103 protein-coding genes, 1 tRNA gene and 1 riboswitch (1 of these 105 running past the window's edge) are annotated in these 109267 nt (G+C 71.5%); of the genes, 57 read left to right on the forward strand and 47 right to left on the reverse strand.

What is annotated here, in order from left to right:
* Positions 1 to 642, reverse strand: partial view of a C40 family peptidase gene (locus CLV43_RS41215; RefSeq protein ID WP_245887405.1) — the 5' portion only. It extends 336 nt beyond the left edge of the window; 642 of the gene's 978 nt are visible here — the first part of the coding sequence; it begins with the start codon at positions 640 to 642; its stop codon lies off the left edge, out of view.
* Between the two features lie 357 nt (positions 643 to 999).
* On the reverse strand, positions 1000 to 2379 hold the full coding sequence (locus CLV43_RS41220; protein ID WP_170156242.1) for an NYN domain-containing protein: 1380 nt from the start codon (positions 2377 to 2379) through the stop codon (positions 1000 to 1002).
* Between the two features lie 120 nt (positions 2380 to 2499).
* Between CLV43_RS41220 and CLV43_RS41225 the strand changes: the two genes are divergently transcribed.
* Entirely contained in the window at positions 2500 to 4203 is a 1704-nt protein-coding gene (locus tag CLV43_RS41225) for a DEDD exonuclease domain-containing protein (RefSeq protein WP_245887406.1), read from the forward strand.
* A 43-nt stretch (positions 4204 to 4246) separates the two neighbouring features.
* Here CLV43_RS41225 and CLV43_RS48230 read toward each other — a convergent pair whose 3' ends face one another.
* Positions 4247 to 6373, reverse strand: a complete 2127-nt coding sequence (locus CLV43_RS48230) for a hypothetical protein (RefSeq protein ID WP_170156243.1) — start codon at positions 6371 to 6373, stop codon at positions 4247 to 4249.
* 53 nt (positions 6374 to 6426) lie between these two features.
* On the reverse strand, positions 6427 to 7269 hold the full coding sequence (locus CLV43_RS41250; RefSeq protein WP_211304809.1) for a WXG100 family type VII secretion target: 843 nt from the start codon (positions 7267 to 7269) through the stop codon (positions 6427 to 6429).
* Between the two features lie 599 nt (positions 7270 to 7868).
* On the opposite strand from CLV43_RS41250, the gene CLV43_RS41255 reads away from it, so the two are divergent.
* Positions 7869 to 8153: an Lrp/AsnC family transcriptional regulator gene (locus CLV43_RS41255; RefSeq protein ID WP_106195507.1), complete on the forward strand. Its 285-nt coding sequence runs from the start codon at positions 7869 to 7871 to the stop codon at positions 8151 to 8153.
* 73 nt (positions 8154 to 8226) lie between these two features.
* Here the strand turns inward: CLV43_RS41255 and qcrB are convergent, their stop codons facing one another.
* From qcrB to ctaE, 4 genes are read right to left on the reverse strand one after another with little or no spacing between them, the layout of a single operon-like run.
* Positions 8227 to 9891: a cytochrome bc1 complex cytochrome b subunit gene (qcrB, locus tag CLV43_RS41260; RefSeq protein ID WP_106195510.1), complete on the reverse strand. Its 1665-nt coding sequence runs from the start codon at positions 9889 to 9891 to the stop codon at positions 8227 to 8229.
* Positions 9888 to 11012 (reverse strand): cytochrome bc1 complex Rieske iron-sulfur subunit, encoded by a 1125-nt coding sequence (qcrA, locus tag CLV43_RS41265; protein WP_106195513.1) that lies wholly within the window; start codon positions 11010 to 11012, stop codon positions 9888 to 9890. Before qcrA ends, qcrB begins: the two co-directional genes overlap by 4 nt.
* Entirely contained in the window at positions 11009 to 11815 is an 807-nt protein-coding gene (gene qcrC / locus CLV43_RS41270; protein ID WP_106195517.1) for a cytochrome bc1 complex diheme cytochrome c subunit, read from the reverse strand. Before qcrC ends, qcrA begins: the two co-directional genes overlap by 4 nt.
* A gap of 48 nt (positions 11816 to 11863) precedes the next feature.
* Positions 11864 to 12472, reverse strand: a complete 609-nt coding sequence (gene ctaE, locus CLV43_RS41275) for an aa3-type cytochrome oxidase subunit III (protein ID WP_106195520.1) — start codon at positions 12470 to 12472, stop codon at positions 11864 to 11866.
* An 82-nt stretch (positions 12473 to 12554) separates the two neighbouring features.
* Here ctaE and CLV43_RS41280 point away from each other — a divergent pair, with 82 nt between their 5' ends.
* The 4 genes from CLV43_RS41280 to CLV43_RS41295 all read left to right on the forward strand — a co-directional run bounded on the left by CLV43_RS41280 (position 12555) and on the right by CLV43_RS41295 (position 15313).
* On the forward strand, positions 12555 to 12959 hold the full coding sequence (locus CLV43_RS41280; RefSeq protein WP_106195523.1) for a hypothetical protein: 405 nt from the start codon (positions 12555 to 12557) through the stop codon (positions 12957 to 12959).
* Between the two features lie 51 nt (positions 12960 to 13010).
* Entirely contained in the window at positions 13011 to 13424 is a 414-nt protein-coding gene (locus CLV43_RS41285) for a hypothetical protein (protein ID WP_106195526.1), read from the forward strand.
* Positions 13425 to 13434: 10 nt separating this feature from the next.
* Positions 13435 to 14484 carry an anthranilate phosphoribosyltransferase gene (gene trpD / locus CLV43_RS41290; protein ID WP_106195529.1) on the forward strand — a complete coding sequence of 350 codons (1050 nt, stop codon included), beginning with the start codon at positions 13435 to 13437 and terminating at the stop codon, positions 14482 to 14484.
* A 160-nt stretch (positions 14485 to 14644) separates the two neighbouring features.
* Positions 14645 to 15313 (forward strand): lysophospholipid acyltransferase family protein, encoded by a 669-nt coding sequence (locus CLV43_RS41295; protein ID WP_106195709.1) that lies wholly within the window; start codon positions 14645 to 14647, stop codon positions 15311 to 15313.
* A 71-nt stretch (positions 15314 to 15384) separates the two neighbouring features.
* On the opposite strand, the gene CLV43_RS41300 is transcribed toward CLV43_RS41295, so the two are convergent.
* Together CLV43_RS41300 and ctaC are read right to left on the reverse strand one after the other, a co-directional pair.
* Positions 15385 to 15783 (reverse strand): cytochrome c oxidase subunit 4, encoded by a 399-nt coding sequence (locus CLV43_RS41300; RefSeq protein ID WP_106195532.1) that lies wholly within the window; start codon positions 15781 to 15783, stop codon positions 15385 to 15387.
* Positions 15784 to 15820: 37 nt separating this feature from the next.
* Positions 15821 to 16753: an aa3-type cytochrome oxidase subunit II gene (ctaC, locus tag CLV43_RS41305; protein ID WP_106195535.1), complete on the reverse strand. Its 933-nt coding sequence runs from the start codon at positions 16751 to 16753 to the stop codon at positions 15821 to 15823.
* 228 nt (positions 16754 to 16981) lie between these two features.
* Between ctaC and asnB the strand changes: the two genes are divergently transcribed.
* A complete protein-coding gene (gene asnB, locus CLV43_RS41310) occupies positions 16982 to 18910 on the forward strand; it encodes an asparagine synthase (glutamine-hydrolyzing) (protein ID WP_106195538.1) in 1929 nt (642 codons plus the stop codon).
* A gap of 1072 nt (positions 18911 to 19982) precedes the next feature.
* Here the strand turns inward: asnB and CLV43_RS41315 are convergent.
* Positions 19983 to 21632, reverse strand: coding sequence for an FAD-dependent oxidoreductase (locus tag CLV43_RS41315; protein ID WP_106195541.1), 1650 nt, complete (start codon positions 21630 to 21632; stop codon positions 19983 to 19985).
* A gap of 97 nt (positions 21633 to 21729) precedes the next feature.
* Here CLV43_RS41315 and CLV43_RS41320 point away from each other — a divergent pair, with 97 nt between their 5' ends.
* Together CLV43_RS41320 and CLV43_RS48235 are read left to right on the forward strand one after the other, a co-directional pair.
* Positions 21730 to 22458 (forward strand): TetR/AcrR family transcriptional regulator, encoded by a 729-nt coding sequence (locus CLV43_RS41320; protein WP_245887409.1) that lies wholly within the window; start codon positions 21730 to 21732, stop codon positions 22456 to 22458.
* A gap of 88 nt (positions 22459 to 22546) precedes the next feature.
* The gene (locus CLV43_RS48235) at positions 22547 to 22720 is read left to right on the forward strand and encodes a hypothetical protein (protein WP_170156245.1); all 174 of its coding nucleotides are present in this window, start codon (positions 22547 to 22549) and stop codon (positions 22718 to 22720) included.
* A gap of 206 nt (positions 22721 to 22926) precedes the next feature.
* Here the strand turns inward: CLV43_RS48235 and CLV43_RS41325 are convergent, their stop codons facing one another.
* Together CLV43_RS41325 and CLV43_RS41330 are read right to left on the reverse strand one after the other, a co-directional pair.
* Positions 22927 to 23316: a HesB/IscA family protein gene (locus CLV43_RS41325; protein WP_106195548.1), complete on the reverse strand. Its 390-nt coding sequence runs from the start codon at positions 23314 to 23316 to the stop codon at positions 22927 to 22929.
* 104 nt (positions 23317 to 23420) lie between these two features.
* Positions 23421 to 24425 (reverse strand): glycerate kinase family protein, encoded by a 1005-nt coding sequence (locus CLV43_RS41330; RefSeq protein ID WP_106195552.1) that lies wholly within the window; start codon positions 24423 to 24425, stop codon positions 23421 to 23423.
* Between the two features lie 40 nt (positions 24426 to 24465).
* Between CLV43_RS41330 and CLV43_RS41335 the strand changes: the two genes are divergently transcribed.
* Positions 24466 to 25110, forward strand: a complete 645-nt coding sequence (locus CLV43_RS41335) for a DUF3043 domain-containing protein (RefSeq protein WP_211304810.1) — start codon at positions 24466 to 24468, stop codon at positions 25108 to 25110.
* A 41-nt stretch (positions 25111 to 25151) separates the two neighbouring features.
* Positions 25152 to 26138, forward strand: coding sequence for an aldo/keto reductase family protein (locus CLV43_RS41340; RefSeq protein WP_106195554.1), 987 nt, complete (start codon positions 25152 to 25154; stop codon positions 26136 to 26138).
* Between the two features lie 54 nt (positions 26139 to 26192).
* Here the strand turns inward: CLV43_RS41340 and CLV43_RS41345 are convergent, their stop codons facing one another.
* Positions 26193 to 26393, reverse strand: a complete 201-nt coding sequence (locus CLV43_RS41345; RefSeq protein ID WP_106195557.1) for a hypothetical protein — start codon at positions 26391 to 26393, stop codon at positions 26193 to 26195.
* A 71-nt stretch (positions 26394 to 26464) separates the two neighbouring features.
* Here CLV43_RS41345 and CLV43_RS41350 point away from each other — a divergent pair, with 71 nt between their 5' ends.
* The 4 genes from CLV43_RS41350 (at position 26465) to CLV43_RS41365 (ending at position 29497) form a co-directional block, all read left to right on the forward strand.
* Positions 26465 to 27010 (forward strand): bifunctional adenosylcobinamide kinase/adenosylcobinamide-phosphate guanylyltransferase, encoded by a 546-nt coding sequence (locus tag CLV43_RS41350; RefSeq protein ID WP_106195559.1) that lies wholly within the window; start codon positions 26465 to 26467, stop codon positions 27008 to 27010.
* Entirely contained in the window at positions 27007 to 28074 is a 1068-nt protein-coding gene (cobT, locus tag CLV43_RS41355) for a nicotinate-nucleotide--dimethylbenzimidazole phosphoribosyltransferase (protein WP_106195562.1), read from the forward strand. Before CLV43_RS41350 ends, cobT begins: the two co-directional genes overlap by 4 nt.
* A gap of 4 nt (positions 28075 to 28078) precedes the next feature.
* The gene (locus CLV43_RS41360; protein WP_106195565.1) at positions 28079 to 28798 is read left to right on the forward strand and encodes an adenosylcobinamide-GDP ribazoletransferase; all 720 of its coding nucleotides are present in this window, start codon (positions 28079 to 28081) and stop codon (positions 28796 to 28798) included.
* Positions 28799 to 28978: 180 nt separating this feature from the next.
* Positions 28979 to 29497, forward strand: coding sequence for a hypothetical protein (locus CLV43_RS41365; RefSeq protein WP_106195568.1), 519 nt, complete (start codon positions 28979 to 28981; stop codon positions 29495 to 29497).
* A gap of 29 nt (positions 29498 to 29526) precedes the next feature.
* On the opposite strand, the gene CLV43_RS41370 is transcribed toward CLV43_RS41365, so the two are convergent.
* Both CLV43_RS41370 and CLV43_RS41375 read right to left on the reverse strand, forming a co-directional pair.
* The gene (locus CLV43_RS41370; protein WP_106195570.1) at positions 29527 to 30627 is read right to left on the reverse strand and encodes a branched-chain amino acid aminotransferase; all 1101 of its coding nucleotides are present in this window, start codon (positions 30625 to 30627) and stop codon (positions 29527 to 29529) included.
* Positions 30628 to 30643: 16 nt separating this feature from the next.
* The gene (locus tag CLV43_RS41375) at positions 30644 to 31963 is read right to left on the reverse strand and encodes an amino acid permease (protein ID WP_170156246.1); all 1320 of its coding nucleotides are present in this window, start codon (positions 31961 to 31963) and stop codon (positions 30644 to 30646) included.
* Positions 31964 to 32159: 196 nt separating this feature from the next.
* On the opposite strand from CLV43_RS41375, the gene CLV43_RS41380 reads away from it, so the two are divergent.
* Positions 32160 to 33656, forward strand: coding sequence for a leucyl aminopeptidase (locus CLV43_RS41380; RefSeq protein WP_106195712.1), 1497 nt, complete (start codon positions 32160 to 32162; stop codon positions 33654 to 33656).
* 45 nt (positions 33657 to 33701) lie between these two features.
* On the opposite strand, the gene CLV43_RS41385 is transcribed toward CLV43_RS41380, so the two are convergent.
* Positions 33702 to 34031: an oxidoreductase gene (locus CLV43_RS41385; RefSeq protein WP_106195577.1), complete on the reverse strand. Its 330-nt coding sequence runs from the start codon at positions 34029 to 34031 to the stop codon at positions 33702 to 33704.
* A gap of 204 nt (positions 34032 to 34235) precedes the next feature.
* On the opposite strand from CLV43_RS41385, the gene lpdA reads away from it, so the two are divergent.
* The 10 genes from lpdA (at position 34236) to CLV43_RS41435 (ending at position 44144) form a co-directional block, all read left to right on the forward strand.
* Positions 34236 to 35606 (forward strand): dihydrolipoyl dehydrogenase, encoded by a 1371-nt coding sequence (gene lpdA / locus CLV43_RS41390; RefSeq protein WP_106195580.1) that lies wholly within the window; start codon positions 34236 to 34238, stop codon positions 35604 to 35606.
* 55 nt (positions 35607 to 35661) lie between these two features.
* Complete coding sequence (gene sucB, locus CLV43_RS41395) at positions 35662 to 37446, forward strand: 2-oxoglutarate dehydrogenase, E2 component, dihydrolipoamide succinyltransferase (RefSeq protein WP_106195583.1); 1785 nt, start codon at positions 35662 to 35664, stop codon at positions 37444 to 37446.
* Between the two features lie 129 nt (positions 37447 to 37575).
* Positions 37576 to 38469, forward strand: a complete 894-nt coding sequence (locus CLV43_RS41400) for a TIGR01777 family oxidoreductase (RefSeq protein WP_106195585.1) — start codon at positions 37576 to 37578, stop codon at positions 38467 to 38469.
* The gene (locus tag CLV43_RS41405) at positions 38466 to 39074 is read left to right on the forward strand and encodes a phosphatase PAP2 family protein (RefSeq protein ID WP_106195588.1); all 609 of its coding nucleotides are present in this window, start codon (positions 38466 to 38468) and stop codon (positions 39072 to 39074) included. Before CLV43_RS41400 ends, CLV43_RS41405 begins: the two co-directional genes overlap by 4 nt.
* Positions 39061 to 39804 carry a lipoyl(octanoyl) transferase LipB gene (lipB, locus tag CLV43_RS41410; protein ID WP_106195590.1) on the forward strand — a complete coding sequence of 248 codons (744 nt, stop codon included), beginning with the start codon at positions 39061 to 39063 and terminating at the stop codon, positions 39802 to 39804. The genes CLV43_RS41405 and lipB overlap by 14 nt, the downstream gene beginning before the upstream one ends.
* Before the next feature lie 64 nt (positions 39805 to 39868).
* Positions 39869 to 40924 (forward strand): serine hydrolase, encoded by a 1056-nt coding sequence (locus tag CLV43_RS41415; protein ID WP_146175114.1) that lies wholly within the window; start codon positions 39869 to 39871, stop codon positions 40922 to 40924.
* Positions 40921 to 41403, forward strand: a complete 483-nt coding sequence (locus CLV43_RS41420) for an ArsR/SmtB family transcription factor (protein ID WP_106195594.1) — start codon at positions 40921 to 40923, stop codon at positions 41401 to 41403. Before CLV43_RS41415 ends, CLV43_RS41420 begins: the two co-directional genes overlap by 4 nt.
* Positions 41404 to 41485: 82 nt before the next feature.
* The gene (locus CLV43_RS41425; protein ID WP_106195596.1) at positions 41486 to 42565 is read left to right on the forward strand and encodes an ABC transporter ATP-binding protein; all 1080 of its coding nucleotides are present in this window, start codon (positions 41486 to 41488) and stop codon (positions 42563 to 42565) included.
* A complete protein-coding gene (locus CLV43_RS41430) occupies positions 42562 to 43350 on the forward strand; it encodes an ABC transporter permease (RefSeq protein ID WP_106195598.1) in 789 nt (262 codons plus the stop codon). Before CLV43_RS41425 ends, CLV43_RS41430 begins: the two co-directional genes overlap by 4 nt.
* Before the next feature lie 2 nt (positions 43351 to 43352).
* On the forward strand, positions 43353 to 44144 hold the full coding sequence (locus tag CLV43_RS41435) for an ABC transporter permease (protein ID WP_211304811.1): 792 nt from the start codon (positions 43353 to 43355) through the stop codon (positions 44142 to 44144).
* A 3-nt stretch (positions 44145 to 44147) separates the two neighbouring features.
* Here the strand turns inward: CLV43_RS41435 and CLV43_RS41440 are convergent, their stop codons facing one another.
* Positions 44148 to 45011 carry an SDR family NAD(P)-dependent oxidoreductase gene (locus CLV43_RS41440; RefSeq protein WP_106195600.1) on the reverse strand — a complete coding sequence of 288 codons (864 nt, stop codon included), beginning with the start codon at positions 45009 to 45011 and terminating at the stop codon, positions 44148 to 44150.
* 50 nt (positions 45012 to 45061) lie between these two features.
* Here CLV43_RS41440 and CLV43_RS41445 point away from each other — a divergent pair, with 50 nt between their 5' ends.
* Entirely contained in the window at positions 45062 to 45706 is a 645-nt protein-coding gene (locus CLV43_RS41445; protein ID WP_106195602.1) for a TetR/AcrR family transcriptional regulator, read from the forward strand.
* Here CLV43_RS41445 and CLV43_RS41450 read toward each other — a convergent pair.
* Genes CLV43_RS41450 through CLV43_RS41460 form a run of 3 tightly spaced genes read right to left on the reverse strand, consistent with a single transcriptional unit; the run spans position 45703 to position 48017 of the window.
* Entirely contained in the window at positions 45703 to 46362 is a 660-nt protein-coding gene (locus CLV43_RS41450) for a DUF8189 domain-containing protein (protein WP_106195604.1), read from the reverse strand. The genes CLV43_RS41445 and CLV43_RS41450 overlap by 4 nt on opposite strands.
* Before the next feature lie 45 nt (positions 46363 to 46407).
* Positions 46408 to 47340, reverse strand: coding sequence for an LLM class F420-dependent oxidoreductase (locus CLV43_RS41455; RefSeq protein ID WP_106195715.1), 933 nt, complete (start codon positions 47338 to 47340; stop codon positions 46408 to 46410).
* Between the two features lie 26 nt (positions 47341 to 47366).
* A complete protein-coding gene (locus tag CLV43_RS41460) occupies positions 47367 to 48017 on the reverse strand; it encodes a TetR/AcrR family transcriptional regulator (RefSeq protein WP_106195717.1) in 651 nt (216 codons plus the stop codon).
* Positions 48018 to 48143: 126 nt separating this feature from the next.
* Here CLV43_RS41460 and CLV43_RS41465 point away from each other — a divergent pair, with 126 nt between their 5' ends.
* From CLV43_RS41465 to lipA, 3 genes are read left to right on the forward strand one after another with little or no spacing between them, the layout of a single operon-like run.
* Entirely contained in the window at positions 48144 to 48596 is a 453-nt protein-coding gene (locus CLV43_RS41465; protein ID WP_106195606.1) for a hypothetical protein, read from the forward strand.
* Positions 48597 to 48619: 23 nt separating this feature from the next.
* On the forward strand, positions 48620 to 49543 hold the full coding sequence (locus CLV43_RS41470) for an oxidoreductase (protein WP_106195608.1): 924 nt from the start codon (positions 48620 to 48622) through the stop codon (positions 49541 to 49543).
* Between the two features lie 37 nt (positions 49544 to 49580).
* A complete protein-coding gene (gene lipA / locus CLV43_RS41475) occupies positions 49581 to 50585 on the forward strand; it encodes a lipoyl synthase (protein ID WP_106195719.1) in 1005 nt (334 codons plus the stop codon).
* A 34-nt stretch (positions 50586 to 50619) separates the two neighbouring features.
* Here the strand turns inward: lipA and CLV43_RS41480 are convergent, their stop codons facing one another.
* Together CLV43_RS41480 and CLV43_RS41485 are read right to left on the reverse strand one after the other, a co-directional pair.
* The gene (locus CLV43_RS41480) at positions 50620 to 51657 is read right to left on the reverse strand and encodes a saccharopine dehydrogenase family protein (RefSeq protein ID WP_245887411.1); all 1038 of its coding nucleotides are present in this window, start codon (positions 51655 to 51657) and stop codon (positions 50620 to 50622) included.
* Between the two features lie 23 nt (positions 51658 to 51680).
* The gene (locus tag CLV43_RS41485; RefSeq protein WP_245887414.1) at positions 51681 to 51950 is read right to left on the reverse strand and encodes a hypothetical protein; all 270 of its coding nucleotides are present in this window, start codon (positions 51948 to 51950) and stop codon (positions 51681 to 51683) included.
* A gap of 182 nt (positions 51951 to 52132) precedes the next feature.
* Between CLV43_RS41485 and CLV43_RS41490 the strand changes: the two genes are divergently transcribed.
* Positions 52133 to 53314: an LLM class flavin-dependent oxidoreductase gene (locus CLV43_RS41490; protein WP_106195610.1), complete on the forward strand. Its 1182-nt coding sequence runs from the start codon at positions 52133 to 52135 to the stop codon at positions 53312 to 53314.
* 361 nt (positions 53315 to 53675) lie between these two features.
* On the opposite strand, the gene CLV43_RS41495 is transcribed toward CLV43_RS41490, so the two are convergent.
* The 3 genes from CLV43_RS41495 to CLV43_RS41505 form a co-directional block, all read right to left on the reverse strand.
* Positions 53676 to 53750: transfer RNA gene (locus CLV43_RS41495), tRNA-Val, on the reverse strand.
* A 1-nt stretch (position 53751) separates the two neighbouring features.
* Positions 53752 to 54216, reverse strand: coding sequence for a peroxiredoxin (locus CLV43_RS41500; RefSeq protein WP_106195612.1), 465 nt, complete (start codon positions 54214 to 54216; stop codon positions 53752 to 53754).
* Positions 54217 to 54288: 72 nt separating this feature from the next.
* Positions 54289 to 54720 (reverse strand): DUF3052 domain-containing protein, encoded by a 432-nt coding sequence (locus CLV43_RS41505; RefSeq protein WP_106195724.1) that lies wholly within the window; start codon positions 54718 to 54720, stop codon positions 54289 to 54291.
* Positions 54721 to 55062: 342 nt separating this feature from the next.
* Here CLV43_RS41505 and aceE point away from each other — a divergent pair, with 342 nt between their 5' ends.
* On the forward strand, positions 55063 to 57828 hold the full coding sequence (gene aceE / locus CLV43_RS41510) for a pyruvate dehydrogenase (acetyl-transferring), homodimeric type (RefSeq protein ID WP_106195614.1): 2766 nt from the start codon (positions 55063 to 55065) through the stop codon (positions 57826 to 57828).
* A 52-nt stretch (positions 57829 to 57880) separates the two neighbouring features.
* On the opposite strand, the gene pnuC is transcribed toward aceE, so the two are convergent.
* On the reverse strand, positions 57881 to 58504 hold the full coding sequence (gene pnuC, locus CLV43_RS41515) for a nicotinamide riboside transporter PnuC (protein ID WP_106195726.1): 624 nt from the start codon (positions 58502 to 58504) through the stop codon (positions 57881 to 57883).
* 77 nt (positions 58505 to 58581) lie between these two features.
* Positions 58582 to 58710: riboswitch (FMN riboswitch) on the reverse strand.
* Between the two features lie 113 nt (positions 58711 to 58823).
* On the opposite strand from pnuC, the gene CLV43_RS41520 reads away from it, so the two are divergent.
* A complete protein-coding gene (locus tag CLV43_RS41520; protein WP_106195616.1) occupies positions 58824 to 60104 on the forward strand; it encodes a phytase in 1281 nt (426 codons plus the stop codon).
* 203 nt (positions 60105 to 60307) lie between these two features.
* A complete protein-coding gene (locus CLV43_RS41525) occupies positions 60308 to 60934 on the forward strand; it encodes an LPXTG cell wall anchor domain-containing protein (protein ID WP_146175115.1) in 627 nt (208 codons plus the stop codon).
* Between the two features lie 128 nt (positions 60935 to 61062).
* Here the strand turns inward: CLV43_RS41525 and CLV43_RS41530 are convergent, their stop codons facing one another.
* Positions 61063 to 61857, reverse strand: a complete 795-nt coding sequence (locus tag CLV43_RS41530) for a mechanosensitive ion channel family protein (RefSeq protein WP_106195619.1) — start codon at positions 61855 to 61857, stop codon at positions 61063 to 61065.
* A 201-nt stretch (positions 61858 to 62058) separates the two neighbouring features.
* Positions 62059 to 63570, reverse strand: coding sequence for an alpha/beta fold hydrolase (locus CLV43_RS41535; protein WP_245887416.1), 1512 nt, complete (start codon positions 63568 to 63570; stop codon positions 62059 to 62061).
* A gap of 135 nt (positions 63571 to 63705) precedes the next feature.
* Between CLV43_RS41535 and CLV43_RS41540 the strand changes: the two genes are divergently transcribed.
* The 5 genes from CLV43_RS41540 to CLV43_RS41560 all read left to right on the forward strand — a co-directional run bounded on the left by CLV43_RS41540 (position 63706) and on the right by CLV43_RS41560 (position 68564).
* Positions 63706 to 64908, forward strand: a complete 1203-nt coding sequence (locus CLV43_RS41540; protein ID WP_106195623.1) for a PucR family transcriptional regulator — start codon at positions 63706 to 63708, stop codon at positions 64906 to 64908.
* Between the two features lie 204 nt (positions 64909 to 65112).
* Positions 65113 to 66042: an ACP S-malonyltransferase gene (locus CLV43_RS41545; RefSeq protein WP_106195625.1), complete on the forward strand. Its 930-nt coding sequence runs from the start codon at positions 65113 to 65115 to the stop codon at positions 66040 to 66042.
* Positions 66039 to 67016 carry a beta-ketoacyl-ACP synthase III gene (locus tag CLV43_RS41550; protein ID WP_106195627.1) on the forward strand — a complete coding sequence of 326 codons (978 nt, stop codon included), beginning with the start codon at positions 66039 to 66041 and terminating at the stop codon, positions 67014 to 67016. Before CLV43_RS41545 ends, CLV43_RS41550 begins: the two co-directional genes overlap by 4 nt.
* A gap of 76 nt (positions 67017 to 67092) precedes the next feature.
* On the forward strand, positions 67093 to 67332 hold the full coding sequence (locus CLV43_RS41555; protein ID WP_106195628.1) for an acyl carrier protein: 240 nt from the start codon (positions 67093 to 67095) through the stop codon (positions 67330 to 67332).
* Positions 67329 to 68564, forward strand: coding sequence for a beta-ketoacyl-[acyl-carrier-protein] synthase family protein (locus tag CLV43_RS41560; protein ID WP_106195630.1), 1236 nt, complete (start codon positions 67329 to 67331; stop codon positions 68562 to 68564). The genes CLV43_RS41555 and CLV43_RS41560 overlap by 4 nt, the downstream gene beginning before the upstream one ends.
* 627 nt (positions 68565 to 69191) lie before the next feature.
* On the opposite strand, the gene CLV43_RS41565 is transcribed toward CLV43_RS41560, so the two are convergent.
* The gene (locus CLV43_RS41565; RefSeq protein WP_106195632.1) at positions 69192 to 69794 is read right to left on the reverse strand and encodes a hypothetical protein; all 603 of its coding nucleotides are present in this window, start codon (positions 69792 to 69794) and stop codon (positions 69192 to 69194) included.
* A gap of 702 nt (positions 69795 to 70496) precedes the next feature.
* Here CLV43_RS41565 and lanKC point away from each other — a divergent pair.
* The 4 genes from lanKC (at position 70497) to CLV43_RS41585 (ending at position 76847) form a co-directional block, all read left to right on the forward strand.
* Positions 70497 to 73046 carry a class III lanthionine synthetase LanKC gene (lanKC, locus tag CLV43_RS41570; RefSeq protein ID WP_106195634.1) on the forward strand — a complete coding sequence of 850 codons (2550 nt, stop codon included), beginning with the start codon at positions 70497 to 70499 and terminating at the stop codon, positions 73044 to 73046.
* 67 nt (positions 73047 to 73113) lie between these two features.
* Positions 73114 to 73269, forward strand: a complete 156-nt coding sequence (locus CLV43_RS41575; RefSeq protein ID WP_106195636.1) for a SapB/AmfS family lanthipeptide — start codon at positions 73114 to 73116, stop codon at positions 73267 to 73269.
* Between the two features lie 154 nt (positions 73270 to 73423).
* Positions 73424 to 75049, forward strand: a complete 1626-nt coding sequence (locus tag CLV43_RS41580; protein ID WP_106195638.1) for an ABC transporter ATP-binding protein — start codon at positions 73424 to 73426, stop codon at positions 75047 to 75049.
* 76 nt (positions 75050 to 75125) lie between these two features.
* On the forward strand, positions 75126 to 76847 hold the full coding sequence (locus CLV43_RS41585; protein ID WP_106195639.1) for an ABC transporter ATP-binding protein: 1722 nt from the start codon (positions 75126 to 75128) through the stop codon (positions 76845 to 76847).
* A 99-nt stretch (positions 76848 to 76946) separates the two neighbouring features.
* Here the strand turns inward: CLV43_RS41585 and CLV43_RS41590 are convergent, their stop codons facing one another.
* Entirely contained in the window at positions 76947 to 77450 is a 504-nt protein-coding gene (locus tag CLV43_RS41590; protein ID WP_106195641.1) for a DUF3145 domain-containing protein, read from the reverse strand.
* A 434-nt stretch (positions 77451 to 77884) separates the two neighbouring features.
* Between CLV43_RS41590 and CLV43_RS41595 the strand changes: the two genes are divergently transcribed.
* The gene (locus CLV43_RS41595) at positions 77885 to 79168 is read left to right on the forward strand and encodes a hypothetical protein (RefSeq protein ID WP_106195643.1); all 1284 of its coding nucleotides are present in this window, start codon (positions 77885 to 77887) and stop codon (positions 79166 to 79168) included.
* A gap of 7 nt (positions 79169 to 79175) precedes the next feature.
* Here CLV43_RS41595 and CLV43_RS41600 read toward each other — a convergent pair whose 3' ends face one another.
* The 5 genes from CLV43_RS41600 to CLV43_RS41620 form a co-directional block, all read right to left on the reverse strand.
* Complete coding sequence (locus CLV43_RS41600; RefSeq protein WP_106195645.1) at positions 79176 to 79559, reverse strand: hypothetical protein; 384 nt, start codon at positions 79557 to 79559, stop codon at positions 79176 to 79178.
* A gap of 52 nt (positions 79560 to 79611) precedes the next feature.
* Positions 79612 to 80994, reverse strand: coding sequence for a dihydrolipoyl dehydrogenase family protein (locus tag CLV43_RS41605; RefSeq protein WP_245887419.1), 1383 nt, complete (start codon positions 80992 to 80994; stop codon positions 79612 to 79614).
* Positions 80995 to 81030: 36 nt separating this feature from the next.
* On the reverse strand, positions 81031 to 81636 hold the full coding sequence (locus CLV43_RS41610; protein WP_106195647.1) for a TetR/AcrR family transcriptional regulator: 606 nt from the start codon (positions 81634 to 81636) through the stop codon (positions 81031 to 81033).
* A gap of 515 nt (positions 81637 to 82151) precedes the next feature.
* Positions 82152 to 82829 carry a hypothetical protein gene (locus CLV43_RS41615; RefSeq protein WP_106195649.1) on the reverse strand — a complete coding sequence of 226 codons (678 nt, stop codon included), beginning with the start codon at positions 82827 to 82829 and terminating at the stop codon, positions 82152 to 82154.
* A gap of 40 nt (positions 82830 to 82869) precedes the next feature.
* Positions 82870 to 84066: a PucR family transcriptional regulator gene (locus tag CLV43_RS41620; RefSeq protein WP_106195651.1), complete on the reverse strand. Its 1197-nt coding sequence runs from the start codon at positions 84064 to 84066 to the stop codon at positions 82870 to 82872.
* A 100-nt stretch (positions 84067 to 84166) separates the two neighbouring features.
* On the opposite strand from CLV43_RS41620, the gene CLV43_RS41625 reads away from it, so the two are divergent.
* Positions 84167 to 85027 carry an SGNH/GDSL hydrolase family protein gene (locus CLV43_RS41625; protein WP_245887420.1) on the forward strand — a complete coding sequence of 287 codons (861 nt, stop codon included), beginning with the start codon at positions 84167 to 84169 and terminating at the stop codon, positions 85025 to 85027.
* On the opposite strand, the gene CLV43_RS41630 is transcribed toward CLV43_RS41625, so the two are convergent.
* Positions 84991 to 85884: an NAD(P)-dependent oxidoreductase gene (locus tag CLV43_RS41630; protein ID WP_106195654.1), complete on the reverse strand. Its 894-nt coding sequence runs from the start codon at positions 85882 to 85884 to the stop codon at positions 84991 to 84993. The two genes, CLV43_RS41625 and CLV43_RS41630, sit on opposite strands and share 37 nt — an antisense overlap.
* A 79-nt stretch (positions 85885 to 85963) precedes the next feature.
* Here CLV43_RS41630 and CLV43_RS41635 point away from each other — a divergent pair, with 79 nt between their 5' ends.
* On the forward strand, positions 85964 to 86398 hold the full coding sequence (locus CLV43_RS41635) for a MarR family winged helix-turn-helix transcriptional regulator (RefSeq protein WP_106195656.1): 435 nt from the start codon (positions 85964 to 85966) through the stop codon (positions 86396 to 86398).
* 112 nt (positions 86399 to 86510) lie between these two features.
* Positions 86511 to 88796, forward strand: a complete 2286-nt coding sequence (locus tag CLV43_RS41640) for a HelD family protein (protein ID WP_245887421.1) — start codon at positions 86511 to 86513, stop codon at positions 88794 to 88796.
* Positions 88797 to 89745: 949 nt separating this feature from the next.
* Here CLV43_RS41640 and crcB read toward each other — a convergent pair.
* The 4 genes from crcB to CLV43_RS41660 form a co-directional block, all read right to left on the reverse strand.
* A complete protein-coding gene (gene crcB, locus CLV43_RS41645) occupies positions 89746 to 90093 on the reverse strand; it encodes a fluoride efflux transporter CrcB (protein ID WP_106195658.1) in 348 nt (115 codons plus the stop codon).
* On the reverse strand, positions 90090 to 90446 hold the full coding sequence (locus tag CLV43_RS41650; protein WP_245887422.1) for a fluoride efflux transporter FluC: 357 nt from the start codon (positions 90444 to 90446) through the stop codon (positions 90090 to 90092). Before CLV43_RS41650 ends, crcB begins: the two co-directional genes overlap by 4 nt.
* Positions 90447 to 90462: 16 nt before the next feature.
* Complete coding sequence (locus tag CLV43_RS41655) at positions 90463 to 90891, reverse strand: SgcJ/EcaC family oxidoreductase (protein ID WP_106195662.1); 429 nt, start codon at positions 90889 to 90891, stop codon at positions 90463 to 90465.
* A 111-nt stretch (positions 90892 to 91002) separates the two neighbouring features.
* Entirely contained in the window at positions 91003 to 91434 is a 432-nt protein-coding gene (locus CLV43_RS41660) for a MarR family winged helix-turn-helix transcriptional regulator (RefSeq protein ID WP_106195664.1), read from the reverse strand.
* Between the two features lie 53 nt (positions 91435 to 91487).
* Between CLV43_RS41660 and CLV43_RS41665 the strand changes: the two genes are divergently transcribed.
* Genes CLV43_RS41665 through CLV43_RS41675 form a run of 3 tightly spaced genes read left to right on the forward strand, consistent with a single transcriptional unit; the run spans position 91488 to position 95851 of the window.
* Positions 91488 to 92867, forward strand: coding sequence for an MFS transporter (locus tag CLV43_RS41665; RefSeq protein WP_106195666.1), 1380 nt, complete (start codon positions 91488 to 91490; stop codon positions 92865 to 92867).
* Positions 92868 to 92910: 43 nt separating this feature from the next.
* Positions 92911 to 93711: an SAM-dependent methyltransferase gene (locus tag CLV43_RS41670; protein WP_106195668.1), complete on the forward strand. Its 801-nt coding sequence runs from the start codon at positions 92911 to 92913 to the stop codon at positions 93709 to 93711.
* A gap of 43 nt (positions 93712 to 93754) precedes the next feature.
* A complete protein-coding gene (locus CLV43_RS41675) occupies positions 93755 to 95851 on the forward strand; it encodes a putative bifunctional diguanylate cyclase/phosphodiesterase (RefSeq protein ID WP_106195670.1) in 2097 nt (698 codons plus the stop codon).
* Here the strand turns inward: CLV43_RS41675 and CLV43_RS41680 are convergent.
* Complete coding sequence (locus tag CLV43_RS41680; RefSeq protein ID WP_211304812.1) at positions 95848 to 96222, reverse strand: VOC family protein; 375 nt, start codon at positions 96220 to 96222, stop codon at positions 95848 to 95850. The two genes, CLV43_RS41675 and CLV43_RS41680, sit on opposite strands and share 4 nt — an antisense overlap.
* A 71-nt stretch (positions 96223 to 96293) precedes the next feature.
* Between CLV43_RS41680 and CLV43_RS41685 the strand changes: the two genes are divergently transcribed.
* A complete protein-coding gene (locus tag CLV43_RS41685) occupies positions 96294 to 96716 on the forward strand; it encodes a MarR family winged helix-turn-helix transcriptional regulator (RefSeq protein WP_106195674.1) in 423 nt (140 codons plus the stop codon).
* Here the strand turns inward: CLV43_RS41685 and CLV43_RS41690 are convergent, their stop codons facing one another.
* The 4 genes from CLV43_RS41690 to CLV43_RS41705 form a co-directional block, all read right to left on the reverse strand.
* On the reverse strand, positions 96717 to 98069 hold the full coding sequence (locus CLV43_RS41690; RefSeq protein ID WP_106195676.1) for an NAD(P)(+) transhydrogenase (Re/Si-specific) subunit beta: 1353 nt from the start codon (positions 98067 to 98069) through the stop codon (positions 96717 to 96719). It abuts the gene before it with no gap.
* Positions 98066 to 98341, reverse strand: coding sequence for an NAD(P) transhydrogenase subunit alpha part 2 (locus CLV43_RS41695; RefSeq protein ID WP_245887423.1), 276 nt, complete (start codon positions 98339 to 98341; stop codon positions 98066 to 98068). The genes CLV43_RS41690 and CLV43_RS41695 overlap by 4 nt, the downstream gene beginning before the upstream one ends.
* Positions 98338 to 99447, reverse strand: a complete 1110-nt coding sequence (locus CLV43_RS41700; RefSeq protein WP_106195678.1) for an NAD(P) transhydrogenase subunit alpha — start codon at positions 99445 to 99447, stop codon at positions 98338 to 98340. The genes CLV43_RS41695 and CLV43_RS41700 overlap by 4 nt, the downstream gene beginning before the upstream one ends.
* Before the next feature lie 599 nt (positions 99448 to 100046).
* Positions 100047 to 101198: a nitric oxide synthase oxygenase gene (locus CLV43_RS41705; protein WP_245887424.1), complete on the reverse strand. Its 1152-nt coding sequence runs from the start codon at positions 101196 to 101198 to the stop codon at positions 100047 to 100049.
* A gap of 318 nt (positions 101199 to 101516) precedes the next feature.
* Here CLV43_RS41705 and CLV43_RS41710 point away from each other — a divergent pair, with 318 nt between their 5' ends.
* Positions 101517 to 102089: a phosphatase PAP2 family protein gene (locus CLV43_RS41710; protein ID WP_106195682.1), complete on the forward strand. Its 573-nt coding sequence runs from the start codon at positions 101517 to 101519 to the stop codon at positions 102087 to 102089.
* Here CLV43_RS41710 and CLV43_RS41715 read toward each other — a convergent pair.
* Positions 102031 to 103197 carry an FAD-dependent monooxygenase gene (locus CLV43_RS41715; RefSeq protein ID WP_106195684.1) on the reverse strand — a complete coding sequence of 389 codons (1167 nt, stop codon included), beginning with the start codon at positions 103195 to 103197 and terminating at the stop codon, positions 102031 to 102033. The two genes, CLV43_RS41710 and CLV43_RS41715, sit on opposite strands and share 59 nt — an antisense overlap.
* A 68-nt stretch (positions 103198 to 103265) precedes the next feature.
* Between CLV43_RS41715 and CLV43_RS41720 the strand changes: the two genes are divergently transcribed.
* From CLV43_RS41720 to CLV43_RS41740, 5 genes are all read left to right on the forward strand, one after another.
* The gene (locus CLV43_RS41720; protein WP_211304813.1) at positions 103266 to 103880 is read left to right on the forward strand and encodes a TetR/AcrR family transcriptional regulator; all 615 of its coding nucleotides are present in this window, start codon (positions 103266 to 103268) and stop codon (positions 103878 to 103880) included.
* Positions 103881 to 104092: 212 nt separating this feature from the next.
* Positions 104093 to 105673, forward strand: coding sequence for an ATP-binding cassette domain-containing protein (locus CLV43_RS41725; RefSeq protein WP_245887425.1), 1581 nt, complete (start codon positions 104093 to 104095; stop codon positions 105671 to 105673).
* Positions 105674 to 105749: 76 nt separating this feature from the next.
* Positions 105750 to 106952 (forward strand): cytochrome P450, encoded by a 1203-nt coding sequence (locus CLV43_RS41730; RefSeq protein ID WP_106195736.1) that lies wholly within the window; start codon positions 105750 to 105752, stop codon positions 106950 to 106952.
* Entirely contained in the window at positions 106949 to 107143 is a 195-nt protein-coding gene (locus tag CLV43_RS41735) for a ferredoxin (RefSeq protein WP_106195688.1), read from the forward strand. The genes CLV43_RS41730 and CLV43_RS41735 overlap by 4 nt, the downstream gene beginning before the upstream one ends.
* Before the next feature lie 201 nt (positions 107144 to 107344).
* A partial coding sequence (locus tag CLV43_RS41740; RefSeq protein ID WP_146175116.1) for a type I polyketide synthase occupies positions 107345 to 109267 on the forward strand: 1923 nt, incomplete at its 3' end.

A 109267-nucleotide genomic window follows, 5' to 3' on the forward strand; every position in this document is an offset into this window, starting at 1 on the left:
GGCGCCCGCGGCACCGGACGGCACGGCGATGTCGCTCATGTCACCCGAGTCGGCGAGGTTGGACTTCTCCGCGCCGGTCAGCTTGTTCAGCGCCGCCTTGACGTCCTTCTTCTGGGTGTCGAGGTCGGCCGCGCGCTTCTTGATGTCCTCGGTGATCTTGATGGCCTCGTCGTTGGCCGTCTTCGCGCGCGCCTGCGCCTCGGTCGCCTTCTTCAGCGCGTCGGCGGCCGTGTCCACGGCACCGGAGAGCTTGTCGAGCGCCTCGTTGTTGTCCGCGGCCAGCACACCCAGAGCGGACATCCGGTTGAGGAACTCCTGCTGCGAGTCGCTGACCAGCAGCGCCGACAGCTGGTTGAACCGCGCACCCTCGAACGACGCCTCGGTCAGCAGGTCGACCTTGCCGCGGAAGGTCTCCTCGTCGGCCTTCGCCTGGTCGCCGACCTGGTTGGCCGCCGCGACGTCGGCGTTGGCCTTGTCGAGCTCCTCCTGGTTCTTCCCCTGCTTCTCCTCCGCCTGGAGGAGCTCCTCGTTGAGCTTGGAGGCCTGCTCCGACAGGTCGTTGTACTGCTTCAGCGCCTCGGAAGCGTTCGCCGGGGTGTTCGGCTGGGCACCCGCCGAGGCGGGGGCGATGCTTGCTGCCACGGCGGCAACCGCAGTGGCTGCGATCGCCCCGCGCATACCGCGCTTGAGTCGTTGCGACGCCACAGTCGCGCATGTCTCCTTCGTCGTGGAACCGCCTACCGGAAGGCCGGCCGGACTCAAGGCGCACACGTGCGCCGAGCCGACGCGCAGCCCGCAGATCGATCTTGTCCGGCACGGCTCCCCGACGGGCCGATCCGGCGGTGACCCCGCGTCGCCGTCCAGGGTGGACGGCTACCGCCACGAGGTCTCGGCCAGGTTACGAAACGTGAGCGCCCACGTCCACCTGGTGATCGGGAAAAAATGCACAAGCGTGACCTAGCGGGGGCCGCGGAGTCCCGGAAATCCTTTTCAGGACGATCAGACACGACCGAGGCGGGACAGCAGGACGGCCGACGGGACGGGGTGGGCGCCGCGGCGGCGCACCGAGTCGGCCACCGCGCGGTCGGACGTGACGACCACCACCGGCCGCCCCTCCGGCTCCGCGGTCACCAGTGCCCGGATCACGTCGTCCGCGAGCACTCCGGGGTCGCTGAACAGCACTCGGACGCCGCGCGGGGCCGCCGCGGGCACGGCGATGACGCCCGCGCCGTCGAACACCAGCGTCACCTCGGCGCCGGTGCGCGCGGCCAGCACGGCGAGCTGGTGCACCAGCCGGTCGCGCTGGTCGGACAGCGGCAGGTCCGGGTAGCCGGTCTTGGTCACGTTGTAGCCGTCCACGATCAGGTGAACCGCGGGAAGGGCCAGCAGCCGGTCCAGCGCCGCGGGGTCCTCGACCCGGCCGACGGTGCCCTGCGCCGCGCTGGCACCGCGCACCAGATCGGCGGGACGCGGGCCCGTTCCGCCGCCCCCGAGCGCCAGCTCGCGGCGGAGCCCGTTGACCGCGCCGTCGAGGGTGTCCACGAGCAGCGCGAGCCGCACCTCGTCGGCCTGCCTCGCCTCGCGGGCGGACTGCCGGGCCACGTCGGCGTCGGCCTCCGCGCGGGCGGCCTTGGCCCGCTCGTACTCGGCCCGTTCCCGCTCGCGGTCGCGTTCGGCGGTCAGCCGGGTCAGCTGCGCCTCCGCCTCGGCGCGCGCCTTGGCCACCTCCGCGGCGGCCGACTCGGCGCGGTCCTTGGCCTCCTTGAGCCGTACACCCTGCTCGCGCAACCGCTTGCGCAGGCGTTCCAGCTCGACGTCGGCCTCCTCGCGGATCTTCTCCGCGATGCCGGTGTTCTGGGCCCGGTCGGCGCGCAGCCGCTCCAGCTCGGCGTCCATCCGGTCGGCCCGCAGCACGGCCGCGTCCCGCTCCAGCCGCAGCGCCGCGTCACCGGCCCGCCGCGTCACCAGCTCCACGTAGTGCTGCGCCACGTCCTCGCCGAGCAGCACCGCCGCGGCGGCCGCGGCCACCGGGTCCGGCGCGGTCAGCTCCAGCGTCGACGGCCGGTTCTTGCGCAGCCACTCGACCACGGCGGTGCGGAAGTTCGCCGACGTCCGCAGACCGGCGATCAGCGTCGACCCGCCCAGCCTGGCGCGCTTGGTCGGCGCGAACCTGGCCACCGGGCGCAGCTGCTGCGGCACGTCGACCTTGGCCATGTCCCCGAGCGCGTCGGCCGCCAGCTCGGCCAGCCGCGCGCGCAGCCCGTCCGGCAGGGTGCCCCAGTCCACAGTGGACTCGACCGCGGCCGCCACCGCGTCCGCGTCCTCCTGATCAGCGTCGGGGGTCGCGAGCTCGTCGGGTTCCGGGTTCGGGTCGTGCACCGGTACAGGCTACGGCTCAGTAGCCAGCGACACCCTGTCGGATCGGCGGCGTCGGGCAACGTGACCCCTTCGCCGCAGCCCCGATCGGAATTGTCGGACCCCTCGATTAGCTTCCGCGATGTGAACGCGCAACTCTCGTTCGACGAACTGGGCACCCCCCTTCGCGACACGACGTTCGTGGTCTTCGACCTGGAGACGACCGGAGGCCGCGCGGGCGACGACGCGGTGACGGAGATCGGCGCCGTGAAGATCCGCGGCGGCGAGGTGCTGGGCGAGTTCGCCACCCTGGTGGATCCGGAACGGGGCATCCCGCCCCAGGTGGTGGCGCTGACCGGCATCACCCAGCTGATGGTGACCGGCGCGCCGCGGATGGACACCGTGCTGCCCGCGTTCCTGGAGTTCGCGGCGGGCGCGGTGCTGGTCGCGCACAACTCGGGGTTCGACGTCGGCTTCATGAAGGCCGCCTGCGAGCGGCACGGCTACCCCTGGCCCAGGCCCAGCGTGGTCTGCACGGTCCGGCTGGCCCGCCGCGTGCTCAGCCGCGACGAGGCCCCGAGCTGCAGGCTCGGCGCGCTGGCCCAGCTGTTCGGCACCGCCACCCAGCCGACGCACCGCGCCCTGGACGACGCCAGGGCCACCGTCGAGGTCCTGCACCGGCTGCTGGAACGGGTCGGCCCGCTCGGCGTGCAGTCGCTGGAGGAGCTGCTGGCCTACCTGCCGGAGGTGACCCCGCAGCAGCGGCGCAAGCGCGAGCTGGCCGCGCACCTCCCGCACGAGCCGGGCGTCTACCTGTTCCGCGGCCCGAACGAGGAGGTCCTCTACGTCGGCACGGCGTCGGACCTGCGCAAACGCGTGCGCCAGTACTTCACCGCCAGCGAGGGCCGCCGCAGGCTCCGCGAGATGGTGGCGCTGGCGGTCCGGGTCGACTCGGTGTCCTGCGCCCACTCGCTGGAGGCCGAGGTCCGCGAGCTGCGCCTGCTGTCGGCGCACAAGCCCGCGTACAACCGGCGGTCCAAGAACCCCCAGCACGCCTGGTGGCTCACCCTCACCGACGAGGCCTTCCCCCGGCTCTCGATGGTCCGGGAGCCGCGCACCGGCGCGCTCGGCCCGTTCCGCAGCCGCCGGGCCGCCGAGACCGCCGCGGACGCCGTCCTCGAGGCCCTGCCACTGCGCGCCTGCAACCAGCGCATCCCGGCGAAGGGCCAGCGCGGCACGCCGTGCGCCCTGCACGAGCTGGACCGCTGCGCGGCCCCGTGCGCCGGGAAGCAGACGGCCGAGGAGTACTCCCCCGCCGTCACGGCGCTGCGGGCCCTCATCGCGGGCCACGACGTGGCCCCGCTGCACGGGCTGGCCGCCCAGCTCGACGACTACGCCAAGGCCCACCGCTTCGAGGATGCGGCGGGCCGCCGCGACCGGATGGCGAGCCTGGTCCGGGTGCTGGACCGGGGCCAACGCCTCGCCGCCCTCGCCGCCGTGCCGGAACTGGTCGCGGCCAGGCCGGACAAGGAGGGCGGCTGGGAGTTCGCCGTGGTCCGCCACGGCCGCCTGGCCTCGGCGGGCGTGGCCAGGCGCGGGACCCGCTACGTCCCGGTGGTCGAGGCCCTGATCGCCTCGGCCGAGACCGTCGTCCCGCTCGACGGCCCGCTCAAGGGCGCCACCCCGGAGGAGGCGGGCCTCGTGCTGCGCTGGCTCAACCAGCCGGGCACCCGGCTCGTCCGCTGCACCGAGCCGTGGTCCTCGCCCGCGGCGTCGGCGGGCAGCTGGCGCACCTGGGTGGAGCTGGCCGACGCGGGCCGCGACCAGTACCGCGAGTACGACCACTGACCAGGATGGCGGCCGGGAGTCACCCTCCCGGCCGCCCGCCCGGCTAGTGCCTCGGGGGCCTCGGCCCCTTGTCCAGGATCACGGTCTCGGCGTTGTTCTTCATGACGTCGATCGCGATCACCCTCCTGACCCCGTCGTTCTGTTCCAGGATCGGGAACTCGTTCATGTCGAACACGTTGTCCGGCCTGCGCGACGGCCCGAGCAGCACGTAGACGTCACCGCTGGCGCCGTGCGCGACGCTGGACGACGCGTTGTCCCACAGGTTCTGGACCGCGACGTCTCCCGGCTTCCACCCCGGCATCTTCATGCCGAGGTCGTCCAACCGGCCTTCCAGCGTGTTGCGCCCCATGCCGTGGGCCTGGGCCTCGGCCTCGTACATGACCGAGATGCGCTCACCGTCGGCGTTCCACACGTTGCCGGACCAGAGGAACGCACCGTTCTCCTTGCTGGCCAGCAGGTTCTTCAGGTTGTCGATCCACATCTGCTGCTGCTTGGGCGGCATGTTGGAGAAGTCCGAGAGGTCCGTCGTCGGTTTGCCGTCGATCGTGGTCAGCGGGAAGGCCTCCGGGGCGTGGTGGTCCACACCGGGGGCGGGGTTCATCAGGTCGAGGAGGTTCGGGTTGGCCAGCACCGGCTTGACCGGCGGGACCGGCGGCGCCTCGGCGGGCGGGAACGGACCGGTCACCGGCATCGGGTCGGTCGGCGACGACGGAGGAGCGACCGGTGCGAAGGGCGGCGGGATCGGCGCGCCCTGCGGCGGGAACGCCGTGTTGATCGGCTTCAGCGAGTCGAAGGCCGACGTCGACGGCTTCGAGAACTCCGGCTTCGGCGCGCCGTCCACCCCTGGGATGTTCGGGACCACACCGGGCCGCGGCGGGCCACCGCCCGGCGGACGGGCGTTCGGGAGGTTCGGGCGGTCGTTGGGCTTCACCGGTCCGTTGGCGCCGGGGATGGGCGGCATCTGGGAGATGATCGAGCTGTTCGGCGCGTTGTTGGGCATGGCCGGACCGGTCGGCGACGGCGTGCCGGGCACACCGGGGACGTGCGCGACCGGGTCCGGGATGGGCGGCGGCGTCCAGGACGCGTTCGTGGTGCCCTGCGAGCCGGGCGGCGGCGTGTACGAGGTCACCGGCGGCGCGGCCTGCGGGCTGGGGACGTTCGGCGTCGGCACCTTGTTGTTGCCGGGCGGCGGCACGTACGACTCGATCGGCGGGGCGCTCTGCGGCTTGGGCGCCGCAGGCGCCGGGTTGCTGTTCGCACCGGGCGGCGGGGTGTACGGGTTCACCTGCGGCCCGCCCTGCGGGGTGGGCACGTTCGGCGTCGGCACCTTGTTGTCGCCGGGCGGCGGCACGTAGGCCGACACCGGCGGCGCCGCAGGCGGCGGGGGCGCGGCGGCCGGGCTGGTGGTGTCCGCGCCGGGCGGCGGCGTGTACGGGTTGGCGTGCTGCCCACCCGGCGGGGGCGGGGGCGCGGCCGCGGGGTTGGTCGTGTCGGCACCCGGAGGCGGCGTGTACTGGTTGGTCGGCGGACCGGTGTTCACCGGAGGCGCGGCGGGCGGCGGGTTCGTGGCGCCGGGCGGCGGCTGGACCTTGTTCACGTCCGGGCCGGGCGTCGCCGGGGTCACGGCGGGCGCGGGGTTGGTCGCACCGGGCGGCGGGTCGGTCTTGCTGACCTGCGGACCGCTCTGCTGCTGCGGCGGCGGGGCGGTGTTGGGAGCGCCGTTCGGGTTCTTCGCGCCGGAGTCCGGGACGATCTTGCCGAACTCGTCGGCGACCATCTGGTCGGTCTTGGTCTGGGTCTCCCCGGTGGCCTTCACACCGTCGCTGACCTTGGCCATCGTCTCCGCGGCCTGGTTGGCCTTGTCGATGGACTTGCCGTTGGAGTCGTTCACGGCGACGGTCATCGGGATGCCGAACATGCCGAGGGCGTTGAGCTTGAGCGTCTGCGAGGACAGCTGCGACGCGATCCGCTGGTAGCCGGACTCCAGGTCGCCCGCCTGCTTCTGGAGGGTCTGCAGCGAGCCCTCGGTGACCGAGAACCCGGAGGTGCCGGTGTAGCCGGCCGGGACCGACTGCTGCGGTGGCGGCGGCGGGGCGGGCGGCGGACTGCCGGGGTTCGGGTTCGGGTTCGCGCTTGGGTTCGCACTGGGACTGCCGGTGTTGCGCGCCATGTCGCGCCTTTCGAGATCGCCGGGATGGGTGAGGGGGACGAGCGGGGGAGCGGTCAGCCGCCCACCTTGTCGACCGCCTTGTCGACCTTGTTCTGGGCCTTCCACGACTCGTAGGAGACCTCGGCGACGTCGGCGACGTTCTCGAACCGCTTCCAGCCCTTGCCGACCTGCTCGGTGATCTCGTCCAGGTTCTTGATCCGCCCCATCTGGCGGCTGATGGCGCCCACCAGCTTCGCGATGCGGGAGGCGATGTTCACGCCCAGCGCGACGGCCTTGCCGACCGCGAAACCGACGAAGCCGACGATCGAGGCGCCGAAGGTGAAGAACGCCGCGGCCGCCGCCGCGATCGCACCCGCCAGCAGCGACCCGAGCAGCTGGGAGATCAGGTCGCGGACGATGTCGCGCAGCACCGACACCAGCACGCCGCAGATCGCGACGATCTTGGCCTTCTTCTCGACCGCGTTGGCCAGCGAGTCCAGCTCCCCGCCCAGGGACTCCATGTTGGACTTGAACGCCTCGGAGGACTGCCCGGTCCAGCCCTGCGGCTGCGCGAGCGTGTTGCGGTGCGTCTCCGCCAGCGTCCGCATGTCCACCGCGGTCTTCTTCGTCGCCTCGACGTTCGCGTTGATCTCGTCGGGGTCGCCCATCAGCTGGTCGAGCGGCTCCTTCAGGAAGCTCACGTGCTCGATCAGCCAGCCGATCCCCGCACCGAGGAGGGTGCCGAACGGGTCCATCGCCAGCATCGCCAGCGACGACGCCGCACCGATCGCGGCGAACGTGATGTCCAGGACCTTCTCGGTCTCGCTCTCGGCGTCCTTGCCGACCGAGTCGATCAGCTCGTCGAAAGCCGAGATGAACATCGAACCCTTGAACTTGTTCTCCTCGGTGATTTCCATACCGGGGGGTGACGAGACCATGCGCAGGGCCTTCCTAGTCAGCGGCGGTGCATCTTGTTCGGACCGGGCGCGCGAAGCGCAGGCTGGGGGCCCAGTGCACTGCCCAGTGCACTCCTGATCCCCAACGCCTCACCAACGCCACGCTAACGGAGGACGCGGACGCGTGTTGGAGGTTGCCCGAAAGGACAACAGGGGTCGCGTTCCCGCTGGTCAGGACAACGGGAAGGTTCTTCACGAATTACTCATGGAGCGATCATTCAAGACCGCGGGCTATCGGCTTGCATTAGCAACAGGACGGACCGGTCAATCCCGTGCTCGGGACTTCGCCTTGTCCTGAAGTCCCGAGCCGTGTCATTTGCTTTCGGAAGCCCGAAACGGCGGGTAAAGCCGCCCGATCCCCGCAGGACGCTTGTCCCGCTTTCCGCCGCGGTGGGCCATGCGAAAGCAAAGTGGCGATAGCTCCGCGTCCTGCGCCGTCGGGCCTCGTCGGCGTCCGGGCGCCCGGCTCGACGCCCTGAGGCCCCTCCAGAGCCTCTGCGCGGCCCCTGGCGTGCCCGCCTACTAGCATTGCCCGGACACCATCTGACGAGGAGGACTCCGTGATCAACGCGATCGTGCTGATCCAGGCCGCTGCCGAATCGATCCCCGAGGCAGCGCAGACGATCGCCGAGATCGAGGGCGTGACGGAGGTCTACTCCTGTGCCGGTGACGTGGACCTGATCGCCATCGTGAAGGTGGACCGGCACGAGGACCTCGCCGAGCTGGTCCCCGGTCAGATCAGCAAGGTCGCGGGCGTGCTGAACACGGACACGCACATCTCGTTCCGCTCGTACTCCAAGCGCGAGACCGAGGCGGCGTTCTCCATCGGCCTCGAAGAGGGCTGAGCACGCCCCCAGGACGCAGAAGGAGGGCCCCGCACCGTTGATCCGGTGCGGGGCCCTCCTCTTGGGTCGAACCTCAGGCGTCGGGCTGCTGCGGCTTGCCCGCCAGCTCGGCGGGCTTGTTCTCGGCGGAGATCTCCTCGGAGACACCGTGCGCCGCGCGGGCGTTCGCCAGAGCGGTGGTCTCCTCGGGGGCGTCCGGCGTGAGGAAGCTGCCCGCCACGGGGTGGCCCGCGGAGCCCAGCTTGTTCATCTTCTTCGGCAGCGGTGCGCCCTGGTAGGTCAGGGGCAGCGGGTGGCCGTGGTCGTCCACCGGGCCGAGGGGCTGGTGGACCTCGATGAACTCGCCGTGCGGGAGGCGCTTGATGATGCCGGTCTCGACACCGTGCTCGAGCACCTCGCGGTCACCGCGCTGCAAGCCGAGGCACAGGCGGTAGGTGATGTAGTACGCCAGCGGCGGCACCAGCAGCATGCCGACGCGACCGGCCCACGTCAGCGCGTTCAGCGAGATGTCGAACTTCACGGCGATGATGTCGTTGCCGCCCGAGAGCAGCAGGACCATGAAGAACGAGATCGCCATCGCGCCGAGCGCGGTGCGCACCGGCACGTCGCGGGGGCGCTGAAGCAGGTTGTGGTGCGCGTAGTCCTTCGTGAGCTTCTTCTCGATCCACGGGTAGAACGCCGCGACCTGGGTCAGCAGCGGCAGACCGAGGATGAACGGCAGGAACGCCGCCGGGATCGTGTAGTTGCCCAGGTAGAGCTCCCACGCGGGCCACAGCCGGATCAGGCCGTCGGTCCAGCCCATGTACCAGTCGGGCTGGACGCCCGCGGACACCTGCGCCGGGTTGTACGGGCCGAAGTTCCACACCGGGTTGATCTGGAACAGACCGCCCATGATCGCGGTGACCGCGACGACGACCGCGAAGAAGCCGCCGCCCTTGGCCGCGAACACCGGCATGATGCGCACGCCGACGACGTTGGTCTCCTTGCGACCGACACCGGGGAACTGCGTGTGCTTCTGGTACCAGACCAGCGCCAGGTGGACCGCCACGAGACCCAGGATGATCGCGGGGATCAGCAGGATGTGCAGCGTGTAGAACCTGGGGATGATCTCGGTGCCGGGGAACTCGCCGCCGAAGGCCAGCCAGTTGATCCAGGTGCCGACGACCGGGAACGAGATCAGCAGCGCCGCCATCACGCGGAGGCCGGTGCCGGAGAGCAGGTCGTCGGGGAGCGAGTAGCCGAGGAAGCCCTCGATCGCGCCGAGCATGAACAGCAGGATGCCGATGACCCAGTTGATCTCGCGCGGGCGGCGGAACGCGCCCGTGAAGAAGATCCGGAACATGTGCACGACGATCGCGGCCATGAACAGCAGCGCGGCCCAGTGGTGCACCTGGCGGACGAACAGGCCGCCGCGGACCTCGAAGGAGATCTGCAGGGTCGACTCGAACGCGCGGGACATCTCGATGCCCTGCAGGTTCTGGAACGTGCCGTTGTAGACGACCTCCTGCATGGAGGGGTCGAAGAACAGCGCCAGGTAGGTGCCGGACAGCAGCAGGATGATGAAGCTGTACAGCGCGATCTCGCCGAGCAGGAACGACCAGTGCGTCGGGAAGACCTTGTTCAGCTGCTTGCGCATGCCGCCCGCGAAGTGGAAACGCTCGTCAGCGGCTTTCGCGGCCCCGCCGGCCGCACGAGCGGCCGCGTTGGGCTGCTTCGTCGGAGTGGTGATGGCACTCATGACTTACGCTCCCAGAACGCCGGACCCACGGCTTCGATGAAGTCGCCGCGAGCGATCAAGTATCCGTCCTCGTCCACCGTGATCGGCAGCTGCGGGAGGGCACGGGTGGCCGGACCGAACCGCGGCTTCGCGTAGTGGAAGACGTCGAACTGCGACTGGTGGCACGGGCAGAGCAGCAAGCCGGTCTGCTGCTCGTACAACGAGGTCGGACAGCCCAAGTGGGTGCAGATCTTCGAGTACGCGTAGAAGTCACCGTAGTTGAAGTCCTCCTGACCTGCACGCTTGACGACCGGTTGGCCGGGGCGGAGGCGGATCAGCATGACCGGACCGTCGGCGCTCTTGATCGCGTGCACGAGGGCTTCCTCGTTGTTCCGCTCGGACTCGCGGAACGGGAAGACGGTCTCGAAGCCACCGGCCTCGAGGTCCTCGGGGCGGACCAGCTCGACCTCGTGGAACTTGCCGGTGTGGCGGCGCAGGTAGACCTTCTCGCCGTTCTCCGGCTTCCACGCGGTGTGCCACAGCGACTTGGAGCTGTCGCTGTCCTTCCACGGGTTCTTCAGCAGGCCGCCCAGCGGCACGGCCAGCACGCCGAGGCCGAAGACGCCCGCGCCGAGGCCTGCGGTCTTCTTGATCAGCGACCGGCGGCCGAGGGTGCTGCGCTCGCCGGCGTCGGCCAGCTCCGCGAGCACGGTCGCCTGGTCCACCTGGGCCGACGGGCCGTCGTGGCGCTGCTGGACCGCGAGCTCGTCCGGGATGAACTTCTTGGTGTAGAGCAGAGCGCCCACACCCAGACCCAGGATGGCGATGCCCAGCGTGATGCCGATGATCGGGTTGTACAGGCTGTAGAGCAGGTGGCGGTCGCTCGTCGGGGGCTCGTACTGCCACGGCCAGAACAGGAACGCCGCGAGGAACGCGACGCCGCCCAGCGCGGCGATGAGGAACCAGAGCGCGACCGTGCGCTCGGCCCGCTTCTCCGCGCGGGTGCCCTTGACGGGCCACTTGTCCTCGTAGTGGACCAGCTCGACGCCGTCCATCTTCAGACCGAGCTTGACCAGCTCGTCCCTGCTCATCTGCCCGAGCTCGTCCTCGGTGGGCAGCTCGGTCGGCGTGTCGCCGCTCATGCCTTGGCTCCGATCCAGAGGGTCACGCCGATCAGGGCGGCGATCCCCACGATGAACGCGATCAGACCCTCGGATACGGGCCCCAACCCGCCGAGGGCGGCACCGCCGGGGTTGTTGTTCCCGTCGGTGACCGACTTGATGTACGCGATGATGTCCTTCTTCTCCTCCGGCGTGAGCTGCCGGTCGGAGAACTTCGGCATGTTCTGCGGGCCCGTGAGCATCGCGGTGTACAGCTGCTCCTCGGTCACGCCGTCCAGCTCGGGCGCGAACTTGCCGGACGAGAGCGCGCCGCCGCGACCGGTGAAGTTGTGGCAGGCCGCGCAGTTGAGGCGGAACAGCTCGCCGCCGCGGGCGGGCTCGTCGCCGCGCAGGGCCGCGCCCTTCTCCTCGGGGGCCTCCGGGCCGCCGCCCCTGGACTGGATGAACGCGCCGAGCGCGTCGATCTCCTCGGGGGTGAACTTCACCGGCTTGCGCTGGGCCTGGGCCTCCTGGCGGGCCATCGGCATGCGGCCGCTGGAGACCTGGAAGTACACCGCGGCCTCGCCGACGCCGATGAGGCTCGGCCCGCGGTCCTTGACGCCGTCGAGCGCCGCGCCGTGGCAGGTCAGGCAGGTGTTGTTGTAGAGCTGCTCACCCTGCCGCACGAGGGCCGGGTCGTCCTGCGCCTGTGCGGTCTGCGGGTTCGGCGCGAGGGCCGTGAACAGGAGACCCGCGCTGAGCAGTGCGAACCCGAGCGCGAGCAGGCCCGAGATCCGCCGCCGCATCTTGGTGCGCGTCCGGGCCCTCTTGGTGTTGGTGGTCATGTGTGCGGCAACCCTTGCTGTCAGTTCGGGGCTCGTGCTCGTGGTGGGTCAGGGCACGATGTAGATGACGGCGAACAGGCCGATCCAGACGACGTCGACGAAGTGCCAGTAGTACGACACGACGATCGCGGAGGTCGCCTGCGCCGGGGTGAACTTGCTCAGCTTGGTGCGGATGAGCAGGAACCCGAACGCGATGAGGCCGCCGATCACGTGCAGACCGTGGAAACCGGTGGTGAGGAAGAAGACGGTGCCGAAGGCGGAGCTGGGGATCGTGGTGCCCTCGTGCACGAGCGTGTAGTACTCACCTGCCTGACCCGCGACGAAGATCGCGCCCATGATCAGCGTCACCACGTACCAGCGGCGCAGACCGAAGACGTCGCCCCTCTCGGCGGCGAACACCCCCCACTGACAGGTGAAGGAGGAGGCCACGAGGATGACCGTGAAGAACAGGGCGTAGGGCCTGTTCAGCTCGGTCGGCTCCGGGGGCCAGACACCTTCGTTCTGGGCTTTCACCGTGAAGAACATGGCGAAGAGCCCAGCGAAGAACATGAGCTCGCTGGACAGCCAAACGATCGTGCCGACGCTGACCATGTTCGGGCGGTTCAGCGAGTGCACGCGCTGGCCGGTGGAAGGCGCTGCCGTTGTCACGTGACGCATTATTGCTTGCAGGTTTTCCGTCCGCCCATCGGGTCCGGACCGGGTCAGCGGGCGTCCGAAATCACGGAGGGTGGCAAATCCCATGGGGCTGCTGGACCGGTTGCGCGAACTGGTCGGAAGGGGACGGGTTTCCGAAGTCCTGGTGGACTCCCCCGACCTCGTGGTGGTCGCCGAGGCGTTCGACCCGGCGGAGGCCGACTCGGCCGTGCTCGCCCGGTCCCCGGCGTGGCGGCCCGACGAGCCAGCGGTGCTCCGCCACCACCTCGCCCTACCCCCTGACCAGGTCGAACGCGCCGCGACGATGCTCGCGCAGGACGGCTGGGAGCTGCGCCCGAGCGACCGCGGGGGCGACCACCTGCACGCGCTGAGGGTGCAGCGGCTGGACGCTTTGCACTGCGCGCAGGAGCGTTCGCGGATGGCCGGTCTGGCCCAGCGGCTCGGCGGGGACGCCACGGGGTGGGACGCGCTGCAACCACGGCCCGCCTAGGCCGATAACATCGGCGCACCTGGTCACCCGACCCGCCGGAGGATCGTCCACATGAGCACGCCGACCACGAAGATCCTGGTGTTCAGCCACCGCCCCGAGGTGCGTGAGACGATCATCACGGCCGTGGGTCGCCGCCCCGCCCCGGATCTGGGCAAGGTGGACTACATCGAGGCAGGCACGATCGCCGAGGTCCTCTACGAGGTGGACAACAGCAACGCCGACCTCCTCATCCTCGACGGCGAGGCGCAGCCGACCGGTGGCATGGGCCTGTCCCGCCAGCTGAAGAACGAGATCACCGAGTGCCCGCCGATCGTCGTCGCGGTGCGGCGCCGGGACGACCGGTGGCTCGCCACCTGGTCGCAGGCGGACGCGGTGATCGTGCACCCGCTGGACCCGCTGGCCGCCGCCGAGACCGTGGCCGAGGTGCTGCGGACCACGGTGTCGCTGCCCGTCGTGCGCGGCTGAGAGCCGGGTCATGACCAGGACCTGGCCGTTACTGCTGAACCAGCTCATCGACAAGGCCGACCTGTCCGCCGAGGACACCGGCTGGGCCATGGACCAGGTGATGACCGGGTCCGCGACGCCCTCCCAGATCGCCGCGTTCGCCGTCGGGCTCCGCTCCAAGGGCGAGACGCCCGAGGAGGTCGACGGCTTCGCCACGATGATGCTGGAGCACGCGCGCCGCTTCACCGTGGACGTGCGCGCCGTGGACATCGTCGGCACCGGCGGCGACAACTCCGGGTCGGTCAACATCTCCACGATGGCGGCGATCGTCACCGCCGCCGCGGGCGTGCCGGTCGTCAAGCACGGCAACCGCGCCGCCTCGTCGCAGTGCGGCACGGCCGACGTGCTGGAGGCGCTGGGCGTGGCGATCGACCTGCCGCCCGCGGGCGTGCAGGCGACGGTCGCGGAACTGGGGGTCGGGTTCTGCTTCGCGCCGATCTTCCACCCCGCGCTGCGCTTCGCCGGGCCGACCCGCAAGGAGATCGGCATCCCCACGGTGTTCAACCTGCTCGGCCCGCTGACGAACCCCGCGCAGCCCGCGGTCGGCCTCGTCGGCTGCGCGCGCGCCAACGCGGCACCGCTGATCGCGGGGGTGTTCGCCCGGCGCGGCCGGACCGCGCTCGTGGTCCGCGGCGACGACGGCCTGGACGAGATCACCACCACGACCACGACGGCCGTGTGGGTGGCCGACGGCGGGACGGTGCGCACCGACGTGATCGACCCCACCCGCCTCGACGTCCGCCCGGCGCTGCCGGAGGACCTGCGCGGCGGTGACGCGGCGGTCAACGCCGAGGTCGTGCGCGAGCTGCTGTCGGGCAAGCCCGGAGCGGTGCGCGACGCCGTGCTCGTCAACGCCGCGGGCGCGATCGCCGCGCACAGCGGCCTGTCCGCCGACCTGCACGCCGACCTGGCGGCCGGGCTGGGCCGGGCCGCCGAGGCCATCGACTCCGGTGCCGCGGCGGACCTGCTGCGCCGCTGGGCCACCCGGTCGACCGAGCTGAAGGCCGGACCCGCCGCCTGATTCGGCCGTTCGGGCTGTTTGAGGTGGTTCGTCTGAGGTTTCAGTCACTCGGGTAATGCCCGCGCAACGAACCAGGCCCATGCTGGTGTGCACAGGAACGCGAGGCCGCACCTGTGGGGTTCCCACGCGGCCGAACCCTAGCGAGCGAGGAGTTATGACACTGCTGTCCACGGTCATGACGCGAGTGGTCGCCCCCATCGCGCGGATGGTGTACCGACCGACGGTCGAGGGTCTGGAGAACATCCCGGGGACAGGGCCGGTGATCCTGGCCGCGAACCACCTGTCGTTCGTGGACAGCATGGTCATCCCCATCGTCGTGCCGAGGCGGGTGTACTTCCTCGCGAAGGCGGAGTACTTCGAGGGCACCGGCTTCCGCGGCGCTGTGTCCCGGTGGTTCTTCAGCGGGATGGGCAACATCCCGGTGCGCCGCGGCCAGGGCCGGTCCGCCCGCGACTCGCTGGACACCGTGATCAAGGTGCTGGCCGACGGCGACGCGTTCGGGATCTACCCCGAGGGCACCAGGTCGTTGGACGGCATGCTGCACCGCGGCCGCACGGGTGTGGCGCGCATCGCGCTGGAGTCCGGCGCACCGGTGGTGCCGATCGGTCTGGTTGGGACGGACAAGGTCATGGCCGTCGGCCGGAAGCTGCCGAAGATCGTCCCGGTGACCGTCCGGTTCGGCAAGCCGCTGGACTTCTCGCGCTACGCGGGCATGCAGGACTCGCTGCCGGTGCTGCGCTCGGTCACCGACCAGATCGTCTACAACATCCTCGAGCTGTCCGGTCAGGACTACGTGGACAACTACCAGGCGACCCCCAGCGCCGCCTGACACCCGGTCCACCCAGGACGCGAGAAGGCCCCCACGGGATCCCGTGGGGGCCTTCCGCTGTCCGTCGGTGCTTACTCGTGGCCGGGGCCGGTGTGGTATTCGAACACCAGGCCGCCCACCATGATCAGGACCAGCACGACCGCGATCACCAGCAGCCAGATGTGCCAGAACGCCAGCGCCAGGCCCGCGATGGCCGCCGACGCGGCGAGACCGATCGGCCAGTAGCTGCCGGGGCTGAAGAAGCCCAGCTCGCCCGCGCCGTCGCTGATCTCCGCGTTCGGGTTGTCCTCGGGACGCTGCTCGATGCGCCGCGACACGAACCGGAAGTAGGTGCCGACGATCAACGCCAGCCCACCGGTCAGCGCCAGCGCCACGATGCCCACCGGCTCCTTGGACCAGACGCCGTAGACCACGGCCATCAGGAACGAGAAGGCGGTGATCAAGTCAAAAATCCGGGCTTCGACCTTCATGGGGTTGTTCCTCGCTCTCCGCGCTCGCTACCCGGACTTACTTCGACCCGCCGGACGCCTCGCGGGCGGTCCGATCGGTGTTGAAGGGCTCGGTCGTCGTAGCGTGCGGCGTGCACCAGTCGGCGCAGTTCAGCTCGGTGAGCGCCTCGGCCGCGGTGTAGGTGCGGCCGGTCTTCTCGTTCACCTGCTGGCGCAGCTTGATGTACTTGTCGAAGTCCGCCGACTCCAGGGCGCGGACCTCGAAGTTCATCATGGAGTGGTAGGTGCCGCACAGCTCGGCGCAGCGGCCCACGAACGAGCCGGGGCGGTCGATCCGGTCGATCTGGAAGACGCTGTCCTGGTTGTTCTTGTCCGGCTCCGGGAAGACGTCCCGCTTGAAGTGGAACTCCGGGACGTAGAACGAGTGGATGACGTCGGTCGACTTCAGCGTGAAGCGGATCGACTTGCCCGCGGGCAGCACCAGCAGCGGGACCTCGCCCGACGCGCCGGTCGTCCGCACGGCCTCGTTGGTGTCCTCGGCCTTGAAACCGGGGTACTGGAACTCCCAGTTCCACTGGAACGCGATCACGTCGACCGTCACGTCAGCCGGCTTCGACTTGTCCGTGACGTAGTTCTGGGTGATCGCCGTGAAGTAGAAGAGAACCGCCACGATGATCGTCGGAACGACGATGAGCACGAGCTCCAGCGGCAGGTTGTACGCCGTCTGACGGGGCAGTTCCTCGCTCTTCTTGCGGTGGAACGCGACCGACCACAGGATCAGCCCCCAGACGATCACACCCACGACCAGCGCGGCGACCACGGACCAGGTCCACAGCTCGCGCATCCTCTCGGCCTGCGGCGTGACGGCCACGGGCCATCCGAAGCGCATGACCTCTTCCGTGGAGCAACCGGTGGCCCCGATGCCGACCAGGCCGACTAGCCCGGCGACCTTGGCCGTCCGTGCTGCCCTGGTGCCCTCCTTCAGGCCCACTGCTCGCGCCTCCTCAAAGACGGTGCACGGCCCGCGGTGGTGGTCTGCGGGCCGGTGAAACACGTTGTCCGACCAAGAGGAAGTCCTGGCCGGGATCATGCGGGAGCGTAGCCCAGCACGGTGAGGCCCACCCCTCGGGGGCAGTGCGCCGTAGTGCAGTTTCGGTCACACCGAGCGACCCCGGCATACTGGTGCCTTCCTTACGCGACACGAAAGGTGCCAATCGCTGTGTGCGGCTTCGTGGGACTGGTTAGCCCTGGCAGGAACGAGGCAGAGCACGCGCGGTCGGCTGTGGCCGCCGCACTGCGCTGCCAACGGCACCGCGGGCCGGACGAGAGCGGGACGTGGCAGGGCGACGAGGTCGTCTTCGGCTTCAACCGCCTGTCGATCATCGACATCGAGCACTCGCACCAGCCGCTGCCGTGGGGGCCGCCGGAGGAGCCGGGTCGGTACACGATCCTGTTCAACGGCGAGATCTACAACTACCTCGAGCTGCGCGCGGAGCTGACCAGCAAGTACGGCGCCCGGTTCACCACCGACGGCGACACCGAGACCATCGTCGCGGCCTACCACTACCTCGGCCCGGCCGCCGTGGCCCGACTGCGCGGCATGTTCGCGTTCCTCATCTGGGACTCCCAGCGCAAGGTCGTCTTCGGCGCCAGGGACCCGTTCGGCATCAAGCCCCTGTACTACGCGGCGGGCCCGAACGGCGTCGCGCTGTCCAGCGAGAAGAAGAGCGTCCTGGAGCTCGCGCCCACCATCGGCATCCAGCCCGCGCTGGACGTCAAGGCGCTGCAGCACTACCTGATCCTGCAGTACGTGCCCGAGCCCGAGTCGCTGCACACCCAGGTGCACCGCATCGAGTCCGGCACCTCGTTCACCATCCGCCCCGGCGGCAAGCCGGTCACCGAGCGGTACTTCCCCGCCACCTTCCGCACCCGCACCGTGCGCGGCGACTCCGAGGCCAACCGCCTCTACGACGAGATCACCGACGTCCTGCGCGACTCCGTCGCCAAGCACATGCGCGCCGACGTGACCGTCGGCTCGTTCCTGTCCGGCGGCATCGACTCCACGGTCATCGCCGCGCTGGCCAAGGAGCACAACCCGGACCTGATCACGTTCACCACCGGTTTCGAGCGCTCCGGCTTCTCCGAGATCGACGTCGCCGCCGAGTCCGCCGCCGCCATCGGCGTCAAGCACGTGGTCAAGACGGTCACCGCCCAGGAGATGATGGACGCCCTGCCGCTCATCACCTGGTACCTCGACGACCCGGTCGCCGACCCCGCCCTCGTCCCGCTGTGGTTCATCGCCCGCGAGGCCCGCCAGCACGTCAAGGTGGTGCTGTCCGGCGAGGGCGCCGACGAGCTGTTCGGCGGCTACACGATCTACCGCGAACCGCTGTCCCTCGCCCCGTTCGAGAAGGTCCCCGGCGCCCTGCGCAAGGCCATGGGCAAGGTCTCCACGAAGATCCCGCAGGGCGTGCGCGGCAAGGACCTGCTGCGCCGCGGCGCGCTCACGCTGGAGGAGCGCTACTACGGCAACGCCCGCATCTTCATGGACGACCAGGTCCGCGCGGTGCTCCGCACCTACGACCCGTCCGTCACGCAGAAGGACGCCACCGCCCAGCCCTACCGCGAGTCCGCCCACTGGGACCCGGTGACCCGCATGCAGCACGTCGACCTCTTCACGTGGCTGCGCGGCGACATCCTGGTCAAGGCCGACAAGATGACCATGGCCAACTCCCTGGAACTCCGAGTCCCCTTCCTGGACCCCGAGGTCTTCAAGATCGCCTCCCAGATCCCCTCCGAACTGAAGATCACCAAGGACACCACCAAGTACGCCCTCCGCCAAGCCATCCGCGACATCATCCCGCCCCACGTCATCAACCGCCGCAAACTCGGCTTCCCCGTGCCCATCCGGCACTGGTTGAAGGACGAGATGCACGAGTGGGCGCTGCAGATCGTCGCGGACTCGGGAACGGACCAGTACATCGACAAGGCCGCCGTGCGCCGCATCATCGAAGAACACCGCTCCGGCGTGCAGGACCACAGCCGCCGCATCTGGGCCCTGCTGGTCTTCATGATCTGGCACGGCATCTTCATCGAACACCGCATCAACCCCGTCGTCCCGGAACCCCACTACCCGGTCAAACTCTGACCTGAGCCTGTTCCGCCCGAAGACCTCCGCGCCCTGGTGGCCGGGGGTCTTTGGTTTTTAGGCGGTCGGGGCTTGGCGGTGGGTGGGGTGTGGGGGGTGATGCGAGGCGGGCATCGCTGGTGACGGGCTTACCCCGTTCAAGTTGAGTGGGCTCCGAGTAGCGGCTCCGGATGGCAGTAGAGGTGCAGGCGGGCACCGGTGGACGGGCTTGGGCTAGTGGGACCGGGTGGGGTGGGGGCGGCGCCGGGCGGCCAGTGCGAGCGGACAGCAAGAGGCTGGCTGGCGTCGACAGGTGGGCTTCGGCAGGTGAACTTCGGCAGGTGAACTTCGGCAGGTGAGCTTGGGCAGGTGAGCTTGGGCAGGTGAGCTTCGGCGGGTGAGCTTGGGCAGGTGGGCTTCGGCGGGTGAGCTTGGGCACGTGGGCTTCGGCGGGTGAGCTTCGGCGGGTGAGCTTCGGCGTGGCTCGGGGCGGAGGTGTCGGTAGCGGCCAGCAGCGCGGGTGGGCGGTCCGAGGGTTGGTCCTAGTTGGCGGGCAAGCCTGAGTGGTGAGAGCCGGTAGGGCGGAGTTGGTGCCGAGCAGCAGCGCGGGGTGGTGCGGCAGCAGGCAGTACCGACAAGCAGTAGTACCGATGAGCGAGCAATGGCACCTCACCGCGGGCGGAGGGGTACAGCCCCGTGCCCAGATGCCAACTGGCCGATTCCCAGAGCCAGTCCCAGAGCCAGTCACTGCGGCTCGGCCCAGCGAAGTCCGGCCTCTGTGCCCTACTGCAAACCCGCTGGCGCCTGCGTACCGAAACCCGGCACCCGGCCGCGCTCGGCGTCTGGGGCGGTGAAGTCCTTTCAGGTTGGGGTGTGCTGGAAGGTGATCCCGTGGCCGCGCAGGATCCCTGTCGGAGTCATTCCCGCCCGACGCGGATCCGCCAGACGGGGAGGCTCTGGGTGGTTTGGCCATCGGTGGGCCTCCTCCTCGACAGCAGGTTGTTGCTGTCGAGGAGGAGCACCACGAGTTGTGGTCGCCGTCCTTGCCGTCGGTGTCCTACCCCATCCGGCCTGAGCACTTCGTGGGGCGGGGCTAGGTGGTTGTGGTTTGGGGTTGGCGGTGGAGCAGGTGGTCGATGACCTGGCTGAGGGTGTGTTCGGGGGTGGGGCTGGAGGTTGGGGTGCGCCAGGCGACGAAGCCGTCCGGGCGGGTGAGGAGGGCGCCGTGGGTGCCTACGCCGGAGGTGGTGGGCCAGGTGGCGTCGGGGTCCTGGGCGTCGCCGGTGGGGCCGATGACGCAGGTTTGGATGAAGAGGTCGGAGTGGGTGGCGACTGTTTTGGCGGCGGTGGCCCAGGCGGCGCCTTCGGGGCCAGTGAGGAGGGTGAAGGCGCCGGCGGAGAGGTCGACGGTGGAGATCGCCTGGCCGTTCTTGAGCAGGCGGACGTGCGGGACCCTGGTGCCTGGGGAGCCGTCGAGGACCTGTTCGACGTGTTCGGTCGAGGGTGAGGTCGGCCTGGGGTCGAGCACGGCGGTGGATCTGTACTGGTAGCCGAACGCGGTGACGAACAGGTGCTCCATGCCGACGGCGGCGCGGTCGGCGGCCCTGGCGGGGCTGAGGTCCCAGTGGAGCTCGCGGTGGTGGCCGCGGAGGACGGCCTGGTCCATGGTCGAGAGGGCGATGGGCAGGCGTTCGGACTCGTAGGTGTCGAGCAGGGCGGGCCCTGCCTGGCCGCTCAGGACGGCGGCGAGCTTCCAGGCGAGGTTGTGGGCGTCGGCCAGGCCGGTGTTGAGGCCGAAACCGCCGGTGGGCGGGACGACGTGCGCGGCGTCGCCCACGAGGTGGACACGGCCTTCGCTGAACCTGGTCGCGGTCACCGCGGTGGACTGCCACGGCAGGACACCGAGGACCTCGACGTCCACATCGGACGATCCGATGGCCGCGACCACCAGCTCGCGGCAGCGGTCGTGCGGGAAGTCGGAGGGCTTCGTGCCGTCCTTTGTGGAGTACGGGATGTGGAAGATCCAGCGGTCCACGTTGTCGACCGGGATGAGGATGCCGCTCGACTCCGGGTTCTCGATCGTGCACATCGCGAACTCCAGGTCGCCGACGACCTCGGCCAGGTCGGCGCGGAACAGCACGTTGATCATGTGGCCACCCAGCTCACCGGGGCCGGTCGTGGGTATCTCGAGCAGCTTGCGCACGGTGCTGGCGGCACCGTCGGCGGCCACCAGGTACTGGGCCCTGACCTCCTGGCGCTCCCCGGTGGACCTGTCGTGCAGCTCAGCGACCACACCGGACTCGTCCTGGCGCAGGGACTGCAGCTCGACGCCGAAGTGGACGGTCGCGCCCTGGTCCCGCGCCGCCGCCAGCAGCACCGGGTCGATGAGGTTCTGCGGGCAGGTGCCCAGCAGCGCCGGGCTTATCCGGTCGGCCTCCACCCTGAGATCCGCTGTGACCCCGACGCGGACCGCGGACGACTCGTCGGCCGCGGCCAGCGTCGTCACCGTCAGCACCCCCTGGCTGCTCGCCAACCGCGCCGACGCCTCCACCAGCGCGGACTCGACGCCCGCCTCGCGGAACAGCTCCGCGCTGCGGCCGTTCACCGCAAACGCTCGCGGATGGCGCGAGAGACCCGGATGTCGCTCGACCACGACCGCTCCGACCCCGTGCCTGGCCAGGAACAACGCCGTCGTCAACCCCACCGTCCCGGCGCCCACGACCAGGACCTCCACCTCACGCATGCGACTCCCCCTTCGAGTTGGGAACAGTGTTCCCGTTCTGGGCACACTGTACGCTTTCGGTTACCATGTGCGCCACCCCCTTTTCACCAGGAGCAGCGTGAGCACCGAAAGCCCCCACAGGTTCGACGTCGTCTGGACCCGGCGAGCCCAGGAGAACCACCGGCAACGGCCCTCGTTGAGCAGCGACCGGATCGTCGGCGCGGCACTGCGGATCGCCGACCAGGAAGGCGTCGGGGCGCTGTCGATGCGGCGGATCGCGACCGAGCTGGGGTCGGGCACCACGTCGCTGTACCGGCACGTGGCGGGCAAGGACGACCTGATCGACCTGATGGTCGACGCGGTGTACGGCGAGGTCGAGCTGCCCGTGCGCCCGTCCGGGCAGTGGCGGACCGACCTGCGGTTCGTCGCGCACACCTCGCGGACGATGATGCGGCGGCACCCGTGGCTCGCCGCCGAGGCAGCCAGCAGGCCCGCCATCGGGCCGAACGCGCTGCGCCACCTCGACTTCGCGCTCACGGCGGCCGGTGGGGTGAGCAAGGACATCACCCGCGCGTCCAGCCTGCTCGGCGCCGTGGGCAACTACGTGCTGGGCGCGGTCGTCAACGAGCTCGCAGAACAGGAGGCGCGCCGCCGCACGGGGCTCACGGAGGAGGAGTGGCGGGCGGCCGTGTCGCCCTACATCTCGGACGTGGTGGCGAGCGGGCGCTACCCGGAGGTCAACCGGCGGATCAGCGACGCGGAGGACCTCGACCACGACGAGCAGTTCGAGTTCGGCCTCGACTGCCTGCTCGACGGCATCGCGGCGCGGGCCGGGGTGGCGGGCTGACCGGCCGGGCCACGCGGAGCGGCGGTCGGCGAAGACTACCGTTTGGTAGGGCTATCGCAGGTCAGACGGCACGTCATACGGTCGGGCGATGACTACGCCCGAGGCTGCCACGATGACCGAGCTGATCGAGGACTGCGCGGACATCCCCCGCTCGATCACCCACGCCGAGCACCCGCTGCCCGCGCCTCGTGCCGCCGCGTCCTGGGAGGTCGACGACACGACGGCGCGCCGGTTCGAGGGGATCAACGAGTACGGCGTCTGAGGTCCGGGCGTCCGCACCGCCACGCCCCGCGTCTCGCCGGTCACCGCGAGCGCCGGCGACCCCGACGGCCAGGCAGGCAGCAGGCAGTCGACCAGCACCACCGCGCCGGGATGCGATCAGCCGAGCAGGCCGACAGGTCCCCGAACACGCGTCAGGGCGGCCACCCCCGTGGGTGGCCGCCCTGACGGCTTGGACTGCGTGAGCGACTAGTGGAACGAGTCGCCGCAGGCGCACGAGCCGCCCGCGTTCGGGTTCTCGATCGTGAAGCCGGACTTCTCGATGGTGTCGACGAAGTCGATCACGGCACCCTCGACGTACGGGGCGCTCATCCGGTCGACGGCGACCTTCATGCCGCCGAAGTCGCGGACGGCGTCGCCGTCGAGGCTGCGCTCGTCGAAGAACAGCTGGTAGCGCAGACCCGCGCAACCACCGGGCTGGACGGCGATGCGGAGGTGCATGTCGTCGCGCCCCTCCTGGTCGAGCAGCGCCTTCGCCTTCGCGGCCGCCTGGTCGGTGAGCGTCACGCCGTGCGTGGGCGCTTCAGGAGCCGGTGCGGCTGCTTCGGTGGAGGCGGCTGCGTCCTGAGCGGTGGTCATAGCTCTCCCTCGGAGGTCGAAACGGGCGGTCAGCCCTCACAACACGGGCGGTACCCGCTTTGTTCCACCACCCATGGTGGCACAGGACACCGACAAGTCGGGCGTCAGCGTGACCACTGTCCCGCCACGCGGACCGCCAATGACGACAGGGTGCCCGCGGGATCGGCCATGGCGGCCTGGACGGAGCCGACGTGGTCGGCGACGGCGTAGGAGTCCGTTATGCCTGCTGAACCGGCCTCCCGCTGGCCCACGCTGACCTGCCCCGCCAGCACCAGGCACGGGATGCCGCGGGCGGCGGCGCCGGAGGCGACCACGGTCACGAGCTTGCCGCGCAGGGACTGCCAGTCGAAGCTGCCCTCGCCGGTGATGGCCAGGTCGGCGACGGCGAGGGCGTCGTCGAGGCCGGTCAGCTCCCTGACCAGGCCCGCACCGGACGTGACGGTGGCGCCGAGCGCGAGCAGGGCGGCGCCGAGACCGCCCGCGGCACCGGCGCCGGGGAGGTCGCGGACGGGCCGGAGGCGGTCCATCCCGGCCAGCCGCGCCTCGAGCCTGGCGACGGCCTCGGGCGTGGCGCCCTTCTGCGGGCCGAACGTGACGGCGGCGCCGTGCGGGCCGAGCAGCGGGTTCTCCACGTCCGAGGCGGCGACCAGCTCGGCCGTCACGCCGTCGACCACGGACAACAGGCCCTCGCCGCCGTCGGTCGTGCCCGAGCCGCCCAGGCCGACGACGATCTTGCGGGCGTCCCGAGCGGCGAGCACCAGCTCGCCCACGCCGCGGGTCGTCGCGCGTTCGCACCACTCGGCGCGCTGGTCGGCGGGCACCAGGTGCAGGCCGCAGGCCTCGGCCGACTCGATGTAGGCGGTGCCGTCGTGCTCCAGCCAACGGGCCGTCACGGGGGTGCCGAGCGGGCCGGTCACCTCGGTGGCGTGCAGCTCACCGCCCAGCGCGGCGTGCAGGACGTCCACGAAGCCGGGTCCGCCGTCGGCGAGGGGGCGGAGCAGCAGGTCGTCGTCGGGGGCGGTGTCGCGCCAACCGCGGGCGATGGCCGCGGCGGCCTCCCCCGCCGTCAGCGTCCCGCCGAAGCAGTCCGGAGCCACCAGTACGCGCACCTCGCGCAGGGTACCCAAGGCATTGTCATACCCTTGTCGGGTGAGGTTCCTGCGCCGCAGCTCCGATGAGTCCGCCACCGCCGTCGACGACACCGTCCCGGAGGTGGTCGCCGACGACCCGGACAAGAGCCGCACACCGGGCAAGGGGCGTCCGACGCCGAAGCGCCGCGAGGCGCAGGGCAGGCGCACGGGCCCGGTCCCGCCGCCGCCGCGCACCCAGCGCGAGGCCCTGAAGCGGGCGCGCGGGAACAAGAGCAAGATGACCAAGGAGGACCGCCGCGCCGCCTCGGCCGACCGACGGGCGAAGATGCTGGCGGGTGACGAGAAGTACCTGCTGCCGCGCGACCGCGGGCCGGTCAAGGCCTACATCCGGGACCTGGTGGACTCGCGCCGCAACCTCATGGGCCTGTTCATGCCGCTGGCGATCCTGGTGTTCATCGCGCTGCTGACCCCGCTGGTGGTCGTGCAGCAGTACGCCACCCTGGTGACGACGTTCATGCTGCTGGCGATGGTCCTAGAGGGGATCGTGCTCGGCCGGATCGTCACGAAGCGGGTGCGCGCGAAGTTCCCGACCGAGCCGATCCGCGGCCTGTCGATCGGCTGGTACTCGTTCATCCGGGCGAGCCAGCTGCGCAAGCTCCGGGTGCCGAAGCCGCGCGTCTCTCCGGGTGACACCGTCAAGTAGGTTCTTAGCAAGACGAACGATGCTGGTCTAGGCTCCGGGACATGGAGTTTCGACGGCTGGGTCGCAGCGGCTTGAACATCAGCGAGATCTCGTACGGCAACTGGCTCACCCACGGCTCGCAGGTCGAGGAGGAGCAGGCGCAGGCGTGCGTGCGCGCGGCGCTGGACGCGGGCATCACCACGTTCGACACCGCCGACGTCTACGCCAACACCAAGGCGGAGTCGGTGCTCGGGCGCGCGCTGGCCGGGGAGCGGCGCGAGAGCGTGGAGATCTTCACCAAGGTCTTCTGGCCGACGGGTCCCGGTGGCCCCAACGACAAGGGCTTGGGGCGCAAGCACATCCTGGAGTCGGCGAACGCGTCGCTCAAGCGCCTGCAGACCGACTACGTCGACCTCTACCAGGCGCACCGGTTCGACCGGAGCGTGCCGCTGGAGGAGACGATGCTCGCGTTCGCCGACCTGGTGCGGCAGGGCAAGGTGCTCTACATCGGCGTGTCCGAGTGGAACGCCGAGCAGATCACCCGCGGTGCCGCGCTGGCGCGTGAGCTGAACGTGCCGTTCATCTCCAACCAGCCGCAGTACTCGATGCTGTGGCGGGTCATCGAGTCGCAGGTGGTCCCCGCCTCCGAACGCGAGGGCGTGAGCCAGATCGTCTGGTCGCCCATCGCCCAGGGCGTCCTGACCGGCAAGTACCTGCCCGGCGGCGAGGTGCCCGCGGGCTCGCGCGCCACCGACGAGCGCGGCTCGAAGATGATCGCGAACCTCATGCGCGACGAGGTGCTGACCAAGGTCCAGGAGCTCAAGCCGATCGCCGAGGAGGCGGGCCTGACGATGGCGCAGCTGGCCGTCGCCTGGGTCCTGCAGAACCCGAACGTGGCCAGCGCCATCATCGGCGCGTCGAGGCCGGAGCAGGTCCACGAGAACGTGAAGGCGGCGGGCGTGAAGCTCGACGCCGAGGTGCTGGAGAAGATCGACAAGGTGCTGGAGGGCGTGGCCCAGACGGACCCGCGGCTGACCGTCGTCGCGTGACCGCCGGAACGCCCCGCCGACACCGGCGGGGCGTTCCCCGGTCCGCGGAAGTCCCTACTCGGCCGACGCCAGCGACATCGGCCCGTACACCTCGGCCTCGCTGCGCAGCAGCGTCACCTGCGCCACGCCCGCGTCGGCCAGCTCCTGCCACTGCGCGCTGAACCAGTCCTCGGCGTCGGTCTGGTCGGCGAACGTCTCGTCGGGACCGTCGACCTCGCGTCCCTGCGCGTCCTGGTAGCGCCACCGGTAGTCCACAACGGCCTCCTCGCGATGTCCTCCGGGTAACGTTCCAGGTCAGGCTATGCGATCCAGGAACGGAGTCGGGTGTGACGCGTCGGACACTCGTGCTCGGCGGCGCCCGCTCGGGCAAGTCCGCGCACGCCGAGGGCCTGCTCACCGACCCGGTGGTGACCTACGTGGCGACGGCCCGCCGCTACGACGGCGACGCCGACTGGGACCGGCGCATCGCCCGGCACGTCGAGCGCAGGCCGGACACGTGGACCACCGTGGAGACCCAGGACCTGGCCACCCTGCTCGGGACCGCGCCCGCCGTCCCGCTGCTCGTGGACGACCTGTCGACGTGGCTGGTGAACGTCCTCGACGACGCGGGCGCGTGGGAGTCCGACGACACCGACGCGGTCGACCTGGCGTGCGACGGGCTCGTCGAGGCGGCTCGCGCGTTCCGCGGGCGCTTGGTCGTCGTGTCCGCCGAGGTCGGGCTAGGTGTCGTGCCGTCGACCCGCTCTGGCAGGCTCTTCCGTGATCACCTCGGTCGGCTCAACGCGCGGCTGGCCGAGGTGTGCGACGAGGTGCTGCTGCTCGTCGCCGGGATCCCACTGACACTGCGCGAAGCCGGAGGTACTGGGCCGTGAGCACCAGCGAGGACGAGGACGCGGACTTCACGTTCCCGCCCGTGGAACCGCCCGCCGAGCAGGTGCTGCTCCAGGCGCTCGCCCGGCTGGACACCCTGACGAAGCCGGTGGGGGCGCTCGGGCGGCTGGAGGGCGTCGCCGCGTGGGTGTCGTCGTGCCAGGGCGTGTGCCCGCCACGGCCGTTCACCCGGCCGAGGGTCGTGGTGTTCGCGGGCGACCACGGGATCGCGAAGCACGGCGTGTCCGCATACCCCAGCGAGGTCACCGCCCAGATGGTGGCGAACTTCCTCACCGGCGGCGCGGCGGTGAACGTGCTGTCCACGGTCGCGGGCGCGACGGTGCGGGTGGTCGACATGGCGGTCGACGGCGACACCCCGGACGTCGTGAGCACGTTCAAGGTGCGCCGCGGGTCCGGCTCGATCGACCGCGAGGACGCGCTGACCCGCGAGGAGGCCATCGCGGCGGTCACCGCGGGCATGCGGATCGCCGACGAGGAGGTCGACGGCGGTGCGGACCTGCTGATCGCCGGTGACATGGGCATCGGCAACACGACCCCGGCCGCGGTGCTGATCGCCTCGCTCACCGGGTCGGAGCCGGTGAGCGTGGTCGGCCGCGGCACGGGCATCGACGACGCGGGCTGGATGCGCAAGACCGCGGCCATCCGCGACGCGATGCGCCGGGCCCGCAAGGTGATCGGCGACCCGGTGGCGCTGTTGGCGACCGCGGGCGGCGCGGACATCGCGGCCATGGTCGGGTTCCTCGGCCAGGCGGCCGTGCGGCGCACGCCGGTCCTGCTCGACGGCGTCGTGGTCGGCGCGGCGGCGGTCGTGGCGGAAGAGCTGGCGCCGGGCGCGCGCGAGTGGTGGAAGGCCGGGCACCTGTCGGCCGAGCCCGCGCACGCGCTGGCGCTGGGCCACCTGAGCCTGGAGCCGCTGCTGGAGTTCGACATGCGGCTCGGCGAGGGCACCGGTGCGGTGGCCGCGCTGCCCCTGGTGATGATGGCCACGAAGGTGCTCGCCGAGATGGCCACGTTCGACAGCGCGGGCATCGCGGGCCGGGACTAGCGCGGTGGACGGCGTCCGGCTCGCGCTGTCCTGGCTCACGGTGCTGCCGGTCCGGTCCGGTGTGGTCGACGCGCGCACGGCGCGCCAGGCGATCGCGCTGGCACCGCTGGTGGGTGCCCTGCTGGGCGTCGTCACCGCCGCGTTCCTGTACGCACTGGCCTGGCTGGGCGCCCCGCCGATGCTGGCGGGGCTGCTGGCCGTGGGCCTGCTCGCGCTGGCCACCAGGGGCATGCACCTGGACGGGCTGGCGGACACCGCGGACGGGCTGGGCTGCTACGGGCCGCCGGAGCGCGCGCTGGCCGTGATGAAGGACGGCGGCGCGGGCCCGTTCGCCGTCGTGACGCTCGTCGTGGTGCTCGGCGCGCAGGCGTCGGCGTTCGGCGCGGTGCCGTGGGGCGCGGTCCTGGTGGCGCTGGCGACCGGCCGGGCCGCGTTCGCGGTGTGCTGCCTGCGCGGCGTACCGGCCGCCCGCCCGGAAGGCCTCGGCGCCCTGGTGGCGGGCAGCCAGTCGTGGGTCGTCGTCGCGCTCTGGTGGATCCTGCTGGCCGGCGCGAGCGCGCTCGTCGTGCCGCACGGCCCGGTCGCGGTCGCGGCAGCGCTCGGCCTGGTGCTGCTCCTGGTGCGGCACACGCGCAAGCGGTTCGGCGGCATCACGGGGGACGTGCTGGGCGCGGCGTGCGAGCTGGCGACGCTCACCGCGCTGGTCGGCTTCGCGCTGGGGTGATTCCCCTGCAACTGCACTTCGATTTTCCGTAACGGTATTCCGGTGGGCACCGACGTTGCTGGTGCACAGTGATCCCGCCGAATGCGAAGGCGCCGCACGATGACTTACCAGCCAGCACCAGGACCCGCGCCGGGGAATCCGCAAAAAGGGTGGTGGAGTCGAATCGGCACAACGGGTCAGGTGTCACTGCTCGTCGCGGTGATCGGCCTGCTCGGCACCGCCATCACGGGTATCGCCACCAGCGGTTTCAGCTCGGCGACCTCGGCAAGCGGCGGCGTCCTCACCACCTCCGCGAATCCGACGACCTCGTCGAAGCAGGTCGACATCTCCGCACCCCTGACGACCGGATCCACCCGGACCACAGAGCCCGCGGAGATAGTTTTCACGATTTCCGACCAGTTGACGGAGGGCGCCGTCGAAGAACTCGTCACGGTGTCGCTCGAAGGCAGCAAAGTCGCGACGCTCCGCGCTGACGACGACAATCCCATTGTCACCGAAAGCATCACGGGATCCGAGACGGGCAATTACTCGTACGTCGTGGACGGCGCCGTCTGGTGGCGCGACCGGTTCGGGACGTTGCAGAAAACGGTCGCCACCGGACGTGGCAGCGTGTACATCGCGCACGGCAACCGGCTCGACGTGTACGTGCACATGACCACCGACGGCCGGGTCGACCTCTCGCTGGAGAAGGCGGGCTAGGCGGACCGCCCAGCCCGGCCCTCACCAGCTCAGACGAGCCGGGTCATCCAGCCGTGGGTGTCTTCGACGGTGCCGTGCTGGAGGCCGGTCAGGCGTTCGCGCAGGCGCTTGGTCACCTCGCCGGTCTCGCCGCCGGAGACGCTGAACTCGCCCTCGCCGTGCTTGACGTGGCCGACGGGCGTGATGACGGCCGCGGTGCCGCAGGCGAACACCTCGGTCAGCTCGCCGGACTCGGCCTTCTTCTCCCACTCCTCGGTGGAGATCCGCCGCTCCTCGACCGCGTAGCCGAGGTCGGCCGCCATCCGCAGCAGCGAGTCGCGGGTGATGCCGGGCAGCAGGGCGCCGCTCAGCTCCGGCGTGACGACGCGGGCGTCCTGGCCCGAGCCGAGGACGAAGAACAGGTTCATCCCGCCCATCTCCTCGACCCACCGGCGCTCCACGGCGTCGAGCCACACGACCTGGTCGCAGCCCTTCTCGGCGGCCTGGGCCTGCGCGATGAGGGAGGCCGCGTAGTTGCCCGCGAACTTCGCCGCGCCGGTGCCGCCGGGCGCCGCGCGGACGTACTCGGTGGACAGCCACACGCTCACGGGCTTCACGCCGCCGGGGAAGTACATGCCCGCCGGGGACGCGATCAGCACGTAGAGGTACTCGCTCGACGGGCGGACGCCGAGGCCGACCTCGCTGGAGATCATGAAGGGCCGCAGGTAGAGGGACTCCTCGGCGGCCGAGGGCACCCAGCGCTCGTCGACGGTGACGAGCCGGCGGATGGACTCCAGGAACAGCTCGTCGGGGAGCTCGGGCATCGCGATCCGGTTCGCGGACAGCCGGAAGCGGGCCGCGTTCGCCTCGGGGCGGAAGGACGCGATCGAGCCGTCGGACCGGCGGTAGGCCTTGAGCCCCTCGAAGATCGCCTGGCCGTAGTGCAGCACCATGGAGGCCGGGTCGAGCTCCAACGAGTGGTAGGGCTCGACGGCCGGGGCGTGCCAGCCCTGCTCCCGGTCCCAGCGGATCGTCACCATGTGGTCGGTGAAGTGCTGTCCGAAGCCCGGCTTCGCCAGTACCTCCGCTACGCGTTCCGGGGTGGCCGGCTGCGGGTGGGAGGTCACGGTGAAAGGCAGCGCTGTCGTCATGGTTAGACGATAGTGCCTACTCCCGCAGGAGAAAATCGCCATCCCGAGAATCGGACGTCCGACTTTCCGCGGGCGGGACCACCATCGCCGCCGCACGCCTACGAGCGGCGATGCGGGCGCACAGTCCCAGCAGGACGGTGCCGATCACCATCGCGGCGAACGTCGTGACGAGGGCGTCGACCGGACTGCTCATCGCGAGCAGCACCGACAGCCCGAGCCCGAAGCACGCCGTGCGCATCGGCCACGTGCGCTCCTCCTGGAGCAGCAGGCGGGCCGACGCGTTCGTGAACGCGTAGTAGAACAGGGTGCCGCACGCGCCGATCGCCAACGCCGTCGCGGGCGGGGCCAGCAGCACGACGGCCACGGCGGCGGCACCCGAGAGCACGTCGACCTGCCACGGGGCGCGGCCCTCGCCCACCGGCGCGAGCCGCCCCGGCACGTCCCCCGTCCTGGCCATCGCGCCGAGCGCGCGCCGCGAGCCCGCGAAGACGGACGTGAGCACGGACAGCGCGGCGACCAAGGCGCCGAGCTGGACCAGCGGGACCAGCCAGCCGCCGTCCGCGGCGAGCAGCGCGTCGCGCAGCGGGGCGGGCGACAGGGCGAGCCGGGCGGCGCCGAGCTGGTGGCGGACGGCCGCGGCGACCGCGAGGGTGAGGCCGAGGACGAGCACGAGCAGCAGCGGGATCGCCCAGCGCTGGGTGCGGACGGAGTGCACCGGGTCGCCGCGGAAGGGGGCGGTGACGCGTTCGAAGCCGGTGAACGCGACGAAGAGGACCGCGGCCGCGCCCATGAACCCGGTGAAGTCGTCCGAGCCGGGCAGCTCGGCGGGAGCGGGCGGCGGCGCGACGCCGAAGCAGGTCACGACGACGAGCACGAGCACCACGACCACCAGCGCGGCGGACGCCCGGAGCACGCCGGTGCCCAAGCGCACACCTGTGGCGCTCAGCACTCCACCGCACACCAGCACGAGCAGCGCGACGAGCACCCGGTTCTCCGGGAAGGCGTAGGCCGCCGCCATCCCGGCCACCGCGGCGGCGACGCCCGCGCGGCCGAGCAGGTACGCGCTCGCGCCCATCCGGGCGGGCCACGGGCCGAGCTGGGTGCGGATGTAGCCGTAGCCGCCGCCCGCGTGCGGGTGGCCGCGCGCCTGGTCGGCGGTGGAGAAGGCGCAGCACAGGGCGGCGAGCGCGGCGATGAGGGCGGCCGGGACGAACCAGCGGCCGGAAATCGACGCCGCCGGGGCCAGGCCGAGGAAGACGCCGGCGCCGACCGTGGAGGTGAGCCCGAGCACCACGGCTCCCGGCACCGCCGAGCGGCCATGAGGCGTTTGCGTCACGGCTACACACTCCCAGATTGCCCGGCGGGGCGGGAACCATCCGACGGCGGTCCCCCGATCGTGTTAATTGTTACTCCGCGCAATCGACGGTGCTGTCAACAGTGGACGTCCGCAGACCTTTAGCATCCATCAGGATCCACCCCCGTTCCCGCCGCACAGCTCAGAAGTGCCGGGAGGAATCGCCAAGGAGCACTACGTGACAGGGCCGAAGCTGGCGCTTACTGACAGTGACCTCACCACCCTGGCCACCGACGTCGTCGTGGTGGGCACGGTGCAGGGTCCGGACGGCCTCGTGCTGGCCGACGGCGCCGCCGCCGTCGACGCGGCGTTCGAGGGAGGGCTCGTCGGGATCCTCGACACCCTCGGTGCCAAGGGGAGGGCCGAGGAGGTCGTCAAGCTGCCGACGCTCGGCAAGCTGGCCGCGCCGCTGCTGATCGCGGTCGGCCTCGGCAAGCCCGGCGCCGACGGCGCGGTCTCCGAGGAGCAGGTCCGCCGGGCCGCCGGTGCCGCCGCGCGCGCCCTCGCGGGCCGCAAGCGCGCCGTGACGACGTTGTCGGCGGTGCACCTCGGTGCCGCCGTCGAGGGCACGCTGCTCGGCGGGTACTCGTTCACCGACTACAAGTCCGAGGCGGGTGACGGCCCGGTCGGCAAGCTCGACCTCGCCACCCCGGCCGAGGGCTCGCTCAAGGACCACCGCGCCGCGCTCAAGGCGTCCACCGCCATCGCGGAGGCCGTGACCACCACCCGCGACCTGGTCAACACCCCGCCCAACGACCTGTTCCCGGCCTCGTTCGCGGAGCGGGCCGCGGCGCTCGGCAAGGCCGCGGGCCTCGAGGTCGAGGTGCTCGACGAGAAGGCGCTGCGCAAGGCCGGCTTCGGCGGCATCCTCGGCGTCGGCATGGGCTCGTCCCGCCCGCCGCGCCTGGTGCACCTGTCCTACGTCGGGCCAAAGGCGGGCAAGAAGGTCGCGCTGGTCGGCAAGGGCATCACGTTCGACACCGGCGGCATCTCGATCAAGCCCGCCGCGGGCATGGACGAAATGACCTCCGACATGGGCGGTGCCGCGGCCGTCGTGGCCACGATGGTGCTGGCCGCGAAGCTCAAGTACCCGCTGGCCATCGAGGCCTGGGTGCCGATGGCGGAGAACATGCCGTCGGGCTCGGCCTACCGCCCCGGCGACGTCCTGACGATGTACGGCGGCAAGACCGTCGAGGTGCTCAACACCGACGCCGAGGGCAGGCTCATCCTGTCCGACGCGATCGCGCGCGCCTGCGAGGACGAGCCGGACTACCTGATCGAGACGTCCACGCTCACCGGCGCGGCCGTCGTCGCGCTGGGCAAGAAGACAGCGGGCGTCATGGGCTCCGACGAGTTCCGCGACCGGGTGGCCGCGACGGGCCGCGCGGTCGGCGAGAACGCGTGGGCGATGCCGCTGCCCGAGGAGCTGCGCGCCGACCTCGACTCGCGGCTGGCCGACCTGGCCAACGTGATGGGCCACCGCTGGGGCGGCATGCTCGCCGCGGGCATCTTCCTGAGCGAGTTCGTCGCCGAGGGCGTCCAGTGGGCGCACCTCGACATCGCGGGACCGTCCTGGCACTCCGGCGGGCCCTCCGGCTACACCACCAAGGGCGGCACCGGCGTGCCGGTCCGCACCCTGGCCGCCGTGCTGGCGGACATCGCCGCGAACGGCTGACCGAGGACCGAGGGGGAGCTCCGGCGCGCCGGGGCTCCCCCTCGGTCACCTCTGCTCCGGCCGCAGCTTCTGGCGAGCGGTGTAGTCGCGCATGCGCTGCGGGTAGCCGACGATGCCCGCGTCGTAGATGGGCATGCCGAGCTTGCGGGCGAACTTGCGGGCGCCGTCCTCGCCGTCGATGCGGCGGCGGGTCCACTCGCCGTCGTGCGCGACCAGCACCACGGTGGTTTCCGTCACGGTGGTCTTCGGCTCGACGAAAGCCTCGACGCCGTGCCGCGCGGCCGCCCACTCCTCCAGGTGGCCGGTGTCGGTGGACGACGCGGCGCGCAGCACGCCGGGCTTCGGCTTCCTGCGGAAACGATCCAAGAGCCCCACGGGGCCACCTCCTACGAGACCTGTCGTGACCATGGTGCCGGCCGGGCTGTGAAGCAGGTGGCAAGTCGTCCGGAAGGGACACCCGATCGAGGCCCCGTGGCCGCTTGCTCCGAGCAGGTGACAAGATGACTTGAGTACCCGCGCGCACCCGCGCGGATGCAAGGCATGCACACAGGTGAAGATGAAACTGTCGAGGAGTTCGAAGTGACCGACACCTCCGCCGACCTTGTGATCCTCGGTGGCGGCTCAGGCGGCTACGCCTGCGCGTTCCGCGCGGCCGAGCTCGGTCTGTCCGTCGTCCTGGTCGAGAAGGACAAGCTCGGGGGGACCTGCCTGCACCGCGGTTGCATCCCGACCAAGGCCCTGCTGCACGCGGCCGAGGTCGCGGACAACGTCCGCGAGGGCGACCAGTTCGGGATCAAGAGCTCGCTCGAGGGCATCGACATCGCGGGCGTGAACTCCTACAAGGACGGCGTGATCAGCAAGCTCTACAAGGGTTTGCAGGGTCTGGCCAAGGCCAACAAGGTCACGCTGGTGGAGGGCGCGGGCACGTTCGTCGGCCCGAACACCGTCGTGGTGAACGGCGACCGCTACACCGGCAAGAACGTGGTCCTCGCGACCGGTTCCTACGCCAAGAGCCTTCCCGGTCTGGAGATCGGCGGCCGGATCATCACCAGCGACCAGGCGCTGAACCTGGACTTCATCCCGGAGCGGGTCGTCGTCCTCGGCGGCGGCGTGATCGGCGTGGAGTTCGCCAGCGTGTGGCGCTCGTTCGGCGCCAAGGTGACCATCGTCGAGGCGCTGCCGCGACTGGTCCCGGTCGAGGACGAGTACGCCTCGAAGCAGCTGGAGCGCGCGTTCCGCAAGCGCGGCATCAAGTTCAAGACCGGCGTCCGGTTCACCGGCGCCACCCAGAACGACTCCGGTGTGTCGGTGTCGCTGGAGTCCGGCGACGTCATCGAGGCCGACCTGCTGCTGGTGGCCGTCGGTCGCGGCCCGAACAGCGCGGGCCACGGCTACGAGGAGGCCGGTGTCGCCACCGACCGCGGTTTCGTCACCACCGACGAGCGCCTGCGCACCAACCTGCCGAACGTGTACGCCGTCGGCGACATCGTGCCCGGCCTGCAGCTCGCGCACCGCGGCTTCCAGCAGGGCATCTTCGTCGCCGAGGAGATCGCGGGGCAGAACCCGAAGGTCATCGACGAGGCGGGCATCCCCCGCGTCACGTACTGCAAGCCCGAGGTCGCCTCGGTCGGCCTCTCCGAGGCCGCGGCCAAGGAGAAGTACGGCTCGGTCGAGACCTTCATCTACGACCTGGCGGGCAACGGCAAGAGCCAGATCCTCAAGACCGCCGGTGGCGTCAAGCTCGTGAAGGCGCCCGACGGCCCGGTCGTCGGCATCACCCTGGTGGGTGAGCGTGTCGGCGAGCTGATCGGTGAGGCCCAGCTGATCTACAGCTGGGAGGCTTTCCCGGAGGACGTGGCTCCGCTGATCCACGCCCACCCGACCCAGACAGAAGCCCTCGGCGAGGCATTCCTCGCCCTGGCCGGCAAGCCGCTGCACGTGCACGGCTGACCGTCGCAAACAAGTCAGCCGAACCTGCAACTCAAGCACGAGGAGTCAGCGAACGATGGCCTTCTCCGTCCAAATGCCCGCACTCGGCGAGAGCGTCACCGAGGGCACGGTCACCCGCTGGTTGAAGCAGGAGGGTGACCGGGTCGAGGTCGACGAGCCCTTGCTGGAGGTCTCGACCGACAAGGTCGACACCGAGATCCCCTCGCCCGCGGCCGGGGTCCTGCAGAAGATCGTCGCCCAGGAGGACGAGACCGTCGAGGTCGGCGCCGAGCTGGCGGTGATCGGCGACGGTGCCGGTGGCGGCGAGTCCGCCCCGGCGGCGCCCGCCGAGGAAGCCCAGCCCGAGCCCGAGCAGGCGCCCGAGCCCGAGGCCGAGGCCCCGAAGCAGGAGGAAGCCCCGAAGCAGGAGGCCCCCGCGCCGTCGGGCGGTTCCGGTGAGGGCACCCCGGTCGTCATGCCCGCGCTCGGCGAGAGCGTCACCGAGGGCACCGTCACCCGCTGGCTCAAGCAGGTCGGCGACTCGATCGAGGTCGACGAGCCGCTGCTGGAGGTGTCCACCGACAAGGTCGACACCGAGATCCCCTCCCCCGTGGCGGGCACCGTGCTGGAGATCACCGCGGCCGAGGACTCGACCGTCGAGGTCGGCGGCCGGCTGGCCGTGATCGGGTCCGGTTCCCCGGCCCAGTCCTCCGCGCCCGCTCCGGCCCCGACGCCCGAGGCGCCGAAGCAGGAAGCCCCCAAGCAGGAAGCCCCCAAGCAGGAGGCTCCCCAGCAGAAGGCCCCTCAGCAGGAAGCGCCGAAGCAGCAGGAGGCCCCGAAGCAGGAGGCCCCCAAGGCCGCTCCGGCTCCCGCCGCCCCCGCGCAGCAGTCGGCCCCGGCCGAGGAGTCGTCCAACGGCACGCCGTACGTCACTCCGCTGGTGCGCAAGCTGGCGTCGGAGAACGGCATCGACCTGAACTCGCTGACCGGCACCGGTGTCGGCGGCCGCATCCGCAAGCAGGACGTGCTGGCCGCAGTCGAGGCCAAGAAGGCCCCGGCTCCCGCGCCCGCCGCCCCGGCTCCGGCCGCCGCCGCTCCCGCCCGCGCCGCGGCCCCGGCCGCCGCGGACACCAGCGGTCTGCGGGGCAGCACCCAGAAGCTGCCGCGCCTGCGCCAGATCGTGGCGCAGCGCACCCGCGAGTCGCTGCAGATGTCGGCCCAGCTCACCCAGGTGTTCGAGGTCGACGTGACCAAGATCGCCCGGCTGCGCAACCGCGCCAAGGCGGCGTTCGAGCAGCGCGAGGGCGTCAAGCTCACGTTCCTGCCGTTCTTCGCGAAGGCCACCGTCGAGGCGCTCAAGCAGCACCCGAAGCTGAACGCCTCGATCGACGAGGAGGCCAAGCAGGTCACCTACTACGGCGCCGAGCACCTGGGCATCGCGGTGGACACCGAGCGCGGCCTGCTCAACGCGGTCATCCACAACGCCGGTGACCTCAACCTGGCCGGTCTGGCGCACAACATCGCCGACCTCGCCGCCCGGACCCGTGCGAACAAGGTCACCCCGGACGAGCTGTCCGGCGGCACCTTCTCGCTGACGAACCTGGGCAGCAACGGCGCGCTGTTCGACACCCCGATCATCCAGCAGCCGCAGGTCGGCATCCTGGGTGTCGGCGTGGTCAAAAAGCGCCCCGTGGTCATCACCGACGAGAACGGCGACGACAACATCGCCATCCGGTCGATGGCGTACCTGGCGCTGACCTACGACCACCGCCTGGTCGACGGCGCGGACGCCGGTCGGTTCCTCACGACCATCAAGAACCGCCTGGAAGAGGGCGCGTTCGAGGCCGACCTCGGCCTGTAGGACGACTGGGCAAGCCCCTCGGCGCGGTGTCCGCGTCGGGGGGCTCTGCCTTGTCCCCACCCGTGTCCCGTTCGGGCCGGTATGTCCCCCTGCTGTGCACGAACCCCACCCTTGGGAGACGATCAACCCATGCGCGTCGTGATCGCCGGTTCGTCCGGGATGATCGGAACCAGTCTGGTGGCGTCGCTGCGCGGTGAGGGGCACGAGGTGCTCCGGCTGGTGCGGCGCAAGCCGGCCGCGCCCGACGAGCGGGGCTGGGACCCGCCCGCGGGCCGGATCGACGCGGGCGCGCTCGACGGCGTCGACGCGGTGGTGAACCTGTGCGGCGCCGGCGTGGCGGACAAGCGGTGGAACGACGCCCGCAAGCAGGTGCTCCGCGACAGCCGCAACGTGCCCACCGAGGTGCTGGCCGCCGCGGTCGTGGAGCACGGCGTGCCGACGCTGGTGAACGCCTCGGCGATCGGCTACTACGGCGACACCGGTGACGACGTGGTCGACGAGACCCGCGGCTCGGGCAGCGGGTTCCTGGCGGACCTGTGCCGCGAGTGGGAGGCCGCCACCGCGGTCGCCGACCAGGCGCCGGGCGTGCGGGTGGTGCGGCTGCGCACCGGGCTGGTGATCGCGCAGGCCGGCGGGCTGTTCGGCCGGATCAAGCCGCTGTTCGCGTTCTTCCTCGGCGGCAGGCTCGGCGACGGCACCCAGTACATGCCGTGGATCTCCCTGGACGACGCCATCTCCGCGATCCGCTTCGCCGTGGAGAACGACAAGGTGAGCGGTCCGGTCAACCTGACGGCGCCGAGCCCGGTGACCAACGCCGAGTTCACCAGGACCGTCGGTCACGTGCTGCACCGGCCGACGCCGTGGGTCGTGCCCGGCTTCGTGCTCAAGGCCGCGCTCGGCGAGCTCGCCGAGGAAGGCGTCCTCGTCGGCCAGCGCGCCGTGCCGAAGGCGTTGGAGCGCAACGGGTTCCAGTTCCTGCACCCCGCGCTCGGAGCGGCGGTGTCGGCAGCGGTGAACGGTTGAGCCGTGTCGTCATCGCGCTGGTCGGCCTCCTGCTCATCGGGGTGTCGACCGCGCTGGGCGTGTTCGTGCGCGACGAAGTGCCCGCGCTGGACGTCCGGTTCAACTCCTACGACCCGCTGCACACCCGTCCGCTGACGTTCGTCGCGGAGTGGGTCAGCTTCGTGCTCAGCCCCGGCCTGGCGACCATCGTGCTGCTAGGGCTGGCCGTGAGGTCGTGGCTGGCCAAGGACTTCCTGCTGTTCCGGGTCGGTGTGCTGCTCGGGCTGTGCTGGTGCACGGTCCTGGTCCGGTACGCCTACCGGCGGGTGCGGCCGATCGACTTCCCGAAGTGGAGCTACCCCAGCGGGCACGTGACGGCGGTGACGGCGCTGGCGTTCACCGCGGTGGTGGCGTGCGCGTGGCTGGCCCGGCGGTGGCTGCGGGTGGCCGTGGCGCTGGCCGCGTCGGCGGTGGTGCTGACCGCGGCGAGCCGGGTGGTGCTGCGGATGCACTGGTTCACCGACACCGCCGGTGCCGTGACGGCCGTCGTGGGCGTGGGGCTGCTCGCCGGTCTCGCCCTCGGGCTCGTGGGGCCGGGGGTACTGTCGAACCGTGACCGGACCTGACGTCTCCTGCCGCACCTCGAGCGACCCCTTCGACGTGCGTGAGCTGGGCACCATCGACTACATGGCCGCCTGGGACCTGCAACGCGACCTCGCGAACGCCCGCGCGGACGGCACCGCCGGCGACACGCTCCTGCTGCTGGAGCACACCCCCGTCTACACCTGCGGCAGGCGCACCGAAGAGGCCGACCGGCCCGTGAAGAGCACCATCCCGGTGATCGACGTGGACCGCGGCGGGAAGATCACCTGGCACGGTCCGGGCCAGCTCGTCGGCTACCCGATCCTGGCGCTCACCGAGCCGATGGACGTCGTGCAGTACGTGCGCCGCCTCGAGCAGGCGCTCATCCACGTGTGCGACCAGCTCGGCGTGCCCACCGGGCGGGTCGACGGGCGCAGCGGCGTGTGGCTGGCGGCCGACGACCGCGGTCCGGAGCGCAAGATCGCCGCGATCGGCATCCGCGTCCAGCGGGGCGTGACCATGCACGGTTTCGAGATCAACTGCAACGCCGACCTCGGCGGTTTCGACGACATCATCCCGTGCGGTATCAGGGATGCCGGTGTGGCCTCCTTGTCACGGGAGCTGGATCGGGACGTGACGGTGGCGGAAGTGCTGCCGATGGCCCGCGACGCCGTCCTGGCCGCCGTCGACGGGACCCTGCCGCTGACCGACCGCGAGCTGCGGCGCGGTGGGCCGAACGCCGCGGGCATCACCTTCGCGGTGCGGACGGGCTGACAAGCGGACCCCGTTCCTCTAGTATTCCGGAATTACGGACTACCAGAGGGGGATTGTCGTGCTCTTGAACCGACGACAGGTGCTCACCGCCGCGGGGGTGGCCGGTGCCTCGATGTTGATCGGTGCCGGGCGGGCGGCGGCAGAGCCGAACGGGTGGGAAGGGTGGCTCGCCGCCAACCGGGGGCACGTCGCGGCGGTGGTCGACGACGGCCGCGGCGGGCGGCTGAGCCACCGGCCGTACGCGGAGCAGCCCCTGGCGTCGGCGGTCAAGGTCGTGCACGCGGCGGGGTACGCGCTCGCCGTCGAACGGGGGCACGTGCGACCGGACGAGCGGGTTCGGGTCGGGGACTGGGAGGAGTACTACCTCCCCCTGGACGGCGGGGCGCACCAGAAGGCGTTGGAGGACCTGGGGATCCCGTTCGCCAACGGCCGCACCGCGGACGACCCCGACCGGCTCGTGAGCCTCGACGACCTCGTACGGGTGGCCGTCGTGCACAGCGACAACGCGGCGGCGGACCTCGTGCGCGCCCGCGTCGGCGACGCGTCCCTGCGGGCGGCCGCGCTGAGCTGCGGCTGGCCGGGCGTGGACACCCGCTCCATCGCGGGCGAGATGCTCATGCTGATCCTGCCCGAGCGCGCGCCGGCCGACCCAGCCAAGCGCAAGCGGGTAGGCGACCAGCTCGCCGCGCAGGCCCTGCACGACCCGAAGCTCCAGTTGGAGATCATCGGCAGGCTCCCCGGCATCCCGGCCACCTACGAGGACCAGCGCCCGTGGGCGCGGCGGACGTGGCACGGCTCGGCGTCCGGGCTGCACCGCCTGCACCGGGCTGTCGCGGGCGGCCGGTTCCCGCAGGCGCGCACCCACCTGGAGCGCGCGTTCCCCGGTCCGCTGCCCGCGGGCGTCACGGCCATCGGGTCCAAGGCCGGGTCGCTGCCCGGTGTGCTGACGATGGCGTTCACCGTGCGGTGGGACGACGGGCGGATCGGCACGGGCGTGCTGCTGGCCGAGGAGGTCGACGAGTCGCTGTCCACAAAGGCCGGGGAGCTCGCCGACCTCGTCCTCGGTCCCCTGCTGGACCGGGATCTGCTGCGAGAACTGGAGACCACCCTCGTAGGATGACCACGGTGGACGTGGCGCGGAAGCTGGCCGAGTTGGAGGAGCGCGTCGCCGCGCTCGAAGGCGACGACCGGGCGACCTCCGACGTGCCGCCGGGCGGTGACGGGGGCGGCACCGTCGGCTACCACGGCCGGGTGACGCTCGGGGGCGGCGAGGTGAGCTGGCAGATCGACGCGGCACCCGAGCGCGTGCTCGCGCTGCCGGACCGCGGACCGGTCGAGGTGCTCGCCGCGCTCGCGCACCCGGTGCGCGTCGGCATCGTCCGGTCGTTGCTCGTGGACGGTCCCCAGCCGGGCGCGGCGCTGCAGGAGGCCGCCGGGCTGGGGTCGACCGGCCAGCTCTACCACCACCTCAAGACCCTCACCTCCTCCGGCGTGGTGGAGCAGGACAAGCGCGGCAGCTACCGGTTGCGCCCCACCGCGACCGTGCCGGTGCTGGTGCTGCTGACCGCGGCGTCCGATGTGGCCGGACAGCTGCGCTGAGAGCGCTTTCCCCGCGCCCTTAATCGATTGACGCGCGTCGTCGCCGTGGACACACTCGACCGCCTGGCGGGGTGGGGGAACCATGGCTCTGGTCGAGGCACGACAACTGACGAAGGTGTTCCGGCGGCCGGACAAGCCGCCCGGACTGGCGGGCGCGCTGCGGCACCTGGCCACGAGGCGGTACGTCGAGAAGGTGGCGGTCGACCACGTCGACCTGTCCATCGAGGCGGGCGAGGCGGTGGCCTACGTCGGCCCGAACGGCGCGGGCAAGTCGACGACGGTGAAGCTGCTCAGCGGGATCCTGCAGCCCACCTCCGGCGAGGTGCGCATCGGCGGCCTGGTGCCGCAGGACGACAGGATGGCCGTGGCGCACCGGATCGGCGTGCTGTTCGGGCAGCGCACCCAGCTGTGGTGGGACCTGCCGGTGGCCGACTCGCTGGCGGTGCTGCGCGACCTGTACGGCGTGGACGAGGGCACCTACCGCAAGCGGCTCAAGCGGTTCGACGAGGTGCTGGGGCTGGACGACCTGATGGCGGTCACCGGCCGCAAGCTGTCGCTGGGACAGCGGATGCGCGCGGACCTGGCCGCGGCGCTGGTGCACGGACCCGAGGTCGTGTACCTCGACGAGCCGACGATCGGGCTGGACCTGTCGGTGAAGGACCGGGTGCGCGAGTTCTTCCGGGAGCTGCGCGACGAGGGCACGACGGTGATGCTCACCAGCCACGACCTGGCCGACATCGAGGGCTTCTGCCGACGGCTGGTGATCATCGACGAGGGTCGGATCGTCTTCGACGGCGACCTGGAGGCGGTGAAGGACGAGTTCGCCCGCGACCGCATCCTGCACGTCCACACCGAGACGCGGGTGGACCCGGACCGGGTGCGGGCGGTGCTGCCGGGAGCCGTCGTCGCGGCGGGCGAGTCACCGCTGTGGCACTCGATCCGCTTCGACCGGTTCGCGATCACCGCGGGCCAGGCCGTCGCCGCGGTGACCGGGATCGCCGCCGTGGTCGACTTCCGCATCGACGAGCCGGGCATCGAGGACGTGATCCGCCGGGTGTACTCCGGCGAGCTCCGCCTGGCCGCCGAGACGGATGCCGAGACGGACTCGGAGCCGGACGTCGAGGGGTCCGGGGAGCCCGACGCCGTGGTGACCGCGCCGTGAGGGGGTACCGGGCGCTGGCGCGGATCTCGGCGAAGAACGCGCTGACCTACCGCCTGGAGTTCGCGTTCGCGCTGTTCGGTGTGCTGTTCCAGTTCGTGGCGCTGCTGGCGGTGTGGCGGGTGCTGCTGGCCGACAGCACGACAGGCACCGGCTTCACCTGGCCGCAGATGCGCGGCTACCTGCTGGTGGCGTTCGCCTCCGGTGCCGTCGTCGGGCTGTTCGCCGACTTCCGGATGTCGTTCCGTATCCGCAGCGGGCTCGTGGCGCTCGACCTCATCAAACCCGTGCGGTACCAGGAGGCCCGGTTCGCCGAGGTGCTCGGCGGGGTGTGGATCGAGGTGCTCGTGGTGCTGCTCGTCGGCGGGGTCACGGTCCTGGTCGCCGGGGCGCCGACCTGGCCGGGCGGCGCGGAGCTGGCGCTGTTCACCGCGAGCATGGTGCTGCTGATCCCGTTGAAGTTCCTCGTCGTGTACCTGTGCGGGCTGGCGTCGTTCTGGACGCAGAACTACGTGGGCGTGCAGTGGGCGCGGATCGCGATCGTCAACCTGTTCTCCGGCGCGCTGGTGCCGCTGGCGTACCTGCCCGGCTGGCTGGCGTCGGTGGCGGCGTGGTCGCCGTTCGCCGGGATGACGTCCACGCCGGGGCTGATCCTCATCGGACGGGCCACCGGCGCGCAGGCCGCGTTCCTGGTGGCCGTCCAGCTCGGCTGGGTGGTGGTGCTGTGGTTCGGCGCGAAGCTGTTGTGGCGCACCGCGGTCCGGCAGCTGACCGTGAACGGGGGCTGAGCGTGGCACGGGTGGTCCGGCTCTACTTCCGGTTCCTCGGGCTGCACCTGCGGGCGCTGCTCGAGTACCAGTCCGACTTCTGGGTCATGGCGGCAGCGACCGTGCTGATCCAGGTGGTGAACCTGGTGTTCCTCTCCGCAGTCTTCGCCCGGATCCCCACCCTGCGCGGGTGGTCGTTCTGGGCCGTGGTGGCGATGTTCGCGCTGATGGCCATCGCCGAGGGCGTCGGCTCGTTCTTCTTCGAGGGCACCTGGCGGCTGTCGGAGTCCATCAACCAGGGGTCGCTGGACTACGCGCTGGTGCGGCCCTACCCCGTGGTGCTCCAGGTGACCAGCGCCGAGATCGGGATCAACGGCCTGACCAACATCATCACCGGGGGCGCGATGCTGGCCACCGCGCTGGCGCACCTGGACGTCCGGTGGTCGGTGGGGCTGGTCCTGCTGGCCGTGGTGCTGCCCGTCTGCGCGGTCATGATCAAGGTGTCGGTCAACCTCGCGACCAACTCGATCTCGTTCTGGCTGGCGGGCCCGAGCCCGTTGTTCGCCATGGCGGTCCACCAGGTGGGCGAGCTGGCCCGGTACCCGCTGTCGATCTTCCCGACGGCGCTGAAGGCCACCCTGGGGCTCGTGGTGCCGTTCGCCTTCATCACCACGTTCCCGCTGGGCTTCCTGCTCGGCACCGGGTCCTCCCCGTGGCTGGGGCTGCTGACCCCGCTGGTGGCCGCCTACTGCGTGGCGCTCGCCCTGGTGGCGTTCTCGCGCGGGCTGCGCCGGTACGAGAGCGCGGGCAACTGACCGCTACGCCTTCGGGTAGTGGCGGCGCAGGTTGGTGGTGACGACGCGGTCGACCGCCCGGTCGGGCAGCACCCGGACGAGCCGGGTGATCAGGGCGGCGTCCCGGCCGACGGTGTAGCGGGTGCGCGGCCTGCGGGCCGTCACGGCCTTCGCGATCACCAGCGCGGCGGCGTCGGCGGTGACGCCCGACGCGGTGCCCGTGGCCATCAGCCTGTTGGTCGCCTCGACCATGCCGCCGTAGCGCTCGTGCTGCGCGGGCGTCATCCCGGCGGCCAGGTCGTTCGCCGTCGCGACCCCGCGGTGGGCGATCTCCGTGCGCACACCGCCGGGCTCGACGACGACCACGTGCACGCCCAGCGGGGCGACCTCCCGGCGCAGCGAGTCGCTGACCGCCTCCAGGGCGAACTTCGCCCCGGCGTACGCGCCGTAGGTGGCCATGGCGACCTTGCCGCCGACCGAGCTGATGTTGACCACGCGTCCCCCGCTGTCCAGCAGGGCGGGCAGGAGCGCCTGGGTGACGGCGACGTGGCCGAACAGGTTGACCTCGAACACCCACCGCCACCGCTCCATCGGCAGGGACTCGACCGGGGCGTTGACCTGGATGCCCGCGTTGTTGACGACCGCGCGCAGCGGCCGCGCGTCGGCGGCGACCCGCGCGGCGAGCGCCCGCACGTGCTCGGGCTCGGTGATGTCGAGGATGACCGGCTCGACGCCGTCCGCCCTGATGGCGTCGGCGTCGCGGTCGCGGCGGACACCGGCCAGGACGTGGAACCCCCGACGGGCGAGCTCGCGGGCGGCGGAGGCGCCCATGCCGGTGGAGGCCCCGGTCACGACGACCAGCTCCTGAGTTTCAGATGACGTTGTCACCTCTTCGACGGTACCCGTTCAGATGACGGTGTCAACTGTATGCTGGGCCCATGGCCACCCGCGCGGAGTCCGCCGCCGTCACCCGCCGCTCCCTGCTCGACGCGGCCGCCGAGCTGCTCGACGAGGGCGGGCCCGAGGCGGTCACCCTGCGCGAGGTGGGCGCGCGGGCAGGTGTGACGCGGGGAGCGCCGTACCGGCACTTCGCGGGCAAGGACAGCCTGCTGACCGCCGTGGCTGCCGAGGGCTGGGAGCGGGTCGGCGACCGGGTGCAGGCCCTGCGAGCCGACCCCGACCTGCCCGCCTCCGAGAGGCTGCGCGGCGCCCTCCGCGCCCTCATCGACGTCGGCCGCCGCCAACCGCACCTCTACCAGCTGCTGTTCAAGCCGCAGGGAGCACGCGGGGACGGGCTCGAACGCGTCCGGCTCCAGCTGTGCGGACCGGAGGGCGACCCGACCGCGGCCGTCCGCGCGGCCGGGCGGTTCCAGGACGAGTTCCAGGCCATCGTCGCCGCCCTCGTCGGGGAGGCGGACGCGCGGCACTACGGCGCGCTGCTGATGACCAGCGCCCACGGCATCGCGGGCATGGAGCTCAGCGGCCACCTCGACGGCGACAAGTGGCGGACCACCGCGGACGAGCTCGTCGACACGCTCGTCCGCATGGTCTCCGACGCCAGCGTGACGACCTGGGAGACCTAGGAGACCGACCAGAGGGACCACCCGGCGGACACGTCGAACACCCGCAGCAGCCTGCCGTCCACGGTGTTCGCGGTGACCTCGGTGACCTGCGTGGTCGCATTGCGCTCGGCGACCGGCGTGCCCACGATCCGCACGTCGCCGACCGGCGTCAACGGCTTCCAGCCGCCTGAGCAGTCGTCGGTGTGCAGCAGCGAGCCGTCCTGGCCGCGCGCGAACACCTCGGTGATCCCGGTGTTCGGCTGGTACACGGCCACCGGGTCGCCCGCGAGGCCCGTGTCGTCCAGGACCTCCCACCCGGACCAGCCCTCGACGGTCCGGTCGGTGTGCACGAGCCTGCCACCGAGGTCGCGGGCGAACACCTCGGTGGCGTGGCGGCGCGGCTCGTGCACCCAGCCGGGCGTGCCGACGATCTTCTGGTCACCGACGGGCGTCCACGGCGACCAGCCCGCGCCGGTGTCGTAGGTGTGGATCACGCTCCCGTCGGCGGCACGCGCGAAGCCCTGGGCGTCCCGCGGCCCCGAAGGGTGGTCCGGGACCGCGGCCGCCGCACCCGACGGCGCGGAGAGCACGGCCAGGGCGGTGAGCCCCAGCAGGGCCGAGCCGAACCCGTGCGCCTTCACCACCGCGTTCCCCCAAGACTCCGTCGACAGCCGCACGACCGAAGCTATCGACGGGACCTTCGAAAAACCTCAAAGCGCCTTTCAGGCCAGGTGGGACGCGACCTCCGCGGCGACCAGCTCGACGTGGTCGAGGTCGGCCACGTCGAGGATCTGGAGGTAGACCCTCGTGACCCCGGTCCGCTCCCGCCACTGCGACAGCCTCTCCACGACCTCCGCGGGCGTGCCCGCGACACCGCCGGCGCGCAGCTCGTCGACCTCGCGGCCGATCTTCGCGGCCCGGCGGGCGACCTCGGCGTCGTCGCGGCCGACGCACGTGACCAGCGCGACGGAGCGGGTGATCTCCGCCTGGTCGCGGCCGATCTCGGCGCACGCCCGCGCGACGCGGTCGAACTGCCGGTTCGCCGTGTCGAAGTCCTGGAACGGCAGGTTGAACTCGTGCGCGAACCTGGCCGCCAGCGCGGGGGTGCGCTTGGCGCCGACCCCGCCGATCAGCACCGGCACCGGCGACTGCACCGGCTTGGGCAGCGCGGGCGAGTCGGTGAGCCGGTAGTGCTCGCCCTCGAAGGAGAACGTCTCCCCGGCGGGTGTGCCCAGCAGGCCGGTGACGATCTCCAGCTGCTCGGCGTAGCGGTCGAAGCGCTCGCCGACCGGCGGGAACGGGATGCCGTAGGCGGAGTGCTCGTCGGAGTACCAGCCTGCGCCGAAACCGAGCTCGACCCGGCCGCCGGACATCGCGTCCACCTGGGCGACGCTGATCGCCAGCGGGCCGGGGTGGCGGAAGGTGGCGGCGGTCATCAGCGTGCCGAGCCGGATGCGGGAGGTCTCGCGGGCCAGGCCGGCGAGCGTGACCCACGCGTCGGTGGGGCCGGGCAGGCCGTCGGTGGAGCCCATCCGCAGGTAGTGGTCCGACCTGAAGAAGGCGTCGTAGCCCGCGTCCTCCGCGGTCCGCGCGATGCGCAGCAGGTCGTCGTAGCTGGCCCCTTGCTGGGGCTCGGTGAAGATCCGGAGTTCCACCCGGCCCAAACTAGCGCGCCGGCCGGCTAGTGGCGGCGTGAACGTGACCGGCCCCTCGGCGGGGCCACGGGCGGCACGCCGTCGCGCACCCGCAGGCCCTCGACGACCCGGACGATGGTGCGTTCCACGTCCGCGCTGGCCTTCTTCGGGTCCGACGCGGCGGCGATGGTGCTGGCGCCCGCGGACAGCGATCCGAACAGCAGCCGCGCGGTGATCTCGACCGGCATGTCCTCGATCTCGCCGGACTCCACGAGCAGCTCGATGGCGGTGCGCAGCAGACCGTAGCTGAAGTGCTCCTCGGCCTCGCGCCAGCGCTCCCAGCCCATCACGACCGGGGCCTCGTGGATCACGATGCGCTGGTAGGAGGGCTCCAGGCAGACCCGGACGTAGGCGCGCAGCCCCTCGATGGCGGTCTCCCACGGGTCGCCCGGAGCGGAGACGATCGCCGACAGCCTGCTCATGAACTTGTTCTCCACGGCGTCGAAGGCCGCCTCGAACAGGGCCTGCTTGCCGCTGAAGTGGTGGTAGAGCGCGCCTTTGGTGACCCTGGCGCGCTTGGTGACCTCGTCGAGGGACGTGCCCGCGTAGCCGCGCTTGGTGAACAGCTCCACCGCGTTGTCCACGAGCGCCTGCCTCGTGGACTCCGAGTACTCGACGCGTCTCGACCCCGTTGTCACCACGCTCACAACCGTACGACATACCGACGGTACGTACCGGTGGTATGTTGGCCACGACGGGCCATACCGACGGTATGCTAAAGACCCCGAGTATGAGCCCCCTCACCCACGAGAGGAGGCCCGACCATGGGCTGGAGCGACTTCTACCGGCGACGCGACGAGCTGGCCGCCGTGCTCGACCGGGCCGAGCGGAACCCCGCGGCCCCGCCGGAGTTCGACCCGGACGTGTTCGCCGACGCCGACGAGCTGCTGCTCGCCCTGCACCACCGGTGGCTCCAGCAGCTCACCGGTCGGCTGGGCGTGGCGCTGACCGACGGCGACGACCGCGTCGACGCGGTCCTCACGACCTGGCGCGCGCTCGCCGCCGAGCAGCCCGCGCTGCGCGGCCTGCTGGACGCCCACCTCACCGACCCCGAGGCCGTCGGGCGCGAGGAGCGCCTGCTGGCGTTGACCTCCGGTCTCGCCGAGCTCTCCGAGCCCACCGCCGAGGTCTCCGCGATCGGTGCGGCGTTCCTCGCGCTGATCCGTTCGGAGCCCGCCGTGCGAACGTCCCGCAAGCGCCTGTTGAGCAGGGCCTGAGCGAACTTGGTTAGGTGACGGGCATGTGGACCGAAGCGGACATCCCCGACCAGACCGGCCGCACCGTGGTGGTCACCGGGGCGAACTCGGGCCTCGGGCTGCGCTCGGCCGAGGTGCTCGGCGCCAGGGGCGCGCGGGTGCTCATGGCCTGCCGCTCCCCCGAACGCGGCGCCGAGGCGCTGCGGCGCGTGCTCGCGACCGGCGCGAAGGCCGAGCTCGTCGAACTGGACCTGGCCGACCTCTCGTCGGTCCGCAGAGCCGCCGCGGACGTCCGGGAGCGCACCGGTGACGCGGTCGACGTGCTGATGAACAACGCGGGCGTGATGGCGACGCCGCGCGGCTGGACCGTCGACCACTTCGAGACCCAGTTCGGCACCAACCACCTCGGGCACGCCGCGCTCACGTGGCTGCTCATGCCCGCCCTGCGCACCCGGCCGGGCGCGCGCGTGGTGACGCTGTCGAGCCTCGCCCACAAGATGGGCGGGCTCCAGCTCGCCGACCCGAACTTCGAGGCCCGCGGCTACTCGGCGTGGCAGGCCTACGGCCAGTCGAAGCTGGCCAACCTGCTGTTCGCCAACGCCCTGGCCCGGCACCTGGCGGCGGCCGGACTGGACGTGACGTCGGTCGCAGCCCACCCCGGCCTGACCGGCACGAACCTGGGCGCCAACCACGCGAAGTCGCAGGGCAGCGCGCTGCTCGGCGGCGTCGTGAAGGTGTGGGACGCCGTGGTCACCCAGAGCGTGGAGCAGGGCGCGTTGCCGCAGCTCCACGCCGCGACGGCACCCGGCGTGCTGCCCGACGACTACTACGGCCCCGGCGCGCTGGGCGAGACCCGCGGCCACCCCAAGCCGGCCTCCAGGAGCAAGGCCGCGCGGGACGACGTCACGGCCGACCGGCTGTGGGACCTCACGGCCACTCTCACCGGGGTAACCCCGGATCCGGCGTGACCCCGACCACGCGCGCGCGAAGCGTAGGGTGACCAGCGTGACGCCGGTACCAGAGGGTCGGAAGCTGCTGCGGCTCGAGGTCCGCAACAGCCAGACGCCGATCGAGAAGAAGCCCTCGTGGATCAAGACGAAGGCCAAGATGGGCCCCGAGTTCCGGGAGCTCAAGGGCCTCGTCAAACGCGAGGGGCTGCACACGGTCTGCGAAGAGGCCGGTTGTCCCAACATCTACGAGTGCTGGGAAGACCGCGAGGCCACGTTCCTCATCGGTGGCGAGCAGTGCACGCGGCGCTGCGACTTCTGCCAGATCGACACGGGCAAGCCGGACGACCTCGACCGCGACGAGCCGCGCCGGGTCGCCGAGTCGGTCCAGGCGATGGGCCTGCGCTACTCGACCGTCACCGGTGTCGCCCGCGACGACCTCCCCGACGGCGGCGCGTGGCTGTACGCGGAGACCGTGCGGCTGATCCACCAGCTCAACCCCGGCACGGGTGTCGAGCTGCTGATCCCGGACTTCAACGCGGTGCCCGAGCAGCTGGCCGAGGTGTTCGCCTCGCGGCCGGAGGTGCTCGCGCACAACGTGGAGACCGTGCCGCGGATCTTCAAGCGCATCCGCCCCGCGTTCCGCTACGAGCGCTCGCTCGACGTGATCACCAAGGCCCGCGAGTTCGGCCTGGTCACCAAGTCCAACCTGATCCTCGGCATGGGCGAGACCCCGGAAGAGGTCACCCAGGCGCTGCGCGACCTGCACGACGCGGGCTGCGAGATCATCACGATCACCCAGTACCTGCGGCCCTCGCCGCGGCACCACCCCGTCGAGCGCTGGGTGAAGCCGGAGGAGTTCGTCGCGCACTCCGACGACGCCAAGGCCATGGGCTTCTCGGGCGTGATGGCCGGTCCGCTGGTGCGGTCCTCCTATCGCGCCGGACGGCTGTACGCGACCGCCGTGCAGGAGCGCGGCGAGGAGCTGCCGGAGAACCTCCAGCACCTGCTGCAGGCCGGGAGCGCCGCCCAGGAGGCCAGCTCGCTGCTCGCCCCCCGCTAGTCCACTGTGCCCCGGCGTCCGCGTCGGGGCACAGCTATGTGCGGACGAGCTCGTGGACCACGACGCCGTCGAGGGTGCGCACGAAGTCGGCGCCGAACGCGCTCGACGGCGTGTGAGACCCGGCGGGCACGCCGCCGTCGAGGAGCCGTTGCACCGCCCGGACGACGGCGTCGGCGGTGAGGTCGTAGGCGTTGGGCGCGGTGAGCGCGACGGACACCGTGCGCCCCTCGACGTCGGACACCTCGCCCCACACCTCGGACCGAGTCTTGGCGCGCAGCTCCTCGCCGGGCCCGGAGATCCGCTGCGCCACGGCCTTGCCGAAGCCCTGCGCCAGAGACGTGCGCAGCAGCGGCCCGAACAGCGCCTGGAGGTGTCCGGCGAGGCCGGGCAGCACGGTGAACGTGGTGATGTTCGGGATGCCGGTCGACCGGTAGGCGGTGCTCACGTCGCCCCACGGGATCGCGCCGACGTCGCGCGCGCCCGAGTGGAACGCGGCGCTGCGCCTGCGGTGGCCGACGCGGAAGGTCCGCAGCTCGCCGTCGACCCGCGCCCGACCGCCGTTCGCGCTGCCCTCGACGGACGTCTTCGTGGTGCCGGGGCTCGCGCCGCCGCCCGTGGTGAAGGCGAGGTCGAGGTGCGTCGCGCCGGGCAGCGCGGCGGCGAGCACGGCGGCCACGCAGTCGGTCGGCACGACGTCGAACCCGGTGCCGGGCAGCAGGACCACCCCGGCGGCCTTCGCCTCCCCGTCACGGGCGGCGACGGCCTCGAACACGTCGATCTCGCCGGTGATGTCGGTGTAGTGCGTGCCGGTCGCCAGGCAGGCGTCCACCATCGGCCGCGAGGTGGCCGAGAACGGGCCCGCGCAGTGCGCGACCACGTCGACGTCCCGCAGCGCGTCGGCGGCGTCGTCGAGCCCGAACGCGCGGTGCTCAAGGCCGAGGCGCTCGGCCAGCGGCGCGACCTTCGCGGCGGACCGCCCGGCCAGCACCGGCCTCAGGCCGCGTCGCACGGCCAGTTCGGCGATCAGCACGCCGGTGTACCCGTTGGCGCCGTAGAGCATCCACGTGGTCATGGCCGAACGCTACCAGCGAGTAGCTATGCGTCGGAACGACGTCTTCCCGCCAAGCCGCCCGCGACGAGGAGCACGGCGCCGCCCACCACCACCGGGAGCGCCCACCCCAACCGCTCGCTCCGCAGCCGTCCGCAGATCCCGACGAACGCCGGGTCGATCTTCTCGACCTCCGCCGGGTCGAAGCCCATGCCGATGCTGTTGCCGCAGGACACGGCCGAACCGCTGGGGGTGTCCGACGACATCGGCAGGAACAGGATCAGGAGACCGGACAGCAGGAATGCGAGACCAATCACCAACGTGACCGTCCTCAGCGCCATGAACATGAAGTTACGTCCGATTTGGACTCGCGTACAGAGTCCGAACGGCCCATGTTGATCAACTCGGCCGATGGCGGTTTTCTCCCCCTTCGGCCGCTGTTCCGGGGACTTTTTCACAACTAGCTTCCGCTGAGGACCGACGACGGGAGCCCCGAGGCATGAAACTCGACATCTTCAACGAGATCCAGGACCCGCGGCCGTGGGCGGAAGGCCATGAGCACCAACGCATCGCCCAGGCCATCGAGCAGGCGGAGTTAGCCGACGAGACGGGGTACGGGTGCTGGTGGCAGGTCGAGCACCACGGCGCCGAGGAGTTCAGCCTGTCGTCCGCGCCGGAGATGCTGCTGGCCGCGCTCTCCCAGCGCACCACGAACATCCGGCTCGGCCACTCCGCCGTCCTCGCCCCGTCCCGCTTCAACCACCCGTTGCGCATCGCCGAGCGCGCGGCGTGGCTCGACCACCTCAGCGGCGGCCGCGTCGAACTGGGCCTCACCCGCTCGACCACACCGGAATGGCGGCTGTTCAACACCGACCCCGCTGACGTACGCCCGCAGACCGCCGAGGCGTTCGACATGATCCCGCGCATGTGGACGGAGGACCGCTTCTCCCACTCCAGCACCAACTTCCGGATCTCCGACGTTCCGGTAGTCCCCAAGCCGTACCAGAAACCCCACCCACCCCTCTGGCAGGCCGCCACCAGCCCCGGCTCGTTCGAGGACGCGGGCAGGCGCGGCGTCGGCGTCCTCGGCACCACCATCTGGGAGTCCTTGGAACGCGTCGCCCGCATGGTCGACCTGTACCGCACCGCGGCCGCCGCCTGCACCGCGCCCGCGGGCGCGTTCGTCAACAACCAGGTCGCGTTCTTCACGTTCGTGCACTGCGCCGAGACCGACCAGGAGGCCATGCGCAACGGCGCCGCCGCGGCCGCCGCCTGGTACACCGTCCGCGCCCTCACGTTCTTCGAGGCCGCTGACGCGTTCGTCACCGAGTTGGATCGTCAGAAGGCGGTGCTGGCGGCGCCTGATGGTGGTGGGCTCACCGGTGAGTTCCTGCGTGCGGAGGCTGCGGCGGCGTCTGCCGGGCCGAACGACGCGCAGTTGGTGATCGGTCGGATCATCCAGGGCGAGGAGGTGCCGGAGGAGGAGGTTTTCGAGGCGCTGAACGCGCAGGACTCGTTGATCGTGGGGAGTCCGGAGACGTGCCGGAAGAAGCTGCGGGTGTACGAGGAGCTGGGGATTGACCGGCTGATGAGCTTCCACCAGGTGGGGGCTTTGCCGCACGAGAAGGTGATGGGGTCGATCCGGTTGTTCGGGTCTTTGATTTCGGAGTTCGACCGGTAGGGGTGGTGTGCCGGCTGATCGTGGTGATCGGCGCCTGTCGCTGACCGTGGTCAATCGGCGGGGATCGCATCCGCCGTGTGCGGTGCGGCCGGCTTGACTTGGGGCCCCTTTTTTGGGCTTCGTCGGGCGAAAAAGGGCAGGTGGTAGAGCCTGCCCGCCGACTCATTGTAAGCCCAAAAACCCCAAGTCAAGCCGGCCGCTGGCGGACGAGTGTGCTCGCTTCCAGCGTCGTCGGGCCTGCGCATGAACGGACGAGTGCCGCTGCTCCAGCGTCGTTGGCGGTCGTTTGTTGGGCGTTTGCTTTCAGCGCTGTTAGCCGGCCGCTTTCAGCTTTTGTTGGGGGTTTGTTCGGTGCCGTTGTTGGTGGGCGCGGCAGGGTTCGAACCTGCGACCGCTCGGGTGTAAACCGAGTGCTCTTCCGCTGAGCTACGCGCCCTCTAGGCCGTCAACGCGGCAACAGCATGCTGCCATGCCGTCTGGTCCCTGGGTTCGCCGGGTTCGTTCACCTCGGCGTAGCGGATGGTTCCGTGGGGGTCCACGAGGAAGGTGCCGCGGTTGGACATGCCGTTGGTGGGGTTGAAGGTGCCGTAGGACTTGGCGACGGCGCCGTGGGGCCAGAAGTCGGACAGCAGGGGGAAGCGGTAGCCCTGGGCGCGGGACCACGCCTTGAGGCTGTAGGGGGTGTCGACGGAGATGGCGAGGACCGCCACGTCGGCCTTCTCGTAGCGGTCCAGGTCGGTCTGGAGGGCGTCCAGCTCGGCCTGGCAGGTGCCGCTGAAGGCGAACGGGTAGAACACCAGCAGCACCGGGCGCACGCCTCGGTACCGGGACAGCGACACCTGTTGGCGGTTGCTGTCCCGGAGGGTGAAGTCCGGGGCTTGGGAACCCTCGTCCGGCAGCACTTCGGAGTTCCCCCGGTCGGGCGACCGGCACGGGTCCCCGTACGTCCCGGGGAACCCGTGCTCAGTCTCGGATCAGCGCTTGACCTTCGCCGAACTGGGACGCACGAGCCTCGTGCCCGACCAGTCCTCGGCGACGGTGATGTTGGACGTCTGGGACAGCCCAGCGGTCGGCACCGCCTCGGCGATCTCACTCGGCTCGACGTGTCCAGGGCGTCCGGTCTTGGGCGTCAGCACCCACACCACGCCGTTCTCGGCCAGCGGCCCGGTCGCGTTGATCAGGTCGTCGACCAGATCCCCGTCCCCGTCCCGCCACCACAACAGGACCACGTCCACGACATCGTCGGCCTCATCGTCGAGGAGATCGCTGCCGATCCGCTCCTCGATGGCGGCACGAACGTCGTCGTCAACGTCCTCGTCCCAGCCGATCTCCTGAACTGCCTGGCCCGGTGCAATCCCGAGCTTGTCGGCGACACCGCCCTTGTCGGCGTCTCCCGCGGCGACCACGGCTTCCACTCCTCCAACTACGCAAGAGCGGCAGTCGACTCGACTGCCGCGCGATGTATCAACACCTGTCGCGGCTAGCGAACACTGATAGACGGCCTCCGCGCAACCGTTGACCTCATGACACGCCGCAATCCGACCCCCCTGAACTGTCACCCGACAGGATGACGCACACTGAACACACCTCATACCGCGCGCGCGAGGGACACGATCCAGAACTACTGGTCGGTAGGGGGTCCTCTGGGGTGTCCCACGGGCGCCGATGAGGAATCATGGACAGGTAGACCGCCTGAACCCGCAGTGAACGCCGGCAGCAGCCGGCAGCAACCCTGGCGAGGAGAACCCTTGGCCCCGCAGAACAACGGCACCGCCCCCGAACGGGTGCGCGTCATCCGTGACGGCCTCGCCGCACACCTGCCGGACATCGATCCGGACGAGACGGCGGAGTGGCTGGAGTCGTTCGACGCCGCGCTCAAGGGTGGCGGCCAGCAGCGTGCCCGTTATCTCATGCTCCGACTCCTCGAGAAGGCCCGCGAGGGTGGCGTCGGCATCCCGTCCCTGACCAGCACGGACTACGTGAACACCATCCCCACCGAGCGGGAGCCGTGGTTCCCCGGTGACGAGGAGGTCGAGCGCCGGTACCGGGCGTGGATCCGCTGGAACGCGGCCATGACGGTGCACCGCGCGCAGCGACCCGGTGTCGGTGTCGGTGGTCACATCTCGACCTACGCGTCCTCGGCGAGCCTCTACGAGGTCGGTTTCAACCACTTCTTCCGCGGCAAGGACCACCCCGGCGGCGGCGACCAGGTCTTCATCCAGGGCCACGCCTCCCCCGGCGTCTACGCCCGCGCGTTCCTCGAGGGGCGGCTGAGCGAGGACCAGCTCGACGGGTTCCGCCAGGAGTACTCGCACGGCGGGCTCGGCAAGGGCCTGCCGTCCTACCCGCACCCGCGGCTGATGCCGGGCTTCTGGGAGTTCCCGACGGTGTCCATGGGCCTCGGCCCGATGAACGCGATCTACCAGGCGCGGTTCAACCGCTACCTGCACGACCGCGGTTTCAAGGACACGTCCGACCAGCGCGTGTGGGCGTTCCTCGGCGACGGCGAGATGGACGAGCCGGAGTCGCGCGGCCTGCTGCAGCTGGCGGCGAACGAGCAGCTGGACAACCTGACGTTCGTGGTCAACTGCAACCTGCAGCGCCTCGACGGCCCGGTGCGCGGCAACGGCAAGATCATCCAGGAGCTGGAGTCGTTCTTCCGCGGCGCGGGCTGGAACGTCATCAAGGTCGTCTGGGGCCGCGAGTGGGACTCGCTGCTGCACGCCGACCGCGACGGCGCGCTGGTGAACCTGATGAACACCACGCCCGACGGCGACTACCAGACCTACAAGGCGAACGACGGCGCCTACGTGAAGGAGCACTTCTTCGGCCGCGACCCGCGGACGAAGGAGCTTGTCGCGCCGCTGAGCGACGACGACGTCTGGAACCTCAAGCGCGGCGGCCACGACTACCGCAAGGTGTACGCGGCGTACAAGGCGGCCACCGAGCACCACGGCCAGCCGACGGTCATCCTCGCCAAGACCATCAAGGGCTACGGCCTGGGCCCGCACTTCGCGGCGCGCAACGCCACGCACCAGATGAAGAAGATGACCCTGGAGGACCTGAAGCTGTTCCGCGACAGCCTCCGGATCCCGATCACCGACGAGCAGCTGGAGAAGGACCCCTACCTGCCGCCGTACTACCACCCCGGCCCGGACTCCCCGGAGATCCAGTACCTGCTGGAGCGGCGCAAGCAGCTCGGCGGCTACGTACCGGAGCGGCGCAACACGGCCAAGGCCCTGAAGCTGCCCGAGGACAAGGTCTACGACGTCCTCAAGCGGGGCTCCGGCAAGCAGCAGGTCGCCACGACCATGGCGTTCGTGCGGCTCGTGCGCGACCTCGCGAAGGACCCGGAGATCGGCAACCGGATCGTGCCGATCATCCCGGACGAGGCGCGGACGTTCGGCATGGACTCGATGTTCCCGTCGCAGAAGATCTACAACCCCAACGGGCAGATGTACACCTCCGTGGACGCCGAGCTGATGCTGGCGTACAAGGAGTCCGAACAGGGCCAGATCCTGCACGAGGGCATCAACGAGGCCGGGTCGACGGCGTCCTTCACGGCGGTGGGCACGTCCTACGCCACGCAGGGCGAGCCGATGATCCCGATCTACATCTTCTACTCGATGTTCGGGTTCCAGCGCACCGGTGACGGCCTGTGGGCCGCGGCGGACCAGATGGCGCGCGGCTTCGTGCTCGGCGCCACCGCGGGCCGCACGACGCTGACCGGTGAGGGCCTCCAGCACGCGGACGGCCACTCGCTGCTGCTGGCGCACACGAACCCCGCCGTCGTGTCCTACGACCCCGCGTGGTCGTTCGAGGTGGGCCACATCGTGCGCGACGGCCTGCGGAGGATGTACGGCGAGAACGCCGAGAACATCTTCTACTACATGACCGTCTACAACGAGCCGTACCGGCAGCCCGCGGAGCCGGAGGGCCTCGACGTCGAGGGCCTGCTGCGCGGCCTGTACCGCTACCAGGTGTCGCCGGGCCAGGACGGCCCGCACGCGCAGCTCCTGGCGTCCGGTGTGGCGATGCCGTGGGCGATCGACGCCCAGCGGATCCTCGCCGAGGAGTGGGGGGTGCGGGCCGACGTGTGGTCCGCGACCTCGTACTCGGAGCTGCGCCGCGAGGCCGTGGAGGTCGAGCGGGAGAACCTGCTGCACCCGGAGAACGAGCCCCGCGTCCCGTACGTGACGAAGGTGCTCTCCGAGTCCACGGGTCCCGTCGTCGCGGTGTCGGACTGGATGAAGGCCGTCCCGGACCTCATCCGGCCGTACGTGCCGACGGACATGCACACGCTGGGCACGGACGGGTTCGGCTTCTCCGACACCCGCCCGGCCGCGCGCAGGCACTTCCTGGTCGACACCGAGTCGATCGTCGTCGCCACGCTGGCCGCGTTGGCCAAGCGGGGCGAGATCGACCCGGCGCTGGTCGTGAAGGCCGCGCAGCAGTACCGGATCGACGACGTCGGCGCGGCGGGCCCCTCCACGGGCGACGCCGGGCTGGCCTAGGCACCGAGGTCCACGAGGGGAGTCCCGTTCGCGGGGCTCCCCTCGTGGCGCGTCAGGCGGCCGCCTCGACGGCGGTGCGCTTGGCGGCGCGGTTCCAGTCGAGCCAGCCGCGGATGACCAGGACGGCGAACACGGTGTAGATCAGGGCGCTGAAGTAGAGACCGGACTGGATCTGCAGGGGCACGCCGATGGCGTCGACGACGAGCCAGACGATCCAGAACTCGACGAGGCCGAGCCCTTGGAGGGCGAAGGCGAGGACGGTGCCGACGAAGATAGCGGCGTCCGGCCACGGGGCCCACGAGGCGTGCAGGGCGTCCAGCGCCAGGGCGAACGCGGTGGTGCCGACGACGAAGGCTGCGGCGACGGCGAGGCGTTCGCGGGTCGAGCCCTTGCGGACGACGACGCCGAACACGGGGTCGCGCCTGCGCAGCCAGGCGTACCAGCCGTAGAACGCGATGAGGCCGACGACGACCTGCCTGATCGCGAGACCGCCGAGGTGGGCGGACAGGTAGACGGTGAACAGCAGCGCGACCGACGCCAGCTGCACCGGCCACGTCCAGAGGGACCTCCGCTGCGCCAGGAACACCACGGCCAGGGCGAACAGCTGGCCGAAGAACTCCGCGTAGGCGATCTTCTGCCCCAGAACGGTGAAACCCTGCTCCAGCAACACGTGCACCGCGTCCTCCACATCCCCAGGGCGGTCCGGGGGCGTGGCGCGTCACCGGTGCGGCGGGCATGCCGGACACCGGTGGCGTGCGCGCCTCTCATCCGGACTCTCACCGTCGGCCCCGGAGTTCCACCGGGTCAACCGCGGGCCGTGGGGCACGCGGGTCGTGGGCTGTCACCACCGGTTCGGACTTCCACCGACCCCGGAACGCACGTCTTCCACTTGCCAGAACATCGTCGCGCGGACGGGCTGTTCCGTCAGCGTTTGTGACGTGCGGCACTCGTCCGGAGTACATCGGCGGTTCACCTCGCCCCGCTGGCTTCCGGCCATGGTCACCACCTCGCGAGCCCTGTTCGCCGTCCCCCTCCTGCTGCTGGTGCCGGCGCCACCCGCCGACGCGGCGGCTCCGGAGGTCGTCGTCCCGGTCGCGCAGACCCGCGCCTTCGTCGACGACCCGTCCGGCACCCCGGCGAACGCCGACGCAGACGACCCCGCCGTCTGGGTGCACCCGACGCGGCCGGAGCGCACGGTCGTGCTCGGCACCCTCAAGGAGGGCGGGCTGGCCGCGTTCGACCTCCGAGGTCGCACCCTGGACACCTACCCGGCGCCCGCCGCGCCCGCGCCGGGGGCGAAACCGGGGCGGTACAACAACGTCGACGTGCTCGGCGGCGTCCGGGTCGGCGGTCGGGTGCGGGACCTGGCGTTCGTGAGCGACCGGGGCCGCGACCGGATCCGGGTGTACGAGGTCGACGGCCGCGGCTCGGCGGCGGGCTCGCGGGTGCTCGCCGACGTGACGGACCCCGGCGCGCGGCCGGTGTTCTCCGCCTCCGAGGCGGAGGTGGACGACCAGCGCAACGCCTACGGGCTGGCGGCGGGCGTCGACCGGCGCACCGGCGCACCGCTGGTCCTGGCCAGCCGCCGCGGCGAGAGCCGGATCGCGCTGCTGCGCGTCGTGCCCGGCCCCGCCGGGTCGGTGGGCAACGAGGTCGTGTCCACTGTGGACCTGCCGACGGGTTTCGTCATGCCGGACGGCTCGACGTGGACCCCGTGCGAGGACCCCGGCGACCGGCCGCAGGCCGAGGGGATGGTGGTCGACTCCCTCCACGGCGTCGCGTACGCGGCGCAGGAGGACGTCGGGATCTGGCGGATCCCGGTCCGCGCCGACGGTTTCGGGTCCCCCGAACTGATGGACGAGGTTCGCTCTTTCGGGGCACCCCAACGGTATGACGAGGCGGCCGAGGAATGCGTCACGGACGGGCCGGACCCCGGTTTCGGCGGCAGGTGGCTGAGCGCGGACGCCGAGGGCCTGACGATCGCGGAGGGCCCGGACGGCGGCGGCGAGCTGGTCGCCTCCAGCCAGGGCGACTCGCGGTTCGTGCGCTACGAGCGCACCGGGCGGCACCGCGTGCTGGGCGACTTCGTCGTGGGCGCGGGCCGCGGGCTGGACCCGGTGGAGCACTCCGACGGCGCGCAGGTCGTCACGGCCGATCTCGGCCGCGGCTTCCGCGAGGGCATGCTGGTGCTCCACGACGGCGAGCGCGAGCCCACGGCGGGCGACCTGGCGACGACCGGTTTCCCCTACGTCCGCTGGGGCGAGGTCATCCGCTGATGGACACGGGTGATCTTGGGCGGGCTTTTACCCGAACGGGTGCCTACATGTCGGATTCCGGCCTACCCGTGATCAGAGCGTTGCCAAACAGCGACCTTTGAATCTACGGACGTTGCTACGGTCCCCTGCGGTGTCACCCACAAGGGTGACTTGTTTGCATTTCGCGTTGCGTGACTTCGCAAGAAACCAGAGCGGGAGACCACATGCCAGGCAGAGTTCTCGGTGCGATCACGGTGACCGCGACGGCTGGTCTGACCTTGTTGGCACTGGCGATCCCGGCTTCCGCGCACACGCCCACCTCGAAGGCCGAGTGCGTCGCGGACAAGGCCGTGGTGAGCGTGAAACTCGCGTCCTACGCCCGCAACGGCAACACCGTCGTGGTCAAGGACGGCGAGACCGAACTGGTCAACACCTCGTTCGGCGACAACTACGAGAAGTCCTGGACGCGTGCCGGCGACGTCGCCCACACCTTCACCATCGCCGTGAAGGCCTCGGACGGCAACCAGTACAACTACTCCAAGACGCTCAAGGTCGAGGCGTGCGTGAAGCCCACCGCGCCGAGCACGACCACGACCGTCTCGAAGCCCAGCACGCCGGCGGAGAGCACCCCGCCGTCCACCGAGGTGACCACCAGCACGACGGAGTCGTCCTCGGAGACCGTGCCCGTGACGTCCACCACCCCGGTCGGGAGCGGTGGCGGTGAGGGTGAGGCCACTCCGCCGCTGGCCTCCACCGGTGCTTCGCCCGGCTGGCTGCTGCTGTCGGGCCTCGGCCTCGTCGGCGCGGGTGCCGCGGCGCTGGTCGTGGTGCGCCGCAAGCGCGCCGCCTAGTTCCACCGCACGACCCCGTCAGGGCGTCCCCGCACTCGCGGGGACGCCCTGACGGCTTTCCTGTGCGCACAACGCCACGAGGGCCGTCCCCCGCGAAGCGGGACGGCCCTCGTGGCATCGCCGGGGAGCTACTCGCCGGGCGTGATGGGCATGCCCGCGGGCGGCGTCGGGGCGTCCGACGCCATCTGCTGCGCGGTCGCGTGGCGACGCGCGCCCGCCGAGACCGGCTCCTGCGAGCGGCGCGGCGCGGGGGCGGTGCGGGCCGCCTCGTCCTGCACGCGGGTCAGCCAGCCCTCCCAGCGCTGCTGCATGGGGCGGACCAGGCCGCCGCCGACGCCGATGATGACGACACCGGCCACCGTGGCGAGCACGGCGATCAGCACCGGCATGGTCACCGAGACGGCGATGCCGAGCTGGTTGAGGGCCGCGATGACGCCCAGCGCCATGATGAAGCCGTAGGCAGCCGTGCCGAGCATCCGGGTGTACGAACGGCCGCCCAGGGCGCCGGTCACCAGGCCGCGGACGGCCTTGCCGATCGCCGAGGCGACGAGCACCAGCACCAGCGCGACCACGATGCGCGGCAGGTAGGCGATCACGTCGTTGAGCAGCTCGCTCACCGCGTTGCCGGTGCCGAACACGCCGAACGCCATCTGCAGCGCGATCAGCAGCACGAAGTAGTAGACGAGCTTGACGATGAGACCGGACGCGTCCACGGGCGACTGCGCCGTCATCGCGCCGAGGCCGGACCTCTCGACCAGGCGGTCGAAGCCGACGCGCTTCAGCAGGAAGCCGACCGCCTTCGACAGCGCCTTGGCGATGAACCAACCGACCACCATGACGAGCGCGAAGCCGAGCAGCTTCGGCACGAACGTGGCGATCATGGCCCAGGCCTGTCCAAGACCTTCGGTGATCTGGGAACCCACGACGCCCTCCTAACTTTCTTCGTAGCTTGTCGACTGACCGGGAAATGGTTTCCCGAACGTTGACCACCCGGCAATTCGGCGCACGAGCACGAAAGGGTGACCGATTGGCGTTTCCCGCGGACTCCGTTCACAGTGGACGGACCGGTGGGGACCGGGGAGAGGGAACCGCCCGGCGCAGCAGCTCGCGCCGGGCGGTTTTCGTCAACGGGCCAGTCGCTCGGCGAGCCCCGCGGTGTCCAGGAAGGAGCCGGCCGGGCGGGTCGACGGCCGCGCCGGGTCGGGCCGGGGGTCGCCGGGGCAGGTCGAGGAGCTCGGCGGCAGCACCCCGTCGACCAGGTAGTGGTCGACCACCGCGTCCACGCAGGCGTTGCCGCTGTTGTAGACGCCGTGCTTGCCCTCGTCCAGCACGGTGAGCAGGTTGTCGCCCAGCCTGCTCGCCATCGCGGGCCCGCCCTCGTACTGGGTCTGCGTGTCGCCCTCGGCCTGCACGACCAGGCCCACCGGGTAGCCGTCGCGCTTGAGCGGGACCATCGGTCCGGGCGGGGTGAACGAGCGGAAGGTGCACGCGGTCGGGGCGGCGCGCAGCACGCCGAAGCCGTAGGGGTAGCGGTCGCGGAACACCCGCATGTCCTCGTAGTAGGTCTCCAGGTCGCGCGGCCAGTCGGCCTCGCAGGTGATCGTGGTGAAGACGCCGGACTTGAGCTCCCCCTTGGCGGAGGCGGCGAACCTGGCGCTCTGCTCGGCGGCGGCCTGCGGCGTGGTGCCCGCGCCGCCGTTCAGCCCGCCGACCACACCCGCCAGGTCGGTCCACAGTGGACGGTAGCGGGAGCCGACGCCCACGGCGGCGTCGAACTCGCTGCGGGTGTGCGCGCCGACCGGGTCGAGCGCCAGCCTCGCCGACGTCCGCTCGATGGTGGCCAGCACCTCGGGGCCGCTGCGGCCGAGCCCGAACACGTCGTCGTGCTCCGCGGCCCACTCCGACCACAGCTCGACGTTGCGCCGGGTGGCGACGGCCTGCCCCTTGGCCTGCTGGCGCCACAGCCACTCCGGGTGCACCGAGGAGTCCAGGACGCTGCGGTCGAGCCGGTAGGGGAACAGCGACCCGTACACGGCGCCGAGGTAGGTGCCGTAGGAGTAGCCGAGGTAGCTGATCCGGGGCTCGCCGAGCACCTCGCGGATCACGTCCAGGTCCCGCGCTGTGTTGGCGGTGTTGACGAACCGCCGGATGCCGCCCGCCGAGGCCTGGCACGCGTCCTCGGCGGCCCGCGCCTCCGCCGTCCACTTCGCGAACTCCGAGTCCGGCGGCCGCGAGTCGGTCGTGGTGATCTCCGGCACCGCCCGGCAGGTGAGCGCGGTCGAGCCGCCGACGCCCCGCGGATCGAACCCGATCAGGTCATAGGACTTGGCCAGCGCGGTCGTGGAGAGGAAGGCGGGCATCCGCAGTCCGGACCCTCCGGGACCGCCGGGGTTGGCCACCAGGACACCGCGCCGCAGCTCGGTCGCCTTGCGCCTGCTGACCGCGAGCGAGATCCGGTCGAGGCCGGGGTCGGCGTAGTCCAGCGGCACGACGACCGAGGCGCACTCCAGGTCGCCCTGGCACGGCGCCCAGGTGAGCGTCTGGTTGTGGAACTCCGCCAACGGGTCCGGCGGTGTTGTCCGGGCCGACACCGCCGGCGACGAGGTCGCGAGGACCACGAGCACCGCAAGACCCACTGGGACAAGCCTTCGCAAGACCGGACCTCCCGTTGATGAGCGCACCGGTAGGAAGGTAGGGCGCCGCGCCCCGGTCCGAGCGCTTCTGTCACCCGTTGCGGTGATCTCCTGACCGGACGTGCGATCGTTGTCGGTATGACCAGCTCAGCCGGTGCTGAGGGGCAGCAGGCCTGGCCCGAGCTGTCCCGCACGACGTTGCGCGACCTCGAACGCGCGTCGGGCGACCTGGCCGCGTCCAGCGTGTCGGAGATGGAGCGCAGGCTGCCGTGGTTCCGGCGGATGCCCGCCGACCAGCGCGCGAGCGTGCTGCTGCTCATCCAGAACGGGGTCGCCGGGTTCGTGTCCTGGCTGGACGACCCGCGCCAGGCCATCCGGCTGACCGCGGAGGCGTTCCGGTCCGCGCCCAAGGACATCTCGCGCTGGGTCAGCCTGCGGCAGACCGTGGAGCTGGTGCGGATCGCGCTGGAGCTCTTCGAGCAGCAGCTGCCCAGGCTCGCGGCCGACGACGCCGAACGGGCGCGGCTCACCGAGGGCGTGCTGCGCTACGGGCGCGAGATCGCCTTCTCCGCGGCCACGTCGTACGCGGCCGCCGCCGAGGCGCGCGGCGCGTGGGACGCCCGGCTGGAGGCCCTCGTCGTCGACGGGATCGTGCGCGGGGACGCCGAGGAGTCGCTGCTGTCCCGCGCGGCCGCGCTCGGCTGGGACCCGGCCGCGGAGGCGACCGTGCTGGTCGGCAACCCGCCGTCGGACGACCCGCCCGCGGTCGTCTACGAGGTGCGCAGCCGGGCCGCGCGCAGCGCCCGGCCGGTGCTGCTGAGCGTGCAGGGCTCGCGGTTGGTCGTGGTGCTGGGCGGCGAGACCGACGACGGCGACGTGCTGGGCAAGATCGCCGAGGCGTTCGGCGACGGCGCGGTGGTCGCCGGGCCGACGGTGGCCAGCCTCGCCGAGGCGCACCGCAGCGCCAGCGACGCGCTGTCCGGGCTGCGCGCGGTCGTCGGCTGGCCCACCGCGCCCAGGCCCGTGCGGTCGCTCGACCTGCTGCCGGAACGGGCGCTCGCGGGCGACCCGGAGGCCGAGTGGCAGCTCGTCGACCGGATCGCCAGGCCGCTGGAGGAGGCCAGCGGGTCGCTGCTGGAGACCGTGGACACGTTCCTGGAGGTCGGCGGGGTCCTGGAGACGTGCGCGCGGAAGCTGTTCGTGCACCCGAACACCGTGCGCTACCGGCTGCGCCGGGTCACCGAGCTCACCGGGCGCAACGCCCACGACGCGCGCGACGCCCTCGTGCTGCGGATCGCGCTGTCGGTCGGGCGGCTGGCGAAGGCGCGCGGTCTGTGGTGATGTGCCGCCGAATGTCGCTTTGCGCCCGTCGGATGTGACCGACACCGCACCGGTTGGTGGGTGACACAGGTCGCTCTGTACAACACGTGCTGACGTTCTTCGGACATGTCGCGGCAATTTTTGTGGAAACCCTACAACTACGCACCCTGGACTTCGTCGACAACGGCATCACTGCGGACGCCCGCGACCGTGTTCAGTTGCACTGTGATCGCACTCCTCGCCCCCGGACAGGGTTCGCAGACTCCCGGCATGCTCGCCCCGTGGCTCGAGCTCGACGGGGCGCGGCAGCGGGTCGACGCCTGGGCCGAGGCCACGGGCCTGGACCTGGTCCGCCTGGGCACGACCGCCGAGGCCGAGGAGATCAAGGACACCTCGATCACCCAGCCGCTCGTCGTGGCGCTGGCGCTGCTCGCGTTCGAGGAGCTGCGCCGGCGGGTCGAGCTGCCGTCGGACACCATCATCGGCGGGCACTCCGTCGGCGAGCTGGCCGCCGCCGCGATGGCCGGTGTGCTCAGCGCCGACGACGCCGTGGCGCTGGCCGCCGTGCGCGGGGCCGAGATGGCCGCCGCGTGCGCGCTGCACCCGACCGGCATGGCCGCCGTGCTCGGCGGCGACGAGGCCGAGGTGCTGGCCCGCCTCGCCGAGCTGGAGCTCACGCCCGCCAACCGCAACGGCGCGGGCCAGATCGTCGCCGCGGGCCCGCTGGACGCGCTCGACAAGCTGGTCGAGTCGCCCCCCGGCACCGCGAAGATCCGCAAGCTGCAGGTCGCGGGCGCGTTCCACACCGCCTTCATGGCCCCGGCCGAGGAAGCGCTGCGCACCCGCGCGGCGGACGTCGTCGCGAACGACCCCGCCCTGCCGCTGCTCTCCAACGCCGATGGCACGATCGTCACCGACGGCGCGGACGTGCTGCGCCGGTTGATCTCCCAGGTGACCCGCCCCGTGCGGTGGGACACCTGCCAGGCCACCCTGGCCGGGCACGCCGTGCACGCGGTCGTCGAACTGCCTCCCGCGGGCGCGCTGACGGGTCTGGCCAAGCGAGAGTTGAAGGGCACCCCCACCTTGGCTTTGAAGACTCCGGAGCACCTCGACAAGGTCGCCGAGCTCCTGGCCACCGCGGAGGCCGGTCGATGACCTCCATCAAGCTCCCGGCGGCGCTGTCCGGGACGCGCATCCTCGGCATCGGGAGCTACCAGCCCGAGACGATCGTCACCAACCACGACCTCGCGAAGGTCATGGAGACGTCGGACGAGTGGATCCGCGACCGCGTAGGCATCGTGAGCCGCCGGTTCGCGGGCAAGGACGAGAAGCTGACCGACATGGCCGTGGAGGCGGGCGCGAAGGCGATCGCCGACTCCGGCCTCACCCCCGGCGACGTCGACGCCGTGATCGTCGCGACCTGCACCATGCCGTCGCCGATCCCGAACGCCGCGGCGCAGGTCGCCGAGCGCATCGGCGTGACCGCCGCGCCCGCGTTCGACGTGAACGCCGCGTGCGCCGGCTTCTGCTACGCCCTGGCGACCGCGTCGGACATGGTCCGCTCGGGCAGCTCCCGCAACGTGCTGGTGATCGGCGCCGAGAAGCTCACCGACTGGGTGGACCCGACGGACCGCTCCACCGCGATCATCTTCGCCGACGCGGCGGGCGCCGTCGTGGTCGGTCCCGGCGACGAGCCGAGCATCGGCCCGGTCGCCTGGGGCAGCGCGGGCGAGCTGGCGGACACCATCGCCATCGCCGACCGCAACTCCTCGATCCACCAGGAGGGCCAGGCGGTCTTCCGCTGGGCGACCACCCAGATCGCCCCCGTGGCGATCCGCGCGGTCGAGCTGGCGGGCGTCGAGCTGTCCGACGTGGACGTGTTCGTGCCGCACCAGGCGAACCTGCGGATCGTCGAGGCGATCGCGAAGCGGTTGCGCAGCAAGGGTGCGCGTGAGGACATGGTCATCGCGCGTGACATCGTGGAGTCCGGCAACACGTCCTCCGCCTCGATCCCGATGGCGCTCGACCACATGCGGGCGGCAGGCGAGATCTCCAGCGGGGACGTGGTGCTGCTCATGGGCTTCGGAGCGGGCCTGTCCTACGCGGGACAGGTCGTCCGGTGTCCGTGAGCGGACCACCCATCAGTGCCCCGGCGGGACGGGACTGCCGTCCCCGCCGTCCACAGCAAGAAGGAAGGGACTTTCAGTGAGCAACGAGGACATCCAGAAGGGGCTTGCCGAGATCGTCGAAGAGGTCGCCGGTGTCGCAGCCGACGACGTGACGGTCGAGAAGTCCTTTGTGGACGACCTGGACATCGACTCGCTGTCCATGGTGGAGATCGCCGTGCAGGCCGAGGACAAGTTCGGCGTGAAGATCCCGGACGACGAGCTGGCCAACCTCAAGACCGTGGGCGATGCGGTGACCTACATCGCTAGCAAGGCATGACCACAAATCACGACGTCGTCGTCACCGGGCTGGGTGCAACCACCCCGCTCGGTGGCGATGTCGCCACCACCTGGGACGCGCTGCTCGCCGGTCGCAGCGGCGTGTCGACCAACAACATGGACTGGGTCGAGCGCTTCGACCTGCCGGTGCGGATCGCCGCGCAGCTCGCGGTCGACCCCACCGAGGTGCTTCCCAGGGTCGAGGCCCGCAGGCTGGACCGCAGCGAGCAGGTGGCGATGATCGCCGCCCGCGAAGCGTGGAAGGACGCGGGCCACAGCGACGACACCGTCGACAAGGACCGCCTGGCGGTCATCGTCGGCACCGGCATCGGCGGCGCCATGACGCTGCTGAACCAGGACGACCTGCTCGAGGAGCACGGCCTGCGCAAGGTCTCGCCCCTCACCGTGCCGATGCTGATGCCGAACGGCCCGGCCGCGCACGTGGGCCTGGAGTTCAAGGCCCGCGCCGGGGTGCACGCCCCGGTGTCGGCCTGCGCGTCGGGCGCCGAGGCGCTCGCGTGGGCGTGGCGGATGATCCGCACCGGTGAGGCCGACGTCGTGGTGGCCGGAGGCGCGGAAGCGTGCATCTGCGCCATCCCGGTGGCCGGGTTCTCGCAGGCGCGCACGATGAGCACCCGCAACGACGAGCCGGAGAAGGCCTCGCGGCCCTTCGACACCGGCCGCGACGGGTTCGTCCTCGGCGAAGGCGCCGGGATCATGGTGCTGGAGCGCGCGGACTTCGCCGCCGCCCGCGGCGCCAAGGTCTACGGACGGCTCGCCGGCATCGGCACCAGCTCCGACGGCTACCACATCACCGCCCCCGACCCCGAGGGCACCGGACAGGCACGGGCGATCAGCGCGGCCCTGCGGACCGCGGGCCTCGACCCGAGCGACGTCGGCCACGTCAACTGCCACGCCACGTCCACCCCGGTGGGCGACGTCGCGGAGACGGTCGCCATCCGCAAGGCCATCGGCGACCACCCGGTGCTGAACGCCCCCAAGGGCGCGCTCGGCCACCTGCTGGGCGCGGCCGGGGCCGTGGAGGGGATCGTCACGCTGCTGTCGATCAGGGACGGCGTGATCCCGCAGACGCTGAACCTGGACAACCTGGATCCGGCGGTGGAGCTGGACGTGGTGGCGGGAGAGCCCCGGAAGGTGAAGCTGGAGGCGGCGGTGAACGACGCTTTCGGGTTCGGTGGTCACAACGTGGCGTTGGCGTTCACGCCTGCGTAGGTGGGTTGGGTTTTGGGTTTGAGTTTCGGGTAGTGCGGTCCGGGAGCCCGGTCGTGCGCTGGTCTGTTCTTGGGGTGCGTCGGGTGGCGTGGTCCGGGGGTGGGGTGGCGTGGGGCCGGGTTTTTGGTGTTCTGGGGGTGCCGCTGTGGGCTCGCCCGGTATGGGTGGCTCGGTGGGGCTCACCCGGTGTCGCTACCGCGGACTCCGGGGTATCGCTACAGCTGTCTCCGGGTGCGGTCGGCTTGACTTGGGGCCCCTTTTTTGGGCTTCGTCGGGCGAAAAAGGGCAGGTGGTAGAGCCTGCCCGCCGACCAATTTTAAGCCCAAAAACCCCAAGTCAAGCCGACCGCACGAGCGGACGAGCATGCTCGCTTCCAGCGTCGTCGGGGGCTTGTGGGTTGGTCCAGCGTCGCTGGTAGGGCGGCTTATCGCTTCCAGCATTTGTTGGGTGGGTTGCTCGCTTCCAGCGTCGTCAGGTAGCTGGCTCGCTGCTTCCAGCGTCGTTGGGTGGATTGTGTGCGGCTTCCGCGCTCCACCCCTCCGCGCTCCACCCCTCCGCGCTCCACCCCTCCGCGCTCCACCCCTCCGCGCTCCACCCCTCCGCCTTCCCCCTTCGCGCCGTGGCCTGTCAGCAGGCTTCGAACTGGGGGGTGTAGCCCTCGGGGCCGGTGTCTACGCGGAGGCTGTCGTCTTCGTTGCGCAAGGGGTAGACGACGTGCCAGCGGATGCAGTCCTCGGGGAGTTCGACGGGGGCCTTGGTGGGGTCTTGGACGCTGATGAAGCTGATCATGACGCGCAGGCGGTCGGTCGAGGCGGCTTCGATGCGTTGGACCATGACGGTGCCGTCGGTGGTGGAGTCGTAGTCGCGTTGCCACTTGGCCTCGGTGAAGGGACGGCTGAAGTCCTTGGTGACGACGGTGCGCCAGGTCTGGAAGTCGCGGGAGTTGATGGCGTCGAAGTAGCGCTGGAGCACCTCCTTGACGCGGGTGCCGTCGGGGTGGAACGAGGCGTCGACGCTGAGGGTGACGGCGGGGTCGCCGGGCTGGTTGGAGCGCGGGACGGAGCTCGACGTGGAGCTGGTGGACGGGGCGGTGCCGGAGGCGCCGGGACTCGCGGGGCGCTGGTAGAGGTCGCGGGCGAGGAAGCCGCCCGCGACGGACGCGGCGGCCACCAGGACAGCGGTCGGCAGGACCCAGCGGGCGCGGGGGCGCCGGTGCTCGTCGGTCGTCACGTTTCGAGCGTGCCACAACCAGCAGGTGCACCGGGAACCGGCTGTGCGCTACCGGGTGACACGGATGAGACTTTTATTCCACTCGAACGTGTGACGAATGTGCACAATTGTTCTGCGATTATCGCGTGAGGAATCCTCATAACAACCGATCGGGGGACATTGATAATCCTATCGTGGCCATCGACAGGGTCGATGGCGTGACAAGTTCCCACGTTCGCGAGTTGCAGAGTGCGACATCGATCAGGAGTCGAACAGAACAGGCCGGCAGAGCGACCTGGGGAAATGCGGTTCCGTACCGCTGAATGGACAAACCCGGTGCGGCGGAAGGCCCCATTCGCGCGGTTGCCCCACCTGTCCGATGAGCACGCAGGGTGATGACCCCCAAAACGCGGGTCGTCATTCGAACGAGAAGCGGAAATACCGCTGGTAGAGCGGGGTACGGCTTTGTGAACTGACTAGTTCCGTTTAGTTGGGGCCGCCGTCGTTACGGGAGCGTTACACCCTGACAAACATCGCGATCGGGTGAATTCATTCGACAATGGTCGACAGCGCGTCGTAAATGCGAGGGTAGGTCACTGAATTCGGCCCCTCCAACGGTCCAAGACGCGTCGCCCGACTGGCGGATTGGATTCACTGTGCCAACTGTGCGGAAATATGCCGGTCCCGATAACGAGTTGGGAACATCCAAGGGAGGGAATTCCGGTGGATCTCCGCTATGAGGCTTACTGCTTCGCGGATCGTCACTTCTACGACGTCCAGAGCCATGCGGAAACCTCCGTCGACGATTTCTCCCGCGAGCTCCCCGAGCTCCCCGACGGCTGGTCGCAGGGCGAGAAGAACATCTGGCGGCACCTGCACCCCAAGGGTGCGGTGCTGGCGAAGCAGGGCTGGAAGATCCACGTGTCGGCGACGGTGGCGAACGCGGGTCGCGTCCTCAAGGCGACCTACGACTACTGCGTCGAGCACCGGATCTCCTTCAAGTACCTGCGCACCCAGTCGATCGTGCTGGCCCGCAACTCGAAGTACGCCCCCCGCGAGGCCAGCGGCAAGCTGGTCGCGATCTACCCGGCCGACGAGGTCGAGCTGGAGCGGATCCTGGTCGAGCTGTCCGAGCTGCTCGACGGCGAGGATGGCGCGTACATCCTCAGCGACCTCCGCTACGGCGCCGGTCCGCTCTACGTGCGCTACGGCGGGTTCGTCGAGCAGTGGCTGGAGCGGGACGGCAAGCAGGTGCTGGCGATCGAGGGCCCGGACGGCGAGCTCGTGCCGGACCAGCGCAAGCCGAACTTCTGGGTCCCCGAGTGGGTCGAGCTGCCCGCGTTCCTGGTGCCGCACCTGGCCGCCCGCAACGGCGGCGACCCGGACGAGTTCCCCTACGACGTGGTGCGCTCGCTGCACTTCTCCAACGGCGGCGGCGTGTACCTGGCGACCCGCAAGGCCGACGGCGCCGAGGTGGTGCTGAAGGAGGCCCGGCCGCACGCCGGGCTGGACCGCGACAACACCGACGCCGTGGTCCGGCTCGACCGCGAGTTCAAGATCCTGACCAGGCTGGACGGGATCCCCGGCGTGCCCCAGGTGTACGACCGCTTCACCGTGTGGGAGCACCACTTCCTGGCCATGGAGTACATGCCGGGCAGGCCGCTCGGGCAGTGGCTGGGCATGCACTACCCGTTGACGCACAACGGGGTCGGCGACGAGCGGATCACCGAGTACACGGCCCGCGCGCTCGCCGTGGTGGACCGGGTCGAGGCCACGGTCGAGGCGCTGCACCAGCGCGGTGTGGTCTTCGCCGACCTGCACTCCCTCAACATCCTGCTCGACGACGACGACAGCATGTCGCTGATCGACTTCGAGCTCTCCTTCCACCTCGACGCCCCCCGCAGGCCCACGCTCGGCGCGCCCGGCTTCCAGGCGCCGCCCGACCGCGAGGGCTTCGAGATCGACGAGTACCCGCTGGCCGCGCTGCGGCTGTGGCTGTTCCTGCCGCTCAACGAGGTGCTGGAGCTGGCACCGTCCCGGCTGCGGTCGCACCTCGACTTCATCCGGCGCCGGTTCGGCCTGTCCGAGGAGTACTGCGCTCGGATCGAGCGCGTCCTCACCCCCCGCGGCGAGGTGCCGCCCGCACCGGCCAGGACGTCGCTCGACGAGCGCGACCCGGACTGGCGTGCGGTGTGCCGGGACATCACGACCGCGATCCTGGCCAGCGCGACCCCGGAGCGGACCGACCGGCTGTTCCCCGGCGACATCGAGCAGTTCGAGGTCGGCGGCGCGTGCTTCGCCTACGGCGCGGCGGGTGTGCTGCACGCGCTGCACGTCAGCGGGCAGGGCCGGTTCCCCGAGTACGAGCAGTGGCTCCAGGACTCGGTGCGGCGCGACCCGCCGAAGCAGCCCGGTTTCTTCACCGGCGCGCACGGCATCGCCTACGTGCTGGAGGAGTTCGGCCACCAGGAGCTGGCGACCGACCTGGTCACCGAGTACGCGAAGACGCTGCCCGGCACGGTGGACCACGGGCTCGGCAGCGGGCTGTCGGGCGTGGGCCTCAACCTGCTGCACTTCGCGGACGTCCGGGAGGACGACGACTTCCTCGGCCAGGCCATCGGGATCGCCGACCGGCTGGGCTTGGAGCTCCAGCTCGCCGAGGGGCCCGGTCCCAAGGCGAAGGCCGGTCTGCTGCACGGCTGGTCGGGCCCGGCGCTGCTGTTCCTGCGGCTGTTCGAGCACAGCGGCGACCGCGGCTGGCTCGACCTGGCCGGGCAGGCGCTGGACCGCGACCTCGCGGAGTGCATGGTCGCCCTCGACGGCTCGACGCAGGTTCGCGACGGCGGTTACCGCACGCTGCCCTACGTCGAGGTCGGCGGCGCGGGCATCGCGCTGGTGCTCAACCAGTACGCCCGGCACGCACCCGACGCCGAGAGCGTCACCCGACTTCCCGACCTGCTGCGCGGCGCCGCGGGCGAGTTCGTGATCCACCCCGGCCTGGTGCTCGGCCGGATGGGTCTGCTCGCGACGTTGGCGCAGGCCGTGCGGCGACAGCCCGACCCGGTGTTCGAGCAGGCGATGCGACGACACCTGGCCGCGCTCGCGTGGCACGCCGTCCCCTACCGGGACGGGTTGGCGTTCCCCGGCATGCAGCTGCGGCGGCTGTCGATGGACCTCAACACCGGCGGTGCCGGTGTGCTGCTGGCGCTGGCCTCCGTGATGGACGGGGACGCCTCGGTGCTCCCGTTCCTCGGAGCCGCGCCCACCCCATAGACCCCCGGTCCCGAGTGGCCGGTGGAGCAGTAAACCCCGAGAAGTTCGCTGAATGAGGAGCAAGACAATGGGATTCATCCTCGACATGCAGGAGCTCGAGACCCCCGAGGCCCCGTCCAACGCCATGGCAAGCGGCCACGGCGGCGGCGGCAGCACGACGGCCTCCAGCGCGAGCCTGCTGCTGCCGTGCAGCCACTCCTCCGCGAGCCTGGTCCTCTGCTAGGTCTTCCCGCAGAGGTCGGGTGAGCGGCACAAGCGAAGTGTGCCGCTCACCCGGTGACACAAGGGTCCGACGGCAGCGACCGACCACGAATCGGTGCGGCTGCCGTCGGGCCCTTCTCCCATGATGCGCCCACCTCTCACCGGAGGGAACAGCGATGGCCCAACCGGGCGACGCGCTGCTGGTCGAAGCGGCCGACCACGACCGCCGTTGGCTGCTCCTCGTGCTCAACGCCGCGCTGGCCACGACCGCCGGGCTGGTGCTGCCCGCGGCGCTGGCGAACACCGTCGACATGGCGCTGGCGGGCAGGCTGGACCCCACGACCGTGCTGTGGCTGGTGTCGTTGGTGTCCGTGGAGGTCGTGGGCGACGCGATCGGCGTCGTCCTGGCCGCGGCGATCACCGCCAGGGTCACCGCCTGGCTGCGCCACCGGGTGTCCGCCCACCTGCTCGGGCTCGGCCACCCGTCCCCGTTCGCGGCGGGCGACGCGGTCAGCCGGGTGACCGGCGACTCCGCCATCGCGGGCGGCATCTCGGTGATCCTGATCGTGCTGGTCGTGACGGTCGTCAGCTCGGTCGGCGCGGTGGTCGCGCTGGCGCTGATGGACTGGCGGCTGGCCGCGGTGTTCCTGCTCAGCGTGCCGCTGGCGATGCTGCTGGTGCGCACCCACATGCGGCTCACCGCCGACGACGTGGCCACCTACCAGAACGTGTCGGGCGAGCTGTCCGCCCGGCTGCTCGACGCCGTGTCGGGCCTGCGCACGATCGCCGTGTCCGGCACCGCCGAGCAGGAGTCGCGCCGGGTGCTGCGGCCGCTGCCGACGCTCGCCGCGGCGGGCATCGGGATGTGGCGCACCCAGGCGAAGATGATCTGGCGGGCCGGGCTGCTGCTGCCCGCCGTGGAGCTGGCCGTGCTGACCGCCGCGGGTTTCGGCGTCGTCGCCGGTCGGCTGACCATCGGCGACCTGCTGGCGACGCTGGGGTACGTGGCGCTGGGCATGGGCGTGGTCGGCCAGCTGCCCGCGCTGACGACGTTCGCCAGGACCCGCGCGAGCGCGACCCGGCTGGTCGAGGTGCTCGACACCCCGCTCCCCCGCCGCGACGCGCCACCCGCCCCGGCGTCCGCGGGCGACCTGGAGCTGCACAACGTGACGGTCGAGGGCGCGCTGCGCGACGTGCACCTGCGGATCCCCGCGGGCACGTTCGTCGCGGTCGTCGGCCGGTCCGGCGCGGGGAAGTCCGCGCTGGCGGCCGTGATCGGCGGACTGTCCACTCCGGACACCGGTGAGGTGCGCCGCGACGGCGAGGTCGGCTACGCCTTCGAACGGCCCGCGCTGCTCGGCGCGACCGTCGGCGAGTCGATCCGCTACGGCGCCGACGCGGGCAAGCGGCGGGTGCGCGCGGCGTGCGTGGCCGCGCAGGTCCACGACGTGGTGGTGCGGCTGCCCCAGGGCTACGACACGCCCATGGCCGACACGCCGCTGTCCGGTGGTGAGGCGCAGCGCCTCGGCCTCGCGAGGGCCCTCGCGCGCGACCCCGACGTCCTCGTGCTCGACGACGCCACCGCCAGCCTGGACATGGTCACCGAGGCCTCCGTGGACAAGGCGATCGAGGCCGCCCTACCCGGTCGCACCAAGGTCGTCGTCACGCACCGCGCCGCCACCGCCCGCCGCGCCGACCTCGTGGTGTGGCTGGTGGACGGCGAGGTGCGCGCCACCGGTCCGCACGAGGCGCTGTGGCTTGACCCCGACTACCGGGCCGTGTTCACCGGGGGCGACGTCTGATGCACGCGTTCTCCGACAAAGGACTGTTGATCGAAGGATTGCTGGTTCGGGCCTACCGCCCCGGAGGCTGGATCTGATGGACGTGCTGCGGCTGTACTTCGGAGCGCTGGCCGGACAACGGCGGGGTGTGCTGGTCCTGCTCGGCTGGTCGGTGCTGGAGGGCGTGCCCGCCTTCCTGTCCGGACGGCTCGTGTCGCTGGCGGTCGACCGCGGGTTCGCCGTCGGGCAGCCGCTGGTCGGTGTCGGGTGGCTGCTGGTGTTCGCCGCCGTCGCGGTGCTCGGCGGGTTCGGGCTGCGCCAGGTGTTCCGGCACCTCGGCGCGGTGATCGAGCCGATGCGGGACGCGCTGGTGGGCGTGGTCGTGCGGGGTGTCCTGCACGACGGCGCGACGCACCGGCGGCAGCCCGACGCGAGCGCCGTCGCGCGGATCACCCGGCACGTCGAGGTGGTGCGCGACGCCACCGCGGGTGTGCTGGTGCAGGCCCGCGCGCTGCTGGTCACGACGACCGCGGCGCTGGTCGGGCTGGTGACCACGGTGGCGGACCTGGCGTGGCTGGTGGTGTCGCCGGTCGTGCTCGCGCTGGTGCTGTTCGGGCTCCTGCTGCCCTCGCTGGCCCGGCGGCAGCGCGAGCAGGTGATGTCCGACGAGCGGAGCGCGGAGGTCGCGGGCACGGTGCTCGTCGGCATCCGCGACGTCGTCGCCTGCGGTGCCGAGCAGGAGGCGGGCGACGAGGTGTCGGCCGCGATCGACCGGCAGGCGGACGCGTCCGTGCGGGTCGCGTGGGCGAACTCCCTGCGCGGGCTGGTGATCGCGGTCGGCGGGTTCGCGCCGTTGGCGCTGCTGGTGGTGGCCGCACCGGCGAAGGTGGCGTCCGGGCAGCTCACGGCCGGTGCGGTGCTGGGTGCCGTGGTGTACCTGAGCACCAGCGTGCAGCCCGCGCTGCGGCGGCTGGCCGACACCACGAGCACGGTGGTGCTGCGGTTGATGGTCGCGCTGCGCAGGCTCTCCGAAGCAGCGCCCGCCCCCGCTCCCCCGGCGGGTGACGAGGTGCCGACCGGGAACGCGGTGTCGCTGCGCGGGGTGACGTTCGGCTGGGGTGAGCACGCCGAGCCGGTCGTGCGCGACCTCGACCTGGACCTCGCGCCGGGCGACCACCTGGCCGTGGTGGGTCCGAGCGGGATCGGGAAGTCCACGCTGGCGGGCCTGCTGACCGGGCTGATGGCCCCGCGCGAGGGCACCGCGGCGCTGGGCGGGGTGCCCGTGCACCTGGTGCGGCCCGCGGTGCGGCACCGGCGGATCGCGTTGATCCCCCAGGAGACCTACCTTTTCACCGGGACCGTGCGGGAGAACCTCGCGCTGTTCACGCCGGACGCGACGGACGCCGAGCTGCTGGCGGCGGTCGACGCGGTGGGCGCGACCGACCTCGTCGCCGGGCTGGGCGGGCTGGACGGCGCCCTCGGCCACGCGGGCTCGGGGATGTCGGCGGGCGAGGCGCAGCTGCTCGCGGTGGCTCGGGTGTTCGCGTGCCCGGCCGAGATCGTGATCCTGGACGAGGCGACCTCGCACCTCGACCCGACGGCCGAGGCGAAAGTGGAACGGGCGTTCGCCGAACGCGGCGGCGTTCTCGTCGTGATCGCGCACCGGCTGTCCTCGGCGCTGCGGGCGAAGCGGGTGCTCGTGATGGACGGCGGTCCGGCGCTGGTGGGCGAGCACACCGATCTGGTCCGGACTTCACCCGCTTACGCGGAACTCATGCAGGCGTGGCTTCCGGCCGAAAGTGCGCGGCCTTCGTATTAGCGCCGCTAATTCCGAGGGGTGCTCATAAAATTCTCACGAACGCTCGACGGACGGGAACCCCCGCGATTCCACAATGCGGGGGCACCCGTCCGCGAAGTCTCAGCCGACACGGTGCAGCCACGTCACCGGCGCGCCGTCACCGGCACGGCGGAATGGCTCCAGCGCGTCATCCCACGCGGCGCCGAGCAGTTCGTCCACGCCGTGTGCGAAGGACTCGCCACCGCGGCTGCGCAAGGCGAGCGCGCGGAGCTGGTCCTCGGACACCATGATGTCGCCGTTGGCACTGGTCCTCGCGTGCCACAGGCCTAGCACGGGGGCAAAGCAAAAGCGCTCGCCGTCCACGCCGTCGCTCGGATCCTCCGTCACCTCGAATCGGAGCATCGGCCACGCCCGCAACGCGGACACGAGTTTACTGCCCGTCCCGACGTCGCCGGTCCAAGCGCATTCGGCGCGCAACTGCCCCGGCGCCGCGGGCTGTGCCGCCCACCGGAGGTCCACTCGCTCACCGAGGGTGCCCGAGATAGCCCACTCGACGTGCGGACAGACCGCAGACGGCGACGAGTGGACGTAGACCACGCCACTGGTGCTGCCACGGGTGCTCACAGCTGACCTCCGCTACTCGACGAGGGACGTCTTCCCCTACGACCTGTCGAAACGGACGATCAAGCGAATTCCCGCTGCGGCCATTCTGCCTGCTGTCGCAGCTGTCCGCCAGAAGAACCAGCGCGATCACCACCCTGGCGGCCCAGATACAGGACTTTTGACCCTAAAGTGCGTGCAGACGGCCCAAATCATGAACCGCTCGGGCAAAACCCGAGATCTCCGCGTGATCTTCGCGTGATCATCCGGCGACCGCGCCGCCGCGCCCCCTCCGGGCAGGTGCTTCACACGGACGGTAGTGCTTGCGCCCCAAGGAGTAGCGACTGCCGAGGCGCGCGCCGGTGACGACCGACACGGCGGTGGCGCGCCGCGAGCCTGGCGATCGGTCCGGTCCCAGCGCGACTACCGTGTCGCACCGTGTGGATGAGGGTGATCACGTGCGGTTGATCCGGCTGGGGGCGTCACCGTCGGACGTCGGCAAGGACGTGCGCGCGGCCCTGACCACCTGGGGTGTGGGGGACCACGTGCTCGGCGGCGTCGCGCTGCTGGGCGTCCAGCCCCCGGACAGCCCCCGTGCGGTCGAGGCCGTCGTGGTGCTGCCGCGCGGTGTCGTGGTCGTCGTGGGGGTGGACCTGCCCGACCCGGCGGTGCGGCTGGAGGCGCCGCTGACCGGGAAGTGGAAGATCGACGGCTGGCCGCTGAACCGGCCCGACGGCGAGGTGAGCCCGGCCGCCGAGGCGCTGGAGGCCGCGCTCGCGGTGGGCGCCCGGATCCAGGCGATGCGCGCCGAGCCGCTGCCGGTCACCACGGTCGTCGCGGTCGGGCCGTACGTCGGCCACGTGGACCAGCCGACCGCGGACCTCAACCGGGGCGTGCGGGTGCTGCACCCCAAGCCGACCTCGCTGCTGGCCGCCGTGCGCGAGCTCGCCACCGGCGACCGGCCGTGCTCGGTGGAGCACGCGGCGAGGCTGCTGGCCGTGCTCTCCCCCAGCGGCGGTCCGCCCTCGACGCGGGACCTGCTCGCCGAGGGGTTCGCCGACGAGATCGCCGTGGACCTGTCGTCGGCGCAGACGATGCTGCTGCCGAAGGTGCCCGCCAGGGGCTCGGCGGCGACGACCGCGGTCAAGGGGACCGTCGCCCGGCTGCCCAAGGCGGTGCCCTACCTCGCGGCCGGGCTGCTGTGCCTGCTGGTCGTCGTCGGGATCGTGGTGGCGTCGAACTCCGGCGGGGCACCGCAGACCGCGCCCGCGGTCACCTCGGAGTCCATGCCGACCACGGTGGTCGTGGACGGCGCGAACTTCACCCCGCGGGGCACCGGCCGCGACACCGACTGCGCCGGGCACGCCTTCGGCGACGTCCAGGCCTGGCTGGCCGCGCACCCGTGCACCGCGCTGCACCGCGCGCAGTACGAGACGGCGGCGGGCGATCGGCACATCGCGGTGGCCGTCGCCGAGATCGCGCTCGCCGACGTGCCCAGCGCGCAAGAGCTGCACACCGTCGCGGCCGCCGCGGGCTCCGGCGGCGTCACCACGCTCCTCAAGGACGGCAAGGCGTGGCCGGGCGGCCCCAGGTCGTTCGACCGGTCCGCCTTCGCCAGCACCACCAAGGGGACGCAGGTGCGGCTGGCCCAGGCCGTGTGGCTGGACGGCGACTCCTCGGCGACCGACGCCGACCTCGTCGCCGCGGCCGAGCGCGCACTGCGCTTGCCCACCGGGCAATGACGTCCGGTCAGCGCAGGTGCGGGTTCTCGTCCACCTTCACCAGACCCACGGCGACGAGCCCGAACACCGCGTGCAGCACCAGGACCACACCGGCGAACGTGCCGAGGCGTTCGGTGCCCGGCTGCCCGTGCAGCGCGCCGCAGGCGAACAGCCAGCCGAACAGCGCGACGAGCAGGCCGAGCACCAGCAGCGCTCTGGGCACCAGCGCCAACGCCAGCAGGGCGTCCTTGCCCACGCGCCGCAACGTGAGCAGGACGACCGGCAGCACGAGGACCGCCGGGACGTACACCGCCATCGCCGAGGGCGGCGCCGCGTGGCGAAACGTCGCCGCGAGGACGAACGCGCACCAGAGCGACGCCGCTGTCGCGGTGACGACGACGCCCCTGGTCACGTCCTCAGCTTAGATACCCGGTCCGACGGGGACAGCCAGCGCGTAGGCCGGGTCACAGCCCGTAGGACTCCAGCAGCCGCAACCACACCTCGCTGATCGTCGGGTAAGCCGGGACCGCGTGCCACAGCCGGTCCACGGTCACCTCGCCGACGACGGCGATCGTGGCGGCGTGCAGCATCTCGGCGACGTCCTGCCCGACGAACGTGACACCGACCAGTGTCCGCTTGTCCTCGTCCACGACCATGCGCGCCTTGCCCTTGTACCCGTCGGCGTGCAACGAGGACCCGGCGACGGCGATGTCCAGGTCGACCACCTTCACGGTGAGCCCCGCCGCGCGCGCCTGGTCGGCGGTGCGGCCCACGAAGGCGACCTCGGGGTCGGTGAACACGACCTGCGGGACGGCGGCGTGGTCCGCGGTCGCGACGGTGACCGTCCACGGCTCGGGGTCGCGGGCGTCGGCCAGGATCGCGGAGCCGACCGCGCGGGCGGCGTACTTGCCCTGGTGCGTCAGCGGTGCGCGGCCGGTGACGTCGCCGCAGCCGTACAGCCAGTCCACACCGGACACCCGGCCGGTGTCGTCCACGGGCAGCGCCTTGCCCGCCTCGATCCCGAACGCCTCCAGGCCGAGGTCGCGGGTGGCGGGCTCGCGGCCGGTGGCGACGAGCAGGTGCTCGGCCACGACCTTCGTGCCGTCGCCGAGGGTCAGCTCGACCCCGCCGTCCACTTCGGACACCGAGGACGCCTTGGCCCCGGTGTGGATCGTCACGCCGTCCGCGCGCAGCCCGTCGGCCACCAGGTCGCCGACGAAGTCCTCGAACTTGGCCAGCGGCCGGTCCTGCGAGATCACCAGGGTCACCTCGGCGCCCAGCACGGCCCACGCCTGCGCCATCTCGACGCCGACCACACCGCCGCCGAGCACGACGAGGGAGGCTGGCACCTCCTTGGCCGAGGTCGCCTCGCGGGAGGACCAGTGCGGCACGTCGGACAGCCCCGGCAGCGACGGCACGCGCGGCACGCTGCCGGTCGCGACCACCACGGCGCGGCGCGCGGTCAGCACTCGGTCCCCGACGGTCACCTCGCGCTCGCCGGTGATGACACCCCGGCCGCGGACGGGCACGATGCCCGCGCCCTCGGCCCACTGGACCTGACCGGAGTCGTCCCAGTCGGAGGTGAACCGGGTGCGGCGCTCGAGAACGGCCGCGGCGTCCAGCCGGTCCCCGACCGGCACCCCCGGCATCCGCTTCGCGGCCGCCAGCACGTGGCCGGGCCGCAGGAGCGCCTTGCTCGGCATGCACGCCCAGTAGGAGCACTCGCCGCCGAACAGCTCGGCCTCCACCAGCGCGGTCCGCAGACCTCCCGCGGCGGTCCGCCCCGCCGCGTTCTCCCCCACCGGGCCGCCACCGATCACGATCACGTCGAACTCGTCGCTCGTCACCGGACCAGCCCACACCACCGCATGGGGAAGGGCAAGTCAGCTCGGGTCGAGCACCTCGGCGAGCATCGTGGAGATGACCTCGTCGGCCTTGCGCAGCACGTGGAAGCGGTCCTCGCCGGAGAGCTGGGAGGCGAGGGTGAACAGGCTGTCGGCGGTCTGCGCGGCCATCCGGAACGTCAGCCGCACCGGCCCGTCGCCCGGCGCGCCGAACCGGTCGACGAACAGCTCCGCCAGCCGCTCGGCCATCAGCTCGTACTGGTCGACGCTCGAGTCGAGGCGGTGCCCGTCGAGCAGGTCGCTGAACCGGATCCGCCCGAAACCCGGCACGTCGACCAGCATCCGCATGTACACGCCCACGACCTGGCCCATGGCCTCGCGCCAGTCGTCGGACAGCGTGCCGCCGTCGAACAGGACGTCGACCTCGGCCAGGTACTCCTCCATGCCGCGCAGCGCGAGCGCGTGCACGACGGACCGCTTGTCCGGGAAGTACTGGTAGAACGAGCCGATCGGCACGCCCGCCAGCTCGACGATCCGCGCCGTGGTGATGTCGTCGTAGTCCTGCTCGTTCAGCAGCGTCGAGCAGGCGTCGAGTATCGCGGTCACGGTCGCCGCCCCGCGCTGCTGGACCGGCTGCCGACGCATGACTCTGGCGAGTCGTCCTCTGGCGGGATTGTCAGGCACGTGTGCATCCTTAAAAGTTACGGACCAGTAGGACCAGCGCGAGTTTCTCTGGACACTTGGCTCGGGGTACCGCATTTTCACCTGGTCGCCAAGAGATTAACTCGTGAGAGGCCAACCGTGAGTCATTATCGCATTCCTCGGAGCGTCCGCACCCTGCGCCACCTGCGCATGCGTGATCCAAATCGATAGAAATCCACCCGTATCCTCCCCGCAGACCGCTCGTTTGGCCCCCATTACAGGGGCTGCCGATAAAGCACGATCGGCCGATGTGAACCTTTCGGGTGAACGAGCGAAAGTTCTTATCGACCCCGGAGAGGCCTTCGTTACAGAGAACCCGCTCACGCCACCCTGGATCGCGTCCCCCTATCGGGTGACTTCCGAGCGATCGCCCGTTCGGGCGCCCGGACGGGCACGCGTCCAGGGCTTAGAGGACGCGCGGGCGCCCGGTCGCCGTGCGCGGGGGCGGTTCCCGGCGGTCAGGCGGAGCGGTGCTCCTCGGCGGGGTTCCCGACGGGGTTCCCGACCGGGTGGGAGCGCTGGCGCGGGATGTGCGGCCGGGTCGGGTCCAACCTCGGCGGCCTGGTCACGTACGGCCGCACCAGCCCCGCCAGGAGCAGCCCCGGCGCGATGAGCGGCACCACGGCGGACAGCGTCACGGCCGTCGCGCCCGCGTGCAGGACCCCCCTGGGCAGCAGCGCGATCCGGTCGACCACGAACGCCCGGCGCCCGACGTAGGACAGCACGGCGAAGACGCCGATCACGACCGCGAGGGTGAGCAGCGCCCGGTGCACGGCCGCCGCGTACCCGATCGCCTCGGCGGCGACCAGCACCGCGAACCAGCCCGTCGGCGCGGCCAGCCTGCCGCGCTCGGTCGTGACCGCCCAGAGCAGCCCGGCCACGACCGCGAGCCCGGCGAGCACGTCCTGCCGGTCGCGGATCCAGCCGCCGACCGCGTCCAGCCAGCCGATCGGGACGCCCGCCCAGTCCAGGGGCCCGCGCAGGACGGCGAGCGGCGAGGTGGGGGTCCCCCCGACCTGCCCGAGGATCCAGGCGCACGACCAGGCCGACACGACGACCACGATCACCAGCTGCCACCTGGGCCCGGTCACCACGCACCGGCACAGCCGCACGAACTCCCGCCGCAGATCCCTCACCCGCCCAGAGTGGCGTGGTCGGGCCACCCGCGGTGGGGGTTCACCCCGCTGCCCCGCCGGTACCGCCCTTCAGGGGTAACCCGATCACGCGGCGTGCCGCCAGCGCGGCGCCGATGTGCTGGAGGTCCTGCGGCCGGGCCGGGTCCAGCCCGGTCAGCGCGACCACCCGGCGCAGCCGGTAGTCCACGGTGTTCGGGTGGATGTGCAGCCGGGCCGCGGTGCGCCGCCGGTTCAGGTCCTCGGCGAGGTGGACCTCCAGCGTCGGCAGCAGGTCCGGGTTGCCCGCCAACGGGTCGAGCAGCGCCGCGAGCGCCGCCGTCGCCGGGGTCACCTGGCCGAGCTGGTACTCCAGCAGCACGTCCTGGAGCCGGTAGAGCCCCGGTGGACGGCCGAGCCGCAGCACGGTGTCGAGCACGTCGCGGGCGCGCCGGTGCGCCTCCGGCAGGTCCGCGGTGTCCGCCGCGTCGTGCGCGGCGGTGATGTCGACCCCCGCCGCGGCGCCGAGCCTGGCGACCAGGGCGGGCAGCCGGTCGAGCTGGTCGGGCGGCAGCAGGGCGACACCTCCGGTGGTGTCGAGCAGGTGCAGCGCCGTCGGGTCCAGCTCGTCCTGCACCCGCCGCAGCGCGCGCCGGGCCGCGATCCCCGCGTCGGCGCCGTCCTCGGGGACCCCGCCGATCGCCAGTGCGAGCACGAGGTGCCGGTCGCCGACCCGGCTGCCGACCGGTTCGCCCGCGAGCAGCGCGGACACCAGGGCGTGCCGGGCGTCCCGCTCGTGCCCGAAGATCGTCTGGCGCTCCTCGGCGTAGGCGGTCGCGACCACCGAGACCGCGGTCTGCTGGAACCGGAACACCAGGTCGGTCGCGGCGAGCACGTCCGCGAGGTCCTCCGGGGCGGCGTCGTCGAGCAGGGCGTGCCACATCGCGCGGATGCCGAGGCTGTACGCGGTCAGCACGGCGCCCAGCGGCACGCCCTCGGTGGCGCGGCGGGCGGCGGAGGTGGCCAGGTCGCCGAGGTCCGCCTCGGTGGGCGGGAGACCGGTGCGCAGCATCCGCTCGACGATCCGCAGGTTGGTCGCGGTGATCCGGGTGATGTCGCCGTCGAGCTCCTCGCGCGGGAGCGCCTGGTAGAGCGGGATCTCCTCGACGAACCGGGCCACCAGGTCGCGGGCGATGGACCGGCCGCGGACCAGCTGCTCGTGCAGGGGACGGCCGTTCACGGTGAGCTTGTGACCCGTCACAAGTGCCCCCATCGGGTTTTGCGTGAACTCCCAGGCGCGGTGGACCGGTGTTGGCCACATCATGTCATCCAGACCAGTTGGTGACACTCAGGAGGATTCCGTGCGCAGGCTGCTACCAGTGCTGTTGGCGGCGTTGTCGATCACAGCCACGACCGGCACGGCGTCCGCCGCGCCGCGCTACACCGAGTACGTCGCCCTCGGCGACTCCGCGGCGGCCGGGCCGCTGATCCCGAACCAGGACGTGCTGCACCTGGGCTGCCTGCGGTCCACCAGGAACTGGCCGTCGGTGCTGGCCTCCACCCTGGGCGTGGCGGAGTTCCGCGACGTCACCTGCTCGGGCGCGGTCGCCGACGACTTCGAGGGCGGCCAGACCACGTTCCTCGGCGCGGTGCCGCCGCAGTTCGACGCCCTCACCCCGACGACCGACCTGGTCACGCTCACCATCGGCGGCAACGACATCGGTCTGGTGGGTGCCGCGCTGGGCTGCGTGAACCTGCTGCCCGAGCCCGTCGGCCTGTCCTGCGAGGACCGGCTCACCGCCGGTGGCACCGACCAGCTCGCGGTGAAGATCGACGCGTTCGCCGACGAGTTCGGGGCGGTGCTGGACGGCGTCCACGCCCGCGCGCCGCGGGCGGACGTCGTGGTCGTCGGGTACGGCACCTACATCCGCCCCGGCGGGTGCTACCCCGTGCAGCCGCTGTGGGGCCGCGACTCCGACTACCTCCAGGCGAGCATCGACCGGCTGAACGCGCTGTTCGCGGACCAGGCCGCGGCGCACGGCGCCCGGTTCGTGGACATCGCCCCGCCCAGCGTCGGCCACGACGTGTGCGCGCCGGTCTCCCGGCGCTGGTTCGAGGGCCTGGTGCCGACGACGGTCGCCGCTCCCCTGCACCCGAACCAGCGCGGCATGGCCGGCATCGGCGCCTACATCGCCGACTCCTTGCCAGCCAGCGCCTCGTAGAACCGGCGGACGGCCGCGTGGTCGTCGTCGCCGAACCCGAGTGCGCGGGTCGCCGAGTACAGCTGCTCGACGGTCGCCGCCACCGGCATCGGCACGCCGACCTCGCGTCCGGCACCGGTCGCGGACACGAGGTCCCGCAGCTGGTCTGACACGCGGTGACCGGGCGCGTAGTCGTGGGACAGCCACCTGTCCTTCCCCGCCTCCAGCGCCCGGCCGCCCGCGAGCCCGCCGCCCAGCACCTCCAGCACGACGGCCGGGTCGAGCCCGCCCGCGGCGGCCAGCGCGAGCGCCTCGGACACCGCGGCGAGGGTGGCCGCGACGACGACCCCGTCGCACGCCTTGGCGAGCTGCCCGGCGCCGAGCGGACCCACGTGCCGGACGGTCGTGCCCAGGACGGCGAGGTACGGCCTCAACCGGAGCACGTCGTCGGCGTGGCCGCCCACCATGACGCTCAGCGTCCCGGCGTCCGCGGCGACCTCCCCGCCGCTGACCGGGGCGTCCACCAGCCCCACGTCACCCAGCCGGTCGCCGAGCGCGCGGATCCCGGCCGGGGACGCCGTGCCCGCCACGACCAGCAGCGGCCGGTCGACCCCGGCCTTGCGCCACCCGGCGAGCAGGCCGTCGTCGCCCTCCAGGACGTCGAGCAGCTCCGGGAGGTCGGGCAGCACGGTCAGCACGACCGGCAGCGCGGCCTCGGCCGGGCTCGCGGCGACGACCGCCCCCGCCGACCTGGCCTCGCCGTCGCGGCCCGGCGTGCGGTTCCAGACGGTGACCGGGAAGCCCGCGCGGGCGAGGTTGCGGGCCATCGGCAGGCCCATGGCCCCCAGTCCCAGGACGGCGATCGGATCTTGGCGCATCACCGCATCCTCGCCCGGTGCCCGCGCCTCGGCAATCCATGCGGTGTCCCATCATGGGGCCTTCTTATGATTGGTCGCCATGAGCATCGAACAGCTGCGGCGACACCCCGGTTACCTGGTGCTCCAGCTGTCCAAGCAGGCCAGGAGGATCGGCGCGGAGGTCAGCACGGACGGGCTGCGGGCACCGCACGTGTCGGTGCTGGCGCTGCTGGCCGAGAGCGGGCCGTGCTCGCAGAAGGAGATCAGCGACGCGCTGCGCATCGACGCGAGCGACCTCGTCACGCTGCTCGACGACCTGGAGCGGGCGGACCTGGCGAGCAGGCACCGCGACGCGCGGGACCGCAGGCGGTACGCCGTGGAGGTCACCGGACCGGGGCGGACGCTGCTGCGCGAGCGGCTGGACGTGGCCGAGGAGATCGACGACCGGCTGTTCGGGGGTCTGACCGCCGCGGAACGCCGCCAGTTGGCCGAATTGTTGCTGAAGGCCTACGCGCATCACGAGGTGCGGCGCTGAGAGCGGCTTCCGGGGTGTAGATTAGATGTTCTGCGCGCGCACTCTGGGGGCACGCAGAGTAGTCAGGCCAAAAAACCTGACGACAAAAGACGGTATCGAGAAATGAGGCACGTTGTCAAGCCCCTCCGATGACTCCCGGCTCCAGGAAATCTCCGCGGAGCAGGAGTACGTGTCGATGCTGTACGGCAGGCTGGACGACCTCCGCGAGCAGAGCTCGAAGCGACTGGCCGGATCCCTCCGGCAAACCGGTGGCACGCACCAGATGCGCTCGGAGCGGGACACCTCCGTGGCCATGTACTCCGACCAGTTGGCCCAGTACAGCGCGGTCGAGAACGGCCTGTGCTTCGGCAGGCTGGACTTCCACGAGGGCGAGCGCTTCTACATCGGTCGCATCGGGTTGTTCGACGAGGACAAGGAGTACGAGCCGCTGCTGATGGACTGGCGCGCCCCCGCGGCGCGGCCGTTCTACCTGGCGACCGCGGCGTCGCCCGACGGCGTGCGCAGGCGCAGGCACATGCGCACCAAGCAGCGCACCGTCGTGGCGTTCGACGACGAGGTCCTGGACATCAACTCGACCGAGCCCAGCCGCAACGAGGGCCTGACCGGCGAGGCGACGCTGCTCGCCGCGGTGAACGCGAACCGCACCGGGCAGATGAGCGACATCGTCGCGACCATCCAGGCCGAGCAGGACAAGATCATCCGCACCGAGCTGAACGGCGTCGTCGTCGTGCAGGGCGGTCCGGGCACCGGCAAGACGGCGGTCGCGCTGCACCGCGCGGCCTACCTCCTCTACACCCACCGCAGGCAGCTCGCGAAGCGCGGCGTGCTCGTGGTCGGGCCGAACGCGACGTTCCTGCGCTACATCGGCCAGGTGCTGCCGTCGCTCGGCGAGACCGGCGTGCTGCTGTCGACCGTCGGCGAGCTGTACCCCGGCCTCAACGCCGTCGGCCGCGAGTCGCCGGAGGCCGCCGCGATCAAGGGCCGCATCACGATGGCGGACGTGATCTCGCACGCGATCAAGGACCGGCAGGAGGCGCCGGGCATGATCGAGGTGCCGTTCGAGCAGGAGACCCTGCGGCTGGACCGGCGGGCCATCACCGAGGCGCGCGGCCGGGCGCGGCGCACCCGCAGGCCGCACAACGAGGCCAGGCGGACGTTCGTCCGGGAGATGATCTCCACGATGGCGAACCAGGCGGTCAACAAGCTGGGCAGGCACCTGCTCGACGCCGACGACATCGACGAGATCCGCCGCGAGCTGCGCGAGGACGAGAACGTGCAGAACGCGCTCGCCCGGCTCTGGCCGACGCTCACCCCGCAGCAGCTGCTGTCCGAGCTGTTCTCCTCGGCCAAGCGGCTCGCCACCGCCGCCCCGCGGATGAGCAAGGAGGACCGGGCGCTGCTGCTGCGCGAACCGGACGCCGAGTGGACGCCCGCCGACGTGCCGCTGCTGGACGAGGCCGCGGAGCTGCTCGGCGAGGACGACGCGGACGCCAAGGCGCGCGCCGAACGCCAGCGGCGGCAGGCCATCGACTACGCGCAGGGCGTGCTGGACATCCTCGACCTCGAGGACGACGCCGACCCCGAGATCCTGATGGCGCACGACCTGATGGACGCCTACCGGCTCGCCGAGCGGCACGGCGGCGAGAACTACGAGACCGCCGCCGAACGCGCCGCGGCCGACCGGACGTGGACGTTCGGGCACATCATCGTGGACGAGGCGCAGGAGCTGTCGGCGATGGCGTGGCGGACGCTGATGCGGCGCTGCCCGAGCAAGTCGATGACCGTCGTCGGGGACATCGCGCAGACCGGGGACATCGCGGGCGCGACGTCGTGGGGGCAGGTGCTCTCGCCGTACGTGATGGACCGGTGGAAGCTCACCGAGCTGACCGTGAACTACCGGACGCCGTCGGAGATCATGGCCGTGGCGGCCGACGTGCTGGCGAGCGTGGACCCCGAGCTGGTGCCGCCGACGTCGGTGCGCGACAGCGGCGTGGAACCCTGGCACGCGCAGGTCCGCGACCTGGTGGCCGACCTGCCGGGGCTGGTGGCGCGGGAGGCGGGGGAGATCGGCGAGGGGAAGCTCGCCGTGATCGTCCCCGCGGCCAGGGTGGCGGACCTGGGAGAGGCGATCACCGCGGCGATCCCAGGAGCGGCTGTCGGCAGCCAGTCGGCGGCGCTGGACGCGCGGGCGGTGGTGCTGGGGGTGGTCGACGCGAAGGGGCTGGAGTTCGACGCCGTCGTGGTGGTGGACCCGGCGGGGATCCTGGCGGAGTCGCCCCGGGGGGCCAGTGACCTGTACGTGGCTCTGACGCGGGCTACTCAGCGGTTGGGGGTCGTGCACGAGGGTGGGTTGCCGGGGGTGTTGAGCCGGTTGAAGGGGGCGTCGGTGTTGGGGTGACGGGGCCGAAGCGGGGTGTCGGGATCCGTCGAGCTCGACACCGGGTGTCGCTGCGAGCTCGACACCGGGTGTCGCTGCGGTGGTCTCCGGGTGCGGCCGACTTGACTTGGGGCCCCTTTTTTGGGCTTCGTCGGGCGAAAAAGGGCAGGTGGTAGAGCCTGCCCGCCGCCGCAAGTCTAAGCCCAAAAACCCCAAGTCAAGTCGGCCGCACGGGCGGACGGGTGGGCTCGCCGGGGTCGTGGGTGGGGTGTGCGCTCGGTCTCGTGGTGGTGGGCAGGTTGGCTCGGGTGGGTGCTGGTGCTGGTGGGCGAGTTGGCTCGGTGGGTGGCTCGCGCGTGAGGTCTGGTGGGGCTGCTTGGAGCGCTCCGGGGTCAATTGGTAGCGGGGTGTGAAAAAGGGCTGTTGAGGCCACGCAGAGGGTGGTGGCCTCAACAGCCCGTGACGAGCGGGGGCAGCTCGTTGGGTGGTTATTGTTCTTGTGCGGACCGAGGAACTCAGGGGTTCCGGTATTGCTGGAATCTCTTCGTCCGATCGGAATAAATAACGTTGTCAGCGCACGCGGTGCTTGTCGTCGGTGACCTGAAGAGGCATGCTCCGGGGCAGGGAGCTGCGACTTCACGGTCAGACCCGTGGGTCTTGAACTGCTATGCCGTCGTCTGGGTCATGAGGTTGGGCCTTTCGACGGAACGTGACGCACGTGCATCTGCGAGCGCATCCAGGTATCTGACAATGTAATCTCTTACCCCGCCCAGGACGTTACAAAAGAACTGTAGTAATTCTGGTTGCGCCAATTGGAGCAATTGATTGAACCGCGTGCCGGGGGTTGTCGGGGCCACCGCAGAGGGTGGCAGCCCCGACAGTCCCGAGTACGCCCCCCGAGGACGGGCTTGTTCGGTCAACGAGCGGGGTTGCGCGGGGAAACGGGTGGGAGGTCTCGGGTCGGTGACGGCTACCCGATCGTCGTAGCGAGGGCCATGCCGGCGTAGGCGGCGAGCAGGCCGAGGGCGAGGCTGGCGAGGACGTTCACCAGGGCGGCGCGGTGAGCGCGTTCCTCGACCAGGCGGAGGGTCTCCAGGCTGAAGGTGGAGTAGGTGGTGAGCGCGCCGCAGAAGCCGGTGCCCAGCAGGGCGAGGGTGGTGGGGTCGGCGGGCAGGGCGACGAGGAAGCCGAGGAGGCCGGAGCCCGCGGTGTTGGCGAGCAGGGTGCCGTGGGGGAAGCGGCCGTTGAGGGCGCGGCCGACGAGGTAGCGCAGGGGGGCGCCGACGGCGGCGCCCAGGACGACGGCGAGGACGGTCATCGGCGCACCCGCCCGGCCAGGGCGGTGCCCGAGTAGACGGCGAGCAGGGCCAGGGCCAGGGTGCCGCCGAGGTAGGCGACGGCGATAGCGGGTCGTCCCTGGGAGGCGAACCGCTGGAAGTCGACGACGTAGGTGGAGAACGTCGTGTAGCCGCCCAGCACCCCGGTGCCGAGGAACGTGCGGAGCAGCACGTCCTCGGTCAGCCCCATCAGCACGCCGATGAGCAGGCACCCGGTGGCGTTGACCACGAGGACGGTCCACGGCCCGTACGGGAAGGCGACGCCGAGCCCGTAGCGGGCCAGCGCCCCGAGCGCCCCGCCGCACGCGACGGCGCCGAGCACCCGGAGCGCCACGATCCCTCCCGAGGGGTCAGACCCCCTCGGACGGCACGGCCGAGGAGTGGTGGGTCACGATCATCCACTTCCCGTCGATCTTCTCGTAGACGAAGGTGAAGCGGGCGTCCATCGCGACGGTGTGCCCGCCCTTCTTCATGGTGAAGCGGCAGAGGCCGGAGTCGATGGCCTCGGTCGAGCGCAGCACCCGGACGAACGACCTCTTCACCACGGCGAGTGGTCTGGCCAGCATGAAGCCCGCGAAGTAGTCGACGATGCCCGCGCGGTCCGTGCGCACGTCGGCGGACATCGTCGGCAGCAGCACGGCGTCCGGGGTGTACCGGTCGGCGACCCGGTACGGGTCGCCGGTGGCCAGCGCCGCGTTCCAGTCGCCGAACAGGGCGGAGATCTCCCCCACCTCGGGCCAGTAGGAGAGGGTGCGAGTGGTGTCCAGCAGTTCGCTCATTGCGGTTCTCCCCGACGGCAGAGGACGTGTCTTGCGTCCACTGTCGACTCGCGGAGCCCTCCCGACATCCCCTAGACGCCGTTCAAACACCCCAGAGAAAATCTAGGGGGGTCAGCGCAGGTGGTCCACCAGGTGGTCCAGGGCGGTCAGCGCGCGGACCACGTCGGCGCGCTCCTGGACGTCCAGCTTGTCCAGCGCGGCGCCGATCCGCTTCTCGTGCGCGCTCTGCCACACGGCCAGCTGGTCGTGCCCCTGCGCGGTCACCGACAGCCGCGCGACCCGGCGGTCGGCGGGGTCGCCGGCGCGGGAGACCAGGCCCGAGTCGATCAGCTGGCCGACCAGTCCGCTGACCGTGTTCGGGGCCAGCCGCAGCTCGGCGGCCAGGTCGCCGACCCGCATGGGCGGCCGTTCGGCGAGTGTCTGGAGCAGCTCGATCTGGGCCATCGGGAGCGACTCCCACGGCCAGTCCGACCGGATGCTCGTCCGCAACGCCCTGCGCAGCCGGGTCACCACGTCGGTGAGCGTCCGGGCCTCTTCTGACATGGGGGCAGATTACTGATCCGACATACCTCGGACTCCGATATGATCGGGGTCCGATGGATCATGCGACGCGGGGCTGGCGGTGGTTCGTCGCGGAGTCACCACGTCCGCGGCGGATCGCGACCTGGGCGGGCGCGTCCCGGCTGGTGATCGCGACGGTGTGCTTCGGCGCCTTCATGGGCCAGTTCGACGCGAGCATCGTCACGCTGGCGTTCCCCGCGCTGGCCGATCACTTCGGAGCCCCGCCCGCGGCCGTCGAGTGGGTCTCGCTGTCCTACCTGCTGGCGCTGGTCGCGCTGCTGGCCGCCGTCGGGCGGCTGGCGGACGTGATCGGCCGCAAGCTGGTCTACGTCTACGGGTTCGCCGTGTTCACCGCCGCGTCGGCGGCCTGCGCGCTCGCGCCGGACCTGACGTCGCTGGTCGTGTTCCGGGTCGTGCAGGGCGTCGGCGCGGCGATGCTCCAGGCCAACAGCGTGGCGCTGGTCGTGGCCTGCGTGCCGCGCGACCGGATGCGCGGGGCGCTCGGCGTGCAGGCGGCGGCGCAGGCCCTCGGACTGGCGCTGGGACCCACGGTGGGCGGTGTGCTCGTCGGCGCGCTGGGCTGGCGCTCGGTGTTCGCGATCAACATCCCGATCGGCGTGGTGGCCGTGGTCGCCGGGCACTACCTGCTGCCGCGCACGGTCGACCGCGCCGAGCCCGGCCGGTTCGACCTCGCGGGCACGCTGCTGCTCGGCACGGCCACCACCGCCGCGCTGCTCGTGCTGTCCGGCGTGTCAGGTCTCGCCGTGCCGGTGCTCCCGCTGGTGGCCGTCGCGGTCGCGGCCACGGCGGCGCTGTGGTGGTGGGAGCGCCGGGCGGGCACGCCGCTGCTGGACCTCGCGCTGCTGCGCCGGGCGCCGATCAGCCGCGGCCTGCTCGGCGCGCTGTGCGGCTACCTCGTGCTGTTCGGACCACTGGTAGCGGTTCCGTTCGCGAGCACCGGGTCGCCGTTGGCCACCGGGCTGACGCTCACCGCCCTGCCCGCCGGGTTCGCCCTCGCGGCGACCCTGGGCCAGCGGGTGCTCCCCGGCTCGTGGACGACGGCACGGGTGGGCGCCTGGCTGGCGGCGGCGGCCACGCTGGTGCCCGTCGTCGCACCCGGCGCGCTGGTGCCCGCGCTGGCGCTGCTGGGGTTCGGCCTCGGCGTCTTCACCCCCGCCAACAACGCCGCGGTCATGGCGGCGCTGCCCGCCGGACAGGCCGGTCTGGGTGGCGGCCTGGTCAACACCACGCGAGGCCTCGGGACGGCGCTCGGGATCGCGGTCAGCACGTTCGTCCTGCACACTGGGGGTGCCCACGCGCTGCGCACGACGTTCGCCGTGCTGGCCGTGGTCGCCGTCGTGTCCGCCCTGTCAACACCGGTACTCCGAACCGGTGAGGGCGCCACCGGTCGGTAGCTTCTACGCCAGTACCCCGACGACGCGGACGGGAGGTTGTGCGGTGGAACTGGCGAACTGGGTGCCCGACGACGTCGACACCGGCCTCCCGAGCGCGGCCCGGCTCTACGACTACCTGCTCGGCGGCGGCCACAACTTCGCGGGCGACCGGGCGCTGGGCGAGCAGTTCCTCAAGGCCCAGCCGAACGCCCGCGCGATCGCCCGCCTCAACCGCGCGTTCCTGCGCCGCGCCGTGCTGTTCATGATCGACAACGGCATCCGCCAGTTCCTGGACCTCGGGTCCGGCATCCCGACCGTCGGCAACGTCCACGAGGTCGCCAGGCGCGCCGCCCCGGAGTCGCGGGTCGTGTACGTCGACTTCGAGGACATCGCGGTGGCGCACAGCCGGATGATGCTGGCGGACGACCCGCTCGCCACGATCGTGCAGCAGGACCTGACCGAGCCCGAGGTGGTGCTGGAGGCCGCGCTGGGCACCGGTCTGGTCGACCGCGCCGAGCCGCTGGGCGTGCTGGCCGTCGGCGTCTTCCACTTCGTCCCGCCGGAGCGGCACCCGGAGGCGGTGGTGGCCGCCTACCGCGACGCCGTCGTGCCCGGCAGCCACCTGGCGCTCTCGCAGTTCACCGCGGACCTGCAGCCCGTGGAGATGGCCGGGATCGTCGAGGTGATGAAGAAGAGCATGAACCCCATGTTCCCGCGCACCCTGGCGGAGATCACGGGCCTGTTCGCCGGGTTCGACGTGGTCGAGCCGGGGGTCGTGCCGCTGCCGCTGTGGCGGCCGGAAGGGCTCTCCGACGACGACCCCGCGAAGGCCGGGATACTCGGAGGCGTGGGCCGCAAGCGGTGACCGCCCCCGATCCGCGAAGACCACCGGCTCGGGGGGACGGAGCGTGACGCCGCCGGACCAGCCGCACGGACGTCGACGGGAGCTCGCCCGCGAGTGGATGAAGGCCGTCTACTCCACGACCTACATCCCGATGTCGTCGGCCGAGATCGAGCTGTTCCTGCTCGACCTGGTGGACGTGATCGCCGACGCGCTGCGGGCCGAGCCGTTCACGGCCAAGCCCGTCGCGGTGGTCGGCGACCGGATGGTGGCGGCGCACTTCACCGGCATGGAGACGTTGCAGCGCACCGTAGAGGTGCTCGGCCGCGCGCTGCTGTTCACCCCGGAGCTGCGCGGCGTCGACCGGCTGGCGGAGAAGGTCGTCGCCGTCCTCGGCGCGCTCGGCGCCCGGTTCGCCACGGCCATGCGGCTCGACGCGTTCCGCCAGCAGGAGGAGATCAAGAGCGCGCTGCTGCAGGCGAAGCAGGGCGTCGAACGGGTGCTCAGGGTCAGCGAGGCGCGGTTCCGGGAGGTGTTCGACTCGTCGGTGATGGGCATCGCGATCACCGAGCCGGACGGCACGGTCGTCGAGGCCAACGAGGCGATGAACGCGATCCTGGGCAGTGAGAGGAGCCTGATCGGGCGGTCGCTGCCCCGGCACTTCCACCCGGACGACGCCGAGGTGCTCACCGCGTCCTACCGCTCGGTGCGCGAGGGCGTGGTCGACCGGTTCCGCGAGCAGCGCAGGCTCGTGCGGATCGACGGCGAGCCCGCGTGGGTGTACCTGGCGGTGTCGGTGCTGCGCGACGCCGACGGCGAGCCGGCGTTCCACGTGACGATGGTCGAGGACGTCAGCGAGCTGCACCTGATGCAGAAGAACCTGGATTCGCTGCTGCTGCGCGACCCGCTCACCGGGCTGTCGAACCGGCAGCACTTCGTCACCCAGCTGGAGACCGTGCACAGCCGTTCCGAGCACGGCATCACGCTCTACCACCTGGACCTCGACTCGTTCTCGCTGATCAACAACGGGCTGGGCCACGACACCGGCGACCGGCTGCTCAAGCAGACCGCGTCGCGGCTGCGGGCGGTCGTGGCCGACCAGGACGCGTTCGTCGCGCGGATCGGCGGCGACGAGTTCGCCGTCGTCGTGGACAACTCCCCCACCACCCCCGGTGTCCCCACGATGATCGACAAGATCAACGACGAGCTCGCCGAGCCGACGTTCGTCGACGACCGGGGCATCGCCGTGACCGCCACGATCGGCGTGCTCGACCGGCCGTCCCCGGAGTGGACGGTGGGGCAGCTGCTGCGCGCGGCGAACATGACGCTGACCCTGGCGAAGGCCAAGGGCAAGCGGCAGTGGCTGCCCTACGACCCGCACGAGGACGCCCGGCAGCGCGCGGCCGCGCGGGTCACCGCGGCCCTGCCCGGCGCGTTCGAGAACGGCGAGCTGGAGGTCGACTTCCACCCCGTCGTCGGGCTCGCCGACCGGACCGTCGTCGGCGTGTCCGCCAGGCTGCGCTGGGGTTCGCTCGGCCACCGGCAGTGCCTCGCGATGGCCGACGAGACCGGCCTGTCGCTCCCGGTCGGCCAGTGGATGCTGCGGTACGCCGCCGAGCGCGTGGTGCTCTGGCGCGAGGCCACCGGCGTCACCCCGCTCCCGCTGCACGTGGCCCTGAGTCCCATGCAGTCGCGCGACGAGGACCTGGTCGGCGCCGTGAAGCGCACCCTCGACGAGACCGGCTTACCCGTCGGGGACCTGCGGATCTCCTTGCACACCAGGGCCGTGCTCATCGGCGGCAGCGACGACAACGTGCAGGTGCTGACCGACTCCGGCATCCCCACCGGGCTGAACGACTTCCACGGCGGCCAGGACGAGCTGGCCCTGCTCACCGAACTGCCGATCCACTCCCTCACCATCGCCCCCGCCACCGTCCGGGCGCTGGCCGACCGCACCGCCCGCAACCCCTTGGCCCACAACGCCATGGCCTCCCTCGTGGCGGTCGTCCGCCAGGCGGGCGTGAGCGTGACCGCCGCCGGTGTCACCACCGACGCCGAGGCCGACTGGTGGGCGGGCATCGGCACCGACGCCGCCCAGGGCGACTTCTACACCGCCTCCCGCACCACCGGCCCCCTCGCCGCCCTGTTCCAGGACAGACCCTAGGCGGGCACGGTCGTGAAGAACTCGTAGCTGTGCCCGTCCGGGTCGGCGACGTAGACCCCTCGTCCACCCGCCAGCCGGTTGATCCGGCGGTCCCAGCCGCCGCCGGGCCCCGACCCGAACCGGACGTCCACATCGGACTCCAGCCTCGCCAGCAGGTGGTCGAAGGTCGTGTCGTCCACCAGGAACCCGAAGTGCCCGGCCGAGAACGGCGGCCGCTCGTCGAAGTCCAGCGTCAGGTCGTCGTTGACCCGCACCGGCGTGAACGGCCCGGCGGGCTCACCGACCTCGCGGCCGACCAGCCCGGCGAAGAACGCCGCCGACACGTCCTTGTCCGTGGCGCGGACGATGGTGTGGTTGAGGACAAGAGTCACGGGACACCTCCAAAGCATGCGATCCGCATGCAATATAGATGCGATCCGCATACGTCCGCTAGGGTTCCTCCATGCCTTCGAACGACGGTGGGCCCGCCCTCTTCCGCCTCGTCCGGTTCTGGTCGCGCCGGTGGGCGAAGGGGTCCGAGGGGGACGCGTCGCACGCGCAGCTGGTGCTGACCGTCGAGGCGGTCGCCGCGTCCGGCACCGACGGCTCCGTCGGCGACGTCGCCCGGCTGCTGGGCCTCGACCAATCCGGGGCCAGCCGCATGGTCGCGGCGGCGGAGGCGGGCGGGTACGTCGACCGCGCCCGCGCGGCCTCCGACGCCCGTCGCAGCGCGCTCCGCCTCACCCCAGGGGGCCGCGCCCTCCTGCGGTCCGCGCGCGGCTGGCAGCGGAGCACGTTCGCCGAGCTGACCGCCACCTGGCCGGAGGAGGACCGCGACCGGTTCGCGGCCTACCTCCGACGGCTGGCCGACCAGGTCGGCGCCTGACTACAACTGCTTCACCGCCGCCAGCAGCTTCGTCAGCGAGTCCTTCGCGTCCCCGAACAGCAACGTCGTCTTCGCGTTGTACAGCAGCTCGTTGTCGATCCCCGCGAACCCCGGCCGCATCGACCGCTTCATGAACACCACCGCACGGGCCCGGTCCACGTCGAAGATCGGCATGCCGTAGATGGGGCTGGTCGGCTCGTCGCGCGCGCCGGGGTTCACCACGTCGTTCGCCCCGACGACCAGCGCGACGTCCATGCTCGTCATGCCGGGGTTGACGTCGTCGAGCTCCTTGAGCTGCTCGTAGGGCACGTCGGCCTCGGCCAGCAGGACGTTCATGTGGCCCGGCATGCGGCCCGCGACCGGGTGGATGCCGTAGTCGACGGTGATGCCGCGGCCCTCGAGGAGCGTGACGAGCTCGCGGGCGGCGTGCTGGGCCTGCGCGACGGCCAGGCCGTAACCGGGCACGACGACGATGGAGTGCGCGTAGCCCAGCAGGATGGCGACGTCCTCGACGGTGCCGGAGCGGACCGTGCGCTGCTCCTCGCCGCGCACCTGCACGGCGGTCGCGGTGAACGCGCCGAACAGGATGTTGGTCAGCGGCCTGCCCATGGCCTGCGCCATCATCCGGGTCAGCAGCGTGCCGGACGCGCCGACGAGCGTGCCCGCGACGATCAGCAGGGTGTTCGCCAGCACGTACCCGGAGGCGGCGACGGCGAGACCGGTGAACGCGTTGAGCAGCGAGATCGCGATCGGCACGTCCGCGCCGCCGACCGGCAGCACGAACGCGATCCCGAGCAGCAGCCCGGCGACCGTGAGCGCGACGAGCAGCGCGGTGGACGACGTGGCGAGCACGGCCACGGCCAGCACGAGGCTGACCGCCACGACGCCGATGCTCAGCACCCGACCGGCGGGCAGCACCACCGGGCGGGTGGTCATGATCTCCTGGAGCTTGGCGAAGGTGACCAGGCTGCCCGAGAAGCTGCCCGAGCCGATCAGCACGGTGAGCACGGTCGCGATCCGGAACAGCAGCGGGCCGCCGTCGTGGAACTCCGCGAGCGCGACGAGCGCGGCGGCCGCGCCGCCGACCCCGTTGAACAGGGCCACCATCTGCGGGATGGCGGTCATCTTCACCGACCGCGCGGCGGGCACCGCGACGACCGCGCCGAGCGCGATGGCGACCAGGATCCACAGTCCGTTGTGGACGGCGCCCTGGACGAAAGCCGTGACCACGGCCAGGACCATGCCCGCGGCGCCGAGCAGGTTGCCCGCGCGGGCGAACCGCGGCGTGCTCAACCCCTTGAGCGCCAACAGGAAGCACAGGGCGGCGACGAGGTAGGCCAGCTGCGCGCTCATCGCTTGTGCCCCTTGAACATCTCCAGCATCCGGTCGGTCACCACGAACCCGCCGACCACGTTGACCGTGGCCAGGAACACCGCGAGCAGCCCCAGCACCAGCTGCACCGCGCCCTCGGCGGCGCCGGTGATCAGGATGGCGCCGACCAGGATCACCCCGTGGATGGCGTTGGCTCCCGACATCAGCGGCGTGTGCAGGATCGTGGACACCTTCGAGACCACCTCGAACCCCACGAACGCGGCCAGCACGAAGATCGTGAGCAGGTCGATCACAGCAGCCCCCTGGTCGGCTCGTGCCGCACCTCGCCCGCGTGCGTCAGGCAGCACCCGGCGAGCACCTCGTCGGTGAGGTCCGGCTCGACGACACCGTCCTCGGTCATCATCATCAGCAGGTTCGCCACGTTGCGGGCGTAGAGCTTGCTGGCGTGGATCGGCATGCCGCTGGGCATGTTCCGGGCGCCGTGCACGAGCACGTCGCCGACCCAGACCTCCTGGCCCGCCACCGAGCCCGCGCAGTTGCCGCCGGACTCCGCGGCCAGGTCCACCACGACCGAACCGGGCGCCATCGCCTTGAGCATGTCGGTGGTCACCAGCACCGGTGCCGCCCGACCGGGGATCGCCGCGGTCGTGATCACCACGTCGGACGCGGCGACCCGCTCGGCGATCAGCTCCCGCTGCCGCTCCAGGAACGTCTCGGACTGCTCGGCCGCGTACACCCCCTGCTGCGTCTCCAACGGCAGCTCGACGAACCGGGCCCCCAGGCTGCGCACCTCCTCCGCGGCGGCCGCCCGCACGTCGTAGGCCTCCACGACGGCACCGAGCCTGCGCGCGGTCGCGATGGCCTGCAACCCCGCCACACCGGCGCCGAGCACGAGGACCTTCGCGGGCGGCACGGTACCGGCGGCGGTGGTGAACATGGGCAGGAACCGCGGCAGCCGTTCGGCCGCCACCAGAACCGCGCGGTAACCCGCCACCAGGGCCTGCGAGGACAAGGCGTCCGCGCCCTGCGCACGGGTGACCCGCGGGAGCAGGTCGAGGCTGAACGAGGTGACCCCGCGCTCGGCCAGCACCCGCACGAGCTCCAGCTCGTTGGGCGGGGACAAGAAGCTGATCGTGATGTCGCCGGGACGCAACCTGCGCGCCTGGGCGATCTCCAGAGGTTGGACGGACAGGACAGCTTCGACCTCGCCGACCGTGTCCTGCGCGACGACCTGGGCACCAGCCGCCCGGTACGCCGCGTCAGCGGCGTACGCGTGCGTCCCAGCGCCCGATTGGACGTCCACGACAAGACCCGCGCCGACCAGCGTGCGCACCGTATCCGGGACGCAGGCCACGCGGCGCTCGGCGGGCCGCGACTCCGCGGGAATCCCGACTCTCACACCTCAGCACCCTAGGCTTGGTGAGTGATCTGGACCACAGAGCGGTTTTAACGGTGATCGCCGTACGGCCGTACGGCTGAGTGTTAACGGGGGTTGGGCCGGGGGTGCAGGTTGCTGGCTGATGGCGCTTGGCTGTGGCTACCCGTGCGAAGTGCGAGTGGGAGACCGCCCGCTGGTGAGGTTCGGTTTTGGCCCTCCCGCCCTCTGGCGAAGCCCAGCCCCCGGCGCGCGATTGTCTCAATGCCTGATCTTGCTTGTCAAGACGGTGAAGCTGTCTTGACAAGCAAGATCAGGCAGGAGGGCGCTGTGGATCGGGGGCAGAGGGGAAGTCTGGCTTCGCCAGCATCAGGCTTCGCCTGACTCAGGCATCCTCGCTGCGCGTCGGACCAGGCATCGGACTCCGTCCGACACTGCATCCTCGGCTGCGCCGTCGGACCAGGCATCCGCGCTTCGCGGCGGACGAGGCATCGGCTGGCGCCGACGAGGCCCCAGGCGCTCCGCGCCGGATGCGCGCTGGCGGGCTTCGCCCAACGTTGTGTTGTGCTCGGCTTCGCCATCGGTCTGCCGGCGGGTGAGCTCTCGCCCTGTGCTCGGCTTCGTCAGTGGATGACTGGGCAGACTCCGGTGGTGCCGTTGGGGAAGAAGTTGGGCACCTGTTCCTCCTTGTCGTAGTAGCGGTGGAAGACCGGGGTCAGGGAGCCGGACATGGGGGGGACGATCCAGGTCCAGTCGGTGGGGCACTTGCGGCCTGCGGCTTCTTCCTTCTGGACGTGGGTCAGGAAGCGCTGGGATTCGGTGTGGTGGTCGGTGATGGTGACGCCGGCCTCGGCGAAGGAGTGCAGGACGGCGCGGTTGAGCTCGACGAGTGCGCGGTCGCGCCAGAGGGTCTGCTCGCAGGAGGTGTCCAGGCCCATCCTCTTGCCGAGGTAGGGGAGCAGGTCGTAGCGGTCGTTGTCGGCGAGGTTGCGGGCGCCGATCTCGGTGCCCATGTACCAGCCGTTGAAGGGGGCGGCCGGGTAGTCGATGCCGCCGATGCGCATCCGCATGTTGCTGATGACGGGCACGGCGTGCCAGCGGAGGCCGAGCTTGGCAAGCCATGGCAGTTCCGGATGGCTCAGCGGGACCTCGAGGACGGCGTCCGGGGGGAGGTCGACCATGCCGGACTCGCCGTCCGAGGTCTCGACCAGCACGGGGAGGACGTCGAAGGGGCCGCGGGTGCGCGGGGGCTGCCAGCCGCGGGTGATCGCGAGGTCGGTGAGCTCGAGGTTGCGGCGGTCACCCAGGACACCACCGTCCGGGCCGCGGTAGGCCGCGTACCGGATGAGCTGCTCGTTGCGGACGCGAGGACCGGGGTGGCCGGGTTCGTCGGGGGCGAACACGGTCATCACGGGTCGGATCTTGCCCGCGTTGGTGGCGATCCGCAGGTGCTCGACGCACTCGTCCGCCACCTCCTTGGGGTCGTGGAGATCTCGCAGGTCCCGCACCTTCAGGCTGCGCCAGTACAGCCTGCCGATGCATCGCGCGCTGTTGCGCCAGGCAACCCTGGCGCCGAAGGTCAACTCGGTTGTGGTGTGCCGGTAGGTGCCGGTCGCCGCGATCTCCGCGTGCACTTCGGCGAGACGGTCCTCCACCGGGCCTAGGTCATGGTTTTCCTCGTGGTGGAGCCGGATGAACTCCTCCGCCTCGGCGATGTCGACCTCGGTGGCCGGCACGGCCACCGCGTTCTCGACAAGCGACGGGGGGAGGGGCATCACGTCATCCGGACACGTTGGGACGGGGGCCATGGCGGGTCACCGTAATTGCACATCGGTGGACGGTGCACCGCCGTGACGGTCACCGGCAAGCGCGAGCCAGGTACGGCCGGTGGGCACGCAAAGTGCTTGATCCGTCAATCGGGTGATCAGAGCTGCGATTACGGGTGGTGCTGCAATCGTTACCCGCCAGAAGCCTGCCGGTTACCCATGACGAAGATCACACCAAAAGACAACCCGGTCCGGTGACACGGAGGGCTTCCGGAACGATGCCCCCGTGTTCACCTTCCGTTCACCAAGCGGAATACTCGCCGGATCATGATCGAGTTGAGCGCAGCCCTCTACCTGTTCATCACCGGCATCGCCCACGAGACCCCCGACTGGGTGCACACGATCGCGGACATCGGCACCGACGCGGGCCTGCTGGTGTTCGTCGCCCTGTTCGCGTGGAATGCCTGGCGCAACAGGGGAACGCCCGAGTACCGGCTCGCGCTGGTGGCACCCCTGGCGGTGATCGGCGCCTACCTGGTGAGCGAGGTCGCGAAGACCTTCATCCAGGAGGAGCGCCCGTGCCGCGCGGTCGCCGGGGCGGTGTTCATCGCCGAGTGCCCGGCCGTCGGCGACTGGTCGTTCCCCAGCAACCACGCGACCATCGCGGCGGCCTGCGCGGCGGTGCTGGCGACCGTCTGGGGTCGGGTCGCCCTGCTGGTGTTCCCATTGGCGATGCTTATGGCGTTCTCGCGGGTCTTCGTGGGTGTGCACTACCCGCACGACGTCGCCGCGGGGTTCCTGGTGGGCGCCACGGTCGGCGCGCTGCTGGCCCTGCTGGCGGTCAGACTGGTCGGTCCGGCGAAGGCGGCGCCGCGAGTGCCGGTGGGGTCCAGGCGCTGAACCTGGTCATCCCGGACAGCGCGACCCCCGTCGGCACCGACCTCATCAGCGCGTTCCGCACGGCGACGGCGGCCGGGTGGCGCAGCCCGTGCCCGACCCGGCCCATGAGCCGCGACGCCCTGGCCACCGACCGGGTGCGCGGCCCGCGTTCCCGGTCGTAGCGGGTCAGCGCGGCCGCCACGGTGTCGGCGTCCGCGCACGCGGCGGCGAGGACGACGCCGTCCTCGATCGCCTGGCACGCGCCCTGGCCGAGGAACGGGGTCATGGCGTGCGCGGAGTCGCCGAGCAGCGCGACGCGCCCGTGCACGTAGGTGGACGGCGGCGCGGCCAGCTCGTGGACGTCGTGGCGCAGCACCGACCCGCCCGGTGTGCCCGCCAGCAGGGCGGGGATCGGGTCGGCCCAGTCGCCGCACAGCCGCACGACCTCGGCCAGCTCGTCCGGCGCGCGCAGGCCGGGCGCGGACAGGGTCGCGGCGTACCAGTAGACCCGGCCCGCGGCCAGCGGCAGGACGCCGAACTCGGTGCCGGGCCCGAGGTACTGGCCGATCTCCAGGTCACCGGTGTGGTCGGTGACCGCCCGCCAGGCCGTGGTGCCGGAGTAGACCGGCGCGGGCACCTCCGGCCACAGCCGCGACCGGACCCGGCTGCCGATGCCGTCGGCCGCGACCACCAGGTCCGCCTCCAGCTCGACGGGGTCGCCGTCGGCGAGGTAGCGCACCCTCGGGACGACCTCGACGACGTCGGCCGAGGTGACCAGGCACTCCGCGGGCAGCGCCGAGCGCAGCACCCGGTGCAGGTCGGCCCGGTGGATCGCGACGAGCCTGCCCGCGCGTTCCAGCTCCGCGGCGTCCAGGTGCCCTAGAGCGCGTCCTCGATGGTCGCGGACACCGCCGGGGAGCCGGGGCGTGCCGTCGTGGCGCACGGCCTCGCCCAGGCCCAGGGCGTCCAGCGCGCGCAGGGCGTTGGGCATCACGCCGATGCCCGCCCCCACCTCGCCGAACTCCGGCGCCCGTTCGAGCACGGTCACCCGCCAGCCGACCCGGTGCAGCGCGACCGCCGCCGTCAGCCCGCCCAGTCCCCCGCCGACCACCACCGCCGTGCCCCGCATGCTGACCCCCTCGTTTCTACAGGTGTAGAGACAGCGATACTACAGCTGTAGAAGGAAGGGGCAAGGCGTTGAGCGACCGCACCGACCTGCTCGCCGACGCGGCCATCCACGTCGTCGCGACCCACGGGATGCGCGGGCTGACCCACCGCGCGGTCGACGCGCGCGCCGGGGTGCCGCAGGGCTCGACGTCGGCGTACTTCCGGACCCGCAAGGCGCTCGTCGAAGGGCTCGTCCGGCGGCTCGCGGACGTCGAGACGGCCGACATCGACGCGACCCGGCTGACCTCTCAGACCTCCGACGGCCCGCCCGACCTCGACCGGGTCGCCGCGGGCGTGGCCGCGCTGCTGGACCACTGGCTCGGCGCCGGGCGCGACCGCAGCCTGGCCAGGTTCGCCTGCCTGCTGGAGGCCACCCACCACCCCGAGCTGCGCACGATCCTCGCCTACGGCGACCGGCCGCGGGCCCAGGCGCGCGAGCTCGTGGCGGCGCTCGGCTCGACCGACCCGGAACGGGACGGCCACGACCTGGTGTCGTTCGTCGACGGCCTGCTGTTCTACCGGCTGGCGGGCGGCGGGGCGGCCCACGCGCCCGCGCCCGGCACGCCCGAGAGCCTCGCCGAGCTGCACCGCGCGGCGCTGGCCGCGCTCACCGGCGTGCTCGCCCGGCGGTCCCCCGCCCGGTAATCCGGTGGCGGGCCCCCGACGGCTTCCCTATCGTCGCGGCCATGGTCCCGCCGTTCTTCGTGTTCTACCTCTGATCTCGGCCGCGACGCGGCGGGCGGTCGCTCGCCGCGTCCTCGACGTGCCCGAGAGCGCTCGCCGTCCGGCTTGAGCGCCAGAGCTCGCGGAGCGCCCCCGTCGTGGTCGCGCGCTCCCGTTCCGAAGAGGTGACCCCAGTGCGCGCACGACTCGTGCAACCCCGCCATGCCCACCTGAGGACCGAGGACCTGGGCAAGGGCTTCGAAGCCCGCCCCGTCCTGTCCGGCGTCCACCTGACCGCGTCGACCGGGCAGCGGCTCGGCGTGATCGGCGAGAACGGCCGCGGCAAGTCCACCCTGCTGCGCCTGCTCGCGGGCGACCTCGAACCGGACGCGGGCACCGTGACCCGGCACGGCTCGGTCGCCACGGCCGCGCAGGAGCTCCCGTTCACCGCCGACGACACCGTCGGCACGCTGCTCGACCACGCCCTCGCGCCGGCCCGTGCCGCGGTCGCCGAGGTGGACGGCGCCGCGGCCGCGCTCGCCGACGCCGAGCCGGGTGCCGACGACCGGTACGCGGTGGCGCTCGCCGAGGCCGAGCGGCTGGAGGCGTGGGACGCCGAGCGCCGGGCCGACCTGGCGCTCGCGGCCCTGGACGCGCCCGCCGACCGGGCGCTGCGGCTGGCCGAGCTGTCCGTGGGGCAGCGCTACCGGGTGCGGCTGGCCTGCGTGCTGGCCGAGCGCGCGGACATCCTGCTGCTCGACGAGCCGACCAACCACCTGGACGCCTCCGGCATGGCGTACCTGACCGCGCGGCTGCGCGAGCACCAGGGCGTGGTCGTGCTGGTCAGCCACGACCGGGCGCTGCTGGACGAGGTGTGCACGGCCCTGCTCGACCTGGACCCGAACGCCGAGGGCGAGGTGGTGCTGCACGGCGGCGGCTACTCCGCCTACCGGTCGGCCAAGGCCGCGGAGCGGGCCCGGTGGGAGCAGCGGTACGCCTTGGAGGCGTCCAGGGACGCGGAGCTGCGGGAGCAGGTGTCCGCCGCCGAGGCGCGGCTGGTGACGTCCTGGCGGCCGCCCAAGGGGGCCGGAAGGCACAAGCGCGCGACGCGGGCGCCGAGCCGGATGCGCACCGTCGCCCGCCGCCTGGAGGAGCTGACCGACCGCCGGGTGCCGGAGCCGCCCGCCCCGCTGCGGTTCGCGAGCCCCGACCTGGAGGCGGGTCCGGACGAGGTGCTGCTCGGCGCCTCCGGGGTCACCGTGCCCGGTCGGCTGCGGCCGCACCCGGACCTCGCGGTGGCCGCGGGCGGGCGGCTGGTCGTGTCCGGCGCGAACGGGACGGGCAAGTCGACGCTGCTGGGCGTGCTGGCCGGGCGGGTGGTCCCGGCGTCCGGCGCGGTCCACCGCGGCGGGCGGACCCGGATCGGGCTGCTGGCCCAGGAGTCGGACTTCCCGGACCCGTCGCTGAGCCCGGTGCGGCTGGCGGGCGGCGACGCGGAGCCGTTGCGCGGACTGGGCCTGCTGGCCGACGTGGACCTGACCCGGCCCGTGGGCAGGCTGTCGACCGGGCAGCGCAGGAGGCTGTCGCTCGCACTGCTGCTCCTGCGCGCGCCGCACGTGCTGCTGCTCGACGAGCCGACCAACCACCTGTCGATCGCGCTGGTCGACGAGCTGACCGAGGCCCTGCTGGTGACCGCCGCGGCCGTCGTCGTGGCCACCCACGACCGGCGGCTGCGGGCCGACCTGGGCGACTGGCCGGAGCTGGAACTCATTTGAAAACAATGTTCTTCACAGAGTAGTGAAGCTTCTGTAGCTTCTGAAGCAGGTCCCTACGCACTGGGAGGTGTGCAAGTTGACCGGAACGATCACCGCTGCCCTGCCGACGACGCGCGACAACGCGTTCGACCCGCCCGCCGAACTGGGGGTGCTCCGCGAGGAGCGGCCGCTGAACCGGCTCCAGTTCCCCGACGGGCACGTGGGCTGGCTCGTCACGAACCACGAGCTGGTCCGCGAGATCATGGCGGACCGCCGCTTCAGCTCGCGCAGCGAGCTGCACCACTCCGTCATCACCCGCGCCGACGGCAAGCCGGTCCGCAGGCCCGCCGCGACGCCCGGCATGTTCATCGGGATGGACGCGCCGGACCACACGAGGTACCGCAAGCTGCTGACCGGCCAGTTCACCGTGCGCAGGATGAACCTGCTGTCGGCCCGCATCGAGGAGATCGTCCAGGAGCACCTGAAGGCGATGCGCGCGAACGGCACGTCGGGCGACCTCGTCCAGGCGTTCGCGCTCCCCATCCCCTCGCTGGTGATCTGCGAGCTGCTGGGCGTCCCCTACGACGAGCGGCACGGGTTCCAGGAGGACACCGCCACGGCGCTGCGGCTGGAGACCTCCGCGGACGAGGCCATCGCGGCGTTCGAGCGGATCAAGGACTTCATCCGCGACCTCGTGCGGCGCAAGCGCGCCAACCCCGGCGACGACATGCTCAGCGGCCTGATCGCGAGCGGTGAGCACCTCGACGACGAGGAGATCACCGGCATGGGCGTCCTGCTGCTGGTGGCCGGGCACGAGACGACCGCCAACATGCTCGGCCTCGGCACGCTGGCCCTGCTCGGCAACCCCGACCAGCTCGCCGCGCTGAAGGCGGACCCGTCGCTGGTCGACAACACCGTCGAGGAGCTGCTGCGGTACCTGTCGATCATCCAGTTCGGCACGACCCGCACGGCGCTGGAGGACGTGGAGATCGCCGGCGAGGTGATCAAGGAGGGCGACACGCTGTCGCTCTCGCTGGCCGCCGCCAACCGCGACCCGCAGCGGTTCGACCACCCCGACCGGCTGGACGTCCACCGCTCGGCGAACGGGCACATGAGCTTCGGCCACGGCGTGCACCAGTGCCTCGGCCAGCAGCTCGCCCGCATCGAGATGCGGATCGCCTACTCGGCGCTGTTCGCCGAGTTCCCGGACCTGCGCCTGGCGGTGCCCGCCGACGAGGTGCCGCTGCGCACCGACATGGCCATCTACGGTGTCCACTCGCTGCCGGTGGAGTGGTCATGAGGATCGAGGCCGACGTGAACAAGTGCTGCGGGTCCGGCATGTGCGCCCTGACCGACCCGGAGCTGTTCGACCAGAGCGAGGAGGACGGCACGGTCCTCGTCCTCGTCAGCGAGCCCGGTCCCGAGCACCACGCCGCGGCCCGCGAAGCCGCCGCGCTGTGCCCCGCGGGAGCCATCACCGTGCACGGGTGACCGCACCCCGCGACCCCGCCGCCCACCCCGGCGGGGTCGCGGGAACCCCGCTGACCACGCCTTCCGCCCGGACAGGGGCCCTGCTAGGGGCCGTTTAGGGGCCGCCAGGGGTGTCCGGGGCACAAACCCGTCATTAGCTTTCGATCCAGTGATCTGTGGCGGAAGACGACGTGCGGGTTTCTGTGAAAAGGGTGGCGCTGAATGTCCAACGAGCAGAAGCTTCGCGATTACCTCAGGCGGGTGACCGCGGACCTGCACAGCACCCGCCACCGTTTGCAGGAGGTCGAGGGGACGGGCCAGGAGCCCATCGCGATCGTGGCGATGGGCTGCCGCTTCGCGGGCGGCATCACCTCCCCCGAGGAGCTCTGGGACTTCGTCGTGGACGGCGGGGACGCCGTCGCGCCCTTCCCCACCGACCGCGGCTGGGACCTGGAGGCGCTCTACCACCCCGATCCCGACCACCAGGGCACGTCGTACGTCATGGAGGGCGCCTTCGTCGACGGCGTCGCCGAGTTCGACCCCGGCTTCTTCGGCATCTCGCCGCGCGAGGCGATCACGATGGACCCGCAGCAGCGCCTGCTGCTGGAGACCACGTGGCACACGTTCGAGCGCGCGGGCATCGACCCGCACGCGTTGCGCGGCAGCCGGACCGGGGTGTTCACCTCCACCAACGGCCAGGACTACATCACCAAGCTGCAGGGCGAGCTGCCCGACGGGCTGGAGGGCCACGTCGGCACCGGCACCGCGGCGAGCATGATCTCCGGGCGCATCTCCTACACGTTCGGCCTCGAAGGCCCCGCCGTCACCGTGGACACCGCGTGCTCGGGCTCGCTGGTCACGTTGCACCTCGCGGTGCAGGCGCTGCGCAACGGCGAGTGCGACCTGGCGCTGGCCGGCGGCGCGACGATCATGGTGACACCGGGCGCGTTCATCGACTTCAGCCGCGCGCGCGGCCTCTCGTGGGACTCCCGCTGCAAGTCGTTCGCGGCGGGCGCGGACGGCACGAGCTGGGGCGACGGCGTCGGTCTGGTGCTGGTGGAACGGCTGTCCGACGCCCGGCGCAACGGCCACGAGGTGCTGGCCGTCGTGCGCGGCATCGCGGTGAACCAGGACGGCGCCTCGAACGGCCTGACCGCGCCGAACGGCCCGTCGCAGCAGCGGGTGATCAAGCAAGCCCTGGCCGACGCGCGGCTGTCCGCGGTGGACGTCGACGTGATCGAGGCGCACGGCACCGGCACGAAGCTCGGCGACCCGATCGAGGCGCAGGCGCTGATCGCGGCGTACGGACCTGAGCGCGAGACCCCTCTGCTGCTCGGTTCGGTGAAGTCCAACATCGGCCACACGCAGGCCGCCGCCGGTGTCGCCGCCGTCATCAAGACCGTGATGGCGCTGCGCCACGGCGTGGTGCCCAAGACGCTGCACGTGGACGCGCCGTCGCCGCAGATCGACTGGAGCTCCGGCACCGCGGAGCTGGTGACCGAGACCAGGGCGTGGCCGGAGACCGGGCACGTCCGCCGGGCCGGCGTGTCGTCCTTCGGCTACAGCGGCACGAACGCCCACGCGATCCTCGAACAGGCACCGGAGGACCCCCTCGACGTCGAGGGCGACGAGCCCGCGGCCGCCCCCCGCGAGCTGCCGGTCGTGCCGGTGCTGCTGTCCGGGAAGACCGAGCAGGCGGTGCGGGCGCAGGCCGCCGCGCTGCTGGAGTCGTTGCCCGGCAACGACTTGGCGGACCTCGGGTTCTCCACCGCGACGACGCGGGCGCACCTCGACCACCGGGCTGTGCTCGTGGCCGACGACCGCGACGGCCTGCTGGCCGCGTTGGGGGCGCTCGCCGACGGCACCGCACCGGTCGCGGGCGAGGCCGTGGAGGGCCGCACCGCCGTGCTGTTCACCGGCCAGGGCAGCCAGCGGGTCGCCATGGGGCAGCAGCTGTACAGCGCTTTCCCGGTGTACGCCGAGGCGTTCGACGCCGTGTGCGACCGGTTCGACCCGCGGCTGCGCGAGGCTTTCGCCGACCAGGACCTGCTGAACCGGACGGAGTTCACCCAGCCCGCGTTGTTCGCGGTGGAGGTGGCGTTGTACCGGTTGGTGGAGTCGTGGGGTGTGCGGCCGGACTTCCTG

The organism is Umezawaea tangerina (genome assembly GCF_003002815.1).
GTDB lineage: Bacteria > Actinomycetota > Actinomycetes > Mycobacteriales > Pseudonocardiaceae > Umezawaea > Umezawaea tangerina.

Coding starts and splice junctions, on each gene's coding strand:
- trpD (WP_106195529.1), top strand. CDS start 13,435: ATGACCAGGACCTGGCCGTTACTGCTGAACCAGCTCATCGACAAGGCC.
- CLV43_RS41370 (WP_106195570.1), bottom strand. CDS start 30,627: ATGACGACAGCGCTGCCTTTCACCGTGACCTCCCACCCGCAGCCGGCC.
- CLV43_RS41710 (WP_106195682.1), top strand. CDS start 101,517: ATGATCGAGTTGAGCGCAGCCCTCTACCTGTTCATCACCGGCATCGCC.
- CLV43_RS48235 (WP_170156245.1), top strand. CDS start 22,547: ATGACTACGCCCGAGGCTGCCACGATGACCGAGCTGATCGAGGACTGC.
- CLV43_RS41610 (WP_106195647.1), bottom strand. CDS start 81,636: ATGCGTCGGCAGCCGGTCCAGCAGCGCGGGGCGGCGACCGTGACCGCG.
- CLV43_RS41400 (WP_106195585.1), top strand. CDS start 37,576: ATGCGCGTCGTGATCGCCGGTTCGTCCGGGATGATCGGAACCAGTCTG.
- CLV43_RS41735 (WP_106195688.1), top strand. CDS start 106,949: ATGAGGATCGAGGCCGACGTGAACAAGTGCTGCGGGTCCGGCATGTGC.
- CLV43_RS41560 (WP_106195630.1), top strand. CDS start 67,329: ATGACCACAAATCACGACGTCGTCGTCACCGGGCTGGGTGCAACCACC.
- CLV43_RS41340 (WP_106195554.1), top strand. CDS start 25,152: ATGGAGTTTCGACGGCTGGGTCGCAGCGGCTTGAACATCAGCGAGATC.
- crcB (WP_106195658.1), bottom strand. CDS start 90,093: ATGACCGTCCTCGCCGTCGTCCTGGGCGCCGCCGTCGGCGCCCCCCTG.
- CLV43_RS41420 (WP_106195594.1), top strand. CDS start 40,921: ATGACCACGGTGGACGTGGCGCGGAAGCTGGCCGAGTTGGAGGAGCGC.
- qcrC (WP_106195517.1), bottom strand. CDS start 11,815: ATGACCACCAACACCAAGAGGGCCCGGACGCGCACCAAGATGCGGCGG.
- CLV43_RS41520 (WP_106195616.1), top strand. CDS start 58,824: ATGGTCACCACCTCGCGAGCCCTGTTCGCCGTCCCCCTCCTGCTGCTG.
- CLV43_RS41685 (WP_106195674.1), top strand. CDS start 96,294: ATGCCTTCGAACGACGGTGGGCCCGCCCTCTTCCGCCTCGTCCGGTTC.
- CLV43_RS41315 (WP_106195541.1), bottom strand. CDS start 21,632: ATGCGTGAGGTGGAGGTCCTGGTCGTGGGCGCCGGGACGGTGGGGTTG.
- CLV43_RS41480 (WP_245887411.1), bottom strand. CDS start 51,657: ATGACCACGTGGATGCTCTACGGCGCCAACGGGTACACCGGCGTGCTG.
- CLV43_RS41660 (WP_106195664.1), bottom strand. CDS start 91,434: ATGTCAGAAGAGGCCCGGACGCTCACCGACGTGGTGACCCGGCTGCGC.
- CLV43_RS41655 (WP_106195662.1), bottom strand. CDS start 90,891: ATGAGCGAACTGCTGGACACCACTCGCACCCTCTCCTACTGGCCCGAG.
- CLV43_RS41325 (WP_106195548.1), bottom strand. CDS start 23,316: ATGACCACCGCTCAGGACGCAGCCGCCTCCACCGAAGCAGCCGCACCG.
- qcrB (WP_106195510.1), bottom strand. CDS start 9,891: ATGAGTGCCATCACCACTCCGACGAAGCAGCCCAACGCGGCCGCTCGT.
- CLV43_RS41580 (WP_106195638.1), top strand. CDS start 73,424: ATGGCCCAACCGGGCGACGCGCTGCTGGTCGAAGCGGCCGACCACGAC.
- CLV43_RS41585 (WP_106195639.1), top strand. CDS start 75,126: ATGGACGTGCTGCGGCTGTACTTCGGAGCGCTGGCCGGACAACGGCGG.
- CLV43_RS41635 (WP_106195656.1), top strand. CDS start 85,964: ATGAGCATCGAACAGCTGCGGCGACACCCCGGTTACCTGGTGCTCCAG.
- CLV43_RS41665 (WP_106195666.1), top strand. CDS start 91,488: ATGGATCATGCGACGCGGGGCTGGCGGTGGTTCGTCGCGGAGTCACCA.
- CLV43_RS41715 (WP_106195684.1), bottom strand. CDS start 103,197: ATGCGGGGCACGGCGGTGGTGGTCGGCGGGGGACTGGGCGGGCTGACG.
- CLV43_RS41280 (WP_106195523.1), top strand. CDS start 12,555: ATGGGGCTGCTGGACCGGTTGCGCGAACTGGTCGGAAGGGGACGGGTT.
- CLV43_RS41250 (WP_211304809.1), bottom strand. CDS start 7,269: ATGGAAATCACCGAGGAGAACAAGTTCAAGGGTTCGATGTTCATCTCG.
- CLV43_RS41490 (WP_106195610.1), top strand. CDS start 52,133: ATGAAACTCGACATCTTCAACGAGATCCAGGACCCGCGGCCGTGGGCG.
- CLV43_RS41445 (WP_106195602.1), top strand. CDS start 45,062: ATGGCCACCCGCGCGGAGTCCGCCGCCGTCACCCGCCGCTCCCTGCTC.
- CLV43_RS41470 (WP_106195608.1), top strand. CDS start 48,620: ATGTGGACCGAAGCGGACATCCCCGACCAGACCGGCCGCACCGTGGTG.
- CLV43_RS41630 (WP_106195654.1), bottom strand. CDS start 85,884: ATGCGCCAAGATCCGATCGCCGTCCTGGGACTGGGGGCCATGGGCCTG.
- ctaE (WP_106195520.1), bottom strand. CDS start 12,472: ATGCGTCACGTGACAACGGCAGCGCCTTCCACCGGCCAGCGCGTGCAC.
- CLV43_RS41465 (WP_106195606.1), top strand. CDS start 48,144: ATGGGCTGGAGCGACTTCTACCGGCGACGCGACGAGCTGGCCGCCGTG.
- CLV43_RS41550 (WP_106195627.1), top strand. CDS start 66,039: ATGACCTCCATCAAGCTCCCGGCGGCGCTGTCCGGGACGCGCATCCTC.
- CLV43_RS41300 (WP_106195532.1), bottom strand. CDS start 15,783: ATGAAGGTCGAAGCCCGGATTTTTGACTTGATCACCGCCTTCTCGTTC.
- CLV43_RS41285 (WP_106195526.1), top strand. CDS start 13,011: ATGAGCACGCCGACCACGAAGATCCTGGTGTTCAGCCACCGCCCCGAG.
- CLV43_RS41540 (WP_106195623.1), top strand. CDS start 63,706: ATGACCAGCTCAGCCGGTGCTGAGGGGCAGCAGGCCTGGCCCGAGCTG.
- CLV43_RS41425 (WP_106195596.1), top strand. CDS start 41,486: ATGGCTCTGGTCGAGGCACGACAACTGACGAAGGTGTTCCGGCGGCCG.
- qcrA (WP_106195513.1), bottom strand. CDS start 11,012: ATGAGCGGCGACACGCCGACCGAGCTGCCCACCGAGGACGAGCTCGGG.
- CLV43_RS48230 (WP_170156243.1), bottom strand. CDS start 6,373: ATGGCGCGCAACACCGGCAGTCCCAGTGCGAACCCAAGCGCGAACCCG.
- CLV43_RS41690 (WP_106195676.1), bottom strand. CDS start 98,069: ATGAGCGCGCAGCTGGCCTACCTCGTCGCCGCCCTGTGCTTCCTGTTG.
- CLV43_RS41575 (WP_106195636.1), top strand. CDS start 73,114: ATGGGATTCATCCTCGACATGCAGGAGCTCGAGACCCCCGAGGCCCCG.
- CLV43_RS41525 (WP_146175115.1), top strand. CDS start 60,308: ATGCCAGGCAGAGTTCTCGGTGCGATCACGGTGACCGCGACGGCTGGT.
- CLV43_RS41705 (WP_245887424.1), bottom strand. CDS start 101,198: ATGCCCCTCCCCCCGTCGCTTGTCGAGAACGCGGTGGCCGTGCCGGCC.
- sucB (WP_106195583.1), top strand. CDS start 35,662: ATGGCCTTCTCCGTCCAAATGCCCGCACTCGGCGAGAGCGTCACCGAG.